This window comes from Shewanella dokdonensis, from assembly GCF_018394335.1.
GTDB lineage: Bacteria > Pseudomonadota > Gammaproteobacteria > Enterobacterales > Shewanellaceae > Shewanella > Shewanella dokdonensis.
In genome coordinates this window covers 1038089-1153431 of sequence record NZ_CP074572.1, presented here as the reverse complement: position 1 = coordinate 1153431, position 115343 = coordinate 1038089, and the positions used below count along the sequence as shown (strand labels likewise).

The 115343-nt window shown below is 50.4% G+C and carries 85 protein-coding genes, 1 tRNA gene and 29 pseudogenes (2 of these 115 running past the window's edge); 64 read left to right on the top strand and 51 right to left on the bottom strand.

Annotated features, from left to right (window positions below):
* Positions 1-263: pseudogene (locus tag KHX94_RS05520) on the top strand (cobalamin-binding protein) (it extends 554 nt beyond the left edge of the window).
* A gap of 69 nt (positions 264-332) precedes the next feature.
* On the opposite strand, the gene KHX94_RS05515 reads toward KHX94_RS05520, so the two are convergent.
* Positions 333-548 carry a hypothetical protein gene (locus KHX94_RS05515; RefSeq protein WP_213682676.1) on the bottom strand — a complete coding sequence of 72 codons (216 nt, stop codon included), beginning with the start codon at positions 546-548 and terminating at the stop codon, positions 333-335.
* A gap of 181 nt (positions 549-729) precedes the next feature.
* A complete protein-coding gene (locus KHX94_RS05510) occupies positions 730-2145 on the bottom strand; it encodes a coniferyl aldehyde dehydrogenase (RefSeq protein WP_244859340.1) in 1416 nt (471 codons plus the stop codon).
* A gap of 161 nt (positions 2146-2306) precedes the next feature.
* Between KHX94_RS05510 and KHX94_RS05505 the strand changes: the two are divergent.
* From KHX94_RS05505 to KHX94_RS05495, 3 genes and pseudogenes are all read left to right on the top strand, one after another.
* Positions 2307-2689, top strand: a pseudogene (locus tag KHX94_RS05505) (SpoIIAA family protein).
* 94 nt (positions 2690-2783) lie between these two features.
* On the top strand, positions 2784-3215 hold the full coding sequence (locus KHX94_RS05500; protein WP_213683336.1) for a universal stress protein: 432 nt from the start codon (positions 2784-2786) through the stop codon (positions 3213-3215).
* Between the two features lie 236 nt (positions 3216-3451).
* Complete coding sequence (locus tag KHX94_RS05495; RefSeq protein WP_213682674.1) at positions 3452-3760, top strand: winged helix-turn-helix domain-containing protein; 309 nt, start codon at positions 3452-3454, stop codon at positions 3758-3760.
* Here KHX94_RS05495 and KHX94_RS05490 read toward each other — a convergent pair.
* Positions 3757-4086 carry a DUF2956 domain-containing protein gene (locus KHX94_RS05490; RefSeq protein WP_213682673.1) on the bottom strand — a complete coding sequence of 110 codons (330 nt, stop codon included), beginning with the start codon at positions 4084-4086 and terminating at the stop codon, positions 3757-3759. The genes KHX94_RS05495 and KHX94_RS05490 overlap by 4 nt on opposite strands.
* Positions 4087-4321: 235 nt before the next feature.
* Here KHX94_RS05490 and KHX94_RS21735 point away from each other — a divergent pair.
* From KHX94_RS21735 to KHX94_RS05480, 4 genes and pseudogenes are all read left to right on the top strand, one after another.
* Positions 4322-5073 (top strand): annotated as a pseudogene (locus tag KHX94_RS21735) (ABC transporter transmembrane domain-containing protein); the annotation flags it as partial.
* Positions 5065-5814, top strand: coding sequence for an ATP-binding cassette domain-containing protein (locus tag KHX94_RS21730; protein WP_425314064.1), 750 nt, complete (start codon positions 5065-5067; stop codon positions 5812-5814). The pseudogene KHX94_RS21735 and the gene KHX94_RS21730, both read left to right, overlap by 9 nt.
* Before the next feature lie 8 nt (positions 5815-5822).
* The gene (locus tag KHX94_RS21725; RefSeq protein ID WP_425314042.1) at positions 5823-6011 is read left to right on the top strand and encodes a hypothetical protein; all 189 of its coding nucleotides are present in this window, start codon (positions 5823-5825) and stop codon (positions 6009-6011) included.
* Between the two features lie 114 nt (positions 6012-6125).
* Positions 6126-6830, top strand: coding sequence for a DUF3581 domain-containing protein (locus KHX94_RS05480; RefSeq protein WP_213682672.1), 705 nt, complete (start codon positions 6126-6128; stop codon positions 6828-6830).
* Positions 6831-6848: 18 nt separating this feature from the next.
* Here KHX94_RS05480 and KHX94_RS05475 read toward each other — a convergent pair whose 3' ends face one another.
* Positions 6849-7361, bottom strand: coding sequence for a GFA family protein (locus KHX94_RS05475; RefSeq protein ID WP_213682671.1), 513 nt, complete (start codon positions 7359-7361; stop codon positions 6849-6851).
* Between the two features lie 64 nt (positions 7362-7425).
* Here KHX94_RS05475 and KHX94_RS05470 point away from each other — a divergent pair, with 64 nt between their 5' ends.
* From KHX94_RS05470 to KHX94_RS05450, 6 genes are all read left to right on the top strand, one after another.
* Positions 7426-7986 carry a MarR family winged helix-turn-helix transcriptional regulator gene (locus KHX94_RS05470; protein ID WP_244859339.1) on the top strand — a complete coding sequence of 187 codons (561 nt, stop codon included), beginning with the start codon at positions 7426-7428 and terminating at the stop codon, positions 7984-7986.
* Between the two features lie 104 nt (positions 7987-8090).
* Complete coding sequence (locus KHX94_RS05465; protein WP_213682670.1) at positions 8091-8513, top strand: organic hydroperoxide resistance protein; 423 nt, start codon at positions 8091-8093, stop codon at positions 8511-8513.
* 233 nt (positions 8514-8746) lie between these two features.
* Positions 8747-10414 carry a gamma-glutamyltransferase gene (ggt, locus tag KHX94_RS05460; protein WP_244859338.1) on the top strand — a complete coding sequence of 556 codons (1668 nt, stop codon included), beginning with the start codon at positions 8747-8749 and terminating at the stop codon, positions 10412-10414.
* On the top strand, positions 10390-10530 hold the full coding sequence (locus KHX94_RS20220; RefSeq protein WP_244859337.1) for a hypothetical protein: 141 nt from the start codon (positions 10390-10392) through the stop codon (positions 10528-10530). Before ggt ends, KHX94_RS20220 begins: the two co-directional genes overlap by 25 nt.
* A 329-nt stretch (positions 10531-10859) precedes the next feature.
* Positions 10860-11573, top strand: a complete 714-nt coding sequence (locus tag KHX94_RS05455; protein WP_213682669.1) for a VIT1/CCC1 transporter family protein — start codon at positions 10860-10862, stop codon at positions 11571-11573.
* Positions 11574-11600: 27 nt separating this feature from the next.
* Entirely contained in the window at positions 11601-12308 is a 708-nt protein-coding gene (locus KHX94_RS05450) for a 2'-5' RNA ligase family protein (RefSeq protein ID WP_213682668.1), read from the top strand.
* 88 nt (positions 12309-12396) lie between these two features.
* Here the strand turns inward: KHX94_RS05450 and KHX94_RS05445 are convergent.
* A pseudogene (locus KHX94_RS05445) lies at positions 12397-13804 on the bottom strand (DEAD/DEAH box helicase).
* 208 nt (positions 13805-14012) lie between these two features.
* Here KHX94_RS05445 and KHX94_RS05440 point away from each other — a divergent pair.
* The 6 genes and pseudogenes from KHX94_RS05440 (at position 14013) to KHX94_RS05415 (ending at position 20958) form a co-directional block, all read left to right on the top strand.
* Positions 14013-15062, top strand: a complete 1050-nt coding sequence (locus KHX94_RS05440; protein WP_213682667.1) for a DUF3626 domain-containing protein — start codon at positions 14013-14015, stop codon at positions 15060-15062.
* A gap of 191 nt (positions 15063-15253) precedes the next feature.
* Positions 15254-17052, top strand: a pseudogene (cydD, locus tag KHX94_RS05435) (heme ABC transporter permease/ATP-binding protein CydD).
* Positions 17049-18776: a heme ABC transporter ATP-binding protein/permease CydC gene (gene cydC, locus KHX94_RS05430; protein ID WP_213682666.1), complete on the top strand. Its 1728-nt coding sequence runs from the start codon at positions 17049-17051 to the stop codon at positions 18774-18776. The pseudogene cydD and the gene cydC overlap by 4 nt, the downstream one beginning before the upstream one ends.
* 213 nt (positions 18777-18989) lie before the next feature.
* Entirely contained in the window at positions 18990-19178 is a 189-nt protein-coding gene (locus tag KHX94_RS05425; protein ID WP_213682665.1) for a NifB/NifX family molybdenum-iron cluster-binding protein, read from the top strand.
* Complete coding sequence (locus KHX94_RS05420) at positions 19175-19492, top strand: hypothetical protein (RefSeq protein WP_213682664.1); 318 nt, start codon at positions 19175-19177, stop codon at positions 19490-19492. The genes KHX94_RS05425 and KHX94_RS05420 overlap by 4 nt, the downstream gene beginning before the upstream one ends.
* A 218-nt stretch (positions 19493-19710) precedes the next feature.
* Positions 19711-20958, top strand: coding sequence for a dicarboxylate/amino acid:cation symporter (locus KHX94_RS05415; RefSeq protein WP_213682663.1), 1248 nt, complete (start codon positions 19711-19713; stop codon positions 20956-20958).
* Between the two features lie 77 nt (positions 20959-21035).
* Here the strand turns inward: KHX94_RS05415 and putA are convergent.
* The 4 genes and pseudogenes from putA to KHX94_RS05395 form a co-directional block, all read right to left on the bottom strand.
* Positions 21036-24210 (bottom strand): annotated as a pseudogene (gene putA, locus KHX94_RS05410) (bifunctional proline dehydrogenase/L-glutamate gamma-semialdehyde dehydrogenase PutA).
* A gap of 256 nt (positions 24211-24466) precedes the next feature.
* On the bottom strand, positions 24467-25045 hold the full coding sequence (locus tag KHX94_RS05405; RefSeq protein WP_244859336.1) for a TIGR04211 family SH3 domain-containing protein: 579 nt from the start codon (positions 25043-25045) through the stop codon (positions 24467-24469).
* Positions 25046-25168: 123 nt separating this feature from the next.
* Complete coding sequence (locus KHX94_RS05400) at positions 25169-26437, bottom strand: inorganic phosphate transporter (RefSeq protein WP_213682662.1); 1269 nt, start codon at positions 26435-26437, stop codon at positions 25169-25171.
* 28 nt (positions 26438-26465) lie between these two features.
* Positions 26466-27143, bottom strand: a pseudogene (locus tag KHX94_RS05395) (TIGR00153 family protein).
* A gap of 206 nt (positions 27144-27349) precedes the next feature.
* Here KHX94_RS05395 and KHX94_RS05390 point away from each other — a divergent pair.
* Complete coding sequence (locus tag KHX94_RS05390) at positions 27350-28870, top strand: CYTH domain-containing protein (RefSeq protein WP_213682661.1); 1521 nt, start codon at positions 27350-27352, stop codon at positions 28868-28870.
* Positions 28871-28890: 20 nt separating this feature from the next.
* Here KHX94_RS05390 and KHX94_RS05385 read toward each other — a convergent pair.
* The 8 genes and pseudogenes from KHX94_RS05385 to KHX94_RS05350 all read right to left on the bottom strand — a co-directional run bounded on the left by KHX94_RS05385 (position 28891) and on the right by KHX94_RS05350 (position 35528).
* Positions 28891-29684, bottom strand: a pseudogene (locus KHX94_RS05385) (ion transporter).
* 70 nt (positions 29685-29754) lie between these two features.
* Positions 29755-30084 carry a hypothetical protein gene (locus KHX94_RS05380; RefSeq protein WP_213682660.1) on the bottom strand — a complete coding sequence of 110 codons (330 nt, stop codon included), beginning with the start codon at positions 30082-30084 and terminating at the stop codon, positions 29755-29757.
* Positions 30085-30090: 6 nt separating this feature from the next.
* Positions 30091-30741, bottom strand: a complete 651-nt coding sequence (locus KHX94_RS05375) for a hypothetical protein (RefSeq protein WP_213682659.1) — start codon at positions 30739-30741, stop codon at positions 30091-30093.
* 3 nt (positions 30742-30744) lie between these two features.
* Positions 30745-31436, bottom strand: a pseudogene (locus tag KHX94_RS05370) (PspA/IM30 family protein).
* An 11-nt stretch (positions 31437-31447) separates the two neighbouring features.
* Complete coding sequence (locus KHX94_RS05365) at positions 31448-31861, bottom strand: YjfI family protein (RefSeq protein ID WP_213682658.1); 414 nt, start codon at positions 31859-31861, stop codon at positions 31448-31450.
* A gap of 75 nt (positions 31862-31936) precedes the next feature.
* Positions 31937-33655: pseudogene (locus KHX94_RS05360) on the bottom strand (polyamine aminopropyltransferase).
* Positions 33656-34554, bottom strand: a pseudogene (locus KHX94_RS05355) (DUF350 domain-containing protein). It abuts the pseudogene before it with no gap.
* A 23-nt stretch (positions 34555-34577) separates the two neighbouring features.
* The gene (locus KHX94_RS05350) at positions 34578-35528 is read right to left on the bottom strand and encodes a hypothetical protein (protein WP_213682657.1); all 951 of its coding nucleotides are present in this window, start codon (positions 35526-35528) and stop codon (positions 34578-34580) included.
* Between the two features lie 222 nt (positions 35529-35750).
* Here KHX94_RS05350 and glnE point away from each other — a divergent pair, with 222 nt between their 5' ends.
* Both glnE and KHX94_RS05340 read left to right on the top strand, forming a co-directional pair.
* Positions 35751-38648, top strand: coding sequence for a bifunctional [glutamate--ammonia ligase]-adenylyl-L-tyrosine phosphorylase/[glutamate--ammonia-ligase] adenylyltransferase (gene glnE / locus KHX94_RS05345; RefSeq protein ID WP_213682656.1), 2898 nt, complete (start codon positions 35751-35753; stop codon positions 38646-38648).
* Between the two features lie 24 nt (positions 38649-38672).
* Complete coding sequence (locus KHX94_RS05340) at positions 38673-39479, top strand: N-acetyl-ornithine deacetylase (protein ID WP_213682655.1); 807 nt, start codon at positions 38673-38675, stop codon at positions 39477-39479.
* Positions 39480-39520: 41 nt separating this feature from the next.
* On the opposite strand, the gene KHX94_RS05335 is transcribed toward KHX94_RS05340, so the two are convergent.
* Positions 39521-40435: a L,D-transpeptidase family protein gene (locus KHX94_RS05335; protein WP_213682654.1), complete on the bottom strand. Its 915-nt coding sequence runs from the start codon at positions 40433-40435 to the stop codon at positions 39521-39523.
* A gap of 443 nt (positions 40436-40878) precedes the next feature.
* Here KHX94_RS05335 and KHX94_RS05330 point away from each other — a divergent pair.
* Positions 40879-42608 (top strand): annotated as a pseudogene (locus tag KHX94_RS05330) (potassium/proton antiporter).
* A gap of 32 nt (positions 42609-42640) precedes the next feature.
* On the opposite strand, the pseudogene KHX94_RS05325 reads toward KHX94_RS05330, so the two are convergent.
* Positions 42641-43572, bottom strand: a pseudogene (locus KHX94_RS05325) (LpxL/LpxP family Kdo(2)-lipid IV(A) lauroyl/palmitoleoyl acyltransferase).
* A 104-nt stretch (positions 43573-43676) separates the two neighbouring features.
* On the opposite strand from KHX94_RS05325, the gene hldE reads away from it, so the two are divergent.
* The 5 genes from hldE to KHX94_RS05300 all read left to right on the top strand — a co-directional run bounded on the left by hldE (position 43677) and on the right by KHX94_RS05300 (position 47681).
* Complete coding sequence (hldE, locus tag KHX94_RS05320; protein ID WP_213682653.1) at positions 43677-45107, top strand: bifunctional D-glycero-beta-D-manno-heptose-7-phosphate kinase/D-glycero-beta-D-manno-heptose 1-phosphate adenylyltransferase HldE; 1431 nt, start codon at positions 43677-43679, stop codon at positions 45105-45107.
* Entirely contained in the window at positions 45104-45856 is a 753-nt protein-coding gene (locus KHX94_RS05315; RefSeq protein ID WP_213682652.1) for a hypothetical protein, read from the top strand. Before hldE ends, KHX94_RS05315 begins: the two co-directional genes overlap by 4 nt.
* Before the next feature lie 220 nt (positions 45857-46076).
* Positions 46077-46556, top strand: a complete 480-nt coding sequence (locus tag KHX94_RS05310; RefSeq protein WP_213682651.1) for a TetR family transcriptional regulator — start codon at positions 46077-46079, stop codon at positions 46554-46556.
* Positions 46557-46705: 149 nt separating this feature from the next.
* Positions 46706-47047 (top strand): hypothetical protein, encoded by a 342-nt coding sequence (locus tag KHX94_RS05305; protein ID WP_213682650.1) that lies wholly within the window; start codon positions 46706-46708, stop codon positions 47045-47047.
* Between the two features lie 46 nt (positions 47048-47093).
* On the top strand, positions 47094-47681 hold the full coding sequence (locus KHX94_RS05300) for a CBS domain-containing protein (RefSeq protein WP_213682649.1): 588 nt from the start codon (positions 47094-47096) through the stop codon (positions 47679-47681).
* A 58-nt stretch (positions 47682-47739) separates the two neighbouring features.
* Here KHX94_RS05300 and pntB read toward each other — a convergent pair whose 3' ends face one another.
* Positions 47740-49224 (bottom strand): Re/Si-specific NAD(P)(+) transhydrogenase subunit beta, encoded by a 1485-nt coding sequence (gene pntB, locus KHX94_RS05295; protein WP_213682648.1) that lies wholly within the window; start codon positions 49222-49224, stop codon positions 47740-47742.
* A 12-nt stretch (positions 49225-49236) separates the two neighbouring features.
* Entirely contained in the window at positions 49237-50766 is a 1530-nt protein-coding gene (locus KHX94_RS05290; RefSeq protein WP_213682647.1) for a Re/Si-specific NAD(P)(+) transhydrogenase subunit alpha, read from the bottom strand.
* 414 nt (positions 50767-51180) lie between these two features.
* Here KHX94_RS05290 and KHX94_RS05285 point away from each other — a divergent pair, with 414 nt between their 5' ends.
* Genes KHX94_RS05285 through KHX94_RS05275 form a run of 3 tightly spaced genes read left to right on the top strand, consistent with a single transcriptional unit; the run spans position 51181 to position 55471 of the window.
* Entirely contained in the window at positions 51181-52971 is a 1791-nt protein-coding gene (locus tag KHX94_RS05285; protein WP_213682646.1) for an assimilatory sulfite reductase (NADPH) flavoprotein subunit, read from the top strand.
* 54 nt (positions 52972-53025) lie between these two features.
* On the top strand, positions 53026-54720 hold the full coding sequence (cysI, locus tag KHX94_RS05280) for an assimilatory sulfite reductase (NADPH) hemoprotein subunit (RefSeq protein WP_213682645.1): 1695 nt from the start codon (positions 53026-53028) through the stop codon (positions 54718-54720).
* The gene (locus tag KHX94_RS05275; protein WP_213682644.1) at positions 54713-55471 is read left to right on the top strand and encodes a phosphoadenylyl-sulfate reductase; all 759 of its coding nucleotides are present in this window, start codon (positions 54713-54715) and stop codon (positions 55469-55471) included. The genes cysI and KHX94_RS05275 overlap by 8 nt, the downstream gene beginning before the upstream one ends.
* A 360-nt stretch (positions 55472-55831) precedes the next feature.
* Here the strand turns inward: KHX94_RS05275 and KHX94_RS05270 are convergent, their stop codons facing one another.
* Together KHX94_RS05270 and KHX94_RS05265 are read right to left on the bottom strand one after the other, a co-directional pair.
* Positions 55832-57232, bottom strand: coding sequence for a S41 family peptidase (locus tag KHX94_RS05270; protein WP_213682643.1), 1401 nt, complete (start codon positions 57230-57232; stop codon positions 55832-55834).
* Positions 57233-57249: 17 nt separating this feature from the next.
* Complete coding sequence (locus KHX94_RS05265) at positions 57250-58164, bottom strand: phospholipase A (RefSeq protein WP_213682642.1); 915 nt, start codon at positions 58162-58164, stop codon at positions 57250-57252.
* 251 nt (positions 58165-58415) lie between these two features.
* Here KHX94_RS05265 and cobA point away from each other — a divergent pair, with 251 nt between their 5' ends.
* Positions 58416-59222, top strand: coding sequence for a uroporphyrinogen-III C-methyltransferase (gene cobA / locus KHX94_RS05260; RefSeq protein ID WP_213682641.1), 807 nt, complete (start codon positions 58416-58418; stop codon positions 59220-59222).
* A gap of 10 nt (positions 59223-59232) precedes the next feature.
* Here the strand turns inward: cobA and KHX94_RS05255 are convergent, their stop codons facing one another.
* A complete protein-coding gene (locus KHX94_RS05255) occupies positions 59233-60072 on the bottom strand; it encodes a TIGR03899 family protein (protein ID WP_213682640.1) in 840 nt (279 codons plus the stop codon).
* A gap of 252 nt (positions 60073-60324) precedes the next feature.
* On the opposite strand from KHX94_RS05255, the pseudogene hemG reads away from it, so the two are divergent.
* The 5 genes and pseudogenes from hemG (at position 60325) to KHX94_RS05230 (ending at position 65165) form a co-directional block, all read left to right on the top strand.
* A pseudogene (hemG, locus tag KHX94_RS05250) lies at positions 60325-60848 on the top strand (menaquinone-dependent protoporphyrinogen IX dehydrogenase).
* Positions 60849-60857: 9 nt separating this feature from the next.
* Positions 60858-61181 (top strand): hypothetical protein, encoded by a 324-nt coding sequence (locus tag KHX94_RS05245; RefSeq protein WP_213682639.1) that lies wholly within the window; start codon positions 60858-60860, stop codon positions 61179-61181.
* A 14-nt stretch (positions 61182-61195) separates the two neighbouring features.
* Complete coding sequence (locus KHX94_RS05240) at positions 61196-61372, top strand: hypothetical protein (protein WP_213682638.1); 177 nt, start codon at positions 61196-61198, stop codon at positions 61370-61372.
* Positions 61373-61854: 482 nt separating this feature from the next.
* On the top strand, positions 61855-64356 hold the full coding sequence (locus tag KHX94_RS05235; protein WP_213682637.1) for a TonB-dependent receptor plug domain-containing protein: 2502 nt from the start codon (positions 61855-61857) through the stop codon (positions 64354-64356).
* Between the two features lie 194 nt (positions 64357-64550).
* A complete protein-coding gene (locus tag KHX94_RS05230) occupies positions 64551-65165 on the top strand; it encodes a LysE family translocator (protein WP_213682636.1) in 615 nt (204 codons plus the stop codon).
* 11 nt (positions 65166-65176) lie between these two features.
* Here the strand turns inward: KHX94_RS05230 and KHX94_RS05225 are convergent, their stop codons facing one another.
* Positions 65177-66079, bottom strand: a complete 903-nt coding sequence (locus KHX94_RS05225) for a LysR family transcriptional regulator (RefSeq protein WP_213682635.1) — start codon at positions 66077-66079, stop codon at positions 65177-65179.
* A 163-nt stretch (positions 66080-66242) separates the two neighbouring features.
* Here KHX94_RS05225 and KHX94_RS05220 point away from each other — a divergent pair, with 163 nt between their 5' ends.
* Positions 66243-67253 carry a zinc-binding alcohol dehydrogenase family protein gene (locus KHX94_RS05220; protein WP_213683333.1) on the top strand — a complete coding sequence of 337 codons (1011 nt, stop codon included), beginning with the start codon at positions 66243-66245 and terminating at the stop codon, positions 67251-67253.
* A gap of 61 nt (positions 67254-67314) precedes the next feature.
* Here the strand turns inward: KHX94_RS05220 and KHX94_RS05215 are convergent, their stop codons facing one another.
* Together KHX94_RS05215 and KHX94_RS05210 are read right to left on the bottom strand one after the other, a co-directional pair.
* On the bottom strand, positions 67315-67638 hold the full coding sequence (locus tag KHX94_RS05215) for a DUF3144 domain-containing protein (protein ID WP_213682634.1): 324 nt from the start codon (positions 67636-67638) through the stop codon (positions 67315-67317).
* A 109-nt stretch (positions 67639-67747) separates the two neighbouring features.
* Positions 67748-68152 (bottom strand): tautomerase family protein, encoded by a 405-nt coding sequence (locus tag KHX94_RS05210; RefSeq protein WP_213682633.1) that lies wholly within the window; start codon positions 68150-68152, stop codon positions 67748-67750.
* 147 nt (positions 68153-68299) lie between these two features.
* On the opposite strand from KHX94_RS05210, the pseudogene ung reads away from it, so the two are divergent.
* From ung to KHX94_RS05185, 5 genes and pseudogenes are all read left to right on the top strand, one after another.
* A pseudogene (ung, locus tag KHX94_RS05205) lies at positions 68300-68961 on the top strand (uracil-DNA glycosylase).
* A 52-nt stretch (positions 68962-69013) separates the two neighbouring features.
* Positions 69014-69724 carry a dihydromonapterin reductase gene (gene folM, locus KHX94_RS05200; protein ID WP_213683332.1) on the top strand — a complete coding sequence of 237 codons (711 nt, stop codon included), beginning with the start codon at positions 69014-69016 and terminating at the stop codon, positions 69722-69724.
* Between the two features lie 449 nt (positions 69725-70173).
* Positions 70174-70731 (top strand): acyloxyacyl hydrolase, encoded by a 558-nt coding sequence (locus KHX94_RS05195; RefSeq protein ID WP_213682632.1) that lies wholly within the window; start codon positions 70174-70176, stop codon positions 70729-70731.
* Positions 70732-70851: 120 nt separating this feature from the next.
* Positions 70852-72755: pseudogene (locus KHX94_RS05190) on the top strand (peptidase U32 family protein).
* A 218-nt stretch (positions 72756-72973) separates the two neighbouring features.
* Positions 72974-73483 (top strand): HupE/UreJ family protein, encoded by a 510-nt coding sequence (locus tag KHX94_RS05185; protein WP_213682631.1) that lies wholly within the window; start codon positions 72974-72976, stop codon positions 73481-73483.
* Between the two features lie 23 nt (positions 73484-73506).
* Here KHX94_RS05185 and KHX94_RS05180 read toward each other — a convergent pair.
* The 7 genes and pseudogenes from KHX94_RS05180 to KHX94_RS05150 all read right to left on the bottom strand — a co-directional run bounded on the left by KHX94_RS05180 (position 73507) and on the right by KHX94_RS05150 (position 78101).
* Positions 73507-73583: transfer RNA gene (locus KHX94_RS05180), tRNA-Pro, on the bottom strand.
* A 136-nt stretch (positions 73584-73719) separates the two neighbouring features.
* Complete coding sequence (locus KHX94_RS05175; RefSeq protein WP_213682630.1) at positions 73720-74160, bottom strand: SufE family protein; 441 nt, start codon at positions 74158-74160, stop codon at positions 73720-73722.
* A gap of 11 nt (positions 74161-74171) precedes the next feature.
* On the bottom strand, positions 74172-75389 hold the full coding sequence (locus tag KHX94_RS05170; RefSeq protein ID WP_213682629.1) for an aminotransferase class V-fold PLP-dependent enzyme: 1218 nt from the start codon (positions 75387-75389) through the stop codon (positions 74172-74174).
* 81 nt (positions 75390-75470) lie between these two features.
* Positions 75471-76511, bottom strand: a complete 1041-nt coding sequence (locus tag KHX94_RS05165) for an NADP(H)-dependent aldo-keto reductase (protein ID WP_213682628.1) — start codon at positions 76509-76511, stop codon at positions 75471-75473.
* Between the two features lie 89 nt (positions 76512-76600).
* Positions 76601-77086, bottom strand: coding sequence for a GNAT family N-acetyltransferase (locus KHX94_RS21405; RefSeq protein ID WP_213682627.1), 486 nt, complete (start codon positions 77084-77086; stop codon positions 76601-76603).
* 26 nt (positions 77087-77112) lie between these two features.
* Positions 77113-77647 (bottom strand): annotated as a pseudogene (gene yjjX / locus KHX94_RS21400) (inosine/xanthosine triphosphatase).
* Positions 77644-78101, bottom strand: a pseudogene (locus KHX94_RS05150) (GNAT family N-acetyltransferase). Before KHX94_RS05150 ends, yjjX begins: the two co-directional pseudogenes overlap by 4 nt.
* A 197-nt stretch (positions 78102-78298) precedes the next feature.
* Between KHX94_RS05150 and KHX94_RS05145 the strand changes: the two are divergent.
* From KHX94_RS05145 to KHX94_RS05135, 3 genes and pseudogenes are all read left to right on the top strand, one after another.
* On the top strand, positions 78299-78571 hold the full coding sequence (locus KHX94_RS05145) for a hypothetical protein (protein WP_213682626.1): 273 nt from the start codon (positions 78299-78301) through the stop codon (positions 78569-78571).
* A gap of 180 nt (positions 78572-78751) precedes the next feature.
* Positions 78752-80293 (top strand): glycoside hydrolase family 27 protein, encoded by a 1542-nt coding sequence (locus KHX94_RS05140; RefSeq protein WP_213682625.1) that lies wholly within the window; start codon positions 78752-78754, stop codon positions 80291-80293.
* 172 nt (positions 80294-80465) lie between these two features.
* A pseudogene (locus KHX94_RS05135) lies at positions 80466-81781 on the top strand (dicarboxylate/amino acid:cation symporter).
* 19 nt (positions 81782-81800) lie between these two features.
* Here KHX94_RS05135 and KHX94_RS05130 read toward each other — a convergent pair.
* The gene (locus tag KHX94_RS05130) at positions 81801-82154 is read right to left on the bottom strand and encodes an META domain-containing protein (protein ID WP_213682624.1); all 354 of its coding nucleotides are present in this window, start codon (positions 82152-82154) and stop codon (positions 81801-81803) included.
* A 195-nt stretch (positions 82155-82349) separates the two neighbouring features.
* Positions 82350-83294, bottom strand: coding sequence for a GGDEF domain-containing protein (locus tag KHX94_RS05125; protein WP_213682623.1), 945 nt, complete (start codon positions 83292-83294; stop codon positions 82350-82352).
* Positions 83295-83597: 303 nt separating this feature from the next.
* Here KHX94_RS05125 and KHX94_RS05120 point away from each other — a divergent pair, with 303 nt between their 5' ends.
* Positions 83598-83963 (top strand): hypothetical protein, encoded by a 366-nt coding sequence (locus KHX94_RS05120; protein ID WP_213682622.1) that lies wholly within the window; start codon positions 83598-83600, stop codon positions 83961-83963.
* Between the two features lie 52 nt (positions 83964-84015).
* On the opposite strand, the gene metK is transcribed toward KHX94_RS05120, so the two are convergent.
* Entirely contained in the window at positions 84016-85167 is a 1152-nt protein-coding gene (metK, locus tag KHX94_RS05115) for a methionine adenosyltransferase (RefSeq protein WP_213682621.1), read from the bottom strand.
* A gap of 413 nt (positions 85168-85580) precedes the next feature.
* Between metK and tkt the strand changes: the two are divergent.
* The 4 genes and pseudogenes from tkt to fba all read left to right on the top strand — a co-directional run bounded on the left by tkt (position 85581) and on the right by fba (position 91120).
* Positions 85581-87574, top strand: a pseudogene (tkt, locus tag KHX94_RS05110) (transketolase).
* Between the two features lie 114 nt (positions 87575-87688).
* The gene (gene epd / locus KHX94_RS05105) at positions 87689-88702 is read left to right on the top strand and encodes an erythrose-4-phosphate dehydrogenase (RefSeq protein ID WP_213682620.1); all 1014 of its coding nucleotides are present in this window, start codon (positions 87689-87691) and stop codon (positions 88700-88702) included.
* A gap of 68 nt (positions 88703-88770) precedes the next feature.
* A pseudogene (locus tag KHX94_RS05100) lies at positions 88771-89944 on the top strand (phosphoglycerate kinase).
* A 108-nt stretch (positions 89945-90052) separates the two neighbouring features.
* Complete coding sequence (gene fba / locus KHX94_RS05095) at positions 90053-91120, top strand: class II fructose-bisphosphate aldolase (protein ID WP_213682619.1); 1068 nt, start codon at positions 90053-90055, stop codon at positions 91118-91120.
* A 63-nt stretch (positions 91121-91183) separates the two neighbouring features.
* On the opposite strand, the pseudogene KHX94_RS05090 reads toward fba, so the two are convergent.
* A pseudogene (locus tag KHX94_RS05090) lies at positions 91184-92513 on the bottom strand (Na+/H+ antiporter NhaC family protein).
* Positions 92514-92766: 253 nt separating this feature from the next.
* Between KHX94_RS05090 and mpl the strand changes: the two are divergent.
* The 5 genes and pseudogenes from mpl to KHX94_RS05065 all read left to right on the top strand — a co-directional run bounded on the left by mpl (position 92767) and on the right by KHX94_RS05065 (position 97096).
* Entirely contained in the window at positions 92767-94152 is a 1386-nt protein-coding gene (gene mpl, locus KHX94_RS05085) for a UDP-N-acetylmuramate:L-alanyl-gamma-D-glutamyl-meso-diaminopimelate ligase (protein ID WP_213682618.1), read from the top strand.
* The gene (locus tag KHX94_RS05080) at positions 94149-94775 is read left to right on the top strand and encodes a flavin prenyltransferase UbiX (RefSeq protein ID WP_213682617.1); all 627 of its coding nucleotides are present in this window, start codon (positions 94149-94151) and stop codon (positions 94773-94775) included. Before mpl ends, KHX94_RS05080 begins: the two co-directional genes overlap by 4 nt.
* A gap of 7 nt (positions 94776-94782) precedes the next feature.
* Positions 94783-95313, top strand: coding sequence for a hypoxanthine phosphoribosyltransferase (gene hpt, locus KHX94_RS05075; RefSeq protein ID WP_213682616.1), 531 nt, complete (start codon positions 94783-94785; stop codon positions 95311-95313).
* A gap of 81 nt (positions 95314-95394) precedes the next feature.
* Positions 95395-96329, top strand: a pseudogene (locus tag KHX94_RS05070) (ABC transporter ATP-binding protein).
* On the top strand, positions 96326-97096 hold the full coding sequence (locus KHX94_RS05065; RefSeq protein ID WP_213682615.1) for an ABC transporter permease: 771 nt from the start codon (positions 96326-96328) through the stop codon (positions 97094-97096). The pseudogene KHX94_RS05070 and the gene KHX94_RS05065 overlap by 4 nt, the downstream one beginning before the upstream one ends.
* A 23-nt stretch (positions 97097-97119) precedes the next feature.
* On the opposite strand, the gene KHX94_RS05060 is transcribed toward KHX94_RS05065, so the two are convergent.
* The 8 genes and pseudogenes from KHX94_RS05060 to sfsA all read right to left on the bottom strand — a co-directional run bounded on the left by KHX94_RS05060 (position 97120) and on the right by sfsA (position 103734).
* On the bottom strand, positions 97120-97656 hold the full coding sequence (locus tag KHX94_RS05060) for a DUF4124 domain-containing protein (RefSeq protein WP_213682614.1): 537 nt from the start codon (positions 97654-97656) through the stop codon (positions 97120-97122).
* Positions 97657-97761: 105 nt separating this feature from the next.
* A complete protein-coding gene (gene panC, locus KHX94_RS05055; protein WP_213682613.1) occupies positions 97762-98607 on the bottom strand; it encodes a pantoate--beta-alanine ligase in 846 nt (281 codons plus the stop codon).
* Positions 98608-98630: 23 nt separating this feature from the next.
* A complete protein-coding gene (panB, locus tag KHX94_RS05050) occupies positions 98631-99425 on the bottom strand; it encodes a 3-methyl-2-oxobutanoate hydroxymethyltransferase (RefSeq protein WP_213682612.1) in 795 nt (264 codons plus the stop codon).
* Between the two features lie 89 nt (positions 99426-99514).
* A pseudogene (folK, locus tag KHX94_RS05045) lies at positions 99515-99987 on the bottom strand (2-amino-4-hydroxy-6-hydroxymethyldihydropteridine diphosphokinase); the annotation flags it as partial.
* 1 nt (position 99988) lies between these two features.
* Positions 99989-101298, bottom strand: a pseudogene (pcnB, locus tag KHX94_RS05040) (polynucleotide adenylyltransferase PcnB).
* A gap of 156 nt (positions 101299-101454) precedes the next feature.
* Positions 101455-102362, bottom strand: a pseudogene (gluQRS, locus tag KHX94_RS05035) (tRNA glutamyl-Q(34) synthetase GluQRS).
* 57 nt (positions 102363-102419) lie between these two features.
* Positions 102420-102863 carry an RNA polymerase-binding protein DksA gene (gene dksA, locus KHX94_RS05030; RefSeq protein ID WP_133039812.1) on the bottom strand — a complete coding sequence of 148 codons (444 nt, stop codon included), beginning with the start codon at positions 102861-102863 and terminating at the stop codon, positions 102420-102422.
* Between the two features lie 152 nt (positions 102864-103015).
* Positions 103016-103734: pseudogene (gene sfsA / locus KHX94_RS05025) on the bottom strand (DNA/RNA nuclease SfsA).
* Positions 103735-103899: 165 nt separating this feature from the next.
* Between sfsA and pepB the strand changes: the two are divergent.
* Together pepB and KHX94_RS05015 are read left to right on the top strand one after the other, a co-directional pair.
* Positions 103900-105176, top strand: a pseudogene (gene pepB, locus KHX94_RS05020) (aminopeptidase PepB).
* A gap of 70 nt (positions 105177-105246) precedes the next feature.
* Positions 105247-105708, top strand: coding sequence for a GNAT family N-acetyltransferase (locus tag KHX94_RS05015; protein WP_213682611.1), 462 nt, complete (start codon positions 105247-105249; stop codon positions 105706-105708).
* Between the two features lie 9 nt (positions 105709-105717).
* On the opposite strand, the gene thpR is transcribed toward KHX94_RS05015, so the two are convergent.
* The 3 genes and pseudogenes from thpR to KHX94_RS21395 all read right to left on the bottom strand — a co-directional run bounded on the left by thpR (position 105718) and on the right by KHX94_RS21395 (position 107532).
* Positions 105718-106245 carry an RNA 2',3'-cyclic phosphodiesterase gene (gene thpR / locus KHX94_RS05010; protein WP_213682610.1) on the bottom strand — a complete coding sequence of 176 codons (528 nt, stop codon included), beginning with the start codon at positions 106243-106245 and terminating at the stop codon, positions 105718-105720.
* An 11-nt stretch (positions 106246-106256) separates the two neighbouring features.
* Positions 106257-107111: an MFS transporter gene (locus KHX94_RS05005; protein WP_213682609.1), complete on the bottom strand. Its 855-nt coding sequence runs from the start codon at positions 107109-107111 to the stop codon at positions 106257-106259.
* Positions 107087-107532, bottom strand: a pseudogene (locus KHX94_RS21395) (MFS transporter). The gene KHX94_RS05005 and the pseudogene KHX94_RS21395 overlap by 25 nt, the downstream one beginning before the upstream one ends.
* Before the next feature lie 147 nt (positions 107533-107679).
* Between KHX94_RS21395 and KHX94_RS21720 the strand changes: the two are divergent.
* From KHX94_RS21720 to mrcB, 5 genes are all read left to right on the top strand, one after another.
* Entirely contained in the window at positions 107680-107985 is a 306-nt protein-coding gene (locus tag KHX94_RS21720; RefSeq protein ID WP_425314040.1) for a helix-turn-helix domain-containing protein, read from the top strand.
* The gene (locus tag KHX94_RS04990) at positions 107951-108220 is read left to right on the top strand and encodes an MmyB family transcriptional regulator (RefSeq protein WP_213682607.1); all 270 of its coding nucleotides are present in this window, start codon (positions 107951-107953) and stop codon (positions 108218-108220) included. Before KHX94_RS21720 ends, KHX94_RS04990 begins: the two co-directional genes overlap by 35 nt.
* Before the next feature lie 410 nt (positions 108221-108630).
* Positions 108631-109338, top strand: coding sequence for a hypothetical protein (locus KHX94_RS04985; RefSeq protein ID WP_213682606.1), 708 nt, complete (start codon positions 108631-108633; stop codon positions 109336-109338).
* Between the two features lie 121 nt (positions 109339-109459).
* A complete protein-coding gene (hrpB, locus tag KHX94_RS04980; RefSeq protein ID WP_213682605.1) occupies positions 109460-111997 on the top strand; it encodes an ATP-dependent helicase HrpB in 2538 nt (845 codons plus the stop codon).
* A gap of 12 nt (positions 111998-112009) precedes the next feature.
* Complete coding sequence (gene mrcB, locus KHX94_RS04975; protein ID WP_213682604.1) at positions 112010-114334, top strand: penicillin-binding protein 1B; 2325 nt, start codon at positions 112010-112012, stop codon at positions 114332-114334.
* 79 nt (positions 114335-114413) lie between these two features.
* Here the strand turns inward: mrcB and KHX94_RS04970 are convergent, their stop codons facing one another.
* Complete coding sequence (locus KHX94_RS04970; protein WP_425314039.1) at positions 114414-115181, bottom strand: thiol:disulfide interchange protein DsbA/DsbL; 768 nt, start codon at positions 115179-115181, stop codon at positions 114414-114416.
* Positions 115182-115247: 66 nt separating this feature from the next.
* On the bottom strand, positions 115248-115343 hold the 3' end of the coding sequence (locus tag KHX94_RS04965) for a DNA-J related domain-containing protein (protein ID WP_244859332.1). It continues 471 nt past the right edge of the window; only the last 96 of its 567 coding nucleotides appear in the window; its start codon lies beyond the right edge, outside the window; the stop codon is at positions 115248-115250.

Genomic DNA, 115343 nt, shown 5'->3' with positions numbered 1-115343 from the left:
AATGTGTTTGTTGATGCCGCCAATGCCTATCCACAAGTGAGTCTGGAAGCCGTGTTGTTACGTCAACCCCAAGTGATTATCAGAACCGCTGAAACGGGGAACGCTCAAGCACTGAACTGGCAACAGTGGCCAGAAATTCCCGCCGTTAAAAAGCAACAGATTTACACCATTGATGCCGACTTGTTGCAACGGCCAACCCCAGATTGCTACAGGGGTTAGCGCAATTATGTCAGATCTTAGACCAAGCTCGTGAGCGGCATTAATCATGGACGCCAGCAAAACGTTTTAGCTGGCGCTTAGAGTTCGTGAGTGATGGCGGGCTGATATGTGCTTCAAAGATTATCGATTTTGCTTTTTAGTTGGTAGCCTTCATCCGTCACTATGCTTTCTAGGGTGATCAGGCGCTGTTTCATCTCGTTCATCTCTTGGCGCATTTGGCTCAGTTCCTGCTCTGCGACAATTGCACCCTTATGTTCAAGATAAGTGTTGGCAAGCTTGTAGATAATGCCACACACAATAGCGACAACGGCTACTTCGAACGGTCCCATGGTTTACTCCCGACTAATTAAAACTGAAGTTAAGCAAAACAAATGCCACAAAAATAATCGATAAATATCAAATGGTTATTTTTAATATCCCGTAACAGATTGTGGATCTTCGCGATAATTTTGCGAATTTAACCATATTATTAACACCGCAAGAATATCTTAGAAACAACCTAAAGTCTGGTCAGCGCAACAAATATCTGAGTAGTAATTTTTGCCACCAACGGCGATAGGGTGGTTGCATCAATTTTGCTGGATTGAGTCGTCCTTTAGCTAATACAGTACGGGCATGGCTGAACTCCCGGAATCCTTCAACGCCGTGATAATGTCCCATCCCCGAAGAGCCAACGCCGCCAAACGGGGCATCATCCGCGGCCACGTGATAAAGCGAATCGTTAATACATACGCCTCCAGAATGGGTCTGCTGCAATAGCTGTTGCTGTAATTGTGGGTCAAATGTCAGCAGGTACAGCGCCAATGGTCTTGGCCTTTGTCGAATATAATCCAGAGCTTGCTCCACCGTTTGGTAACCGATGATGGGAAGTAGTGGACCAAAAATCTCCTGTTGCATAACGCTCATGTCATCAGTCACGCCCGTGAGCAAAATAGTGGGCCATTGGCGTTGTTGCTTGAAGTTTTCGAGGTCGCCCGATGCAGGAACACCTGTGGCACCTTTGGCTGTGGCATCGTCGAGCAGCCCTAGCAATCGTTGTTGGTGACGGTCATTGATAATAAAGCTGTAATCTGTGTTGTGAGCAAAATCGGGGTACATCTGCTGGAAGGCGGTTTGCCACTGCCGGACAAACTCGGCCACTTTGTGTTGTGGGCAGAGAATGTAATCCGGTGCGACACAAGTTTGCCCGGCATTGAGGGTTTTGCCATACAACAATCGTTCAACCGCTACCGCTAGCGGCATGTCATCGGCAATGATGGCGGGGGATTTTCCTCCCAATTCCAGTGTCACCGGGGTCAGATTGTTGGCGGCAGCTTGCATTACCGACTTGCCAATACTCGTTGCCCCAGTAAACAGCAGATGATCGAACGGTAGCGCCGCAAAAGCCGCCGCGATTTTGGCATCTCCTTCGATTACCGCTACCTGGGTTTCATCAAACGCCTGCGCCAGCAGTTGCCGCAAAATTTGGTTGGTTTGCGGTGTAAACTCCGACAGCTTCAACATGACCCGGTTACCGGCGGCCAAGGCACTGATCAGCGGGCTGAGTGATAGCATCACAGGAAAGTTCCAGGGAACGATAATGCCGCATACGCCTTTAGGTTGGTAGTGAACCTTGATGTTACTGGGCGCAAGCAACAGGCCGCTGTGACGTCGTTGTGGCCGCATCCAGCGGCGCAGGTTGCGCTGACAATACTTAAGATAATTGAGCACAGGTAACACGTCTGCCAGCAGACTGTCGTAGTCACTGCGATGACCAAAATCACGGCTCATGGCGCTCAGCAGTTGTGGGTAAGTGCTAAGTAACGCCCGCTTTAGCGCTTGCAATGTCGCGAGGCGCTGTGCCAGCTCAGGATCAGGCTGTGCCAGAAACGCCTGTTGTTGACGTTGTAGTAGTTGCGGTAACGCCTCAGTAATTGATGGTTCCATGATGCTGGCACTCGTAGCTGTCCCTGATAGTGTCATGCTAAGCCAGCATGGCCTTCCAGACAACTGCCTGACGATATTGATCATGATCACGGAAAAGCACGGATTCGCTTACTAGACTTATTTGTAAAGGAGTTGCAAAAATGATGCACAAGGAGTTCACTATGAATATGAAAGTACATGGAATTTCCATTGGTATTGAGAATCATGGCGGTGCTGATTTTGTGTTGTTTATCAAAGCTAGCGGTACGCTGACTCACGAGGATTACGAGCACATGGTTCCGCTATTGGAAGCTGCCATTGACGGGGTGATACAGCCACAAATTTTTGCTTTGCTGGATGTCACCGACATGGAGGGTTGGGAAGCCAGGGCGATGTGGGACGATCTGAAATTAGGGATCAAACATGGCCGGGAATTCAAGAAGATGGCTATCTTGGGTAGCCGTGGCTGGCATGAATGGATGGCGCGGATGGCTGATTGGTTTACGCCCTCTGCGGTGAAATTTTTGAAGATCGGCAGGAGGCCGTGGCTTGGTTACAGGCGTAAGTGGTAACCAGAAACTGGTTTGCAGAATGCAGGAGTCCATTCTGTAATCCTGCGATTTGATACTCTGGGAAGTCATTCCCGCAAGGAGGTCATGATGCGCGACAAAGATATCCTGTGGCCGACAGATTTTTCTGATACGGCATCGCATGCACTCAGATATGCTATTGATATGGCAAACCATTACCAAGTGGGATTACGTATTCTGCACGTAGTGGATCAGCCCGTTGCTGATGCCAGTTATCAATTGCTGATCGTGACACCGGAAGAGTTAGCACAGAGCATGGAAAAAGCGGCAGCAGACAGTATGCATAAGTTGCTGGCGCAGTTAGACACTTCCCTGCATGTGGAAACTATTATCCGTCGCGGTGATCCGGTGGAAGAAATTCTCACCGAAGCCAAAGATGCCGATGTCGGCATGATAGTGCTCGCAAGTCACGGGCGTAGTGGTTTGAGCCACTTCCTCAATACCAATGTGTCTGAGGAAATCGCCAATAAGTCTACCTGTCCGGTACTTGTGGTGAAATAGCGTTATGGACTGAGCCCAGAGGCAGAACTCTGGGTTCCATGAGCTAAGCGGCGATATTCACGAAATATTTCCGGTGCTTTGGTGGCACTGGTGGAGGTGTTTGCGGCTGTGAGCTAGCGCTTGCTGTCGCAATGTTAAGCTTGTGTCTTGATAGCCTTATCAATTAGTTTTACGTCATTAAATTTATAACAATATGTTGTTGCGGCCATTGGGGGCGCGCACGGCGGAACGAGTGTATGTTGCAACCTGAGCATGTCACCAAACAGCAAATCGCGTTTTTGCGGAAGCTTTATCTGGCCCATCTGATTGATGACCAGCAACACAATCTGTTGTCTTTGCAAAAACAGACAGGTATGCCGCGGCGTACCTTGCAAGATGCCATTGCGGCATTCAGCGATATCGGCATTAGCGTCGAATTTATTCAAGATGGCGGCCGCAATAATGCCGGACACTATCACATCAAAACCTGGGGGCCGATAAACAGTGCCTGGGTTGGCACCCACTTAACTCAGATAGAATTGATATTGCAGTTACCAAAGGCTTAAAGCAGCCAACTAGCGGTAAAAACTAACCAACTCAGTAACAGTAATAACCACGGCAGCCATGCTTTCGATGTGGAACTTGTCATTACCATTGTTGTTGGGTTAGCCGTTTCGGTCATCGGTGTTTTAGTGGCGCGCAGTTTTTTGGCCAGTTTATCGCGTTCTCTCGCTTTGGCTTTCTGTTGCTTCTTGTATTCGGCAATGCCTTTTTCAATCCCTTGGGCAATCAGCCGGGTTTGTTCTTTGGTCTGACCGGGTTTTTGGGTGGCTCGGGCGATCTGTAATGCCTGCTCCTGAGTTTCGGCAGACACGGGCGTTTTACTCGGCATATAACCTCCGATAATTCTGAATGGCACCTATTATACGGACATTTTCTTGCCTTGCTGGACGTCAGCGCAAATTCCCGCGACAATCCCAACAGGCTTTCTTTGTGAGATAACGCGTTTGTCCAACACTAAAATTCCCAGCGCTGCTGATGCCATCGCTAATAATCACTTGCCCTCAAACCATTCCTCCAAAGTCTTACCCTGGATTTTAAGCTTTTTGAAGCCCTATCGTTGGCGGGTGGTAACGGCCCTGGTCTGTTTGTTGATTGGCTCATTGGCCTGGCTATCTTTGGGGCAGGGCGTGCGGATGATGGTCGACCAAGGTTTTGCCGCTGGCAATCCGCATCGATTGAACCAGATTATTGTGTTTATTCTGGCCATTACCGCGGTGAGTGCGGCGGCGGTATTTTGCCGTTTTTATCTGATGACTTGGCTCGGCGAGAAAGTCAGTAACGACATCCGGCGTTTGGTTTATCAGCAACTACTGGGGCAGAGCCGAGACTTTTTGCCAAATTACGCACTGGCGAGGTGATTTCGCGCTTTACCGCTGACACCACGTTACTGCAAACCGTGGTCGGCTCAAGTCTGTCCATGGCGCTCCGCTCCTCGGTGACCGTTATCGGTGGTTTAGTGATGATGGGTATTACCAGTTGGAAGTTGACCGCACTGGTATTATTAGCCGTGCCTTTGGTGTTAGTGCCCGTGGGGATTCTCGGGCGAAAAGTGCGACGGTTAGCGCGTAGCAGTCAGGACAAGGTGGCCGATCTCGGTGCTTTTGTGGATGAAACCTTGCATGAGATCCATACGGTACAGTCTTATGGTCACGAGCCCAGTGATAAAACCCGTTTTGATCAGCATTTGGCGCAGGTGTTACAGGCCGCAAGCGGCCGTATCTATTATCGATCATTGCTGATTTCTGGTGTGATGCTGCTGAGTATCAGCGCCATCGTGTTTGTTACCTGGGTGGGCGCGCACGATGTGATGCAGGGACGGATCAGCGCCGGGCAACTTTCCGCTTTCATGTTTTATGCGGTGATGGTCGCGGGCGCGGTAGCAACCATCAGCGAAGTGGTGGGGGATATCCAGCGCGCAGTCGGTGCCACTGAACGGCTGTTAGAATTAGCCAATTCGCCGGTAGCGATTACTGAGCCGCTGCATCCGCTACCGTTGCCACAACCGTTGCGCGGGGCATTGGCGGTGCATGACTTGCAATTTGCCTATGCGCAAGGCGATGCGGTATTGCAGCAGGTGAATTTTACGGTACAGCCGGGCGAGCGGGTGGCACTGGTGGGCCCTAGTGGCGCCGGTAAAACCACGTTATTTCAGTTGTTGCAGCGTTTTTATCTGCCGACATCAGGTGCTATCACCTTGGACGGCGTGGATATTTCACAGGTATCACTGGCACAGTTGCGGGCACAGTTTGCCTTGGTGCCGCAAGAGTCAGTGATCTTCGCCGACAGTGTGCTAGAAAATGTGCGTTATGGCCGCCCAGATGCAACCGAAGCAGAAGTGATTGCGGCTTGCCAAGCGGCGCATGCCGATGAGTTTATCCGCGAATTTGCTGACGGCTATCAGACCTATTTAGGCGAACGCGGCGTGCGTTTATCTGGTGGTCAGAAGCAGCGCATTTCTATTGCCAGAGCGATTTTGGCCGACCGTCCCTTGTTATTGCTTGATGAAGCCACCAGTGCACTGGATGCTGTTAGCGAAGTGATGGTGAAAAAGCCTTAGACAGGTTGATGGTGGGGCGCACCACCTTGGTGATTGCTCATCGGCTGGCAACGGTACTGAATGCCGATCGTATTTTAGTATTCGATAAGGGGCAGTTAGTGGCGAGTGGTACTCACCAACAGTTGTTGCAACAGAGTCCGCTTTATCGCGAATTTGCCAGTCTGCAACTGCTGGCTCCTGAGGCGTCGGCCAGTTAGTTCCGGCAGGTTCGGCTTTAAAGTCATCGGGTGAGTTATTTGGCCGTTTACGTATAAACTGTGCGGCGGTTTTAACTCCCATTATCGATGCCAGCAATAGAGTAATATTGATAGATGTTTCTAACTGACTATTTTAAAAAAGAAAATAATAGTATCGTCATCAGCAGAAAGCAGGCCAGTGACTTTGCCAAAGATATCGCGGGCGACTTTAACCCGCTGCACGATGAAAATGCCAAGCGTTTTTGTGTTCCGGGCGATCTGCTATTTGCCTTGGTGCTGGATAAATATGGCCTCAGCTGTAAGATGCAGTTCCGTTTTGAAGGCATGGTGAATGATGCGGTTGCACTGCATTTTCCCGATGCCAGCGATGAGCAGATAGGCATTGAAGATGAAAAAGGCAAGCGCTACCTCAAAGTTAGTCGCGCCGGTGAACAGCGTTATTGTGAACAGCAACTAGAAGCTTTTATTCGTAGCTATGTGGCGTTTTCTGGGCTTAATTTTGTGCATGTGCTGGTACCGCTGATGCAGGAATACCAGGTGATGATCAATCCCGAGCGGCCACTGGTCATCTATGAAACCATGAGTTTTGAACTGGATACCTTAGCGTTTGAAGAGATGACGCTGGAACTGGTGAACAAGCAGTTGCAGGTGGACGGCAAACGCGGTGATGTCTTGCTGGAATTTGCCTTGCTCAGTGGTGGTAAACAGGTCGGTACTGGCCGTAAGACCATGGTGCTGAGTGGGTTACGGCCTTATGAACAGGAAGCCATCAATCACATGATCGCTGAGTATCAACGTCGTAGCGAGGCTCGCCTGTAAGGTTTTTGTGCGCGTGAGTTACGCTGTTTTAAGCGATTGCCGATAGGCTTTAATTTTCGGCATCAGCACCTCTGCGCGTTGCAAACTTTCGCCACACCATACCTGCTGGCGATCGTAATATTCTGTAAATACAGGCGTAGTTTCTGGCAGGATCACCCAAGGTTGTTTTGTCGAGGTGAAAATATGAACATCCGGCGGCAGTAACTGCGGCTGGTCGAGCGTTCCCACTCGGATAAAACTCGTCAATGGGCCACTGCCTGCGTAGTGACTCCACAATGCCACATGACAGTGTGGACAGCGGGCAATCTGTTGTCCTTGTCCACTGGCCGATGGGGTATTGATCAGCTCGGGTTCGCCACTTAACAGTTCGACATGTTCTGTTTCCACCATGGCATTTATCGCAAACGCTGAGCCGGTTTCGCGTTGGCACCAACTACAGTGACAACAGTGTACTATCAACGGTTTACAGTTGAGGCGATAACGGATAAAACCGCAATCGCAACCTCCTTGCAGTGGATATGGCGTTGGCATGTGAGTTCCTTTAAGTCATCGTAGGCATAACACTGTGCAAAATAACACCATAGGCGGTTATCTAGTGCGATCTCAAGCTGGACTTTGGTACAAAGTTATTACGCTTTCCCGTTTTAGCGCTTCTGTGGCAAGCGGATTCAAAGGTAAGATAGACAAGATGATTGGTGATGAGAGAACACACATGCCCAGTAAAGATCCGCTGGCGCTGGATAATCAGCTCTGCTTTGCGCTGTATTCAGCATCGCTGACAATGACGCAACTGTATAAACCCCTGCTGGAACCATTAGGCCTGACTTACCCGCAGTACCTGGTGATGTTGATCCTGTGGCAAGAAGATAAATTAAATCTCAAGGATATCGGGGCGCAATTGGGGCAAAAATCAGGAGCATTAACCCCGGTGATCAAACGCTTGGAGCAGGAAGGACTCGTGCAGCGCCTGAAAGATCCAGTGGATGAGCGCGCACTGCGCATAGGCTTAACTGAGGCTGGGAGTGCTTTGCGGACACAAGCATTACATATCAATCAGTGCTTGTTTCAGGCATGCGCGATGGATCAATCTGAACTAGTTGAATTAAAAGATAAAATAATTTCCCTACGGGATAATCTGCAACAGCATTCAAAATAATGTTTGCGCGATAACAATTATTGCGATAACTTTATATCGTGAAGCCGGGTTGGCTATTTTTTTAAAACATATAGTTATCGCGATAATTAATTGGAGCAGATCTTATGAACATTCTCTATACCGCTCAAGCAACATCTACCGGTGGCCGTGACGGTCGCTCAGTTTCTTCCGATGAACACTTAAACATAAAGCTCAGCACTCCCAAAGCGTTAGGCGGCGCGGGTGGTGAGGGGACTAACCCGGAACAGCTATTTGCGGCAGGTTATTCCGCCTGTTTTATCGGCGCCATGAAATTTGTGGCCGCACAGGACCAACTCCGTTTGCCGCAGGAGCCGACTATTACGGCGCATGTCGGTATTGGCGCCAACCCACACGGTGTCGGCTTTGCCATTGATGTAGCACTACATATCAGCGTTGCCGGAATGGATAAAGCACAGTTGCAATCATTGGTGGAAAAAGCCCATCAGGTTTGTCCCTATTCCAATGCCACCCGTGGCAATATTCGTGTTGAACTGATCATCGAATAATCGGTTTTCTGTGTGCCCTAATCTCAGCGCTAGCCTGGGTTAGGGCATCTGTGTAACTGAGGTGCTGGCAATAACTCGCCAGTGAATTTCAATAAACATCCGTTAAATTCCCGATTAATTGAACGATATTGAGCAAGTGCTGTTCATTATCTATTAAATAAATAATGCCTTATTGCTATTTTGGGTGGGCTGCCATAGGGTTGGCTATCTGAGTTCATTGCCAGGAATAAGGAATGTATTATAAAAAACGCCTGTTGCAGGCTTCGCTGTTGGCTTTGTCCACTATTTCTCCTTTTGTTACAACACATCTATTAGCCGCCTCATTACCACCGGTTGAAGCCAAGAATGGCATGGTCGTGTCTTCGCAGCGCTTTGCCTCCGAAGCTGGGGTGGAAATTCTCAAAATGGGCGGCAATGCGGTAGATGCCGCGGTGGCTGTGGGCTACGCCCAAGCGGTGGTGAACTCCTGTTGTGGCAATATTGGTGGCGGTGGTTTTATGACACTGCATCTGGCGGATGGCTCTGATCATTTTATCGATTTCCGGGAAATGGCGCCGGCGGCAGCGACTGCCAAAATGTATCAAGACAAAGACGGAAACCTTATTCCGCATGCCAGCACGCTGGGCTGGGGTGCCGTTGGTGTGCCTGGTACGGTACGTGGTATGGAGCTAGCGTTGACTAAATATGGCTCAGGCAAGCTGACGCGGGCACAAATCATGGCGCCAGCAATCAAATTGGCACGGGAAGGTTTTATACTAACCCGAGGTGATACTGACGTTATCGACACCAGCCTTGAGAAAATGCGTGGCGATCAGCAAGCCGCTAAAATTTTCCTGCATGCAGACGGTTCTCCTCTGGAACCCGGTGACCGTCTGATACAGCCTGCTTTGGCCGATACGTTGCAAAAGATTGCTCAAAATGGCCCAGATGCTTTCTATAAAGGCGAGATCCCGCAGGCGGTAGCAAAAGCCGCTAAAGCCAATGGTGGTTATATCACTGCCAAGGATTTTGCCAACTACGTGGCGAAAGAACGCACGCCCGTGAAGTGTTCCTACCGTGGTTATGAGTTTATCTCGGCACCACCGCCAAGTTCAGGTGGCACAACCATGTGTCAGATCCTGAATATTCTTGAGGGTTACGATCTGAAGTCTATGGGTTATGGTTCTGCCGATGCCATCCATTTTACCGCTGAAGCAATGCGTCACGCGTTTGTTGACCGTAACAGCCTGTTAGGCGACCCAGATTTCGTTAAAATTCCGATGCAGAAACTGCTGAGCAAAGAATACGCGGCAGAAATCCGTAAAACCATTGACCCAGTGAACGCTACTCCTTCCAGCGCCATCGCCGCCGGGGTGCCACCCCATGAAAAACCACAAACCACCCATTATTCCGTGTTAGATAAGGCGGGTAATGCGGTGTCTACCACTTACACTATCAATGGCCGTTTTGGGGCTGGCGTTATGGCGCCTGGTGCGGGCTTCTGGCTGAATGATGAGATGGATGACTTCACCTCAAAAATTGGTGCAAAAAACATGTTCGGGCTGGTACAGGGTAAAGCTAACGCCATCGCTCCTGGGAAACGGCCGTTATCGTCCATGTCACCCACCATTATTACTAAAGATGGCAAAACCTTTATGGTGGTGGGTTCGCCCGGCGGTTCGCTGATTATTACCATCACACTGAATACTGTGCTGAACGTTATCGACTACGGCATGAATCTGCAGGAGGCGGTGAACGCGCCGCGCATTCATCAACAATGGTTGCCCGATGTGGTGCTGTATGAAACCCGTGGGATTTCACCCGATACGCTGAAAATCCTCAAAGCTCGGGGTTATACCATGGTTGAGAAAAAACCTTGGGGGCGGCAGAAGCCATTATGGTGGGGCTCCCCAGCATGGTGAAGGATGAGCAGCATTCCAATGTCAGTGACTCGTCGGTTTCTGGCAACGTCCGTGCTGGCTTTATTTATGGCGCTAATGATGCGCGTCGGCCGCAGGGAGCCGCTGTCGGCTATTGATCTCGGTTGTTTGAGCTTAGCCCGGACTGGTTCCGGGCTTTTTATGCGGCGAGGAAAATCGCGGCTACATTCGTGACAACTGTGGGCTATCACACTGTTCACTTGATATGCTTCAGCATAAGCTTATGGTGTTGTAAGCAAATAACCCAACGGATGGTGGCGGTATGACACAGGCATTCACGGCAGGCGATTTAAAAAAGCGTTGCGACAGCAGCAAAATGAAATCAATGATTTCACTATCTATACCGTGTTGGCAGCACTACAACAGGAAGATAAGAACAAGAAAATTTTGAAAAAATCGCGCGGGAAGAACAGCAGCATTACCACTTTTGGGTCGGTATTACCCAACGAGAATTGTCGCCACAGCATTGGCTGGTGATGTGGTATGTCTTGCTGGTAAAACTGCTTGGCACCTCCTTCGCATTGAAAAGTCTAGAGAAAAAGAGTGTGGTGCCGAGCAATTTTATAAAGAGTTATTCGATATCTACCCACAGGCGAAGACGATTTACCATCAGGAAATCAACCACGAATTAGAGCTGATAGACATGCTCCACGATAAAAAGCTGCTGTACACTGGCGCTATTGTCTTGGGGATGAATGATGCGCTGGTGGAATTGACCGGCACGCTCAGTGGTATTGCGCTGGCATTTGATAAAACGCTGGTGGTGGGGGCAACAGGCTTGATTATGGGCATTGCGGCGTCATTGTCGATGGCGGGGTCGGCTTATCTGGAATCAAAAGAAAACCCCAATCCGGATATCAGTGCACTGTCTTATTCGGCCTATACCGGCGTGTCTTATATCCTCACGACAGCCGTGCTGGTGTTGCCATTCTTTGTGTTGCAGTCGATGGTGGCGGCCTTAGCGCTGATGTTTGTTTTGGCTCTGATCGCCATCGTGCTGTACACCTTTTATATCTCGGTCGCCAAAGATCTCAGTTTTAAAAGCCGCGTGTTAGAGATGTCATCCATCACCTTCGGCGTTGCAATTATCTCGTTCTTTATCGGTTATGCGGTGAAGTATTTTCTTGGGGTTGAGATATAGCGCCAATCTTAATCGTTGCACTTAAACATGGCCGTAAAACAGGGCAAGATGCAGGCAATTTATCAAGATATGTGGCAACAGGCTACGGCGGCGATTGGCCGTGGGCAATATCAGACCGATGCATTAATCAACAATCCAGCAGACACCCGGCGTGGGGTTACCGTGCTGTCTTACTTGTCATCGAGTCAATCATTAGTGCATGAAATTAATGGTTTTTTACAAGGTGTTCTGGAACTTGAACCGCAGCAATACCGGCAACCCGTTACCGATATGCACCTGACCGTGTTGTCGATTATCTCTTGTATTGCGGGGCTGCGACTACAGGATCTCAATATTGCGGGTTATGGTGAGGTGTTGCAGCGGGCATTGGCTGAAACTACGCGTTTCGAGGTGATGTTCCGTGGCATTACCGCATCACCGAGCTGCATTTTATTGCAGGGCTTTGTGGCTGATGAACGGCAATTATCGGCGCTGCGTGAACGCTTACGGCAAGCGTATCGAGACTCCGGCTTGCCTTGTAGTATTGACAGTCGTTACAAAATCGCCACGGCTCATGCCACTTTGGTGCGCTTCAATGCGCCGTTGCAGCAACCACAGCGGTTGCTGGATTATCTGGCACAGTATCGTGACTATGACTTTGGTCGTCATGCGGTGACGCAACTGTCACTGGTATTCAATAATTGGTATCAACAGCAGCAACATACACGGCTGTTGGCTACCGTGCCGTTACGCTGAACATCACGCACCGCGGCACGCCATTATGTGATTGCAGAAGATTAAGGTGTTGCACCTTAAATCAGAGCAACACCACTTTACCTAACCATCAACCCTGTGTTGGATTGTGATTCCCTCGGCGAGAATTGTGACCACTGCGATTAGCCGCTGGGCGACCTTGCTGTTCCCCAGGCTTCCTCGGCTTCGGCTTATTCGCGGCAGGGCGTTGTTGTCCATCAGCGCTGGGTTTTCGGCGTGGCGCTTGGGCTCTTGCTGGGCGTTCAGCCGTAGTTTCACCAGCTTGCGCTTCCCTTGGCTGTTTGGGTTTCTTCGGCTTTTTAGGTTTTTCGGGCCATTGGCGCGCAAGTGGGTTTCTTGCAGCGGTTTGTTGGGGGCAAATTCCGCTAGCGTTTCCCGTGGAATATGCTTCCCAATTAGGTTCTCGATATCGGCTAGCTGTTTCTGTTCTTCGTCACATACCAGAGATACCGCATGTCCGGAGGCACCGGCGCGTCCGGTTCGGCCAATGCGATGCACATAGTCTTCAGGCACGTTAGGCAAGTCAAAATTCACCACTTGCGGCAGCAGGTCAATATCCAGTCCACGGGCGGCAATATCGGTCGCCACCAGCACTGTCACTGTGCCATTTTTAAAATCAGTCAAGGCGCGGGTGCGGGCGCCTTGGCTTTTGTTGCCGTGGATCGCTGCTGCGCTGATCTTGGCGGCATCTAACTGTTTCGCTAGACGGTTGGCACCATGTTTGGTCCGGGAAAATACCAGTACCTGTGACCATTGCTGCTGTTGGATAAGCTGAATAAGGAGTGCAGTTTTTTCGATTTATCCACGGCATACAGCGTCTGTGTTACCTGTTCAGCCGTGCTGTTGGGTGGGGTAACTGAAATCTCCGTAGGATTGGTTACCAGCCCTTTTGCCAGTGCCCGGATATCATCAGAGAATGTAGCGCTGAACAGCAGGTTTTGTCGTTTAGGCGGCAGCAATGCCAGAATTTTCTTGATGTCGTGAATAAAACCCATATCCAGCATGCGATCGGCTTCATCCAGTACCAGGATCTCCAAACGGTCAAATTTGACCGCATTTTGCTGATACAGATCCAGCAAACGTCCTGGAGTTGCCACCAGAATATCCACACCACGGCGTAATGCCAGCATCTGCGGATTAATGGAAACACCACCAAACACTACGGCACTGCGAAGATTGAGGTTTTTACCGTAATCACGCACATTGTCGGCAATCTGTGCCGCCAGTTCGCGGGTAGGCGTTAGGATCAGGGTGCGGATTTGATTGGCTTTCGGGCGTGAGCCACCACTCAACAAGTGCAAAATCGGTAAGGTAAATGCCGCGGTTTTGCCAGTCCCGGTCTGCGCAGCGGCCATCACATCGTTGCCTTGTAGGACAGCCGGAATAGCCTGTTGCTGGATGGGGGTTGGATCGTTATAACCCTGTTCAATAACCGCATTTAGGATTGGGGTGGATAAGCCAAGAGAGGCAAAACTCATGCAATAGTCTCGAATTAAGTGGCATGTAAGCCGAAAGCTGGAGCCATTTCAGGCGGGCGGCAAGTGTACAGCAAAAGCCATGGCAGTACCATGAGCAGAACAGAATTCATCCGCAGCTGTCGGCTTGCTGAACCAGATCACAGTTCGGGCTGCCAATGCCCCATAATTTGCAGTATCTTGAAGCTGTTGCAACTAAGGAATGCGGGCAATGACAGCGATTGATTTTATCGGCACTCAAGCACAGGCTCGGCGGGATAACGCTATCGGGCTGATCCGTAATGTGCAGCAGATGTCCGCCATTGCCACGCCTCGGCTTAACCACGGGCTGCTGAATCTAGCGCAACATGGCCGTATTGCCTTTCATTTCCATCCTGATCGTCTCGATTATCGCGGCTGGCCAGTGATTGCCGGTTTGCTGGCGGATGGCGAGTATCGCAGCCAGTTTGAAACCCGCGTTTCCAACGGTAAGTTGTCCCCGCAGCTCGGTGGTGCCCGGGATCACTGGGAAAATCAGCTATTCGGTCACTGTTATGTTGGGGCCAAGTTGCGGCCAAAATACGGCGCGCTGGATATTGGTTTACACCAGAGCGGCCCATCCGCACGTTTTGGCAGTTGTTATCTGTTATCAACGCCGGAACTGATGAGCCAATGTACTTTCTGTTATCTGGACTCCTGCCGCGAGCCGCGAGAAAAAGGCACGTTAGCCTGTTTTGAAGACGTATTCGCGGCGCTGTTCAACGAATCTTTTGAACGTGATGCGGCGTTGGGGGTAAACGCGCTGCGGCCACCCGCCTTGGTGGATTATCTGTGTGAAGAGTTGCCGCGAGGTGTGGATGCGCGGTTTTTGCGGCCGATGAGCCGAGACTTAGATCATTACATCGAAGCACAGTGCCACGGTGAATTATCGCTGGCGCAGGATATTGATGTGCTGGTGGCGGATCCTTCCTATAAAAATACTGCGATTGAAGTATTGATGCAGCGCTTGTGCGATCGCTACCAACTGCGTTTGTGCTGGCATCAAGGCTTTGTGATGGCTGCCGCTGAGGTTCCGGCAGATTTCCGTGGCGCTGCTATGCCACAACTGGCCGCCAAAGTCGCGCGGGATGGCTTGTTGACGCCAGCAATTCTCGGTGACGCGGAAGTCTCAGTGCGGCGTGAGCCAGAACGTTGGCGCGGGCTGGGAAATGAAGCCGAACTGCTGCAACAGTTCAAATTGTTGTGGCATGTGCTGGTGCGTTTTGGTGCTGTGGGTACCTAAACGCTTAAATCATTGTTGGCGGCAATCACACGGTACAATATTCCCGGTAAAAATCGCGGTTAGCTGGTTTATTCTGCCGGCAATGCCTGCGATACTTCCTAGCGAATTTACACCCATCGGTCAAGCCATGGAATGATAGCGTTGATGCCGATGATATTCCCTGTCTTTTGCTGTAATTAGTTTGGATATTCATGGATAAATCCCTGGAAAAACAACTGGCCGGATGGCTAAGGCTGCAAAAAGGGGCCTGTGGTCCCTATCTGAAACTTTCCATGACTCTCGGCGTTGCTAATGGTATGGCGTTGGTGGTTCAAGCCTGGTTATTGGCAACCATGCTGCAGGGGCTCATCATCGATAACCTGCCACGGCAGCAGTTTATTCCACACTTTATTGGCTTTGCGGTACTGATCTTGTTGCGTGGCATGCTGGCCTGGGGGCGAGAACGTGTAGGCTTTGCTGCCGGGCGGCGATTGCGTAGCACTTTGCGGGCTGCGGTGTTGGATAAACTCGGTCGTTTGGGTCCCGCTTGGGTCAATGGCAAGCCCGCCGGTGCTTGGGCCAGCATAGTGCTGGAGCAGATTGAGGATTTACAGGATTTTTACGGGCGCTATCTGCCACAAATGGCACTCGCTGGATTTATTCCGCTGCTCATTCTTTGCTGTACTTTCCCATTGAACTGGGCAGCAGGATTGATCCTGTTGACTACCGCGCCATTGATCCCGCTATTTATGATCTTGGTTGGCATGGGCGCTGCTGACGCTAACCGCAAAAATTTCAGTGCATTGCAGCAGTTGAGTGGGCATTTTATGGATCGCTTAAAGGCACTGGCAACGCTCAAGTTGTTTTATCGCGCGGCGGCGGAAGAAAAAGCCATTGCCAAAGCATCGGAAGATTTCCGGGAGCGCACCATGGCGGTGTTGCGCTTGGCGTTTCTCAGCTCGGCTGTGCTGGAATTTTTGCGGCAGTCTCCATTGCGGTGGTGGCGGTGTACTTTGGTTTCTCCTATTTGGGTGAGTTGAATTTTGGTCATTACGGTGTGACCATCAGTTTATTTACCGGCATGTTCATACTGATTATGGCGCCGGAATTTTATCAACCGCTGCGCGATCTTGGTACTCACTATCATGCCAAAGCCCAAGCGATAGGCGCGGCAGAATCGTTAATGGCACTGCTGGAGACTCCGGAACCCTTGAGTCAGGGGCATGAAGAGCTACCGGGCAACCTTGTCAGCATCGACGCGCAGGATCTGCAAGTGTTTAGCATGGATGGGCAGCTATTGGTGGGGCCGCTGAGTTTTTCCATGCGGGCGGGAGAGAAACTGGCATTGGTTGGCCCTAGTGGCGCAGGGAAAAGCAGTTTGCTCAATGCATTATTAGGCTTTTTACCTTATCAGGGCAGCCTCAAAGTTAACGGTGTTGAACTGCAACAGTTGGCCCCCGCCAGTTGGCGACAACAGTTGGCTTGGCTGGGACAAAATCCTCAGTTGTTCCATGGCTCGATTGCTGACAATGTGCGCTTGGGTCAGCCTGGGCTGGATGATGCGGCGATTTGGGCACTGTTGGAGCAAGCCAAAATTGCAGATTTTGTGCGAGCGCAGCCCGATGGCCTAGCGCATAGGGTGCAGGAATTCAGCGGCGGTCTGTCGGTGGGGCAGGCACAACGCATCGCGTTAGCACGGGCTTTGGCGCGTAACGCTGAGCTGTATTTGCTCGATGAACCCAGTGCTAGTCTCGATAGCCAAAATGAACAATGGGTATTAGCCGCGTTGTGGCAGTCCATGCAGCAACACACATGTCTGATGGTGACACATCGTTTGGATCAACTGGATCGTATGGATCGGATCTTAGTGTTGGATCATGGGCAACTGGTGCAGCAAGGAAGTTTTTCCGAGTTGGCTCAGCAGCCTGGCTTGCTGGCAAACATGCTGGCGCAACTGCCGTTAGCGCTGTCGTTGGATGATGTTGATGCGGCGGGAGGTGTACGGGCATGAAACTGTTATTACCCTTTTTGCAACTGTTCCGGCGCCAATGGCTGATGATGACGTTAGGACTGCTGCTGAGTCTATTAACGCTGATCGCGGGTATCGGTTTGCTATCCCTTTCGGGTTGGTTTCTGTCGGCTACAGCGGTAGCCGGGCTGGCAGGCGTGGGCATGAATTACTTTACGCCGGCCGGAGGCGTACGCATGTTTTCCATTATGCGTACCGCGAGCCGTTATGGCGATCGAGTGCTGACCCATGAAGCAACTTTCCGCATTCTTACCGAACTGCGCTGCTGGGCCTGGAAGTCGCTATTGCCGTTGAGCGAACGCAACCTGAGTGGTATGCGTCGTGGCGATCTGTTGAACCGCTTGGTGGCGGATATTGATACGTTGGATCATCTGTATCTGCGATTGCTGACGCCGCTCGCCAGTTACGCGTTAATGCTGTTGCTGCTGTTTGCATTTGTCGGCTGGTTTGATGTGCATTTGGCGTTGTTGCTGTGTGGTGGCTTGTTGCTGGCGGCCATTGTCTTGCCATCGCTGTTTTATCAGTTGGGGAAAATGCCGGGGCGACAGCTTATCGAACAGCGGCAACACTACCGGGTACGCTTGCTGGAATGGTTGTCAGGACAAGCGGAATTGACACTCTTTGCGGCGGCGGCTGATGCTCGGAAAACGTTGGCGCAAGTGGAACAGCATTGGCTAAATAGCCAGCAGCGCATGGCCACTATCAGCGGTTTGAGTCAGGGGCTGTTGATCCTGTTCCACGGTTGTTTGGTATTGCTGATGTTGTGGTATGCCGCCAGTGGTGTCGGCTCGGCGGTGCCACCAGGCCCCTTGTTGGCGTTAATGGTCTTTTGTGTGCTGTCTAGTTTTGAGCTGATGATGCCATTGGCCGGAGCCTTTCAACAGCTGTCTGCTACTATGCTGGCTGCCCGGCGAGTGGCAGATATTACCGAGCAGACACCCGACATCAGTTTCCCCGCCGTTAGCCTTGGCAAGGCTGCCAATGGTGAGTTATTGATCAGCGACTTAAGTTTCAGTTACCCGCAAGCATCACAGCCGGTGTTGCAACAGCTGTCATTAAAGATTGCCGCTGGCAGCAAAGTGGCGTTGCTGGGCAAAACGGGGTGTGGCAAATCCACCTTGCTGTCGTTAATCACCCGCCAATGGCAGTCGCAGCACGGCACAATCCAACTGGCGGGTAAAACGCTGGAAAGTTACGACGAACAGAGCCTGCGTGCGTCAATGACAGTTGTCAGTCAACGGGTGGCACTGCTCAGCGCCACCTTGCGCGATAATTTACAACTAGCACTGCCGGAAAAAGTCAGTGACGAGCGCTTGTCGCAGGTACTGCAACAGGTAGGCTTGGCAAATCTACTAGAGGATCAAGGCTTGAACGCCTGGATTGGCGAAGGTGGCCGGCAGTTATCCGGTGGTGAACAGCGGCGTATTGGTGTGGCCCGGGCATTGCTGCGGGATGCACCCTTGTTGTTGCTGGATGAGCCAACTGAAGGGTTGGATCGGCGTACTGAGCAGGAGATCTTACGGTTATTGCTGGCACATGCCCAGGGTAAAACCTTACTGATGATTAGCCACCGCTTGACCGGGATGGCCCAGATGGACGCCATTCATCTACTGGAAGATGGGCAGATTGTCGCCAGTGGTTCTCATGGGCAGTTGCTTAGTCATACTCCGGCCTATGCAAGGTTATACCAGCAATTGCGCGATTGACGCGCTAGCTTGATGACTAACCTATTTACCAAAGGATGTCGCTGACATCCTTTTTTATGCCTTATCACTGTTGACTGTCATATGGCTTGTTACCTAAAAATCGCGAATCGATCACAGAAGCATCTAGCACTATCTCCAATAATAAAGTTATTGGCATATGCTATTAATTTAGCGCTGTTGGCATAGACGGCGCAGCAAGTGGAGTAGAAAACGATGATTGTGATCCCTATGAGTCGCGGACATTTGTCTGGGCATTTTACTAAAGCGCAGCAACTGGCATTTTTCAGTGCAGAGGGGCAGTTGCTGCAACTGGTTGATAATCCAGCACTAGGGGGCAATTGTGCTGCTAAAAGTGCCATGCTTAATCTGATACAACAGCAGGGGCTCAGATTGTACTGGTGAATCAGATTGGTGAGCGCATGTTGGGTAAATTGCTGGATGCCGGGATCAGTGTCTGTCGTCCTCGGCAACGTAACGGCAGCTTACAGCAATTGCTGGATGATGCTCGCAACACGCATTTACGGCTGTTGGACACCAGTACGGCTAGGCCGTCGTTACAACACCAAAGTAAAGGTGGTTGTGGTGAAAGTTGTGGTTGTAGTGGGAGTGGCGGTTGTCATCATCATGCCACAACTACGGCACAAAGCACTTTGTGTCAGCCACAGCATAGTTGCAATGACGATGTGCATTTTAGCGGCTTTCGTCTGCAAAAATAGTTCACCATTCATTTCTTGAAGCGGGAGCTATTCTCGGTCAGTTGTTCCTTGTTGTTTGTTCTTGTCAGTACTTCTCTGTTGCTGGTGGCGGAAATGTGATTTTCCTCTTTCGCCCCGGCCTTTTTATCCATTTGCCGATCTTTCTGTGGTAACTTAACCTGTTTTTTACAGTTTGCCATACCGGCATGGCCGGAAGTCTGAAAAGGAAGATAACAATAATGAAAAGCAAACATTGGCTTGGCAACATTGGTGTGCAGGTAGTGATTGCCATGATCCTCGGTGCTGTCGTGGGCTGGGCCATGGGCAACAGCGCATCGGTATTTGCACCGCTAGGAACCCTATTTATTCACCTGATTAAAATGCTGGTGATCCCGTTAGTGCTGGTTGCCATCATTGCGGGTTCCTCTAGCCTAGGTAACACGCCGTCTGCGGGTAAAATCGGCCTAGGGACTTTTATCTTTTTCCTGGCCACCTCGGCATTGGCGGTGGCGTTAGCCTTGGTGCTTGGGCATCTGTTTGAGCCTGGATTGGGCACGGATATAACTGCCCATGCTAAAGCGTTTGAGCCGGTGACTGCCGAACAGGGGGCGCTACCTGGTGCGGTGGATACATTGCTTGGGATGATCCCTACCAATGTGTTTGAATCGCTAACCGGCGGCAATATCCTACAGATCCTAGTGTTTAGTATCTTCTTTGGCGTCGCCTTAACCAAGGTAAAAGGCAATGGGCCAAAGCAGGTGCAATCAGCACTGAATGCGGTACTGGAAGCCTTGGTGTGGATGATCACTAAAGTGATGCTGATTGCTCCGCTGGGGGTGTTCGGCTTGATGGCCGACGCGGTGGGGAGTTTCGGCTTTGATGCCATGAAAGTGGTGCTGAATCTGTTTTGGGTGTACATGCTGGGGATTGTGATTTATACCTTCCTGTTTTTCCCAGCGTTGGTGCAACTGATGTCGCCAGTCTCTGCGTTGAAATTCATTATGGTGATGAAGAAACCACAGGTGATGGCGTTATCCACGGCTTCTTCAATGGCGACACTGCCGGTCAACATGCAGACCTGTGAGCAGGATTTAAAAGTCAGTAATGCCACTACAGCATTTGTGCTACCGCTGGGAGCTACCATTAACATGAGTGGTAACGCGATTTATTATGGTCTGGTGGCGATTTTCTTTGCGCAGATGTACCACGTACCGTTAGATATGACCGCTTACGCCGCCATCATTCTTACATCCACTTTAGGGGCTGTTGGACAGGCGGGCGTTCCTGGGCCAACGTTCCTCGTGGTGGCGGTATTGCTGTCAGCGGGGATCCCCATTGATGGTTTGCCATTGTTGTTCGCGTTGGATCGAATTTTTGATATGACCCGTACTGCACTGAATATCACCGGGGATGCGGCGTGTGCTGTGATTATGGATAAGTACGCACCAGAGAAAGCTAAACCAGTCCTCATCGAAGATGCCGACTGAACCATCGTATTTCCGGACGGGACAAAGTTAAAAAAGGGGCTACCACAAGGTAGCCCCATTCAGTTTGTTACTTTGATTTACAGCGCATCACCCAACGACAATAAGGTGGCATTACCACCAATGGCGGTAATGTTGTTGGTACGGGTTTTCTCGGTCATAAAACGTGGCAGATAGTGTGGGCCACCGGCTTTAGGTCCAGTCCCTGACAGCCCTTGACCGCCAAATGGCTGCACGCCAACCACCGCGCCAATCTGGTTACGGTTGATATAGACGTTCCCGACATTGACCTTATCTGCGATCTCCAGTGCTTGGCCTTCGTTGCGACTATGGATCCCTAATGTCAGCCCAAATCCAGTGCTGTTGATATCGTCGATCACTTGCTGGAGCTCACTGGCTTTATAACGGATCACATGCAGAATTGGGCCGAAGTTTTCTTGCTCTAGCACCTTGATTGAGTTGATTTCTACTGCGGTTGGGGCAACAAAATGGCCGTGCTCAAAAGCTGTGGGTAAGGCGGCTTGTTTGAGCAGTTTGCCGACCTGTTTGAGGTGTTCAATGTGAGCATTGAGGTTGGCTTTAGCCGTTGCATCAATCACTGGCCCAATATCGGTTTTTAGTTCCCCAGGATGGCCGAGGGTCAGTTCATCCATTGCCCCTTTGAGGATCTCGATAACGCGTTCGGCAATGTCTTCTTGCACATAAAGCACTCGCAGCGCCGAACAGCGCTGACCGGCACTGGTGAAAGCGGATGCTACAACATCATTTACGACTTGTTCGGGCTGTGAGGTCGAATCCACTACCATGGCATTCTGACCACCAGTTTCGGCGATTAGCGGAATGATGGCACCATCGCGTGCAGCCAGTGTCCGGTTAATCGCCTTGGCGGTGGCAGTGGAACCCGTGAAGCAAACACCGCCAATGCGTGCATCAGCGGTCAAAGCCGCGCCAACATCGGCACCTTTGCCTGGCAGCAGTTGCAGTACGTTTACTGGAATGCCGGCCTGGTGCGCCAGTTGTACCGCGCGATAGCCAATAATCGAGGTCTGTTCCGCAGGCTTTGCCACTACGCTATTGCCAGCTGCCAGCGCGGCCGCAATCTGCCCTAAGAAAATGGCTAATGGGAAGTTCCACGGACTGATGCAGACAAAGACGCCGCGACCTTGCAGGAACAGTTCATTCAATTCGCCAGTCGGCCCAGGCAATAGCTCAGGTTTTGCCATCAGTTTTTTGGCTTGAAGTGCGTAATAACGGCAAAAATCTACGGCTTCGCGCACTTCATCAATACCATCTTGTAAGCTCTTGCCGGCTTCGCGGGTACATAAGGCAATCAGTTCTTCACGGTTTTCTTCCAGCAAGTCTGCCAGTTTTTGCAAGGTGGCTGCACGGGTTTCGACTGGCGTGCGACACCATTGTGGAAAAGCCGATACCGCATTTGTGATAGCTTGTTTAACGCTGGCGGCATCGGCCCATACTACTGTGCCCACTTGCTCTTGGGTGTTATAGGGGCTAACGACTGGCTGCGGGTTGCCGCCCAGGGTTTCTCCGCCCACTAGCGGCCCCATGCCATTGTTGCTGCTGGAAAGGTTCGAGTGCTTTGAAGAACGGCTCAGCTTCAGAAATGATATTCATATTCAGACCTTGGGAGTTCTTGCGCTCATTACCGTATATGTCAGCAGGCAGCGCGATATTATTATTAGCTAACGAGGCGTAATTGCGGGCGGTTACCAGCGGATGTGTTACTAGCGATTCGATAGGCGTTTTAGGATCTACCAGCTTATGCACGAAAGAGGAGTTAGCGCCGTTTTCCAGCAAGCGACGTACTAGATAAGGCAACAGATCTTTATGGGCGCCGATAGGTGCATAGATGCGTACCGGCCGCTGGCGGTTTTCAGCCAGCAGCGTATCGTACAGTTCCTGCCCCATGCCGTGCAGTCGCTGGAACTCAAACTGCCGCTCACCGGCCATATCGCTGATTGCGGCCACAGTTTGAGCATTGTGTGTGGCAAACTGTGGGTAGATGGCGCCTTCGGTGCGCTCTGACAACAGATAACGAGCGCAGGCTAAGTAAGAAAGATCGGTATTCACTTTACGGGTATACAGCGGATAACCGCGCTCACCGGCCTGTTGTGCCCATTTTAGCTCGCTATCCCAATAAGCCCCTTTTACTAGGCGCACGGGAATGATATCGCCTTGGGTCTTTGCCAGCTTGGTGATCCACAACAGTACCGGCAAGGTGCGCTTGGAATAGGCCTGTACTACCAGACCTAACAGTCCCCAACCTTTGGCGGCCTCTGATTGATATAACTGCTGGAACAGTTGCAGTGACAACTCCAATCGATCCACTTCTTCGGCATCAATGGAGATCCCCACATTCAGAGCCCGCGCTTGTTCTATCAGTTTGATGACAGTGGCGTACAACTCGCTCATCACTCGCGCTTTGTTCGCCACTTCATAGCGAGGATGCAGTGCCGACAGCTTGATAGAAATGGTGGGGCGGGGTGCATCGTTTTCATCATACTGTTGCGCGCCTAATTCACTGATTGCGTGGGAATAATCTGCGTAGTATTTGTGTGCGTCTTGCAGGGTAAGCGCCGCTTCGCCCAGCATGTCGTAGGAGTGGGTGTAGCCGAGTTTTCTTTTGGCTTCGCTGTTTTTCAGCGCTTCTTTGACGGTGCGCCCCAGCACAAACTGTTTGCCCATGATCTTCATCGCGGCATACATAGCTTGGCGGATCACCGGTTCGCCGAGACGGTTCACCAGTCGTTTCAGTAAGTGACTGGGCGTGCCATCAATATTACGATCCAGTTTAATGATTTTGCCGGTCAGCATTAATCCCCAGGTCGAGGCATTCACCAGCACTGAATCGCTCTTTGACAGATGCTGATCCCACTTGGCACCGGAGAGTTTGTCTTCAATCAAGGCGTCGGCAGTGTCACTGTCGGGAATGCGCAGCAAGGCTTCTGCCAGACACATCAGGATGATACCTTCCTGCGTTTCCAGACTGTATTGCTGTAAAAAAGCATCGATGCCGACCATCATGCCTTTTTTATCGTATTGCCGAACCTTGGTAACCAGGGCATGTGCGCGCTGGGTGATGCGTTCGATAGTGGCATCATCAGCAGGAATAAGTTTCAGCAGATCAGACAGATATTCTGCTTCGTCAACAATGTAGTTTTCACTGATAGCGGAAAAAAGATCATCGAGATTGGCATTATCATAATAGCCAGCCAGTACTTCACTCGCTTTAAACATAATTATCGCTTCCATCCAAGCCGGTTAGGCAGTTAAGGGCTGCGGAACATCTCAGACGCAAGGGGCGCTTATCGTTGTTGTATACCATTAAGAAGGCGCTTGCGCGCGCCGATTATACAAGCAAAGTGTGAGCCGTGGCACTGTCTGGAAATGAAATGTGACAATTGTTTGAAAATGTTGTTTATCACTTGCTATTAGTGCACAAATAAAAAGACCGCCGTTTGAATGCGGCGGTCTGTCAGAAAATTTGTACGCTTTACATCCAGCGGTCACGACGGCGACGCTGTGGCCGTGGCAGATAAACCAGGATCACCCCGAGGATCAGCCCGCCAGCAGCGATTAATCCGCCTTGCTGCCACATATGGAAGCGGGCATTGTCTTGCATGTTCTCTACCTGGGCGAGCGCTGCGTCTCTTGCGGCGCTGGCTTTCTGTAGCTCAGCTTCCGTTTTACTCAGCTTGCTCTGCAGATCATCGAGTTGCTCTGAGACGTTACTGCTTTGGTTAGACACCGACTGGAGCTTGGATTGTGCGGCTGCGAGCTGTGTTTCCATATCAGCCATGCGATATCGCATCGATACTTGTTGCTGCAACTTGTCGGTACGTATCCAGCCTTCACGGCCTTTGTGATCGACAATTTTGGAAAACTCACCTTCGGTTTCCGGCATCAGTGTGATTTTCTCTCCGGCCTCGATACTACCGATAATGCGGTACTGACTGCCTGGACCACCATGAATATAAATATAAATATTATCAGAGACATAGCGGGTCTGGCCTTCTGCCAGCAGTGAAGGGGAAAGGAGCAGGGCTCCGGTTAGCATCAGCACTCTCAGCACGGTGAATCTTCTCTGTCGCAAAATATTGTCAACATGCTATGGATTTGTGCTTGCCAATGCAAGAGGGAAGTCAGTTGACTTCCCTCTTATCTTGCTGATTTACCGTAGGTTGCACGGAATAAATCAGTTAAAAATACCTTTGATGGTAAAGAAGAACAGGATAGATAATCCCGCCCCCGCTGGTAAGGTCACCACCCAAGACACCACAATATTGCGTACAACCCCAATATTGATGGCAGCAATACCACGAGCCATACCAACGCCAAGCACTGCGCCAACCAGTGTTTGTGTGGTGGAGATTGGCAACCCTGTACCAGACGCAATCACTACAGTACTCGCGGCGGCCAGCTCGGCGGCAAAACCGCGGCTAGGGGTCAAATGTGTGATATTTTTCCCTATAGTTTGCATTACCCGTTTACCGAATATTGCCAACCCCAGCACGATACCTATGCCACCCAAAGGCAGGATCCACCAGATTAACGGTGATTTGGCACTGATAATACCACCACTATTGACCACGGATACTACCGCAGCCAACGGGCCAATGGCATTCGCCACATCGTTAGACCCGTGAGCAAATGCCATACAGCAAGCGGTCATCAGCATCAGAATCGCAAACACCTTTTCAACGTTATTAAAGTTGGTCTGTTTGCTCGGTGTACTGGAGAGTTTTAAACGGGTGATGGCAATTTTACCAGCGATACCTATAAGCACCGCAATCAGTATCGCCAGCATATAAGCCTCGCCAGTCGATACTTTCAAACCCACATGTTTCAGTCCCTTGGTAATGGTGACCAAGGACATCACAAAACCCGCAAAGGCCATATAAAAAGGCACAAAACGTTTGGCATTAGCCAGTGGGTTATCCGTATTGAAAATCAGTTTTTGAACGCTTTGGAAAATGCAGAAGGCGATAAAGCCTGAGATGGCGGGGGTGACAATCCAGGAACCTACGATACCGGTTACCTGACTCCAGGAAACCGCATCTGGTCCCACTCCCACCGCGGCAAATCCAATAATGGCACCAACGATGGAGTGGGTGGTCGACACCGGCCAACCCAGGGCCGACGCTGCCACCAGCCAGATCCCCGCGGCCAATAGCGAAGCTATCATGCCATAGACCAGCAATTCGGGGACTTCAGTAAAATAAGATGGGTCAATAATCCCGTTGCGTATGGTACTGGTCACTTCACCGCCAGCCAGATAGGCGCCGGCAAATTCGAAAATCATGGCAATCACAATTGCCTGTTTGATGGTAACGGCATTTGCCCCTACCGAAGTGCCCATTGCATTTGCAACATCGTTGGCTCCGATGCCCCAAGCCATCAGAAAGCCGAAAACGGCCGCGGTACCTATAAGCCAGGGGCCGCTAGTGATTAATACATCAACCATGCTGTATAACCTTGTATACCTTTTATTATTAGACGCGAGCCAGCATCAGCTCGAGGCGGGAACCCACACGCTCGGCAAGATCTGCCAGGTCTCCCACCCACTCAATAATTTTGTAGAGGAACATGACGTCGATGGGACTTAACTCCAACTCAATGGCGAATAACTGTCGACGCACCTGGATCTGCAACTCGTCAGTGTCTTCTTCCAACACATCGAGTTCACTGATCATCTTGGCTACCAGATCCACTTCTCGGCCACGGAATCCCGCTTCCAGCAGATCGTCCAGTTCGTTAATGGCTTCCTTTGCCAACGCTACTGCATCAAGACAACGTTGCAGATAAGCGAGGAAGGGGTTTGAATGACTTCAGGCACCAGTAGTTCACGGCCTATGATCCGGCCTGAAATATCTTTAGCTTTGTTAGCGATTTTGTCCTGTTGGGTTAATAGTTCCAGCAGATCAGTTCGTTCAACTGGCATAAACAAACCGCCGGGGAGGGTGAGACGTATTTCACGTTTCAGATTGTCAGCGTCTTTCTCTTCCTGACTAATTTTTTCCGGATGGCAACTGCACTGTCCCAATCCTTTGCGAACGTTGCTTCAAAAAAGGGACCAGCAGCGAAGCACAATCAAAAACCTTGTCAATGTGCTCTTGCAGCGGCTTGATCGGCGATTTTGCAAACACGCCTAAAATAGAGTTTACTGGCATAGCCGTTTACCTATTAGCTCATTCCACTATTGGAAACGCGGGCGAAATGGTACCTTAAGCGTCCGCGTATTGAAACTGTGTTTTCACTGAAAATATGACAGCTTTTATACAAATGGGCTATATATCACCCGGCGAAAAATACTAAGACAGTTTTATGACAGCAATATGACATTGCGACTTCATGATGACGCATAGATGAATTTTTCATGACAAAACAGGCCATTTTTCCAATGGAACATGACGGAAATCATACAGAAATTGAACTTAAACTGTTCATCCAACCACAGCATTTACAACCTCTAATTACCTTTCTTAATCAACTTCCTAGCAGCGACAACCAAGGTTGCCGCCAGTTGACTAACCGCTATTTTGATACGCCGGGGTTGGCACTGCGGCAGTTAGATATGGGGCTGCGGGTGCGTGGCTGTGATGGCAAATACGAACAGACCATCAAGACTGCCGGAAAAGTGGTTGGCGGCCTACATACCCGACCAGAATATAATATCGATATTAATGGCACCACGCCGGAGCTGGCGTTGTTTCCAGCAGAGATTTGGCCGCAGACGCAGGATATCTCTGCGTTGCAACAGCAATTGCACTGCTTGTTCAGTACGGATTTTCAGCGTTGTCGCTGGCTGATACAGGAAGCCGGTAGTCTCATTGAGGTGGCCTTAGATCAAGGGGTTATCGCCGCAGGCGAAAACCGAGAACCTTTGTGTGAATTGGAATTTGAACTGATTTCTGGTTCGGCGGTTGATCTGTTGCCTTTGGCACAGAAGGTAGCGCAACAGATCCCGGTGCGCTTGGGAAAAGCCAGTAAAGCACAACGTGGCTACCGCTTGGCACATAAGCGCGCTCCGTCGACACTCGATACACTGCAGTATATTGAGCTGCCCGCGGGGCGAGAACTTAAGGCTAGCCTGAGCGCTATGCTGGAAACGGCGCTGGAGCGGTGGCAGTTGCTGGAAGATATGCTGCAGCAACATGTACTTGATAGTGGTCAACAAGTGGCATTGTGGCAGCGTTTACGCGCTTGTATCCAGTTGTTGCATCTGTTACTGACACAATTTGCATTACATGACGAGGTCACTCGCAAGGGATTTGCCTGGTTAGCGCAGCAGCTAGCCTTTATCAATCAAGGCCGCTATCTGGCGTGCCTGTGCGCAGAATCGGCACCACTGGGTACATTGCCACATGCGGCAGAGATTAACGCCTCGGCACAGGTGGCGCTACAGCAATTGGATGTTGTCGGACAGCTACAAGTATTGTGGCAAGATTGTCGTTATGGCGAGCTGCAATTGGCGCTGGTACGCCTGTTATTGGGCTTGCAGCGCAATGAAGTTTCACTGGCTGGCACAGATGATTTAGCAGCGGTCGCGTACCAACTGCAGGAAAACGCCTGGCAACAGGTACAGTGCCGCATAGCGGGTAATGGCGCGGCGATAGCTGATTATCGCGCGTTAGCGGATGGGCTTGAGGACACGCTTTTACTTGGATTGGCATTCGGTCGTTTGTACCCCGATGCGGCGCGTGAGCAATATCTTGCGTTATGCACGCAACTTAGCGATGGCATAGTGCTGTTCAATGCTTATGCTAGTGCAGCACAATTGGTACCAGTGGCTGCCGCTGTGTTAGCGGATGAACAGCAAAGTTTGGCTGCCATGATTGCCCATTTGCAACTGACGGTCTTGCAGCAAGTGCCTTATTGGCATGGCGATGTGATGTAGTGCAGCGCTAAGTCATCGCCTTATTTTTGCGTTGGCTGTTGCAGCAGTTGTTGTTTGAGATCAGTGATCTCCTGCAACATCTGCTGCTGGTTCTGCTCCATCCGCTGTAGTACATCATCTAGCTGATGCTTGAGTTCTTGCCGTTGGTTTTCGAGGTTTTCCTGTTCGTCTGGTGCCACGAAGAGTGATGCCATATAACCAGAGATCACCCCGAAAAAACTCACCCCACAGAGAATTACCAGCCCCCGATCAGATGACCGACAGTCGTGACCGGATAAAAATCACCATAACCCACGGTAGAAATTGTCACTAGCGACCACCAGATGGCATCTTCTGCGGTTTTGATATTGGCGCTAGGTTCACCATTTTCCACGAGTAGCACCAATACCGAAGAAAACGCTACGATGGTAACCATCGCCAGTAACAGACTGGCCAGCGTGGTCTGGCGCCGCTGTTTTAACAGCGAGCCTAAAATTGAGCGGCTCATCCGCAGCAGCCGAATTACCCGTAAAATCTGGAATAATCGAGCAAAGCGTAAGGGTTCTATCGCGGGAATACTGGCGACAAAATCAATCCAGTGTTCTTTGAGAAACAATGGCTTGTTATCAGATCTTAGTAGACCAATGAAAAAATTAATCAGGAAGATGCAACAGATACTGGTGTCAAGCAAGAACAGTAGCTTACGGGTTTCCTTATCCATGGGCAGCAGCACCATGCACAGGATCAATACCACTGAAAACAGTGATAACAGCATCATCACCAGTTCAAACGGTGACAGCTGTATGTTGTTAGCCCAGCGTCCTTTCAATTTCATGGCAATCCCAGGGGAAATCTGTGCGGTAACAACAGGGTAGAAAAGTTACCGTGCCCTGTAAATGTATGAATTAAGACTTATCATCGACAAAGTTAACCAGATCTTCCAGCACTCGCCGTTTGATTTCTAGCTGGGATTCTGGCGGTAAACCGTACTTTTCTGCCAGTTGTACGTAATCTTCGGCGCTCAACGAAACGGTCAGACGTGGCCGTTTCGGCCTTTTAGCAACGCTGAGTCCGAGGATCATGCGGATTTGATCAGATGGGCTGACGCCCGTATCCAGTGCGGCTTTACGGATGGAGTACTGAAAGCGCTCATCCAGGTCAAACGCTACCTGTGTTGCTTTGGCAGCTTTTTGGTTTTGCAGCCATTTTTCTGGAAACGGGTGGTCTTTACTCATCTGGCACTACTCTCCTGGCCAATACTCTCGAATATCGGATAATGGGCGATAAAGGGTCAGCAACACATCGGTATCTCCATCTTGGTAGACTTCGATATCGATAGCTCGGCTTTCATCACCATCCAATAACTCGTAGGCTTCAAATGCGTCACCTGGGTTATTTTCCATAAATTGCGACGGTTTACCATGACGATAATCCTGTCGATGAAAATATCCAAATTGTGCAAAGGCAACCTGATGGTATTCATCTGCCAACCACTGAGCATACTGCTCGGTGGTCTCCGTGAGCGGTAAAGCGTGGAGTGTTGCTTTACCGGGTTCTTCAAAGATTTCGGCAAAAGCGTCCAGATCAAATAGGGCTTCTACTTGCGAACGAGGCAGTTTGATGGAAAATGCCAGCCAGGTTTCGTCATCCTGTTCCAGCCCCATATAAATGGCGTCACCCGAGTTGCCTTTCAGCACAAACTCGGGTTCTTGGCTATGTTCATATTCGTAGGTATTGACGGCTTCCACTCTGAATTGTTGCCCCCGCAACTGCGGGGGCAGGGCAAAACTATCATCCAGCGTGACCATATCACCTACGCGCAGCTCCATCGGCTGCGTGAGCTGACGTGTCACCGGTGCTTCTTTGCCGAACCACTTACCAATAAAGCTCATAAGTTATGAACCTTTTTTGGCTTTCAGGCGTTCCAGCACATCGTTAGCAGAGGTTTTCTGCTCACCGATACCGGCTTCTGCCAGCTTGGCTTTTAGCGATTTGTCGCTGTTTTCAGTTTCCAGCTCTTCTGCCGCTTTGATGCGATCATCAAACTGCTGCTGCCGCGCTTTAATGCGTTCCAGTGAATCTTTGGCATTGAGCAGTTTTGAGTTGCTGGAAGCAAAGGAGTCGGTGATAGACGCGGTTGCTTTCTGCACGCTTTCGGTGGTTTTCACCATAGACAACTGCCGCTGATAATCCGCCAACTGCCGTTCGGTTTTTTCACCAGATCTTTCAAACGCGCGGCATGGTCACTGAAGCTGGTATTGGCAGTCTGTTGTTCTTCTAACTGCTGTTCCAGTTCGGCAATCTTCTGTGCGACTTCTAATGCCAGCGCTTCATTGTTCTTTTCCAGCGCTTGTGTGGCATAACCTTCATGCTCGGCAATGGTGCGTTTCAAGCGTTCAATCTCGCGTGCTGCCTGCATCTCTTTGGCCATCACGTCAGTCAGTTCGCGCTTGGCTTTGGTCAGATGTTTTTCTGCGTCACGGATCTCTTGTTCAAAGATACGGGTGGCATTGGCATCTACGATGTTTTGGCCGATTTCGGTGGCACCGCCACGGAAGGCTGTCAGAATTTTATTCAAAATACCCATGAGTAGGCTCCTTATTTCAAATAGTCGGCCATTTCGTCGATCACTTCCAGACAGTTGTCTGACAGAACCGACAGCTCTTGCTCGATTTCCAGCATGCTGGCATCCAGCGACAGAGCACCAAATAATACGTATTTGTCATCAATCTTGGCGAAGGATGACAGTGGCATTGGAATGTTCAGTCCCAACATGGTTTCGAACATTTCAGTGCGTTTTTCCTGTACGACTTCTTCCTCACCCCAGAGGTAGCTGATGCACAGGATTTGATTCTCGGTTGCGGACACGAAAATCGGGATCTCTTCACGGCCTACCACGTTGACTTGCAAAACTTCCACATCCCCATCAATGGGATAACAATCAAACCGTTGCCCGGTTGAGCTGTTGTCGCCAAGTCCATTCAGGTGGTTGGCAATGGTGTGAATATTCATTATTGTCCTCGCTGACATATTATGTCCGTGATTAAAGATAACACTGAGACATATTATGTCAAGCATTATCTTGCGTTAAAAAGTCGCGACGCCCTGACTGTCGCTCCAGGCTTGCAGATGGTAATGATACAACTGCAATGAGCCTATGGTATTCGCCTTAACTTGGTCATTTTTACTGTAAAAATTTTTCGGAAATTCAAATGCCGCCCGAATCAGCCCCGGGGTTAACCAGCTGTCATCTATCGGCAGTGTTTGTAAAGTTTGTAGGCGACTGCGCGCATCTTTGCCACTGAGAGTGCCTATGGTCCAGCCCCACTCGCCAAAACTGGGCACATTGTGATGATACTGATCGACTTTGAAGTACCGCTAGCGCCAGGGTTTTACCAATAGAAATAAACGCTTTAGTGGCGTGATAAGGCGAAGTGGACTGAATTCCTATCGCCCCATCGGCACTGAGCAATTGTGCTAGCTTGCGATAAAACAGGTCGGAATACAGTTTGTTGAGATCCGGATGGGACGGGTCTGGCAGATCCACAATAATGGCATCGTATTTACGCCCTTGTTGCAACAGGGTATCAACGCCATTAAAGGCATCATTAAACAGCACCTGTACCCGCGGATCATTAAAGGCATTACCGTTTAAGGCCAATAACGCATGAGCCAGCCGTTTTGGCATCTCAGCTGGTGGCTGCTTAAACAGAGTGACCACTTCTTTATCGAGATCCAGCAGTGTCACTTGTTGTGGCTGCCATTTATAGATTTGTCGCAGCGCTAAGCCGTCACCGCCGCCAATCACTAGCACTTTGTCATGGCGGGCACTGGCCGCCAGTACCGGGTGTACTAAATAAGCATGGTAAATATGTTCGTCAATAGAGGAAAACTGTAGACGGCCGTTGATGTACATGGAATATACCGGCGGCAGATGGTTGCCCATTAACCGCTCAGTAAATGTCAGTTGTTGGAAGCGCGTGGCCCTGCTGTAGATAACATTATCTTTATACAGCAGGTTGTTAAACGATTGCTCCCAGATGGGGCCTTTAATTGCCAGCAGTAACAATAACCCCGTTGCCAGCAGGTGCCCGGCTAACAGCCAGTTGGCATGCAGGATCCGCTCACGGAAACGCAGAATAAACAGTAAGCCTGCCAGCAGGTTAAAGCCTGCGTGAGTGCCGCCGCTAACTGGGTATCGAGCGCCAGCATAAAGGCGACCCAAATGGCGGCGCCAATGCCAGCACCTATGTAATCGGCACCGTAAATAGTGCCAGCATTATGTAGTAGATGTTCATCGCTTAACGCCTGGCGTACTCGGGCGATCAGCGGGATTTCCATCCCGATCATCAAGCCCAGTAGCACACCCCACAGGTAAGGCAAATAGACTGAGATGGATTGAAACTTTCCGATAAATCCGCCGTTGGGGAGTTGGTCTGGCGGTAATTCCATGGTCTGGGCGATGAGTTTTGGCAGTTCGTGACCAAAACCGATGACAGCCGCGGTGATGAGTATGGCTAATGAGCCCAACAATGCCACACTCAGTTCCAGTCTGGCAAAGCCATCAAATGCTGATTTGATTTTACGGGCAGCAAAAGCACCAAATCCCATTGAGACGATCATCAGACCGATCATGGTGTAAATAGCCGCTTCCAGCGCGCCGAGAATACGCCCGGCGTAATGGGACAGCAGATATTCATAAATGAGACCACAGGCGGCGAGAATGCCCATAATCCCCAGTAGCAGTATATCGTCGAGCCGGGTCAGGCCGTTACGAGTGACTGTGGTGGTATCCGTTGTCACAATTTATGCCATCAATCCAGTTAGGATCAGCGCAACGGCAATACTGATGGCCATTTCCACCGATGCTAGGCCGATATTCAGTTGCTGCTCTACCTCTTCTGACAGATTGATTTTCGCCAGCACTAACCATTTCACCACTTTGGTCAACAGTGTCAGTACCAGCAGCATGATGATCGAAAACAGCAACCATCCCAACAGGTTACCTATATAGGCGGTCGGTGCATATTCCATAAAGTGGCTGGCAGCATTGAAACTCAGGCCCATGGCGATCATGGTACCAGCGTGGCGCAATGCTAAGGCGGTATTGCCCGCCACTAATGCCTGCTGTAACGACGCCCCTGATTACGGCGTGAATAGGCAATTTCCAGGCCGCGAGTCAGTAGAACCAGCATCAGTTGTGATACCACAAAAGCGCTGAAGATGGCGATGAAGGTGTTGAGCGTTAGGTCTTCTGCCCATAACAATACCGCGCGGATCACCAGCGCTGTTGCCATGGCAGCGGCGGCATCCACAATGGCGACTGAGATATTGCCTTGCAGCACTAGCGCATCTTTGTCGAACTGATTGAGGGCAATTTTGTCATGCAGAAAGCGTCCGAGTTTGATCAGCACTAATCCGCAGATGCCGTAGGCGCTCATACCAATGGCTTCTTGCAGGTAGCTGTGTGCGGCGGCACCGGTAATGGCACCGGTAAGGACAATACCTAGCGCTGCCACGGCTCCCGCCGTGCTGATCCCAAAGGCGAAATTATCACGCACGGCAAGTTCTTCGTTACTGTTGACCTTTACGCTCCAACCCTGCATGTAACGCATCAGTGCCAGCAGGATCACCGCAATCCCAAGGTCGATGGCAAGGATACCTGCCAGCTGTGATGTGATACCGAATTCCTGAAAGAGTGTCATCTTGATTCCTTTACTGTTGCTGTTTACTTACCGCGACTGATCCCACGGCTGGTGCGGAAACTTGAATTACGGAAACTGCTGTCTTTGGCATAATTAGAGCGGAACTTGCTACCACTCCCAATGCTACTGCTACTTTTGGGCGTACTGATGCTTTGCCGTGACAGTGCAGTTGAGCCGGTGCGCGATTTAGCGTAAGGGCTGTCGAAACGTTTTCCTTGTGAATCAAAGCGTTTTTTCGTGCGTTGATACAGCTGATCCTGACTCGTGGATTGTTTGGGTGAGGTGTAGCGGTAGCGGCCAACGTCATTGTAGTAACTGTAATCCCGCGTGCGGGACCAGTTATCGTAGTAGATAGGACGATTGAATAGATTGGAGAACATGGCATACATGCCATACCATTCCCAAAATGACGTGCCATTGGCACCGCTGGTCCAGTGACCATATGTTGGATTGCCCACCAATTGACTGCCTGGGCCGAAGTTTTCTGCATTGTTAGCCACGGTAGAGGTTTCTTTGCTGACGGCATTGACCCGTGCCAGCTTACCGTTAGACATATCGGCAACCACATTTACCTGATCGGACAGCATGTCGTTGTACTGGCTGGGATCGGTTGCCTGAAAGATATTCTTCAGCTCCTGCAACTGCTCATCCAACCCCGGAAAGTTACTGGCACTGCCAGCATCCGACAGTCGCTGTTTCAGAGAACTGAACATTGGGCCTTTGCTGCCACCGTCTTTGGCCATTTCGGTCATCAATGGTTGCAGATCGGGCCGCTCAGATGCGAGTATCCGAGTATATTGGGTTAACAGCATGGCGTTGCGTATCTGCCCATCGTCCAGTTGCTGTGATAATTTCTGTAGTCTTTGGCTGTCGAGTTGTTGCAACTGGGTTATCTGTTCTGGGCGGTCATCACCACAGGCGGTGAGAGACAACAACATGAGCACTGTAACAATACGGGTAAGTATCCCTGCCATGTTTTCTCCATCATTAGCTGTTCGGCCGGCGTTCTCGCGGAATTTGCCGGGAGCATAGGCCGAACCGTCAAGTTGGTGTAATCTGTTACGCAGGGTAATTTTATATGTTAACAATACCTTGCTGCAAAAATTACGGTTCGCTTGCGTGGGGCAAGCCACAATAGGTTATCTATAACACCTTTGACATAATATGTCGAACGAATTTCATATATTGGGAGCAATATGGGGACAACCACAGGCGATCTAAAGCCTTTTCATCCACTTCTCGAACAGGTTGCTGATAAACAACTGCAACAGTTGCAAAGCTGCTGGCCAGACTTAGAGACAGGGTTGACCCCGGAACAACGGCATGAATTACAGCGAGTATTGGGGCTGAGCGATTTTGTGGCAGAGCAACTATGCCGTCATCCAGAGTGGCTGACAGAGTTTTTTGCTGAAGACTTTGCCAAACCGGAGCGGCAGTTCTTTGGCGAGCAACTGCAGCAGTTGCTGCAAGGTGTTGCGGATGAAGAACAGGCAAAACAAGTCTTACGGCTTTACCGAAATAAACAGATGACCCGTCTGGCTTGGCGTGACTTTATGGGGCGCGCTTCGCTGGAGTCATCACTGCTGGATCTGTCGGTGCTGGCGGAAGCATTAATCATCGCCGCGCGTGACTGGCTATATGCTGAAATGTGTCGTGCTCATGGAACGCCTGCTGATAAGCAGGGTAATCCCCAACCGCTGATGATCCTTGGCATGGGAAAACTCGGTGGCCGCGAGCTGAATTTTTCCTCCGACATTGATTTGATTTTTACCTTCCCAGAACACGGCGAAACGCAAGGCGGCAGACGGACGCTGGATAATCAGCAGTTTTTTATCCGTATGGGACAACGGCTGGTGAATCTGCTCGGCCAAGTCACTACCGATGGTTTTGTGTTTCGGGTAGATATGCGTTTGCGACCTTATGGCGACAGCGGGCCATTAGTGGTCAGTTACAGTGCCTTGGAAGACTACTACCAAGAACAGGGGCGCGAGTGGGAACGCTATGCCATGGTGAAGGCGCGGGCGCTGGGGCCTTGGAATCGATTTTCTGACCAACTGCATGATCTGTTGCGTCCTTTTGTTTACCGACGTTACATCGATTTCTCGGCGATAGATTCACTGCGGCGGATGAAAGCGCTGATTGCCCAGGAAGTCAGACGTCGCCAGCTTACCGACAATATTAAGCTCGGGGCGGGAGGTATCCGCGAAGTCGAATTCGTGGTGCAGAGTTTTCAGTTGATCCGCGGCGGCCGAGAACCGGATCTGCGGGTACAGAATCTGTTTACCGCCATCAACACCCTCTACGATTTAGGGCAGATGGATTACCTCACCGTTGAGGAACTGCGACAGAATTATCGACTGCTGCGGCGCGTGGAAAATCTGTTACAGGCGATTGCCGATAAGCAGACACAGACATTGCCTGACAACCCACTGGATTGGCAGCGCTTGTGCTTTGCGTTAGACATAGCAGATGAAGCGCAACTGCGTGAGGCGATCAGTGCGGCAATGCGCAGCGTTCATCGGCATTTCCGGGCTGCCGTTGGCGGTGAAGAAAGCAGTGATGCCATCAATGATTGCTGGACCGTGCAGCTATGGAGTTGCCAGACGCCCGAGTTGGCTCAGACAATGCTGGCTGAACATGGTATTGAAGATGCGGATTTTGCGCCGCTGTTACGTCGTTGGTGTGAAAATATCAGTCATCGCACTATTGGCCCTAGAGGCCGAGAAACGCTTGATAAACTGATGCCAAAATTGCTGGAAGAGATTGGATTACAGCCCGTGCCTTCACAGGCATTGACTCCAGTCTTAGGGGTGCTGGAGCAGATTCTTACCCGCACCACTTACTTGGAATTATTGTACGAAAATCCCGGCGCACGGCAGCAGTTGATCAGTCTGTGCCTCGCCAGTCCGTGGATTGCCACTGAACTGGCACGTTTCCCGGTGCTGTTGGATGAACTTATCGATCCAGCACAGCTTTATAACACTACGTCACTGGATGATTACGCCAGCGAACTGCGCCAGTACCTGTTACGTATTCCCGAAGATGATATGGAGCAGCAGATGGAGGCCTTGCGACAGTTCAAACTGTCACAGCAGCTGAAGATTGCCGCGGCGGATGTTACCGGGGTACTACCGATAATGGAAGTCAGCGATCATCTGACTTTCCTGGCTGAAGCGATTATTGAACAAGTGGTACAGCAGGCTTGGCGCCAAGTAACGGCACGCCACGGCGCGCCCAAAGGGCTAGCGAGCGGGCAGACTGCCTTTGCGGTCGTCGGTTACGGTAAACTTGGCGGGATTGAACTAGGGTATGGTTCTGATCTGGATTTAGTTTTCTTGCATAACGGCCAGAGTGGCACTGTCACCGATGGTGAACGGCCGTTGGATGTTGGGCATTTCTACGTGAAATTGGCTCAAAGGATCCAGCACCTGTTTACTACCCGTACCATCTCCGGCACCTTGTATGATGTGGACTTGCGTTTACGGCCTTCCGGCGCCTCTGGACTGCTGGTTAGCAGTATTGAGGCATTTTCTGATTATCAGTTCAATGAAGCCTGGACCTGGGAACATCAGGCCTTGGTACGGGCGCGCTTTATCTATGGTGATAATAGTCTGGCACAGCGTTTTGTGGAGATCCGCAATCAGGTATTGCAGCAATCCAGGGCCCGTGCGCCATTAGTACAGGATGTGCGAGAAATGCGGCAGAAGATGCGCGAGCATCTGCTAAAAGCGCCCGCCGGAATGTTTGACCTGAAACAGAGTGTTGGCGGGATTACCGACATTGAGTTTATCGCGCAGTTTTTAGTGTTGGCGCATGCGCATGAATATCCAGAATTGTGCATGTGGTCAGACAATGTACGCATATTTGAAGTCCTGGCAGATTTGCAACTGTTGCCGACAATGACGGCACAACTGCTGACCCAAGTGTATTGTCAGTTACGTGATGATAACCACAGGTTGACCTTGGCGGGTAAAGCGGGGCAGCTACCGATAGCTGAGGTAGCACAACAGGCGCAGCAAGTCAGTGAGATTTATGAGCAGGTATTGCAGTTACCAACAGCGGACGATGCTACTGACCCCGCTGTTATCCAATAATGCACGTAATGGTCAAGGAAGCGCATGAATAGCCGTTCCCCCTATGAAACATTCCGCTGGCACTCAGAAATTTTTGATTGCTACAGCAATGATATCGAGCAATTTGAACATCAGTTGCAGCAGGAAACGAGTCGGCTCGGGTTAAAACCTAGAGTGCTTGGGCATATTGATGGCTGGCCGCTGCAACTGTGGCAGTCACCCTCCGCTAGAGCGGGGTTGCCATCGGTGCTGATCAGCAGTGGTTTTCATGGCGAAGAAGCCGCTGGCCCTTGGGGAATGTTGCATTTTTTGGCCGAATTGCCTGAAGCGTTATTTGCTAAAGTGAATCTGACCTTATTGCCGCTGGCTAATCCTACCGGTTTCAGTAAAGGGCATCGATTTAATCGCTTTGGTGAAAATCCCAATCGTGGTTATTTGTCTGTAGGCGATAACGCCTCAGCATCAGTCGAAGGCAAGTTACTGTTGGCCCATGCGCAGCTCCTGCAAGCGGCCAGCCGCGATGGCATTTTGACCTGTCATGAAGACGTGTTATCGCAGCAAACCTATCTGTATGCTTTTGAACCAAGGCAGCAGCCAGGCGCTTTTAGTCAGGAATTATTGGCCGCATTGGCCCACTATTTCCCCATCACAGATGCGGTGGCTATTGATGACTGTCCGGTACAAGACGGCATTATTTTCAACCACTTCGACAGTTCGTTTGAAGCCTGGTTGGTACGCAGTGGTGCTAAGAATGGTGCTTGTAGCGAAACCCCAGCTAAAGCCAATTTTGATCGGCGTATTCTTGCTAATAGTGCGGTGATGCAGCAGTTTATCAGTGCCTTAAGCGCATAAAAACGCCCGCATGTTGCGGGCGTTGAAGGAATTGTTGGCACTCAAGGGTTAATACGGATCGGGTTGCCGCTACGATCATCCAGTACCCGTTTCAAAACCTGTGAGTCAGTATCATGCTGGGCAATAAAACGGCTGATTTTAGGCGTCAGCTGCAATACAGTCGGCTCTGCCGAATTGAACTCGGCCTCAGTACGCGACAGCGGATTATGCACTTCTAACCAACGACTGCCATCTGGTTCCAGCGAGGTTTTAATGGGTTGGTTAACAAACTGCACCCGCGTACCCACTGGCACCGACTTAAATAGATGCTCGATATCTTCATTACGCAGACGCACGCAACCGTGGCTGACACGTAAGCCAATACCGAAACTGGCATTGGTGCCATGAATGGCATACAAACGGCCAACATAGAGCGCATATAACCCCATAGGATTATCCGGGCCAGCAGGCCAAACGGCGGGCAAGGTTTCCCCTTTGGCGGCATATTCTTTACGCATGGCTGCTGTTGGTGTCCAGGTCGGGCCGGCTTTCTTGCGTTGTACTTTAGTGACCCAGTTCTCGGGGGTATCTTTACCTAACTGACCAATGCCAATGGGTAATATTTCTACGCTATTACGCTCTTTGTGGTAGTAGTACAGGCGCATTTCTGCCACGTTGATAACGATGCCTTCCATCGGTGCATCTGGCAGGATCAGTTTGTGTGGGATTAACAGCGTACTGTGGGGTTGTGGTAAAAACGGGTCCACCCCAGGATTGGCTTCCAGCATGTTGGTGAGCCCTAGCTGGAAATCGGCAGCAATCCCCTCAAGGGTCATTTTTTTATCGGGGACAACATAATATTCATTGTGACCAATAAGACGGCTGCCATTCGCGGGCAGTTTATATTCAATGGCTACGGCATTGACACAAAATATCATCAGGCCCAGTGACAGGGCAGTACAAAACAAATTACGCATAGGACTTTTGGTTTCCACCTGCTGAATATGACTGCGGCTTTTTACAACCCGGAATTGGCATCCTTCCCTATTTGTCGTGGATTTTCAACCGGGAGAGGCATTTTAGTGAAATTCCAGTAGAAACCATAGAGGTTGTTGCAGATATTCTTTGTGGTGCCGTTGGCGCTTCGCTAAGGTGATGTTAGAGCACGCTAGAATGTCATTAATGGAAGCTAATGCCAGTATTTGCTAAAAAACGGTGAAAAATTACAATTTATTCAGCTATAAAGACAACAATCAACGATAAATAATGAAAAATCTTCAGAAAAATCTATTTTAATAACTGAAAGTTATGATTACTTCATGGTATAGTCTTCAACGTCATATGTAATGCAGCTTAACGTCATCAGGAGTGACTCTTAAGAGACTAAAATCAGCCAGAATGTACGGATAAAGGGGTAGTTTTGGACGCAAACACGATCAATAGTATTTTTCTCATCGGTGCTTTACTCACCGCGATCAGTGTCTTGGTCAGTCCGGTATCTTCGCGTCTGGGGATCCCTATTCTGGTGGTGTTTCTGGCAGTGGGCATTTTGGCTGGGGAAGATGGTCCTGGCGGCATAGTGTTTGATGATTACTCCACGGCTTACATGATCAGTAACCTAGCGTTAGCCGTTATTTTGTTAGATGGCGGTATGCGTACCCGCGTGGCCAGTTTCCGTGTGGCTTTGTGGCCAGCATTGTCACTGGCAACGATAGGGGTTGTCATCACTACCGGGCTGACGGGCATGTTGGCGGCGTGGCTGTTTCAGTTGCAACCATTGCAGGGGCTATTAGTTGGGGCCATTGTTGGCTCTACCGATGCGGCCGCCGTTTTCAGCCTGCTAAAAGGGCGCAGTATTAACGAACGTGTTGGGGCAACGCTCGAAATAGAGTCAGGTAGTAATGACCCCATGGCGGTGTTTCTGACTGTTACTCTTATCGCCATTCTTGCTAGCGTGAACAAAGCTGGGATCTCTGCGGGATTCTTGGCGCTGAGTTTTATCAAACAGTTTGGTTTTGGTGCGTTATTTGGATTCGGTGGCGGTTGGCTGATCTGGCGCACCGTAAATCGTACTCAACTGGCAGACGGTTTATATTCCATTCTAGTGCTGAGCGGCGGGCTCATTGTATACGCCATTTCAAATGCGCTTGGTGGTAGCGGTATCTTATCGATTTATCTGGTTGGATTATTTCTTGGTAATCGAGCAACTCGTGGGAAACATTCGATTCTCAACGTATTAGATGGCATGACTTGGTTGGCGCAGATTGGCATGTTCTTGGTGCTAGGGCTGTTGCTGACACCTTCACAACTGACAGATATCTGGTTGCCGGGACTGTTACTGGCTTTTGGCATGATTTTCATCGCCCGTCCCGTGGCGGTGTGGATCAGCCTGTGGCCGTTTCGCAGTTTCCAACCTCGGGAATTACATTTTATCTCCTGGGTCGGCTTACGGGGGCGGTGCCGATTATTCTGGCAGTATTCCCGATGATGGCGGGGCTGCCTAATGCGCAACTGTATTTTAATCTGGCATTTTTTGTGGTGTTGGTGTCTTTGTTACTGCAAGGCAGCACGCTGACATCTGCTGCTCGACTGGCCAAGATTGAATTACCGTCGAAGCCCGAACCTATATCCCGTTCAGGCATTGAAATATACCCAACTAGCGAATGGGAAATTTTTGTTTATCGGCTCAGTGCTAGTAAATGGTGTATTGGCGAGCCATTGCGACACTTGACCATGCCCAATGGCACCCGTATTGCGGCAGTTTTTCGGCAAAATGAACTGATGCATCCATCCGGCAGCACCCGCTTGGAAGCCGATGATATTCTGTGTGTACTGGCACAGGAGAAGGATCTTGGCCCATTAAGCCAACTGTTCAGTGAAGCTCCGCAGAAGAAAGATCTACCGCGTTTTTTTGGTGACTTTTTCATCGCTATGGAGGTGCAACTGGCGGATATGGCGCCTATTTATGGTTTCACGCTGGATGAAGCCCATATCGGCATGAGCGTGAACGATTTGGTGCGTGAGCAGTTGAGTAGTACGCCGGTGATTGGCGACCAATTCACTTGGCAGGGGATTGGCTGGATTGTGGCCGATGTGCAAGACGGGCAGGTGATGCGTATTGGTATCCGTTTGCCCACGCAAGAGCTTTAAGCGCAACGGCCCCTGGGTGTCGTTGCACGTGATTAATCTTGTGAATACAGCGATGGATCTGCCGGGTCTGGCCGAGTTTTGAAACGCCGGTGCAGCCACATGTACTGTGGAATATTACGGCCGATCAATTCTTCTATAATATGGTTGCCCCGAATTGCATCCTCTAGCTCATTTTCACCCGGGAAGTTTTCCAACGGCGCTTTAATTTCAATGGTATAGCCTGCATCGTCGGCGTTTCGCTCAACAAAGAAAGGCAACACTCTGGCTTTGCCCAGCTTGGCGAGTGTGGTGCCCCCGTAATTGTGGCGGCTTCTTTGACGGCAAAAAACGGAATAAATACCGCACTGGAGCGGCCAAAATCCTGATCGGCGGTGTACCAGATAACATCAGGATTACGCAAACAACGCACCATCTGGCGCAAATCGCGTTTAGGGATCAGTGCTTTATTCGAACGTAAGCGCCCGTGTACCTGTAAATACTCCATCAAGGGATTATTGTGTGGTCGGTACACGCCAACACCTGGGTTAAACTGGCCAAAGATACGCGCCCCCATTTCCAGCGGCAGACAATGCACGGCAAACAGGATCACACCCTGACCGGCATCCAGAGTCTGTTGCACATATTCTTGCCCTTTAATCTGCATATGCCGCTGGATGCGGGCGTCACTCCACCACCACGCATTAATCGTGTCAAAGATGGCTTTGCCAGTCTCTTCAAAATTACGCTGTAGTAACTGCTGCTGTTGTGCTGGGGATTTTTCCGGAAAACATAGCGCTAGGTTGCGTCTGGCGGTTGTCACCCGGCTACCCGCGAGTTTCATCGACAGTCGGCCAATCAGAGCGCCAAGCCGCATTTGCCAGCGCATGGGCAACATGCTGGTCAGTTTCGCCATGCCAATCCCGAACCAAAGTAACCAATATCTGGGATGCAATAAAGAAGCTGAAAACTGCGCTTTTTCTACCACGAGAACCCCAAGTCTTAGAAAAAATTAGTCGGTATTCTAACGCAATTTCTGCGGAAAATTAGGTACAATCGGCTTTATTTTGCCAAGACTTGGATAAGTTGCCGATGAAAGTGACACTGCCTCCTTTTGAGAAAGCGCGGGTGCTGGTTGTGGGCGATGTGATGTTGGATCGCTATTGGACTGGGCCAACTGGCCGCATCTCGCCGGAAGCTCCGGTGCCAGTAGTGAAGATTAATCAGTTGGAAGATCGACCCGGTGGTGCCGCTAACGTGGCGCTGAATATTGCCGCACTGGGTGGACAAGTTACCTTGTGTGGCATTGTTGGCACCGATGATGCCGCGACGGCGCTATCACACGGACTTAGAGCCCAGGGCGTGACCCCACAATGGTTGCAAGTAACCGATAAACCGACAATCACTAAACTGCGGGTGCTCAGCCGCAATCAGCAACTGATCCGGCTGGATTTTGAAGAGACTTTCAGCGCTCAGCAAAGTCAGCAATTATTGGCTGAAGCCACCGCGCAGTTGGATAACTGTGATGTGGTGATTCTGTCAGATTACGCCAAAGGTGCTATTGGTAATCCGCAACCGTTTATCCAGTTGGCGCGTGCCAAAGGGGTGAAAGTACTGGTCGATCCCAAAGGCAGTGATTTTTCCCGTTACCAGGGTGCCACATTAATCACCCCCAATATGAGTGAGTTTGAAGCTGTTGTTGGCCCCGTTGCTTCCGAGGCGGAACTTGTGAGCAAAGCTCGCCAACTGATAGCGACCCATCAATTGGATGCGATGTTGGTGACGCGCTCAGAACAGGGAATGACGCTTATCAGCAGTAACGGTGATGAGTTGCATATTCCGACTGTTGCTCGCGAAGTTTACGATGTTACCGGTGCTGGCGACACTGTTATTTCCGCCTTAGCCAGTGCTTTGGCGGCGGGGAGCGAGATGCCACAGGCTTGTGCCATTGCCAATACTGCTGCGGGGGTGGTGGTGGGTAAACTGGGCACTTCGACCGTCAGTCGCATTGAGCTTATTGAAGCGCTATCGCTACATCACGGCGAATCCGGCTTTGGTGTCGTCACGGAAGAACAACTCGCTTACGCGCTAGAACAAGCACGGTTGCGAGGTGAGCGAGTCGTGATGACAAATGGCTGTTTTGATATTTTGCATGCCGGACATGTCTCTTACCTGAAAGAAGCACGAGCCTTAGGTGACCGGCTGATTGTTGCGGTAAATGATGATGATTCCGTGCGCCGTCTCAAAGGTGAAGGCCGCCCGGTTAATAATATTAATCGCCGTATGGCCGTACTAGCAGGGCTGGCTGCCGTGGATTGGGTGGTGCCGTTCAGCGAAGATACGCCGCAACGGATTATCGCGCGCTTATTGCCTGACTTGTTAGTGAAGGGCGGTGACTATCGGGTTGATGAAATCGCCGGAGGCCAAGAAGTGATTGCCGCTGGCGGGAGTGTCAAAGTGCTGGGATTTGAAGACGGGATCTCTACCACTGCGATTATCCAGCGGATCATGGATAAACCATGATACTAGCCGGCTTGCTGACCGCCACACTGTTTTGGGCCGATGTTGGCCCCAAACAGGCATTGGTGTGTCCGCCAGCCGCGATAACTCAATGTCTGGCTGCTCTACCACCTAAAGTTCGTCAGCAATTGCCGATTGATAAAACACGTTACAGCGATGCTTTAGCCCTGCGGGCGGCAATGGCTATTCCTGTGGATGATCCCTCGGTTGCGGGGATTGTGCTGTGGGCACCGGAACAACTGGCTTCCAGTCAAAGTGCACTCTGGAATGGTCAAGTTTACCAATTGTCACTGCAACAGCAGCCATTGCTGACCTTGTGGCATGAATTAGGACATCTGGAGATAAAACGGTTACAAGGCCAGCTATTGCCAAAGCGTTTAACGGCGCTGGAATATGAGTGGTTAGCCGACTGTTATATGCTGTGGCGCAGTGTCCGTAGTAGCGGCAAGCTAACGTTGGCGTGGCAGCAGTATGACCGTCGCAATCTCGGGGTCATTTCAGACATTGATAACCTGTCACACTGGAGTTCGTTATATCTGCTCCCGGTATTGACACGTTATAACGCCTCACAAATTGCCGCGTTTCCGTCCTTTTCCGACTTTGTCGGAGATTTTTTCCGCAGATCCCGCGTTACGATAACGACACTATTGCGGAGTTTTCTAGCCTGTTGCAGCGGGTGTTTGGTGTTGGCAGCGTGCAGCCGTTACCCGATTATATGTTTTGGCGTCGTCCTGCTCTTGGCGCCATCTTGAAACCTACCTTGGTGCGTTTGATGGGCGCTGTTAATGCTGAGCATTGGTTACAGCAGCAACGTATGTTGCCACCAAATTCATCGACGGTTCAGGTAACTGAATCTGCCCTGAACAGATCTTAAAAACCCTGTCATCAAGCGGTCTTGGTGCAAGCCATGGGCAACTTCCTTTGGTAAGCTTCTGAAGGTTCACAGCAGACTTACATCAGAGGACAACGCACATGGCGAAGCGATCCAAGGCACAGACCGAACTTACCATTCAGCAGATCATGGATGAAGCATTCCGTCAGATTCTGACTATCGGCTTTGAAACCATGTCCTATTCCACCCTCGCCGATGCGTTGGGCATTAGCCGTACCGGCGTGAGCCACCATTTCCCCCGCAAGTTAGATTTTCTGCTGCGACTCAATGAGCGGATTGGTGAGCATTTCATTTCGGCGCTGGATTTCTCTAGTAATGAAGCATTGCAATATTCTTGGGAGCAGGCGATGACGCGGCCGGAACAGCAAGCCGTATTGCGGCTGTTTTTTAGTATTTGTGGCCGTATTGAAGATGAGATGCCAGAATTTATCGCCGTTGAGCAAGCATTGCAGCAGGCTGAGGCTGCGCTTGGTCTGGCGGGACGAGAACTGGTTCAGGAGTTGTTAGGGGCAAGTGCCTTGCAACTGTCTTCGGGAAATTCACTGGCAAAAGCGGCCTGAATATCGGCGTTTCGCTAAACTTGCCCACATTAGTGCAAATTTAGAAACGGTTGTCAGCATCTATCTGCCAGCCGTTTTTTAATCATTGCATCCCTAACAGAACCTGTGATAGTGTCAAGACATGTGAAAAACTGAGACATGGATCACATATGAGGCGGATACAGCAAGCGATCACCTTGTGGCTGGCCAGCGTAATGCTGACTCTGTCGCTAGCGGTTATTTCTGCGCCTCAAACGGCTATGGAGCGGCCGTTATTGCTGGCAGATCAGCAAACAATGTTGCAGGCGGTGTTACCGGATAACCCGCTACCGGCGTTGTTGCCGGAAAGCAGCTTTGAACCCATAGAGCCAGTTATTCCGCGCCACCGCACTAAATTAGCTTCCCCTCGCGTCAGTGCCAGCTTATTACCGCAATCTGAATATCAACATACACTGCTTAAGGATTCTATTTTCCCGCAGGCGCTTACCCGTGCGCCACCTGCTTTTGCCTGAATTTCATTAACGCATTTTTAATTTTGAATTTGAGCAGAGGTGTATCATGAAAACACTGCAAACTTATACTCTTAACACGCTGGAAATTAATGATAATAGCTTGGCTTTGCGTGAAGATTCCGCTGCGTCTGCGGCCTTGATGAATTTCAGCCATTCCACCCGGATGACCCTGCATGCTGATCTGCCAGTACCGGATGCTTACAAAATCATGGAAGCTGAAAACTGTCAGATAAATTATGTCGTTAACGATCATCATGAATTATTGGGGATTGTCAGTCGTAACTGGCTCTCCAGCGATAATTTAATGAAATATACCGACAAGAGCCATGGGCCTTCCTTCTGGAGTGTGTTTGACTTGATGTTGCCCATCGCTGAACTGCCCGCCGTGAGTGAAGCGCAGTTGCAAGATTTCTCGGTGATTGATGTGCTGGAGACGTTTCGCAGTATCCAGCGTGATTTCCTACTGGTGCTGGATGCTAATGGCCAGATGCGGGGATTACTCAGTGCTGAAGATATTATCGCTCGTTTACAACATACGCCGACATTTCGTGATAAAGGTGGTGAAGTGTTAGCAATCTTACGCCAGTTACGTGAGAGTCACGGGCTGGAACCGTTGCAAGTTGTTAATAGTTAATCGTTAGCCATAATAAAAAACCGGTGCTTGCACCGGTTTTTTGTCAATTACGCGCTATTTACAGAGCGTTCAGAATCGCCGTAACAGATTCTTTGGCATCGCCGAACAGCATCTGGGTGTTGTCTTTGAAAAACAGCGGGTTCTGTACCCCAGCGTATCCGGTATTCATCGAGCGTTTAAAGGCAATAACATTTTGCGCTTTCCACACTTCCAGTACTGGCATTCCAGCAATCGGACTGCTTGGATCTTCTGCGGCGGCTGGGTTAACTGTGTCGTTGGCACCGATCACCAATACGGTATCTGTGTCTTCGAAATCATCGTTAATTTCATCCATTTCCAGCACGATATCATAGGGCACTTTAGCTTCCGCCAGCAGTACGTTCATATGGCCAGGCAGACGACCGGCAACCGGGTGAATACCAAAGCGAACTTTGACGCCCATTGCGCGCAGTTTCTGGGTGATTTCGGCCACTGGATATTGTGCTTGTGCCACCGCCATCCCATACCCGGGAGTGATGATAACTGAGCTGGAGTTTTTCAGCAGCTCGGCCACTTCTTCGGCGGTAGTTTCACGATATTCACCTAGTTCTTCGTCGCCGCTGCTGGTGGCACCATCAGTACCAAAACCGCCAGCGATTACCGAGATAAAGGAACGGTTCATGGCCTTACACATGATGTAAGACAGAATTGCCCCTGATGAACCTACCAATGCGCCGGTCACGATCAACAGATCGTTCGACAGCATGAAGCCTGCCGCAGCGGCGGCCCAGCCAGAGTAGGAGTTCAGCATTGAGACAACCACTGGCATATCGGCACCACCGATAGAGGCCACCAGATGCCAGCCGAAAGCTAAGGCAATTAGCGTCATCAACAAGACGGCAAAGGTGCTCCCACCAACATTTACAAAATACAGCAGCAGTGCAAAAGACACGACCACTGCTAGCAGATTCAGCTTGTGGCGTTGTGGCAGCATCAAGGGTTTGGAGGAGATAATGCCGCGCAGTTTGCCGAATGCCACGATAGAACCGGTGAAAGTTACCGCCCCGATAAAGATACCGAGGAAGATTTCAACCAAGTGGATATTGAGCATTGCCCCTGTTAGCTGGGCATGCTGTGCCGCTTTGGCCGCTTCTTTAAAGGCTTCGGTTGCTGCCGCTAACGTTGCTTGCAGATCCGAACCCGCAGTGACAACCACACTGGTGGTTGTGCTCGGATGCAGGTCGATAAAGCTGTTGAACCCGACCAGCACCGCCGCTAGCCCCACAAAAGAGTGCAGGATAGCCACCAATTCAGGCATTTGGGTCATTTCTACCTTAAGTGCCAGTCGCACGCCAATTGCGCCGCCGATCACCATCGCCAGAATGATCCACTGTACCCCAGTGGTTTCAGGGTTAAGGATTGTGGCAATCAAGGCGATCGCCATACCGCTGACCCCCAGAATATTGCCCTGTTTAGCGGTTTCCTGTTTGGAAAGTCCGGCCAAACTCAAAATAAAACACAGCGCTGCAATGATATAGGCCGCTGTTACCAGTCCTTGAGACACGATATCTTCCCCTTAACCTTTACGGAACATCTTCAGCATGCGCTGGGTGACCGTAAAGCCACCAAAGATGTTAATACTGGCGATCAGCACCGCAAAAAAGGCTAAGCCAGTGACTAGCGCTGAACCTTGACCAATTTGCAGCAATGCCCCTACCACGATAATGCCTGAGATAGCATTGGTGACCGACATCAGTGGTGTATGCAGTGAGTGGGTTACGTTCCACACCACGTAGTAACCAACGATGCAGGACAGCAGGAACACAGTGAAGTGCGATAAAAACTCTGGCGGAGCGACTGACGCTACCGCACCAAAGGCGATGGCACCCACGGCACCCAAGATATATTTCAGTTTTGATGGCGCTTTAGGCTCGGCAGCTTCTTTGGCAACCGCTTTCGCAGGTTGTTTTTGTGGTGCCGCAGAGACTGAAATTTTTGGCGGTGGGAAGGTGACTTCCCCAGCCTTGACCACTGTCATGTTACGCATCACGGTATCGTCAAAATCGATAACCGCATTGCCATCTTTTTCTTTGCACATCAGCTTCATCAGGTTCACCAAGTTGGTGCCATAAAGCTGTGAAGACTGCGCCGGTAAGCGGCCAGGAAGATCGGTATAACCGATAACTTTTACCCCATTAGCGGTGACGAACAATTCCCCAGGTTGAGTGTATTCACAGTTACCACCTGTGGCTGCGGCCATATCGACAATGATAGAACCCGGTTTCATGGTGTCGACCATGTCCTTGGTGATCAGTCGAGGCGCCGGGCGGCCAGGGATCAGCGCTGTGGTAATGATGATATCGACTTCTTTGGCTTGCTTGGCAAACAGTTCCATTTCAGCCTTAATGAACTCTTCGCTCATCACTTTGGCATAACCGTCAGAAGAGGCGCCATCTTCACCGCCGAAATCCAGTTTGAGGAATTCACCGCCCATCGACTCAATCTGTTCTGCCACTTCCAAACGGGTATCAAAAGCTCGGACGATTGCGCCTAACGAACCGGCTGCGCCGATGGCGGCCAGACCCGCAACCCCGGCACCGATAACCAGCACTTTTGCTGGCGGCACTTTGCCCGCAGCGGTGATTTGACCGGTAAAGAAACGGCCAAATTCATGGGCGGCTTCGACCACCGCCCGGTAACCACCGATATTGGCCATGGAAGACAGGGCATCCATGGATTGGGCCCGAGAAATACGTGGAACCATATCCATCGCCATCACATTGATGTTGCGTTTGGACAGTTTTTCCACCAATTCAGGGTTCTGTGCTGGCCAGATGAAGCTGACCAGTGTAGCCCCATCTTTCATTTTGGCGATTTCTTCATCTGTCGGTGCATTGACCTTGAAGATAAAATCCGCTTGCCACACGTCTGTTGCAACAGCAGCACCCGCAGCTTCAAAGGCTGCATCGGCAAAGCTGGACAGCGCCCCCGCGTCCGCTTCAACGATGACTTCGAAGCCGAGTTTTTTCAATTGCTCTACGGTGGCCGGGGTCGCGGCGACCCGGGTTTCACCGGGGAGAATTTCTCTCGGTATTCCAATTTGCATGACTGATTCCTGATGATTGGTAAATAAACACCTGCCCGCGGAGCTCCATTAGCAGCAGATAAAAATCTGTGTGTTCGGTGCCGACAATGCGCATACCAGCAAAAGGTAATGCAATGCCCGAAGCGCCTGAATACTAGACTACTCCATTTTTTGAGAACCGACAGTCTTCCTTTTGTTGCACAAATAGTGCTAGGGCATTGTCGCAACTCTTTGCCTGGAAACAAGCGCAGATTGCTCTGGCTAACACTTTCTGGGCTGACTGGCGCAAATAATTTGCACTAGAGCACATTTTTGTAACTTAACTGCGGTAAATCTCATATTCAAAAAAATATAAAAAATTAAATATTATTCTTTTTTGACTTTCTCCGTGACAGATAAGCTTGCCACTATCTGTTTGTCTTAAGGTTTGGCTGCATGTCTTTAAAAGAACTCTCACCACTGGCATCACCCTTGTCGGTTGCTCAGGTCGCTCAACTACAGCAATTTGCCAGCGAGTTAACACCGTTACAGCAGGCGTGGGTCAGTGGTTATCTCGCTGCCAGCGCTGGCGCTGCTTCACCTATATCTGCATCTGCGCAAACGCAGCCTGGTAATACCTTAACCATTCTGTACGGCAGTCAGACAGGCAATGGCCGCGGGATTGCCAGCCAATTGGCAGCGCAGGCGAGCGCGCAAGGTTATGCGGTAAACCTCAGTGCTATGGGAGACTATAACGCGCGTTCCCTCAAGCAAGAGCAGTTATTGGTGGTGATTGTCAGCACTCAAGGTGAAGGTGAGGCTCCTGACGATGCCATTGAATTACACAAGTTTTTGGCATCAAAGCGAGCACCAAAACTCGAACAGCTGCATTACGCCGTGCTGGCACTTGGCGATTCGTCCTATGAATTTTTCTGCCAGACAGGTAAAGATTTTGATGAACGTCTAGCGGCTTTGGGGGCTCAGTCGTTATTAGCGCGCGTTGATTGCGATGTGGATTATCAACAAGCCGCTGAACAATGGCAGCAGCAGTTGCTTGATGCGGTGCAGCCTCACTTACAATCATCAGCGCAAGTGGTGGCCATTGATAGTGCCAAACAGGCAAGTGCCGTCACCGTCTTTAGCAAACAGCAACCATACGAAGCGGAGATCCTGCTCAGCCAAAAAATCACTGGGCGTGACTCGATAAAAGATACCAGACACATCGAAATCGATTTGGGCGAATCGGGCATTCAGTATCAACCTGGCGATGCCCTTGGGGTGTATTTCAGCAACTATGCGGCATTAGTTGAGGAACTGCTCTCAAGCCTCCAGCTTGATGGGGAAACCACAGTTGTCATCCAGCAGCAAGAATATAACCTGCGTCAGGCACTGACCGAGGTGAAAGAGCTGACACAGTTGTATCCAGGACTGGTGCAATTCTGGGCCGAACACAGCGCAAGCGAAGAATTGCAAGCTATTGCTGCTGATCGCGAGCAAACCCGGGGATTTATCAAAAAGCATCAGTTAGCTGATCTGCAACGCTTGTATCCCATCACTCAGGTTGACGCTCAGCATCTTATCGATGTGCTGCGGCCGATCACCCCGCGCCTGTATTCCATCGCTTCCAGCCAGAGTGAAGTCGACACTGAAGTGCATCTGACCGTCGGGTTAGTTGCAGAGCTACGGGATGGCATTCCGCGTTATGGCGCCGCTTCTGGTTTTCTGGCACGCGCCCAAGAAGGGCAGAAACTGCGGGTCTATGTGGAAGCTAACAAACACTTCCGTTTGCCGGCAGCACCTGAGACACCTGTGATCATGATTGGCCCCGGTACTGGTGTGGCGCCGTTCCGCGCCTTTATGCAGGAACGGGCAGCCCAAGGGATAACCGCCGACAGCTGGCTATTCTTTGGCAATCCTCACTTTGAGCAGGATTTCCTCTATCAGACCGAGTGGCAACAGTACCTCAAGAATGGCCAGCTAAGCCGACTTTCTTTGGCTTTTTCCCGCGACCAGCAACAGAAAATTTATGTGCAACAACGGATCCGTGAACAAGGTGAAGCAGTGTGGCAGTGGCTGCAACGCGGGGCTCACCTGTATCTGTGTGGTGATGCCGAGCGCATGGCAAAGGATGTGCAGCAGGCATTATTGGATGTGGTGGTGACACACGGCGGTTTGGCCGTCGAAGCAGCCACAGAATATCTGGAAAATCTGCGGTTGCAGGGGCGTTTCCAAAAAGACGTTTACTGAGTGCTATGGTCAGCGCTGTGCTATTGGGCCGGCTGACATCAAAGAGAGTGAGTTATGAGCGAGCCAAAATTATCAGCCAATGAGCGTATTAAAAGTCACAGTCAGCATCTGCGCGGCACCATTAAGCAGGGATTAGCGACTGATGTTACCGGCGCTTTCAGCGAAGACGATCAGCAACTGATCAAATTCCACGGTTTCTACCAGCAGGATGACCGCGATCTGCGTAATGAGCGTAAAGAGCAGAAACTGGAGCCACTTTACAGCTTTATGTTGCGGGCCCGCGTTCCCGGTGGCGTGTGCACACCAGAACAATGGTTGGAGGTCGACCGTATTGCATCCGAGCTGACTACCTCCAATAGCATTCGTTTGACGACACGCCAGACCTTTCAGTATCACGGTATTCCCAAGCGCAATTTGAAAACCATTATTCAAGGGCTGGATCGTAAAGCGCTGGATTCCATTGCCGCCTGCGGTGATGTTAACCGTAACGTGATGTGTAATCCTAATCCGGTGCAATCCAAACTGCATCAGCAGGCTTATTACTGGGCTAAAAAGCTGTCGGACCATATGTTGCCGCACACCAAGGCCTATGCTGAGATCTGGTTGGATGACGAAAAACTGCTGAGTACCGAAACCGAAGCAGAACCGCTTTATGGTGACACCTATCTGCCACGTAAATTCAAAATGGCAGTGGCCGTGCCACCGGATAACGATGTGGATGTCTATACCAATGACTTTGGCCTGATTGCGATTGCCGAAAACGAGGAGCTGGTGGGGTTTAACTTAGTTGCTGGTGGCGGCATGGGGTCGACCCATGGTGAGGTGGAAACCTTCCCACGATTGGCCGATGATTTTGGTTTTATCCGCGCTGAAGACACCATTAAGTTTGCGGAAGCAGTAATGACTTTACAACGGGACTGGGGCAATCGCAGTAACCGTAAACGCGCACGCCTGAAATACACCATAGTCGATCGCGGTTTGGCGGCATTTAAAGCGGAAGTCGAAAACCGTGCGGGAGTTAAGTTTCAGCCCAAGCGTGAAGTGGTTATCGGCGATCGCGGCGATCGTTATGGCTGGGCCAAAGGTGTCGATAACCAATGGCATCTGACACTGTTTATCGAAGGCGGCCGCATCAAGGATCTCCCCGGAAAAATACTGCAAACCGGTTTGCGCGAGATTGCCAAAATCCATCAAGGGGATTTTCGCATGACCGCCAACCAGAACATTATCATCGCTGGGGTGGCCGATGCTGCCAAACAACAGATTGAAGACCTCGCCCGTCAACACGGTTTACTGGGAGAAGTGATCAGTGCCAGTCGTGGGCATTCCATCGCCTGCGTGGCGTTGCCAACCTGTCCGCTAGCGATGGCGGAAGCAGAACGTTATTTCCCGGAATTCATGGATAAAATTGAGGCACTGCAACAGAAACATGGGATTGCCGAGCAGCCGATTGTTGTGCGTATGACAGGTTGTCCTAATGGTTGTGCTCGCCCATTTGCCGCAGAAATTGGCTTGGTAGGCAAAGCGCCAGGCCGCTATAACCTGTATTTGGGCGCAAGTTTCGAGGGCACCCGGCTCAATAAAATGTATCGGGAAAATATTCAGGAAGCGGAAATATTAAGTCACCTCGATGAGTTATTTGCACGTTATGCCGTTGAACGCAATGCTGGCGAACACTTTGGCGATTTTGTGGTGCGTGCCGGGGTAATTAAGGCCGTATTGGATGCGGCTAGGGATTTCCATGACTGAGGTTAATTCACCGGTAACAGCGGTGCAGCTAACTGCGTTATTGCGAGCGGATGAAACTGAGCAGCAGCGGCAACTGGCGGCTATCAATCTTTTTCTTGGACAATTAACGCCCGTGCAGCGTGTTCAGTGGGCGTTAGACTATTTGCCTGGAAATCATGCGCTTTCCTCAAGTTTTGGCATCCAGGCTGCGGTCATGTTGCATCTGGTCAGTAGCATCAGTGCTGATGTGCCAGTGATCCTCACCGACACCGGTTATCTGTTTCCAGAAACCTATCAGTTTATTGATGAGCTGACTGACCGACTGCACTTAAATCTTAAGGTGTATCGCGCTGAATTGACCCCCGCCTGGCAAGAGGCGCGCTTTGGTAAACTGTGGGAAAAAGGGCTAGAGGGGCTTGAGTTTTATAATCGCATGAATAAAGTCGAGCCGATGAAACGGGCATTGGCAGAGTTGCAGGTGGGCACTTGGTTTGCGGGGTTGCGGCATAGCCAGGCATCTACCCGAGAAGCGCTGCCGCTGCTGGCGATTCATGGCAGTCACTACAAGCTGTTGCCAATCATTGAATGGAGCAATCGCGATGTGCACTATTACCTGCAACAGTACGAACTGCCGTACCACCCCTTGTGGTACCAAAATTACGTGTCAGTGGGAGATACCCATTCTAGCCAACCACTACAGCCCGGAATGAGCGAAGAAGAAACCCGTTTCAATGGCCTTAAACGGGAATGTGGCCTGCATTTTGAGATTTAACTTGTCATCGGCGTGTCACTAACCCGTGCTTTAATCGCCGAGTTGGTATGACCTTAGCCAGCGGCTGAAGCAACTGGGTCACAGGTACCGACGCATTCGCAACTATTGTTTCTGGGTTATACTTAACGCTTCCCATCGGGAAAATGTGGCATGCCATTCTGTATCCGATGCTGCTGTTTAGGCATCAGCCTTTGGCAGGCAGAGTCGTAGGAAGTCACTGGCGGTATGCCCGTCTTGGTAGTGATAACTGCCTAGGTTATTGCTCCGGGCTACTGCGGCTTTGATTGACTTGCTGGCGCGGGGATCAGAGCGTTTTCTGTCCCGGATTGCTTGGTATGCAGGCAATCCGGGACGCCCTCATTATTCTACCTTGGCCGTTGTTGTAAAATGTTGCCTCAGTGCCTGTAATAACTTCGGCCATGGCAGTGTCTGTGGCAATGCGAGTTGCAGATCGGGTGCGGTGCCTTGACCAGATAGCAGATTACCGTATTGATCGTACATCAGTGAGGCACTGATACTCACCGTCATTTCACTGGCTGGCAGTCTGAATTCATGTTTACGCCCCATATCACCTGAAGTGTGCTCACCAATCAGCAGTGTTTTACGCCAGCCTTTGGCGTAGTAGGCCAACCATTCGCATTCGTTGCGACATCCCGCACCGACTAGCAACACCAGTTGTTGGGTGGTGGCCGGGGCGACATCTTTCGGAGCAATTATTGGCGGGCGCGCATACCACTGGCTGAGTTCCGGCTGCTGTTGGCTGTTCAAGATGGCGCTGATGGGCGGAAATAGCTGGAAATGATTCAGTGGCACAAAGCCTAACGGGCTCAAAAAATCACTACGCAGTTGCGATGAGCGACGATAACGGGCATAGCCCATGGGTTGCGTTGCCGGATATTGCCGTCCTTTCGCAAGAAGTTGCAGTAACATGGGACTGAAACCACTGCTTTGCCGCATATCTAGGATCAGCGTTTTCGCCTGTAGTGCCTTTTGGAAATCCCGCTGTAGTTGCCGATCACTTTCCAGTCGGTTCAGATCGCCAAAACGGAATAATTCAGTTGCTGTATCTAACCATTGCCACTGGCTGATGGCTGGCGGACGTTTGCCTGTGAGGTTGTTTCTGACAGGGAGTTCAACATTCACAGCATCAATATTATCCCCAGTAAGCGTTAACGTAACGGTAGTTTTGTCGCGCAGCCCCAGTTCCTGTCGCAGAACCTGTAATTGCTGTAGCAGCGGGGCTAGCGGTTGCCTGGGCACTGCCATACTGCTGGCGGCCTGTAGCCACAGCCGTATGGGTAATCCATCGATGTGGCTCAGAAACGGGCGCGATAAATCCAATGGTTTTCCGTCATTATCCAGCGCCAACCACTGTTGTTGCATCTGTTGCAGTGATAACGGAAGTAATGCTGTGGCCATCGGCCATGCTGAAATGCTGGCGCCAGGATCATCCAGCAGGCACACCAGTTTACGTACTTCAGTATTAAAACGGTTAAGGGGAATGCTCTGTGGATAGCGCGCGCTGACTTGTTTAATGCGTTGTGATAACAACTTGAGTCTGTCGGGCTCTAACACGACAAAAGCTGAATAATCATTTAGTTGCTGCTGCAATACTTGCAGATCTAATACCATCTGCGCATGGGTCAATACTCCCTGCGGCAGCGGTTTTTGCAACACAAAACGTAATAGTTGCAGGCTGCTAATCAGCAGAACTAACAGAAACAGATAGACAATCTCTCTGAAGCCAGACCTCATCGCCATTGCAGCCTTGCTACCTCTTACAACAGATCATTAAGCGCGACACCTATGCCAATGCGTTCGGTGTGGGCGTTATAGTCAATCAGGCTCTCACCATAGCCATTGAAGTATTGGGCGTAGATCCGCAGATTTCCCAATATTGGGTAACTCCAGGTCAGTTGCACCGCACCTCGGTTGTTACTGGTTTTGAGGTTATTGCGTAACATCACGCTGAATCTGTGTTTCCCAGGGCCATATAGCCCGGTTAACTCAAAATTACCCAGATAATCATTAATATCTGGATTGTCATCGCCGTGGGGGTCGCCTACATATTGCTTGTCACTTTCGGGAATGCGCCACCAGACTTTCAGTGACAGTGCCATTGGCCCTTCATCAAACACCATGCTGCCGTATATGCGGTTCCAGCTGCGTGATAACAGCCCCGAGCGCCCGTTTGATTGATGAACCACACCGAATCCCCAAAAGGAGTTGGTAAAGTCGCCTATTTTCCAATCATTGTTAAACAACATGAACAGCTCTGGTTCATGATTGGTTTCTCTGAAAGGTGATGAGCTGTCCTTATTGTATACCTGCCACCAGGACTGGTTGGTATACGCAAAAAACAGATGACCATTGTCACCAAAAACGTTATAGGCCAGTGGGAACTTAAAACTGATCTGAAATTTTGCTTCTGCATGATCCAGGCTATAACCCTGCTGTTCCATCTCTTCAGCAAAAGGTTTGCGGTTAGGCGATGAACTATAAGTGACGGGCAGAAAATAGTTCACCTTATGCGGCATGATAACAAACGGGTTGTCAGAGGCTTTTAACTCCTGATCCACGCGTTGCTCGACTAACGAGCTGTGGTTTTCGTCAGTATCGGCAGCAAGCGATTGATAGCTGCACAGTGCGCTGCTGAGTCCCAGAAATGATGCGACGAAATATCGAAAATGCATGCGTCCTTGTCTCCTTGAAATCTATCAAAGTTAACTGCGCGTCAGCAGTGTAGCATTGAAAATAATTGGTTTAACAGTCGCTTGACATCAGATGCGGGTTGCACTCGGCACAAATGTTGCCAATCTGCTTTGCGTCATCCTCGATAGTCGATGCTTTAAATAACAATTAGATATAAAAACTAATAATTATATATTTAAGAAAGAATATTACAGCCGCTATATTGCCCTTAATTACACGTAGGGTGATAGATATGGCGTTATTACATCTGGCCGATACTCAGGCAAAGGGCACCGTTTATCTGGTGGGCGCAGGGCCTGGCGATCCAGAACTGTTGACTCTCAAAGCCTGGCGGCTCCTGAAAAATGCGGATGTGGTGCTTTATGATGCCCTGGTCAGCGAACAGATCCTGTCTTTGATCCCCGCATCGGCTGAAAAAATTGCGGTAGGTAAGCGTGCGGGGAGTCATAGCGCTTCGCAACAGCAGATCAATCGTTTGCTGGTGACGAAAGCCTATAGCCGCGCATGTGTGGTTCGTCTGAAAGGGGGCGATCCGTTTATTTTCGGCCGCGGTGGCGAGGAGTTGCAAGCATTAGCCGCTGCGGGTATCGCTTTTGAAGTGGTTCCTGGGATTACGGCCGCTAGCGGTGCGGCGGCATATGCGGGCTTTCCTCTGACACATCGCGATATGGCGCGTTCAGTCACGTTTATCACCGGCCATGGTCAGAACGCTGGCGCACCTATTGACTGGCAGCAGTACCGCCAGGCAGATATGACGCTGGTGGTCTATATGGGGATCCTCAATGCTGCGATTATCCAAGATGGTCTGTTAGCCGCAGGTCGTGCAGCCGATACGCCAGTAGCGCTGGTATCCTGTGCCAGTACCCCGCAGCAGCAGTGTTTTCACGGGACGTTAAGCGAGCTGGGGAGCTTAGTCAACGAGCCACAGCTGAAAATGCCGGCGCTGATAGTGATTGGTCAGGTGACGGCGCTTGCTTCCCAACTTAACTGGTTTGAAGCGGCGCAGATAACCCCGCCATCCGCGGTTGCACAGCGATAAGCTAGTCCGTTTAGTTGAGGTAAAAATCCTGCTGTAGCAGTGTTTTTAAGGCATCGACATAAGCTAAATCTTGTCGCGGCGGCACCAGTTGAGCGAGCTCTTCACCAATGGCAGTGAAGCGGTAGTAGCCAAATAGCAGATGGCTGTTTTTTGGTGTGACCGTCAATTGCTGTTGGGCTAACTGTAATGTAATGGCTTGTTTTATTGGTAATACACCTGTTTCAAATTCACTCTTGTGGATGAGCCCTGCGTCCATCAGTGTCAGCAAATTAGAGTACGGCAGACCGAATTGTGACAATCCCAGGTTCACTGCACTATTTTTGCGGAAATACTGCCCCAATCCTCCGGCCACCCGATAGCTGCCTAGCAGTTTGCCGCGGTGTTCATTATTGATTTTGACCGTCATCCCCAGCGCTTTCTCCATCAACTGGGCTTCTCGTAGGGTCAGTTGTTTCAGGGTGGTCAGTGTTCGCAAACTAAAGTTACCGGGATTGACGGTTTCACTGGCAAGGATCCTTCCCCAGAGATCTTGCATCTTGCGATTGTGGATCTGTTCTGCCATCTGAAAAAACTGATGAACCCAGTCGGGATCTAGCTCTGCGCCTGTCACATCCGAAGAGGAATAGCTCAGCGCCATAGCATAGATGTTTTCCAGATTTTGCTGATATTGTTGCTGCTGCTGTGCCAGTCGAAAACTGGCGCGCTGCCCTAAGGTCGCGCTGGCCGGATGATAGTTTTGCTCGGATGCCAGTCCCAGCAGACGCCCAAGCCGTAGCACTTTTTTACGGGCGGACATGTCCTGCACATTTTCTACCTGTGGGGCATCGTTAAGCGAACGGTTTTCTGCCATTGCATCATTTGGGAGTAAGTGAGCTATGGCCTACTATAAGCCGAAACTGCCGCTTATTGTCCAGCATCCTGCGGTAATTTGCGTGGCTTTTAATGCTAACGCATCACAAGTGCCAACCATTTTGTGAACTGCTTTTAATTAATGAGCATTGCTGCAAGTTGCTGCCGATGGTCGTGATCTTATTCATGAAATCTGTGACATTATCTCCTTACCATTATCTACAGTTAACGGATTGAACATACAGGTGTTAATGTGAACAAAACCCTTATTCTATTTTCCAGCGTACATGGACAGACCCGTAAAATATGTGATTTTATGGCTAAACGCCTGCAACAACAGGGACAGGACGTAACCCTCGCGGCCATTAGTGAAGCGCCGGAATTGGATGGGTTCGACCGTATTCTGATCGGGGCCAGTATCCGTCACGGCAAGCATAACTCGGCTATTTATGATTTTATTCGGCAGCACCAGGCACAGTTAGAGGCTAAGCCAAACGGTTTTTCTCGGTAAGTCTGGTGGCGCGTAAACCGGCGAAGAACACTCCTGAAACCAATCCATACATGCAGGCTTTCCTGGCAAAATCAGGTTGGCAGCCCAAATTATTGGCAGTGTTCGGTGGTAACTTAAATTATCAGGGATATGACGCGATGGACCGTAATATCATCCGCTTTATTATGTGGATAACTAAAGGGCCAACGGATCCTAATACCTGTGTGGAGTATACGGACTGGCAGAAAGTGGAAGCGTTTACCGATAAATTTGCCACAGCGGCTTAGGAGTTGGTAATGAAAAATCTATTTGCCTTGTATCAAAGGTTGCAACATCTGCTGCTGGCCTTGCTTTGTGTGTTTTTGCTGGCAGGAAGTGGTCAGTTAGCCATGCTGCGCGCTATTCCCGAACACGGTGGATTCTGGAATTTGAGCCATGTATGGCTCGGCCTCGTTTGCAGTTTTGTCGCGATTACCTTCTTTATTAACAATATGTTAGGGGGTAGTTGGCGGCAGTATTTCGGCGTGTTTGCGGGAAATTGGCAGCCGTTGTGGCGTGATATCAGTGGCTTAGGACATGGACGGCTCCCCGCCGCCGGTGGCGTGGGGCTTTTAGTCTGATTGAAGGGCTGACCATGGTGGCGCTACTGGCGGTTTGTTTCAGTGGTTGTTTGTGGTTTTTTGAACAGGGCAGCAAAGAGGCACTGTTCTGGCGCAGTTGGCACCACTCATTGATCTACGTCTTTGTTACCTTACTGATTTTGCATGTTGTCTGCGCTCTGAGCCACTTGCTTGATCTGATCCGCGATTGATTTTCCTGCCATCGTAACGGATTCAACTTTGTCAGTTTCGCATTGGTAAAGTTGAATCTTAATTATATGTTAAATTTGTTAATTTACTGCTGTGCTAGCCTTGTCTCGAATGCCATTTCTTACTGCTATTCGGTTGTTTTTCATTCAATATATTATTTTTTATGTTCTCTATATGAATAAATTTTCAACAATTTGGGTTGAGTAACATCCATTTTGAATGAATTTTCAACTTATAAAGACAACTTTATATAGTGTAACAATACATAAATAGTGATTTTATTAAATTTAATTCTATTTTTTGCTATTTTTTTTGATGATTTATTAGTTGATAAGGAGAAAGTAAATCACTCATCTCTATAAATGTTGCAAAATTGTTTTTTAAATGTGATTTTAAAAATTCAGGAAGATGGAATAGGGACGAATTCTGTCGAACGTTCCTGAAAAAACAAGATAAACAATAACATTGACAGAGAAGATGGAAGATGAAGAACTCAACCAAACGTGCACTGCAATTAAATGCGCTGAGTTTCTCAGTGCTAATAGCTTTGGGTTATCCAGTATATGCCGAGGAAGCGCCTGCGGCGGATAAAAAAGCTGGCGAGAGTGTAGAACGCATTGCAGTCGTCGGCTCACGGGCGGCTCCCCGTTCTGTTGGTGAGTCTCCTGTACCGGTAGATATTATCGGTAATGAAGAGTTCACTAAGAATGGTGCCACTGACATGAACGATTTGATGGGCAAAGTGGTGCCATCATACAACGTCAACGCGCAACCTATCAGTGACGCTGCAACCTTGGTGCGTCCCGCAAACATGCGTGGCCTCGCACCGGATCACACCTTGGTGTTGGTTAACGGCAAACGTCGTCACCGGGCTTCGGTTATCGCCTTCCAAGGCGCGGGTATTTCTGATGGTGCTCAAGGGCCCGATATCTCAGTTATCCCCGCTATTGCGTTGAAGCAAGTCGAAGTATTACGTGATGGTGCCGCCGCACAATATGGCTCGGATGCTATTGCCGGGGTGATTAACTTCCAGTTGAAAGACAGTGCCGAAGGCGGTGAACTCGAATTCCGCAGCGGCCAGTATTATAAAGGTGACGGTACGCTGTCGCAGGTGGCCGGTAACATTGGCTTGCCATTGAGTGCTAACGGTTTTGCTAATTTCAGTTTCCAATATCGTGCCCAGGATGATACCAGCCGTAGCGTACAGCGTGATGACGCCGCCGCATTGCAGACAGCGGGTAATACCGATATTCCCGATCCGGCTCAGGTTTGGGGCACGCCAGAAACTAAATCGGATCTGACCCTGTTCTTTAACTCTGGATTGGATCTGAATGATCACCAGAAAGCTTATATGTTTGGTAACTGGGCGCGCCGCAATGTTGAAGGTGGTTTCTTTTACCGTAACCCGGCGAACCGTTCCGGGGTGTATAGCAACGATGGTGGCGACACACCTTTGGTGGGCGACTTGACCGGTGACATGTCGGGTAATTGTAGTGGAATGACGCTTGCTGACGCGATGGCATCGGATAACTGTTTTGTGTTCAATGAAATGTTCCCCGGCGGTTTTACACCTCGCTTTGGTGGTATTGTCACCGACTCCTCGCTGGTCGCTGGTGTTAAAGGCGATATGAATAGCGATATAAGCTATGACTTTACTGTGTCTTATGGCCGTAATGAGTCAGATTTTTATATCAAGAACACCGTAAACGCATCCCTTGGCCCAGATACGCCAACCTCATTTGATCCCGGTAAGTATGTGGAGATGGAACGAGGTCTGAACTTGGATTTCGACTATCTCGGATTTGATACTTGGAGCTTAGCGGCCGGTTTGGAATATCGTCGTGAAACCTTCGAGATTTATAACGGCGATCCATACTCCTTTGAGATTGGCCCATTGGCTTCGCAGGGATTTGGTATTGGCTCTAACGGGTTCCCTGGGTTCAAACCTGAGGATTCTGGTAGTTGGAGCCGTGGTAACGCCGCCGTCTATCTGGATGTTGAAAAAGAGCTGAGTAACGATCTGCTGGTGACTGGTGCCGTACGTTATGAGCATTATGACGACTTTGGTTCAACTACCAATGGTAAGCTGAGTGCTATTTGGAGCGTTAACGAACACTTCTCGCTACGCGGTGCTGCCAGTACCGGGTTCCGGGCACCAACAGTGGGGCAGAATAACGTCCGTAACGTAACCACAGCATTCGGCCCTAACGGTTTGGAAGATCAGGCTACTTTGCCGCCAACTAACCCTATCTCAGTGCAGAAAGGTGGCAAACCGCTGGATCCCGAAAAATCCGTTAACATGTCGTTTGGTGGTGTGTATAACGCCAATAACTTCTTCCTGACCGTGGATTATTTCCATATCAAGTTGAAGGATCGTATTACCCAAACTTCACCACTGACACTCACGGATGAGGACAAAGCTGCTCTGATTTCTCAAGGGATTTTGGATGCTAGCAGTTTCTCGGCCGTACGTTATTTTACCAACGACTTCGACACCACCACGCAAGGTATTGATTTAGTTGCTACCTATACGCCGGAATGGCTGGATGGCAGCAGTTTCTCGCTGGCTTATAACTGGACTGAAACAACCGTGGATAAGTACAACCCAGACAACATCAGTGCCTCCAAGGTGAAAGCGCTGGAAGAGTCTTTGCCCCATCATAAAGGCTCTCTGACCTATAACCAGGAATTGACGGCTGATTTGCGTGCCATGGTACGACTCAACTACTACGGTTCTTACTGGGAAGATCATCTGGGATCTGACGGTGAATTACCTATCGATGTTGGCAGTGCCGTGACCTTTGATGCTGAGCTGGGATATGACATCAATGATGACTGGAATGTATCGGTGGGAGCGCAGAACCTGTTTGATACTTATCCAGATGATAACCCTTGGGCCGGTGTTGCTGGGGCTAAGTATCCGATCACTTCTCCCTATGGCTTTAATGGCGGCTTCTATTATGGACGCGTGACTTATCGCTTCTAAATCGGCTGCCACGGAGTATAAACCGACAGGTGCTGTGCTCCGTAGCCACTTTTTATCTTGTGACAGACCAGCTTGCTGGTCTGTTTTTTATGCTTTTAGGTAATACCTGTGTGTGGCTATGATAACTGGTATATAGTGTGCCGATATCAGTGGTTAGCGCGCTGTGACAACAGCAATATGGTGGGAGTGGTAGCATGAGTTGGAGTATGTGGCTGGGATTATTAGCGATCTGTTGTTTAGGCGCGGTTTCTCCAGGCCCCAGTTTGGCGATGGTTGTGCGCCATACCCTCGGTGGTGGTCGCGCGCAAGGAATTGCATGCGCCTGGGCTCATTCTATCGGGATTGGAACCTATGCCTTGATCACCTTGCTGGGATTGGCTGCGGTGTTGAAGCATTCCCCGATGTTGTTTAAGGCGATTGCGATTGCCGGTGCGTTATATCTGGCGTGGCTGGGCATTAAAGCCCTGAGAGCCAAAGGTGGTATGCAGCAGAAATTGGCGGCAGGTAAGTCATCAAGTGTGTTGGAGGCTGCCCGCGATGGCTTAGCGATTTCTTTACTGAACCCCAAAATCATGCTGTTTTTTATGGCACTGTTCAGTCAATTTGTGTTGGCCGCACAATACAGTTCCGGCAAGGGGTTGATTGTGCTCACTCCGGTCGTTGTTGACGGCCTTTGGTATACGTTCATTGCCTTTATGCTGTCACAACCGAAAATTCTCGATAGGCTGCGTAATAATGCCAGTGTGATCGATAAACTGACGGGTGGCGTTTTATTACTGTTGGCATTGCGGGTAGTCGTGTCGCTGTAACCGCAGTTAGATTAAGCAGTTTGTGGCGGTAGATGTTGTAGCAAATGGCTGCGCAGCGCTTTTATCAAGGATGTCAGTTGGCGGCGATCAGGTAAGAGCATATTGAGTGGCGCCGCTTCTCCCTGCCAGTCTGGGCACACCTGTATTAACTTCCCTTGGGCTAAGTCTGCGGCAATATCCAGTCGCGATTTGTAGGCGATCCCGCAGCCAGCAATGGCCCAGCGGTGCACCATATCACCATCATCAGCAATGCGATTGCCCTTAACATTGATACTGATAAATTCCTCTGCACGGGTAAATTGCCAGCGATCATGCACTGTATCGGCCAACATAAAACACAGGCAGTTGTGATGGTAAAGTTCTTGTGGCTGCATAGGTGCGCCATAACGGGCAATGTAGTCGGGTGAGGCACACAGTACCCGGTCATTGTCTGGACGTAATGGCAAGGCAATGAGCGCTGAGTCTGGCGGTTGACCATAACGGATCACTAAATCGACGGGTTGCCGATAAATGTTGGTCAAGTGATCGCTCATCTGTAATTTCAGTTCTACTTGGGGATGTGTAGCCATGAAGCAGTCGAGTAATGGCGCGAGCAGATTCCGCCCTAAGTCGGATGGTAACGACAAGTGCAGTTTCCCTTGTAGTGTCTCTCGACCACTACGTAACAGATTTTCTCCTAGCTCTAACTGTAACAACGCCTGTTCGCAATATTGCAGATAGTGCTCACCATCTTTGGTCAACCGCAGACTGCGGGTAGAGCGTATAAACAGCGGCGCGCCCAGTTGTTGCTCCAACCGCTTTATCGCCGCACTGGTGGCGGCCGGTGTCAGGTTCATGGCGCGGGCAACGCTAGACAGACTGCCTTGTCTGGCGGTTTCAACAAAAATTTGTAAATCCTGTAACGCGCGCAGCATCTTCGGCTTAATGGCTCCAGTGATCGTGAAGATTTATTTTCAAATAATATTTGAATCTATTATTAAATTTCAATGGTTTTTCCCAGGGTTGATGATCGTTACATTAGGCTGAATGCCGCTAATGACTAACCTTTATTAACGCGTTATAGCAGAGGGAATGATGATGAAAGCCGTGGGATATAAGCAACCACATGCGCTTGGCGCTAACGACAGGCTACAGGATATTGAATTGCCAGTACCAATCGCCAAGGGGCATGACTTACTGGTGGCGGTACAGGCTATTTCAGTGAATCCGGTCGATACCAAGATCCGCAGCCGCGTTGGGGGTGAGCAGGGTCAATATAAAGTCTTAGGGTGGGATGCGGTTGGCACAGTACAGCAGGTGGGCGAATTGGTCAGCAGTTATAAGCCTGGTGATCGAGTTTGGTATGCCGGAGATGTTTCGCGCCAAGGCAGTAACGCTGAATTGCAGTTGGTTGATGAGCGCATTGTGGGTATGGCACCAACCACAATCAGCAATGCAGAAGCGGCAGCATTACCGCTGACAGCATTGACCGCCTGGGAACTGCTATTCGATCGCTTAGGCTTACCTATGGCATCTGGCAAAGGTAAGGCCCTGTTGGTGATAGGTGCCGCTGGTGGTGTTGGCTCTATCCTGGTGCAGTTAGCGCGGCAGTTGACCGAGGTCACCGTGATTGCCACCGCTGGCCGACCACAATCTAAAGAATGGTTGATTGCTCTGGGGGCGCATCATGTGATTGATCATCATCAAGGGTTGAGCTCACAGCTTACATCCCTCGGGTTTGATGGTGTGCAATGGGTTGCGTCACTCAATAATACCGACGAGCACATCGAACAAATAGTCGCGTCGCTGTTACCACAGGGGCATTTGGGATTGATTGATGATCCAGAAGCTTTTGATGTGAAACTGCTGAAACGTAAGAGTTTGGCATTGCACTGGGAGTTTATGTACACCCGCTCGCTGTTTCAGACTGAGGACATGCGCCGCCAACAACAGATCCTCAATGAGCTGGCAAAATTGGTTGATGATGGCCGCTTGAAAACAACGGTGAATGAGCACTTTGGCGCCATTAACGCGGCGAACCTGCTCAAAGCCCATCAACTGTTAGAGTCACACCAAGCCAGAGGCAAAATAGTGTTAGAAGGTTTTTAGACTGTTGACCGGTAACAATGGGCCACGGCGGTGGCCCATTGTGCCGTCAACGGCGTAGGACTTAAGGACGAAACTGCTGTACGTCATTATTGCCATTATCATCTGCTGCCGCATTGGCAGGTGGGTTGGCAATGTGATCTTCCAGGTTATCATCCAACATTTCCCGGTACTCATTGGTAAACCACTCCAGCGCACTGCTCTTTTCTGTTTGTAGATCGCCAGATTTAACCGCCGCTTCAAAAGCGTTAAAGCGAGCCGCAGCAAAGCGTAATGCCGTTCCCACTTTGCCCAGATCTTCATGTTGCTGAGCCAGTTCGTTGGCGAGGGCGATAAACTGATCCGCTAGCTGAAAAATAGTCGTTTCATTGTTATTGGCTTGTGACATCGTATATTCGCTCTTGCTAATAATTAAGGCACCGATTTTACTCAAATCCGTTCAACCGCCAAGTAAAATCTGGCTTGTCAGTGGTAGATTATATCGCGGCCGTGGCGTTTTACTCAGATTTTGCGCCAAGTTTGCCGGTACTGTATTGCGCCTCTCCTTCACCGAAGCTCCAATCATCTCGGCTATTGTTAAAAAATGAGATCATCAGATCCTGTGGTGCAAGTGCGCATTGTTGTTGTAAGACTTCGCTTAGACGCCGCATAAACAGATGTTTCTGCTCAAGACTACGGGGACTGGTAAATACTCTTAGCACAATCACATTGTGGCTGCGTTGATAGCCCAGTCCTGTATCCTCAATCACCATCTGATAGTCTTTATGTTCATTAACTATCTGATATCTATCTCGTTCTGGTGCTGCAAACACCTCTAGTACCACCTGATGACTGCAATCTAGGATCTTGCGTACTTCTGCAGGCGCACGCCCCTCAAGCATATCGAATACCAGCAACGGCATAATATTGGCTCCTCACGATAATTTCAGTGGTCGATTGTAAGCGCGAAGGCGGCATTTTGCACTATGGCTCCCAGCACAAGGGAAATCTGCTTGTTTGAGATAGCATCCGCTTTTAAGCTGTGACGATTTTGCATGTTGGGGAATTTCATGAGTGATAGTTGGCCGAGTTTTATTGCAGAGGAACAGCAGCAGCCCTATTTTCAAAAACTGCAGGCTTTTTGGCACAGGAAAGAGATGCCGGCAAGGTGATTTTCCCCGCAGAAGCTGATGTCTTTCGCGCCTTTGAACTGACGCCGTTAGCGCAAGTCAGGGTCGTATTGTTAGGGCAAGATCCCTATCATGGGCAAGGCCAAGCTCATGGTTTATGTTTTTCAGTCAAGCCTGGGGTGCCGTTACCGCCATCGCTGAAAAATATCTACAAAGAACTCGCCAGTGATATCGATGGCTTTGACATTCCGCAAGACGGTTTTTTAGAACGCTGGGCACAACAAGGGATCTTGATGCTCAACACTGTGTTAACGGTAGAGCAGGGTAAGGCTCATTCTCACGCTAAGGCTGGCTGGGAAATATTTACCGATCACGTTTTGAGTCTGTTGAATCAACAGCATAAACCGATCATTTTTGTTTTATGGGGTGGTCACGCCATTAAAAAAGGCCAGTTGATCACCGCTGCGCAGCACCGGATCATCAGTGGGCCGCATCCGTCCCCTTTGTCGGCTTATCGTGGCTTTTTTGGTTGCCAGCATTTTTCGGCGGTCAATCAGCAGTTGCAGGCATGGGGCGAAGCCGCGATTGACTGGCAACCTTGAAGCCGAACCAAAATACTGAAACAATCAACGCCCGAATATATTGGGGCGAATAATCATGAAACCGATTCTGATTACCGGTGTTGGTCGCCGGCTGGGACTGGCGACCGCTAAAGCGTTATTGGCTGATGGTTGGCCGGTGATTGGCACCTATCGCAGCCACTATCCAGAACTCGATGAGTTACGTAGTCATGGCGCAATCTTATATCGTATCGACCTGCTGGAACCGCAGGCGCTGACCACCTTTATTGACTGGTTGCGGCAAGAATGCAAAGGGTTGCGCGCCATTGTGCATAATGCTTCCGACTGGCTTGCCGAAGACGCCGGCGTTCCTGTGGCCGATGTTTTCCAGCAGATGATGGCAATCCATGCTGGCGTGCCTTACCAGCTAAATTTGGCGTTGGCAGATTTACTTGATAGTGACGAAATCGGTGGCGCTGATATCATCCATGTAACTGATTATGTTGCACAAAAAGGTAGTGCCAAACATATCGCCTATGCTGCCAGCAAAGCGGCACTGGAAAATCTTACCCTATCTTTTGCGGCTAAATTGGCGCCTACCATCAAGGTGAATAGCATCGCCCCTGCCATGATGTTGTTTAATGAGTGGGATGATGCGGCCTATCGGGAAAAATCTTTGGCAAAAGCCTTGCTGCCCAAAGTCGGTGGCGATATGGAATTTGTCTCTGCGGTGCGTTATCTGCTGCACAGCCGTTATATGACCGGGAGCTGTTTGAATCTGGACGGTGGCCGGCCGTTAAAATAACTGACCAGCGTTCAATTCCTGATGGTGGCTAAGGTTTGAGCCATGCCGAATGTTAGCAAAGAATGTTAACAAAAATGCTGCCTTGTTATCGCTAATTTGCATGTTTAGTCTGTTCCCTTTATTGCAAAACTCCCAGTTACCAGCCCATCAACGCCTACAGGCATTGAGCTAAAAGCGCATCCTCTTCCGTCATCTCGTGTGGCGAGGGAATGATGCTGCTTACATCGTGATTACATTCACTATCCCTTGCAACAGACTGTCACTTTAAAAGTGGGTAATAATCAATGTTTGCAGGAAATATAATAATAAGAATTACAAAAGAATAACGCCAATCTGCCCTATCACGAATGATTGTTCTATTTATTGGTAATGTTTTGCCGTTTTAATGTGATTTTATTTCTTTATTTTAGAAATAAAATACCGGCATTAGTTCATTATCTGGAGGCTCTATGAAATATCAAGTGCGCTTGGTGACGATTGCTTTCTCACTCTTTTTCTTCATATCCAGTATCTTCTACTCTACCGAAAGCCGCGCTGATGTGGGGCAGGGTGCCGCTATCAACTATATTCACGGCGAAGGGGAACTTGACGGTATAAAGCTCGCTTATCAGGTTTATTTGGATACGCTACACGGCATCAGCCCAGATTTAGAGTTGGCGTTAGAAACCAGTGTCAATTTCTGGCGCTATGGCGAACAGCATAAACATGATACGGATTTTGTGGTGGCCGCATCCCCAATTTTGCGTTATCCGCTGTTTTATGGACGTTGGGTGGACACCTATCTTGAAGGTGGCATTGGGGTAGCATTTTTGGATAACACCTACTTTGCGGGCAAGGACGTGGGGTTACATTTTCAGTTTGAAGACCGGATTGGCTTGGCCTTTCGCTTTGGTGGCAAACGTCAACAGACACTGTCATTAACGTATCTGCACTACTCTAATGCAGGGATCAGTAAGCATAATCCAGGTATCGATTTGTTGAATCTGGCTTACAGTTGGCGTTTCTAATCATTGCCTGCTAGTTCTAGATAAAAGGGGCATTCGCGGATAATTGCGCTAAAATGCGGCTGTGCAGCTATTAGCGGCTTTGTTATACTCCGCCACCTCTTGTTTAGCAGGTTCTGAACCATGGTACAGATTTACACTCCGACGCTAACCTTACCTTCTGATAACACGCTTGAATTGCTCGCTCCGGCTAAAAATGCCGATTATGGTATTGCCGCTATTGGTCATGGTGCCGATGCGGTATATATCGGTGGGCCAGCATTTGGGGCTCGTGCTACTGCGGGTAATAGCGTGCAGGATATTGAACGTTTGTGCCGTTATGCTCACGGTTATGGTGCGCAAGTCTTTGTGGCACTAAATACCATTCTCAGCGATCAAGAGTTACAACAGGCAGATAAGCTGATCGGTGAACTCTATCAGGCGGGTGCCGATGCGCTGATTGTGCAGGATATGGGGATCTTACAGCTAGATTTACCGCCCATAGCCTTGCACGCTAGCACTCAAACCGACAACCGTACCCCGGAAAAAGTGGCATTTCTGGAACAGGTGGGATTTTCACAAGTGGTGCTGGCTCGGGAACTTAGTCTGGAACAGATCCAGGCGATTGCGGCTAAGGTTAAGACCCGCTTGGAATTTTTTATTCATGGGGCGCTTTGCGTCAGTTACTCTGGGCTGTGTAATCTGAGCCATGCTTATAGCAAACGCAGTGCTAATCGCGGTGAATGTTCTCAGATGTGTCGGCTACCGTGTAATCTGAAAACCCGTGATGGTGAGGTGCTGGCGGAAAACCAGCATTTGCTGTCGTTGAAAGACAACAACCAGACCGACAATCTGCAAGCATTAATTCAAGCGGGGATCCGTTCCTTCAAAATCGAAGGACGGCTAAAAGACCTGAGTTATGTGAAAAATGTCACCGCACATTACCGCCAGCAATTGGATGCCATTATGGCGCAGTTGCCAGCGTTACAACCCGCATCACATGGCCGTTGTGAATACACCTTTATTCCCAATCCTGACAAAAGTTTTAACCGCGGCAAAACGGATTACTTTGTTAATCAGCGGCATGGCGGCCTCAATGATTTTCGCACACCTAAGTATTTGGGGCAGAGCGCGGGGCGGGTTAGCCGTCTCGGCAAGGATTGGCTGGAGATCAATGTTGATGGTGCTGAGGCTGGGGCGCTGCATAATGGTGATGGTTTGTGTTATTTCACCATTGATTTTGCCAAAGCGCTGCATTCAGATGCCAAACTCAATGGCATTAGGGTGAATCGTGTTGAGGGTAACCGTATTTGGTTGGCCGGTACAGTGCCAAGCGATTTACGCTTAGGCGTTGAGCTGTTTCGTAATCTTGATCATGATTTTGAGAGTCTGCTCAGTAAGGAGTCAGCCAAACGGTTATTGGATGCTGATTTGCAGCTGTTTGATAGCGAAGATGGGCTCGGGCTGGCTATCAGCGACAGCTATGGCCATCGGGCCGAAGTCACGGTGAGTTGTGAACGGCAAGTCGCCAATGATCCGCAAAAAGCGCAACAGCACCTGTACAACAGCCTAGCCAAGTTGGGGGGACGCGCTATCGAGCCCGCAAAGTGGAGAGCACTACCGCTGAAGTTTGGTTTGTTCCTGCCGCACTGTTAAATGGTTTACGTCGAGATGCGGTGGCAGCCTTAGAGCAAGTACGCGAAGAGAATTACCAGCGGCCACAACCTTGGCCACGGGATCCCAATGCCGTATTCCCGCAAAAATTCCTCAGCTATCTGGGCAATGTGAACAACGCCAGCGCCAAAGCGTTCTATGAGCAGCATGGCGTGATTAAGATAGAACCTTCTTATGAGCAAAATCAGTTGCTTGAAGATACTCCACTGATGATCACCAAGCATTGCCTGCGTTACAGCTTCAACATGTGTCCCAAAGAACATCCAGAACTGAAAGCCGAGCCGATGCAGTTGGAAGTGGGTAATGACACCCTGAAGCTGGTATTTGACTGCTTAAAATGTGAGATGTTGGTCGTTGGTAATAACAAGTTATGAACGCCACATTTGTCATAAAAAGTTACATTTTTTAACGTTTTTTTGAAGCTAATCAAACAAGCGTTTAGCCTCGCCGCTTAAGCTAAAACTGATAAAGCGGACAAGTGGGAGGCTGACATGGCTAAAGCTATGTTTGAACACAGTGTTGTCATACTGCTGGGGATTGTTGCCCTAATTCTGGTGTCGATTAGCATTTCTGGTGAATATTCCACCCCTTATTGAAGTTACCTCGGTTAGCGTTGGCCGCCGGGATACTGGTCACTATGGGGGTTGGTATCTGGTCAGTACAACTTGGTGGCCGAGCCTTATGGGCCTTGCCGTTAACCTATGTGCTACTGTTGGCTCTGGGGGCTATGGTTGCCCCGTCATCTGTCGTGCTGATTATTGCTAAAGCCAGTATTTTGCTGTCAGTGTTTGTGGTGGGTATGTTGATTGCTGGCAATGTCAGGTTATCGACTCACGTAGCCGCTGCCTTGGTCGGTATGCTGGCATTTTCTCACGGTTACGCCTATGGCCACGCCAATCTGGGGTTTGTTGGTTGGCAACAGGGGTTTAGTTCTTACGATCTTCTGTCGATTTTGTTGCCGGGCCTTGCGGCTTCGTTGCTGATGAGTCTGTTGGGTGAAGCAACCTGCTCAACACTGGTAAAAACCCAGCACAAACCCATCACCTATAGTATCGGTGGCATTATGCTACTGGCTGGATTGTTGATGGTATTGATGGATTAAACGCGATTTGAGATGCGTGGAATTGGTCGGAGCGAGAGGATTCGAACCTCCGACCCCTGCCTCCCGAAGACAGTGCTCTACCAGGCTGAGCTACGCTCCGCTCCGACATTCCTGAGGTCACAGCGTGAGGATAACCGCCCCCGCCCTGCAACGCTGCGTATGATGCCACAAATTTTGCCTAAGTGTGATAGCCAAAATATCGTTTGCTGTAAATTTGAGCTGAATTTTTGCGAAATCTATTTGGAGAGATTTTTCATAGTGTTGGCAATGGCATACAAGCCGTTGCTGCGTGAAGGACTGAGTTGTCCTGCCAGTCCTAAGCGGGCGAAATATGCTTCCGCTGAAAAAGCGGCCAGTTCTGCCGAGGTAGCGTTATTGACAGCGGCGAGCAACAGGGCAATTAACCCTCGGACAATTCTGGCATCACTATCGGCCAGGTATAGATGCCGCTGTTGTTGTTGCAGATGATACAACCACACGGCACTTTCGCAGCCGCTGACTCGTGCGGTTTGTTGCTGCCATTGTGGTGGCAGTTGGGGTAACAGCTTGCCTGCTTGCATCAGTAAGCGGTATTTATCCTGCCAGTTAGTCGCGGCGGTAATGGCCTCCGCCGCTTGTTGTAACAATGGCTGTTGTTGTTGGCAGTTATCAAATAATTGCACGTCAGGTTGTGGCATCAGTTCCTCGGTTACTCGCCTGTGAGCATGGTGATAGTGGTTCGCATCGCTTTGATAAAACGCTCAATATCGTCAGCGTTGTTATAAACTCCCAGCGATGCGCGACAGCAACCTTTGAGTCCCAGCAACTGCATCAACGGCATAGCGCAGTGATGACCACAGCGGATGGCTACGCCTTGTTGGTCGAGCAATATCCCTACGTCCTGATGATGTTCGCCCGCAAGATTAAAGGCTAGTGCACCACTGTTGTCTGCATGGGCACCATAAAGGGTGATCCCTGGTAATGCTGCGAGTTGTTGCTGCAACTGCAACAGTAACTGTTGTTCCTGTTGTTGTACTTGGTCACGCTCAAGGCTGTTAAGAAAATCAATGGCCGCGCCTAGCCCTATTACTTCAGCAATCGGTGGCGTGCCGGCCTCCAGACGGAAGGGCAGCTCGCCAAACTCGGTATGAGCAAAACTTACGCTTTTGATCATTTCGCCGCCGGTCAGCATAGGCTCCAGGGTTTCTAATCGTGACTGGCGCCCCCACAGCACGCCAACCCCAGTCGGGCCATACATTTTATGGCCTGAAAACGCGTAAAAATCACAGCCGAGCAGCTGCACATCTACCGGTAAATGTCCAATGGCTTGCGCGCCGTCTACAACGCAGATAGCACCAGCCGCACGGATTTCCTGGGCCAAGGTTGGAATATCGTTGACGCTGCCAAGCACGTTAGAAACATGACTTAACGCAACCAGTTTGGTGGGCTGTTGCAATAACACCTTTAGGGCTTGATGATCCAGTCGCAACTCGTGGGTGAGCGGAATGGCAATGATCTCGGCACCACACCGTTGAGCCAACTGTTGCCATGGCACTAGGTTGGCATGATGGGCGGTACTATCCACCAAGATACGGTCACCGGGCTGCAACTGTTTACCAAGCCCATACGCTAATAGGTTCAGCGCTTCGGTGGTGCCATGGGTAAAAATCACCTCTTGTGGTTGTGGCGCATGAATAAATTGCTGCACTTTAAGACGTACCGCCTCAAAGGCGCTAGTGGCGGCGGCTGACAACTGATAACTGCCACGGTGAACATTGGCATTGTTGCGGCGATAATAGTCATCCATCGCTTGGATCACCCGCTCAGGTTTTTGGCTGGTGGCCGCATTATCGAGATAGCACAGCGGATAGCTGCCCATCATTTGCTGCAATAGCGGAAACTGCTGACGGATTATGGAGCTGCTCATTGGGTGGTTTATCTAAAATCAAAAGGCGCACAGATCTTCAAAGATTTGTGCGCCTAATGCAAGTTTGTTGCTCTGTTGTGGCTAAGGGCAGGGAATACGATATTGCAAACTGAGCGCTTCCAGTTCAGCCAATGCGGTTGCTGACAACGTCAGTTGTTGGCTGTCGATATTCTCCTGCAACTGCTGAGTTGTTGTCGCGCCAATGATATTGGCACCCACAAATGGCCGTGAATTTACCCAAGCTAGCGCCATCTGCGCCGGGCTCAATCCTAGCTTTCGCGCCAGTGTGACATAAGCTTCAGTGGCTTTGAGTGCTTGTTCGCTGCTGGTGTAACGGGAAAAACGTTTGAACAATGTCAGTCGTGCGCCCTCGGGCCATTGGTTATCGAGATATTTACCGCTGAGCGTACCAAACGCCAGTGGCGAGTATGCCAGTAATGGCAACTGTTCCCGATGGCTGATTTCACTCATGCCAATCTCAAAACTGCGGTTCAGCAGGTTGTAGGGGTTCTGCACGGTAATAATGCGCGGCATGCCGTGTTTATCTGCCAGTTGCAGATACTTCATCAGCCCCCAGGGGGTTTCGTTAGAAACGCCAATGTAGCGAACTTTGCCCAACCGGATCACTTCCGCCAAGGCTTCCAGTGTTTTCAGTATCGGCGTCTGTGACTCCTTCGGTTGCTGCTGGTAATAGAGTTCACCAAAGAAGTTGGTATTGCGGTGTGGCCAGTGGATCTGAAACAGATCTATGGTATCGATACCAAGACGTTGCAGCGAACAATCAACCGCAGCATGGATATTGTCCCAGTCCAAGGCCATGTTTTGCCGAATATAGTCACTTCGACCACCGGGTGCGGCAATTTTAGTGGCAATCACTAACTTGTCGCGGTTGCCACGGGATTTGAGATAATTACCGATAATGCGTTCGGTTTCTCCCTGAGTTTCCGGCATCGGCGGCACAGGGTACATTTCTGCGGTATCAATAAAATTGATACCTTCACCGATGGCCAGATCCAGTTGGGAAAAGGCTTCCGCCTGAGTGTTCTGCTGGCCCCAGGTCATGGTTCCTAAGCACAGCTTACTGACTTCCAGGTTGGAATTGGGAATACGCAAATACTCCATTGACTGCTCCCTTCGTTCCTGTTTACTTGCAAACTAGCAAGTTTTTCGCTGGCTGGACAGCCTATCTTGCCGTGTTGGCTGATTTTTATTCAAATGTCCAGCAGCATGGGGATTTCACAGGCATCATGGCCGGTATTACCCAGCGCGGATGCCAATGGTTTAAAGCCGAGTTTGTGGTACAACCGTAGTGCTTCCGGCAGCAGCGCTGTGGTTTCCAGATACATTTGCTGATAGCCAGCCGCTTTGGCTTGGGCGATACAGTATTGTGCCAGTTGTTTACCTAGCCCCAGCCCTCGAGATCTGGCTAGAAAGTACATCTTCTGTAGTTCGCAGATCTGTGGCTGACCTGTCACTTTACCTATGCCTGCGCCCCCGACCACCACGCCTTCAATCTCCAGTAACCAGTAACCGTATCCTGGCTGGCTATAAATGGCCGCCAAGTTATCCAGTGTTGGGTCGGCTACACTGTAGCCTTTGTCTGCGGTTAGCCCGTATTCGGCTGACACTTCACGGATGATGGCGGCAATAGTGGCATTGTCAGCGGTGGTCAGCGGTCGGAAAATCGTGTTGGTCATTATTTGCAGTTCTCTTAGCCCATAAGTCAGTAAAGTTCGGGAAAACGTAACGGCGCTGCTGCCATTACCAGCGCCGCGGTATAGGTACTTTCGCGGCTGGCATGGCCTTGCGTAAGTAAGCCGATAGCACCACCTGCCTGGCTTAACGTTGACGGTATTGAACATGCGATCCATGACATCCCCCAGTTCCTGCCCCTGTTCGAGCGCCTGATAAACCTTGGCGGGCAAGGGAAGATGGGCACTGCGATTGAGGCAAATGTGGTGGTTGTCAGCGATAACTACCCAAGCATAGGTATACGCCTGCGCCGCAACTAAGTCGACACCGCCTTCCATCGCCAGGTAATAATCAGCTTGGGCATGTTGCCGACACCAGTTGACGCGATTGAGGGCGCCTTGGCGGGTAGCTGCGTCAGTCATCGGCTGGTCAGCGACACCTGAAGGGGCTTTTATTCCGTCACAAATGATTTCAGCAGCAGGATGCAGTGTTGCCACAGCACTTTTGGCGGCATTGATTTTTACCGGGTTGGTAGACCCAACCACTATACGAATAACCGATTTCATAACTCTGGCTTTACGACTTCTTCAAACATTAGATAATGACTCTGTTCCATGCCTAGCGCATGGTAGGTCTGCTGTGCCCGTAGATTATCGTGTTCTACATAGAGGCGAAAACTGGCGGCGCCTCCTCTGCGGCGGCCAACTGTTTCACGGTTTGATACAGTTGCCGATAGAGGCCCTGACGCCGACAGGCGGGTGTAACATAGACGCTTTGGATCCAGTAATAGTTGGCGGCACGCCAGTCACTCCACTCGAATGTCACCATCAGCGATGCCACAATTTGCCCCTGCTGTTCCGCCACCAGATAAAAACCACGTTGGGGTTCCTCAATCATGGTGGTGACGCCGCGAGTGAGTATTGCCTCATCAAGTAACAGGCCTTCAGTTTCTTCAGCCATTGCCTGGTTAAAGGCGACCAGTGCCGCAATATCTTCGCTACGGCCCTTGCGGATATGCATAGGTTCTCTCATCAGATTGTTATTAGGGTGGTTGCACAATCTATCAGTGCACCCAAACCGGTGCAAATGGCTTTGCCAGCGTAGCTGCTTAGTCAGAAAATTTATTAGACTAAAGTCTAGTGCTGAATATAATGAAGCTGTTTTTTGAACAATCCCGGTCTCGGGTAATGTCGTCTCGTGCAGATCGGAGCAATATCATGGCACATTTATCATCTGACCCATCGGTTGTACGCCGCAGCAAAAATCGCATTCTGATCCATTTGCTGCATTTTGTGCTGACCATGCTAACGCTTGGCTTATGGGGGCCGCTATGGTGGTTGTATGCCAACCGTTGTTCAGTACAAGAAGAAGGATTTTTTCACCGTTTCGATAATGACTACTGGGACTACATCGTTGAGCGCGATGAACCGCCAGCGGCACTGCATCCTATCCGTTTTGATCTGGTCGATGAAATACGCTTTGACGCTTAAAACTCTGTAATCTCTTGCTCCCCATGTACGCAGTTACTTGGGGGCGCGTGTTAACCTCTTTGCCGTAAAGTCGCTTTATCTACAACCTGTGTATCTGACGATAACCGTTAGGTGGAAATTTTTTGCGCAGTGTAAATTATTTGTATATTGTATACAAAAATTAAAGATAAGGAACATTCAATGTCAGTATTTCAATGGAAGCAAGCTAGCGCACTGTTATGCTTGCTGCCGCTGTTGTTGCTGGGCAGTTGTGGTGATGCTCAACCGAAAACTCCGCCGTTAGTGGGCGTATGGTTGTTTGATGACACAGTTCCAGATTTTCCCGGTGTGCGCATGATAGAGATCTATGCCAGTGGCAAGGGTTATCAGGGCACAATGACAACCCGTTGGTACGGGCCTATGCCGATGAAGCAACTAAAAATCACCGGTGATAGTGCGACGTTTGAGATTTTCAACGGCAATGCTAGGGTTCCCGCGACCACTTGGCGGGCACGGTTGTTACAGGGCAAGCTACATGTTAACGGCGAGGTCTGGTATGGCAAACTGGATCATGATGCGGTGCGCGGCACTGCGGCGGATGTCGAGGCGCGACACTTCACTCTGACATCCCTGCCGGAATATGCCGAGCTGCCGCCAGATGGGCTGGCATTGACGCCGCCTATGGGCTGGAGTAGCTGGAATAAGTTTGCTGAGCATATTGACGATAAAACCGTGCGCGAAATTGCGGATGCAATGGTGAGTTCTGGCCTACGCGATGCGGGCTATGTGTATGTCAATATTGATGATGGCTGGCAGGGCACCCGGGCAGCCGATGGCTCGATTCAGGCCAACGAGCGCTTCCCAGACATGAAAGCCTTGGCCGATTATGTGCACAGCAAAGGCTTAAAGCTGGGGATCTACAGTTCGCCGGGGCCGAAAACCTGTGCTGGCTACGAAGGCAGTTACGGGCATGTGGCTCAGGATGCGCAAACCTATGCGAGCTGGGGAATTGACTATCTGAAGTACGATTTGTGTTCTGGTGAAGCCTTTTATCAGACCGGAGCCCAGATCCGGGCCAGTTATCAGGAGATGGGTCAGGCTTTGCGGGCCACTGGCCGTGCTATTGTCTACAGCCTCTGTGAGTATGGCCGCGCCGATGTTGGCAGTTGGGGGCGCAGTGTCGGCGGCCACTTATGGCGCACTACTGGCGATATTACTGATGAGTATGAGGTCATGGCGCGTCTTGGTTTTGAGCTTAATGGTAAGCCACAACATGCCGGAGCGGGCGGTTGGAATGACCCGGATATGCTGGAAGTTGGTAACGGTGGTATGACCCATGATGAATATCAGACTTATATGACCTTATGGGCGATGTCTGCCGCGCCATTGCTCATGGGGCATGATGTGCGACACATGTCTGCGGCAACGGTGGCATTACTGGAGAATCCCGAGGTGATCGCTATCGATCAAGATGTGCTGGGTGCTCAGGGGCAGTCAGTGCGTAAAGACGGCGATAGCGAAATCTGGCGCAAGCCACTAGCGGATGGCAGTGTTGCTGTGGCGTTATTCAATCGCGGTGCTCAGAGCAAAACCATGACGTTAACCGTTGCCGACAGTGGCTTGAGTGCTTGGCAAAGCGGACGTGACTTATGGCAACAGCAGGAGGTTATCCTTCAGCCCCAACTCACATTTACCGTTGCCGCGCATGGTAGCCAATTGCTACGGTTACAGGGCCAGCAATAGCCGATTCGCCACAGAGATAACAGACAGTTGGGCTAACCACCAACTGTCTGTGCTGCATTAATCTACAGCCGTTGACATAGATCATCCATTCAGCGGTGCGTTATGCTAGGCTGCGCATCATGGCTGTTTCCGGCCAGCAGAGAACATCCTCTTTCCCTAAGGTAAAAATAACATGTCTAATCATAAGCCTTCGCTGACCAGAGCACTCTGGCGCCGTTGGCAGCGTCTGCCATTGTGGCTGCAAATTCTGGCAGGAATGTCACTGGGTATTGTTGTCGGTCAGTTGTTGGGTGAACGCGCTGACTACCTCAAACCTATCGGCACTCTGTTTGTGAACACCATTAAAATGCTGATTGTGCCCTTGGTATTCTGCTCGCTGATCGTCGGTGTGACCTCCATGCAGGATACCAGCAAGATGGGGCGCATTGGCTTTAAATCATTTGCCTTCTATTTAGCCACCACCTCGATTGCCATCTCGTTAGGGTTGTTGGTTGGCGCTTTGATGGCGCCTGGCGCGGGTTTGCCATTAGCCGCACATGCAGTTGCGGCTGACAGTAAACCCGTTCCTTCGATTATGGAAACCCTGATCAACATAGTGCCAACCAACCCGGTGGCGGCACTGGCCGATGGGCAAATACTGCAAGTCATCGTGTTTGCGGTGGCACTCGGGGTAGCCTTAGTGCTGATTGGCGAGCACGGCAAACCGGCCATTCGGGTGTTTGAGAGCTTAGCCGAAGCCATGTATAAGCTGACCGACATGGTGATGAGACTGGCACCTTATGGGGTGTTTGGGTTAATGGCGTGGGTTTCCGGAAAATATGGCATGCAGATGCTCTTGCCATTGCTGAAAGTGATCGTGGCGGTATATCTGGGCTGCATATTGCACGTACTGGGGTTTTACAGCGTGGTGCTGAGTGTGTTTGCCCGCCTCAATCCGCTACAGTTCTTCAAGGGGTCAGCAACGCCCTGGCGGTGGCTTTTACCACCTCCAGTTCTGCCGGAACCTTGCCCGCCAGTATGAAGTGTGCCAGCGAATATCTCGGGGTTAATAAAAAGATTTCCAGCTTTGTGTTACCGCTGGGGGCGACCATCAATATGGATGGTACGGCGCTGTATCAAGGGGTGACCGCTCTGTTTGTGGCGCAGGCATTTGGAGTCGATCTCACTTGGGTTGACTATGCCACCATTGTGTTGACCGCAACCTTAGCGTCTATCGGTACGGCTGGGGTTCCGGGAGCGGGTTTAGTGATGCTGACACTGGTGCTAAATTCTGTCGGTTTACCCTTAGAAGGGGTGGCACTGATTGCCGGTATTGACCGAATTCTCGATATGGCGCGAACTGTTGTGAATGTGGCTGGCGACTTGGTGGCAACCACGGTAATTGCTAAATCTGAAGATGAGTTGGATCTGGAGCATTACAATGCCGATCTACAGCAAAGTGTGCGGATTGCAGAGCAAAACGCAGCAGCAGAACAACGCACCGACTGAACAATAAACTTGCAGCCGCTTAGTGGCGGCTCAAGGTGATCAGCACCATGCCACTCGGGTCGACAAGTTGCAGCGTACCGTTTTCAGTGATGGCTGTTGTCACCTGTGGCAGCAACTGCATGATCTGCTGCTCTTGTTGCATCAGTACATCAACGCAGGCTTTCATGGTGCTAGCCACGGGTTTGATTAGCAGTTGCTTGCCGTTCAGCACATAACTGCCAACGAAGTTGTTGCAGCTGTTATTGCCACTGAGCTTTCCATCGACGGCAAAGGTCAATTGTGCCGGGCTAAAATCAGCCACCGATTGGCCGCGGAGCTGTGTAATATGCCAACGACCCAACAAGGCGTTAGTGGTAACGGGTATCGCCGTCATTGATTGACAGGCACCGAGGGAGATTAGCGCCAGTGCTAACAAGGTTTTTTCAGCATTAAAGGATGTAGTCAGAGTGTCAGGCGAGACAGTTTGACGAGTTTCGCGGCGTAAATGAAGGACTACCGATAACTCTCGGCACAAAGGTTATGTTTCATCGGGCGATGTTAGCCAAAGGTAAACATCGCCCTATACATGTTAATCGTCGCGTTTGGGCAGGGATGACCGCAAGCCTGATTTGGCTTCATCCACCATGGCTACCAGTTTAGCGGTCGAATCGGGTGTGAAAAAACGATAACTGTAATCCAGTGACATTGGCAGTGGCGATTGGCCAAAGATTCGTTCCACCCGGCGTACGATATGTTCCAGATCCCGTTCCAGATCCACAAATACCAACAACACAAATTTGGTGTTGTCATAATGGGCCGCAATATCGGCGGCTCTGAGGGTGGTTAATAGCAGATTGGCTAACTCTTGGTGGCAACGTTTTAACATTTCATCATCAAAGTCACCCGTCGGCTCAAGTTCAAAGAAAATTACCCCACAGTGCGCACCAAAACGACGGCCGAGATTGAGTTGCCGCGGCGCCATCATGATAAAACCGTAATGGTTGAGCATGCCGGTGTTGGCATCCCGCATGGATAGCGCTTCAATCCGGTAGTTTTGGCACAGTAATGTCAGATCTTGCTGCAACAAGATCTGGAAGGGTTCTAACATCAATGGACTGACATGCTGGTTTTCATTGGCATGAGCATTGAGTACACACAAACAACCAAAGACCGAACCATCCGGCCAATGCACGGGACGCGAGAGAATACACAGCACACTGCGAAACTCGTCTGGATACTCATCTGAGGTGCCTTGCGTCAGATCCAGATTCAGCCCGTCAGGAGTGCTGTAGACCATGCGTTGCAGTAAGGTGGCTTCAGCATCAAAGGTTTTGCCTGGGGCAAACTGCATGCTGTTGTCGGCGGCACTGACAATCACTTCATAACCAGTATCGGTTTTTTGCAGTACAAACACCTTGTCAGCCTGATAATAGTGTTTCATCAGCTCACATTGATGCATCCACCGCACCAGGTTCAGGCCATGATTGTCATTTTCCAGTAAACTTATTCCAGGTTTAACCGATTCAGGCAGCATGGCCTTATCCTTTGTGAAGGTCAATTGGCATTAAGTGTGGAGTTGTTATAGATATTTTGCAACTTTGAGTAGGTGATGTTCCGATTATTGTCAATGTCTATGCAACAACAGTGTGTGGCAAAGGGGATATTGTCCGGTTCACCTCACTAGCGGCGCGTCAGTCGTGATAGCCAGATGATGAACAAGCGGTGAGGGTCGATGCCGAAATAAGCTCAAACCTCTTGCCAGAAAATTACGCGATTGACGGGCAGTGTTATAGGCGGATAGCGCAGGATTTGCTAGCCTTAAAGTATTGTTAATTGAGTGAGTAAAAAAGCGATGGAAACTCAGGAACTAGATACGCGGGAGTCGTTGCTTACGCTCAGCAAAACACTGAGATTATCTTCTTTTGATATGGCACGCTGGTTAGTGTCATTGCTGACATTACAGCAACAGAAATGTCGGGTAGTTGAAGCCAATGTGCAGGGGTTGGAAGGGCGGCGCTTTCTGGTACTGGCACTCGATAGCATTTTTGATTGTGGGCGTACCAATAATTACCACAGCCAGTTGGCGCTGGTGGCCGAAGAATCATGGGTGAAGGCTGCCGAAACGGTGAGTGTGACGCCATTGCCACCCCAACAGTTAGCTTTTATGTGTATGGAAAGTGCTCATTTCGATCACTGTTACTAAGCCTTCGGGCATAAAAAAACCGCCAACTGGCGGTTTTTTTAGAGCCAACGACTTACAATCCAGCGTCATCGCGTAACGCGTCAGCCTTATTGGTCTGTTCCCAAGGGAATTCGCTACGGCCAAAATGACCATAAGCAGCAGTCGCTTGGTAAATCGGCCGGGCCAGATTCAGCATTTCGGTCAAGCCATATGGTCGCAGATCAAAGTGACGGCGTACCAGCTCAATCAATTTTTCTTCTGGAAGGCGACCAGTACCAAAGGTTTCCACGCTGATCGAAGTAGGTTCAGCTACACCAATGGCATATGAAACCTGGATTTCGCAGCGATCGGCTAATCCTGCCGCCACTAAGTTTTTGGCAACATAACGGGCCGCATAAGCTGCGCTACGGTCAACTTTAGACGGATCTTTACCAGAGAAAGCACCGCCGCCATGACGTGCCATACCGCCGTAGGTATCAACGATAATCTTACGACCAGTCAAACCACAGTCACCCATAGGCCCACCAATAACAAAGCGGCCAGTTGGGTTGATGAAGAATTTGGTATTTTTGGTCAGCCATTGCTGTGGCAATATTGGCTTGATGATGGTTTCCATCACGCCTTCTTGCAACTCTTTCAGGCTGATTTCATCGCTATGCTGGGTCGACAGTACCACGGCATCAATCCCAACAATCTGGTCATCGTCATACACAAAGGTGACCTGAGATTTAGCATCTGGGCGTAACCATGGCAACAGGCCTTGTTTACGCACCAGTGACTGACGTTTAACCAGCGCATGCGCGTAAGTGATGGGCGCAGGCATCAGCACATCAGTTTCGTTACTGGCATAACCGAACATCAACCCCTGATCACCGGCACCCTGTTCTTTCGGGTCTTTACGGTCAACCCCTTGATTGATATCAGGAGATTGTTTGCCGATAGCGCTGAGTACCGCGCAGGAGTTAGCATCAAATCCCATTTCAGAACTGGTATAACCGATTTCACGGACGGTGTTACGGGTCAGTTCTTCAATGTCCACCCAAGCAGAAGTGGTGATCTCACCACCTACCATCACCATGCCAGTTTTGACATAGGTTTCACAGGCGACGCGGGCCTTAGGGTCTTGGGTGATAATGGCGTCGAGCACCGCATCAGAAATCTGATCGGCGATTTTATCAGGATGTCCTTCTGACACAGATTCAGAAGTAAACAGGTGTCTTGCCATAGTCTGGAAAATCTCGCGATTAATGAAAAATCTTTAGCTGCTGCTACATCCGTATAGAAGCATCTACATCTAGACGTCTATTCTAATTTAATTTGGGTTTTATAAAACCCCTTTTGCTGATATTTGTGCGGTAAGCCCCATCGCTATCGTTAGGAATTATGGATTTCTTTATGAATATCAGCAATTTTTAGTTATTCATGGATAGCGATAACCGCAGCAGGTGTCTTGTCAACTTTACATCTAGCGCTTAAGCCCTCAGGTTGGCGCAAGAAATTCTTGCGGTTGCTACACAACTTGTGTTGCAGAGCACACGGCTAAAGCCGGAAATATATTTGCGTCAACCGCCCCACTGCGGGAAAATAACCGCCAATTTCCGCCCGACAAATCTCAAGACCCACTACGCAGGAGAAAGCATGTCTTCCCGTAAAGAACTCGCTAACGCTATTCGTGTGTTAAGTATGGATGCAGTGCAAAAAGCTAAATCCGGTCACCCAGGTGCCCCAATGGGCATGGCTGATATTGCAGAAGTCCTCTGGCGTGGGCATCTGCGGCACAATCCGCTTGATCCACAATGGGCTAACCGCGACCGTTTTGTGTTGTCCAACGGCCATGGTTCTATGCTGCTTTATTCACTGCTGCATCTGTCTGGTTATGATCTGAGCATTGACGATCTGAAACAGTTTCGCCAGTTACATTCTCGCACCCCAGGCCATCCTGAATACGGTTATGCGCCAGGTGTTGAAACTACCACCGGGCCTTTAGGGCAGGGCATCACCAATGCCGTGGGGATGGCGCTTGCCGAAAAAGTGTTGGCGGCGCAGTTCAACCGAGAAGGCCACGAGATTGTGGATCATCACACTTATGTGTTCATGGGTGATGGCTGTATGATGGAAGGTATCTCGCACGAAGCTTGTTCATTGGCCGGAACGCTGGGCTTAGGCAAGCTGATTGCCTTCTGGGATGACAACGGTATTTCAATTGACGGTCATGTGGAAGGCTGGTTCACTGACGACACCGCGAAGCGTTTGAAGCCTACGGCTGGCAGGTGATCCCGGCGGTGGATGGCCATAATGCGGCAGCGATTAACGCGGCTATCGAGCAGGCTAAAGCCGATCCACGACCATCGCTGATCTGCTGTAAAACCATCATCGGTTATGGTTCACCTAACAAATCAGGTTCTCATGACTGTCACGGCTCACCACTGGGCGATGCTGAAGTGGCAGCTTCTCGGGAATTTTTGGGCTGGCCGTATGCGCCGTTTGAAATCCCGGCCGAAATTTATAGCGCGTGGGATGCCAAAGCGGCAGGTAGCGCGGCAGAATCAGCTTGGGACAAACAGTTTGCAGCCTACGCTGCGGCATATCCTGAGCTGGCGGCTGAACTGAAACGCCGTGTCAGTGGCCAGTTGCCAGCCGATTTTGCGGCAGGCGCGCAGGCGTATATCGAACAGTTGCAGGCTAATCCTGCCAATATCGCCTCACGTAAGGCGTCGCAAAATGCGCTGGAAGCCTTCGGCAAATTACTGCCAGAATTCCTCGGCGGCAGTGCTGACTTAGCGCCTTCTAACCTGACCATGTATTCCGCTTCCAAGTCTATTAGCCGCGATGATGCGTCCGGTAACTATCTGCACTACGGGGTGCGTGAGTTCGGTATGTCGGCGATGATGAACGGTATCGCGCTGCATGGTGGCTTTGTGCCTTACGGTGCGACTTTCCTGATGTTTATGGAATATGCGCGTAATGCTCTACGTATGGCCGCGCTGATGAAACAGCGGGTGATTTTTGTGTATACCCACGACTCTATTGGTCTGGGGGAAGACGGCCCAACCCATCAGCCAGTTGAGCAAACGGCCACATTACGCCTGATGCCTAACATGAGCACTTGGCGGCCATGCGATCAGGTGGAATCGGCTATTGCCTGGAAATATGCTATCGAACGTCAGGATGGGCCAACCTCGCTGATTTTCTCCCGCCAGAATCTGACGCAGATGCCACGCACTGCGGTGCAACTGGCCGATGTGGCGAAAGGCGGTTATGTGCTGGTGGATTGTGATGGCACACCTGAACTTATCTTTATCGCCACCGGTTCCGAAGTGGAACTGGCGGTCAAAGCGCAGGCAGAACTGAGCGCCGCTGGACATAAGGTGCGAGTAGTTTCTATGCCTGCCACTGATGTGTTCGACAAACAGGATGCGGCCTATAAAGAAGCCGTATTACCCGCCGCTGTCAGCAAACGTGTAGCCGTTGAAGCGGGCATTGCCGATTACTGGTACAAGTATGTTGGTCTTAACGGCAAGATTGTCGGCATGACCACCTTTGGTGAGTCAGCGCCTGCGGGTCAGTTGTTTGCAGAGTTCGGCTTTACCGTTGATAACGTGGTGGCCACAGCGAAATCATTGCTGGCATGAACCACAACTGAACGGAAGGCTTGATGAGGTTTTGCTTCACTCGCCATTCATAACGGCCTGTCTTATGATAGGCCGTTGTTTTATCGCCCTGAAACCGAGGGATATGAATTACAGATGATCAGAGTTGCTATCAATGGTTATGGCCGCATTGGCCGCTCCGTGTTACGGGCCTTGTATGAATCCGGCAAGCGCCAACAGTTGCAGATTGTAGCGATTAACGAGTTGGCAAAACCCGAAGCCATGGTACACCTGACGAACTATGACACCACTCATGGTCGCTTCTCGCTCCGTGCCAGCTTGGAACAGGAGCAGATGCTGGTGGGGAATGACGCAATTACCCTATTACACCAAGCGGATGCTAGCCAATTGCCCTGGCAGGCGCTGGATGTGGATCTGGTGCTGGAATGTACTGGCGCACTGCATGACCGCGCCGCCTGTGCCACGCATTTGTTGGCGGGGGCGCGCAAGGTACTGATAAGTCACCCGGCGTCAGCGGATGTGGATGCCACTATTGTTTATGGCGTGAACGATGAACTGTTGACTCCAGAACATACCGTGGTGTCCAACGCTTCATGTACCACTAACTGTGTGATCCCGGTGATCTCGGAATTGGATCGTCACTTTGGCATTCGCAGCGGCGCGATTACCACCATTCACGCCTCCATGAACGATCAGCAAGTGATTGATGCCTATCACGATGACTTGCGGCGTACCCGTGCGGCCAGTCAGTCGATTATTCCGGTCGATACCAAGTTAGCGCGTGGGATTGAACGTATTTTGCCGCAGATGAAAGACAAGTTTGAAGCTATCTCAGTGCGGGTGCCAACCGTTAACGTCACGGCGATTGATGTGTCGTTGACCGTGGATAAACGAGTGAATATTGCCACCGTTAACCAAGTATTGCTCGATGCCACCCGTGGCCGTCTTGAAGGCATTCTGGGCTTTACCGATGAGCCTTTGGTATCATGCGACTTTAATCATGATCCGCGTTCCAGCGTGGTAGACGGTACGCAAACCCGAGTCAGTGATGGTCACCTGATCAAGCTGCTACTCTGGTGTGATAACGAATGGGGTTTTGCTAATCGGATGCTGGATACCGCGCTGGCGATGTTTCCGCCAGAGGCATAACTTTTGGGGTAGTGCTTGACCGCTACCAAGACAAGCGCAAATTTTTAGTTAGTATAGGAAGCATGAACATGGCGATTATCAAAATGTCAGATCTGGATCTGCAGGGAAAGCGTGTGCTTATCCGTGAAGATCTTAACGTGCCGGTTGCCGATGGGGTGGTCACCAGTGATGCACGTTTGCGTGCCTCTTTGCCCACTATCAAACTGGCACTGGAAAAAGGTGCGGCAGTGATGGTGATGTCTCATCTTGGACGGCCAACAGAAGGCGAATACAACGCAGAATTTTCGCTGCAACCAGTAGTGGATTATCTGGCTAAAGCGCTGGCTTGTCCGGTGCGATTAGTCACCGATTACCTAGACGGTGTTGAGGTCGCAGTGGGCGAAGTGCTGGTGTTTGAAAACGTCCGCTTCAACAAAGGTGAAAAGAAAAACGATGAAACGCTGTCGAAGAAAATGGCGGCGCTTTGTGATGTTTATGTGATGGATGCATTCGGTACTGCTCATCGCGCCCAGGCATCCACCCACGGTGTCGGTATGTTTGCGCCAGTGGCCTGTGCTGGCCCACTGCTCGCGGCCGAATTGGAAGCGCTGGCTAAGGCGATGGATAACCCGAAACGGCCGTTGGTTGCTATTGTCGGTGGCTCCAAAGTGTCCACCAAGCTGACGGTGCTGGAAAGCCTGTCCAAGATCGTTGATCAGTTAGTGGTGGGTGGCGGCATTGCCAATACCTTTATCGCGGCGGCGGGTCATAATGTCGGTAAGTCACTGTACGAAGCTGACTTGCTTGATGAAGCGAAACGGTTGGTCGCCAATGCGCAGCGTCGTGGTGGCGATATTCCCGTGCCAACCGATGTGGTGGTAGGCAAGGAATTCAGCGCCGATGCGGTTGCCACGTTAAAGGATGTGGCTGATGTTGCCGATGATGACATGATTTTTGATATCGGCCCCGACAGTGCTGAAGCATTGGCCGAGATCATCATGCAAGCGGGCACCATAGTATGGAACGGCCCGGTAGGCGTATTTGAATTTGACCAGTTCGGTGCTGGTACTCAACGCATTGCGGCGGCAATTGCCGCATCTCCAGCCTTTTCTATTGCTGGGGGGCGATACCCTGGCGGCAGTGGACAAATACCAGATTGCTGACAAGGTTTCCTATATTTCAACCGGTGGAGGTGCCTTCTTGGAATTCCTCGAAGGGAAAGAACTGCCAGCTGTGGCGATGTTACAGGCCCGTGGCAACTGAAATAAAAACACATCATAAGCTGTCGGCCATGACCGGCAGCGCTATCATACAGCTTATAGACAATCGGACCCGGGCAAGCGTATTGCCCAAGAATGGAGATAACAGATTATGGCCTTAATTTCCCTGCGCCAGTTGCTGGATCACGCCGCTGAACACAGCTATGGCGTACCAGCGTTTAACGTGAATAACCTGGAACAGATGCGCGCTATTATGCAGGCGGCGGAAGCCACTGACAGTCCGGTCATCGTGCAGGCTTCTGCCGGTGCTCGTAAATATGCCCGCCCACAATTCCTGAAATATCTGATGACTGCCGCACTGGAACAGTACCCCGATATCCCAGTGTGTATCCATCAGGATCACGGCACTCACCCAGACGTATGTCAGCGTTCTATCCAGTTGGGCATGTCTTCTGTGATGATGGACGGTTCACTGATGTCTGATGGGAAAACCCCAGCCACTTATGATTACAACGTGCATGTGACCCGCACAACGGTTGCCTTTGCCCACGCTTGTGGGGTGTCAGTGGAAGGTGAAATCGGTTGTCTTGGCAGTCTGGAAACCGGTACTGCCGGTGAAGAAGACGGCATTGGCGCTGAAGGTACCCTGAGCCATGATCAGATGCTGACCAGCCCAGATGAAGCGGCTCGGTTTGTGGCCGATACCCATGTGGATGCCTTGGCGATTGCCATCGGCACCAGCCACGGCGCTTACAAATTCAGCCGTAAACCTACTGGCGATGTTCTGCGTATCGACCGCATCAAAGAGATCCATGCCCGTATTCCTAACACCCATTTGGTGATGCACGGCTCTTCATCCGTACCGCAGAAATGGTTGCAGATCATCAACCAGTACGGTGGTGACATGCCAGAAACTTACGGTGTTCCAGTCGAAGAGATTGTAGAAGGCATCAAGCACGGCGTGCGCAAAGTGAATATCGATACTGACCTGCGCTTGGCATCAACTGGTGCCGTGCGTAAATTCCTAGCGGAAAATCCGCGGGAGTTCGACCCACGCAAATTCCTTAAAGCTTCTATGGAAGCTATGGCGGAAATCTGTGTGGAACGCTATGAAGCGTTTGGCTGTGCGGGTATGGGCTCTAAGATCAAGCCGCTGTCATTGCAGGCGATGTACAAGCGTTATCAGACTGGTGAGCTGGATCCACAAGTTAACCGCTGATAACTGCTTGTTAATGATAAAAAAGCCCGCATTTGCGGGTTTTTTTATGGCGCCGATAGCAGGTTAATTACTGCGGGGGCGCAGCATGATGATGACAATGGAAACCAGCGCTAGCACCATGCAATACCAAACATCGGCGACCGCCTGTAGTGGTGATATCTTGAAATTCGAGGCGATTAACAAGGCTTGCGCCCCATAAGGGATTAACCCCTGAATAATGCAGGCAAAAATATCCAGCACACTGGCCGCTCGTTTGGCACTGACAGCGTTTTGCTGCGCTAGCTCGCGGGCAATATCACCGTTGATCACGATCGACACAGTATTGTTGGCAACACAAGTGTTGGTGAAGGCTACCATTCCGGCCATCCCCAGCTCAGCCGCGCGGCTGGAGTTGTCACCACGATGGCGAGAAAAACGGCGGATTAAACCTTCAATGCGTTGATTGATAAACGCCAGCCCACCTTGCTGCTGCATCAGCGCCGCCAGCCCACCGACTAACATCGACAGTACAAAGATCTCCTGCATATTGCCAAAACCTTGGTAGATATCATTGCTGAACGTCACCAGGCTATAATCGCTGCTGTAGATGCCGACTCCGCCCGCAAACAGTATCCCTAATACCAACACCACGAACACATTCACGCCCGCCACGGCTAGCAGCAGAATACTGATATAAGGCAGCACTTTTATCACATCTATTTGCTGCATAGGAACCGTGGCATTGCCTTTTGAGGCCAAGGTAAACAGCACTAACGTGATGATGGCGGAGGGAATGGCGAAGATCAGGTTTTCACGGAATTTATCGCGCATATAGCACCCTTGGGTGCGGGTAGCTGCAATAGTGGTATCGGAAATAATCGATAGATTGTCACCAAAGAAAGCGCCGGACATTACCGCTCCGGCCATCAGTGTCAGGTCAATATTAGCTTCTTCGGCAATGCCCAGCGCTATCGGTGCCACTGCGGCAATAGTGCCCATGGAGGTGCCCATCGCGGTAGCAATAAAGGCGGCAATCACAAAAAGCCCGGTAGCAGCAGTTGTGACGGAATAAACTGTAGCCCCAGCGCCACCGTGGCATCCACACCCCCGTAGCCTTGGCAACCGAGGCAAAGGCGCCTGCCAGCAGATAAATCAGACACATAGCAATAATATTGCTGTGGCCAATCCCGGCCATAAAGGTATCCAGCGTCTGATTTAATTGCTGCTTAGACAGCAGCACGGCCAATACAATTGCTGGCAAAATGGCTACCGGGCTTGGCAACTGGTAAAACGCCATCGCTACGCCATTGGCTTGAAAATACAGCCCGGCACCAACAAACAGTAGCAAAAACAACAATAACGGTAATAGCGCTATTGCTGATGGTGCAACTGTAGACTTAGTGTTTGTAGTCAAAATCTTCTTCTCAGTGTTTGCATGCCGCTGTGCAATCACAGCGGTTTAAATGTGGCGAGTGACTGCACTTTTCATGGCAGTGATTGGCGCAGCATAGGGTATCAGTCGGGGACTGTCAATTTAGCCATCTAGATGTTTTTACTTCTATATATGATATTTTGCTGAGTGAGCTGTTTACCAACAGTGCTTACACTGACAATCCCATCGGCAATGGGTAGAATAAGCAGCAGTTGTCACGCGCAGGAACGGCTTTATGCACATACATATTTTAGGAATTTGCGGCACCTTTATGGGCGGGTTAGCCATACTGGCGCGCGCCATGGGCCACAAGGTGACTGGCGCTGATGCCAATGTTTACCCACCGATGAGCACCCAACTGGAACAGCAAGAAATTGCGTTGATCCAAGGGTTTGAACCGTCACAGCTGCAACCTGCACCGGATTTAGTGGTGATTGGCAATGCCATGAGCCGTGGTAATCCGTGCGTGGAGGCGGTGCTGGAACAGGGGCTGAAATACACCTCTGGCCCACAGTTTTTGCACGATTACATTCTGCCGGGACGTTGGGTGCTGGCGGTTTCTGGAACCCATGGCAAAACATCTACCTCCAGTATGTTGGCGTGGATTTTGGAATCCTGCGGTTATCAGCCAGGTTTCCTTATTGGCGGTATACCGCGTAATTTCGGCGTATCGGCGCGTTTGGGTGATTCCCCATTTTTTGTGGTGGAAGCTGACGAATATGACAGCGCTTTCTTTGATAAACGTTCCAAATTTGTGCATTACCAGCCGCGAACCTTGGTGATCAACAATCTGGAATATGATCATGCGGATATTTTCGAAGACTTACATGCCATCCAGAAGCAGTTTCAGCATCTGTTGCGCATCGTTCCCGGCAATGGCCGGGTGATTTGGCCGCAAGACAGTAACGCCGTGGCCGAAGTTGTAGCTCAAGGATGTTGGAGTGAGCAGGAAACTATCAGTCACAGCGCTGACCAGGGCGACTGGCAGGTGCAGCCATTGGCTGAAGATGGACACCGTTTTGAGCTGCATCTGGCCGGGCAATCGCAAGGGGTGCTGGAATGGTCATTGCTCGGTAAACACAATATGGAAAACGCTTTAATGGCGGTGGCGGCGGCCCGGCATGTTGGCGTAAAACCGGCCGATGCCATTGCGGCTCTGGCGGCGTTTATTCCGCCTAAAAGGCGACTGGAGCTGATTGGCAATATCCATGGAGTTCAGGTATTTGATGATTTTGCACATCATCCAACGGCGATTGCCACCACCTTGCAGGGCTTACGGGCGAAAGTGGGCAAGGGGCATATCACGGTAGTGCTGGAGCCTCGTTCCAACACCATGAAAAGCGGCGTGCATAAGGCGACCTTAGCGGGATCTATGCACGATGCTGATAATGCCGTGCTGTATCAGGCAGAAAATATCCGTTGGGACATCGCCGCCGCAATGGACCATGCCAGTATCCCAGTCACTGTGCTGTATAGCATTGACGATGTGGTGCTCAAGGTGGCGGCAGAAGCTAACCCTGGCGACACCATAGTGATCATGAGTAATGGTGGCTTTGGTGGTATTCATGGCAAATTGTTGACGGCACTCGATGCCAAATTTAATGCGGAGGCGCAGCGATGAAGAGCATCAGTCTGGCGTGGACCGGTGCTTCTGGTGCTCCGTATGGGCTAAAGCTGTTGCAGTGCTTGCTGCAAGCGGATTATCAAGTGTTCCTGATGATTTCCAGCGCCGCCCGCGTGGTGTTGGCGCAGGAGTTGGACATTAAGCTCAGCGCCGCGCCAGATAAAGCGACTGAACAGCTGCGTGCCATCATGCCAGCAAGCGGAACGTTGCGAGTATTGGGTAAGGATGAATGGTTTTCACCGCCGGCATCGGGTTCTGCTGCGCCAAAGCAGATGGTGATCTGCCCATGCTCCACGGGTACCTTAGCGGCAGTCGCAACGGGGATGAGCAACAATCTGTTGGAACGAGCCGCCGATGTGGTATTGAAAGAACGCGGCCAACTGTTGCTGGTGCCAAGAGAAACACCGTTCAATGCTATCCATCTGCAACACATGTTGAGCTTGACGCAACTGGGCGCGGTTATTCTGCCAGCCGCGCCAGGTTTTTATCACCATCCCAAATCGGTTCAGGATCTGGTAGACTTCGTCGTCGCCCGGATCCTCGACCATCTGGGTATTGCACATTCATTAACGAGCCGCTGGGGCTATGACACGCCGGTTAGCGGTGGCATCGAAGACTGAGATATCTATGAAACACACCATCGAAATGATGATCTCCGCGGAAGAGATAAATAGTAAACTGGATGAACTGGCGGCGCGCATCAACGTCCATTACCAGGATACCGACAAGCTGCTGATGGTGGGCTTGCTTAAAGGGTCGGTGATATTTATGGCAGACCTGTGCCGCCGTATCAAAGGCCATGTGGAGATCGACTTTATGTCAGTGTCCAGCTATGGCAACACCATGACCAGCTCCCGCGATGTAAAAATCCTCAAAGATGTGCAGTCCGACATCGCCGGGCGCCATGTTCTGATTGTGGAAGACCTGATCGACTCCGGTAATACCCTTAATAAAGTGCGTGAAATGCTGCGTTTGCGCGATCCTAAAAGCTTGGCGTTGTGCACCTTGCTGGATAAACCTGATCGTCGTGAAGTTGATGTGCCGGTAGATTTTGTCGGCTTTACCATTCCCGATGAATTTGTGGTAGGTTATGGCATCGATTATGCGGAGCAATACCGCAATCTCCCTTATATCGCTCGGGTTATTCCCCAGGAATAAAACTGCGTTTAGCGGTTTTTATAGACAATCTGACTCCCGCAATCGCGGGAGTTTTGTTTTATTCAACAGAGGACCCAACAGATGACAGCAGGTGTGGCGCTGGCGCTGGAAAACCTTAAAAGACCTACAAGGGCGGCGTTGAGGCCGTCAAAGGCATCAATCTTGCGGTGCAGCAGGGCGATTTTTTCGCCTTGCTTGGCCCCAATGGTGCCGGTAAATCAACCACCATCGGCATTATCAGTTCGCTGGTACATAAAACCAGTGGCAAGGTTGCGGTGTTTGGGCACGATCTGGATAAAGAGCTGGAGCTGGCCAAACTGTGTATTGGTTTGGTGCCGCAGGAGTTCAACTTCAACCAGTTTGAAACGGTATTACAGATAGTGGTGAACCAGGCGGGCTACTATGGCGTGCCGCGTGCCGAAGCCCATGTGCGGGCACAAAAGTATCTGACGCAGTTGGATCTGTGGCAAAAACGCCACGCTAAGGCGCGGGAACTCTCCGGCGGCATGAAGCGGCGGCTGATGATTGCTCGGGCGCTGATGCATGAACCGCAGTTGTTAATTCTTGATGAACCAACCGCGGGAGTGGATATCGAGTTACGCCGCTCCATGTGGGAGTTCCTGCAACGTATTAACCAGCAGGGCGTCACTATCATCTTAACCACCCATTATCTGGAAGAGGCTGAAATGCTCTGCCGTAACATCGGCATTATCGATAACGGCGTGTTAGTGGAATGCACCAGCATGAAAGCCTTGCTGGCCAAACTGGATATGGAAACCTTTGTGCTGGATCTTAAACAGCCACAACCGCAATTACCTGCGTTGGCGGGCATCCAGGCACGGCTTATCGACCCTAATACGCTAGAGGTGGATGTCGCTAAGTCCAATAGCCTCAACAGCGTTTTTGCGGCGCTGACTGAGCAGGAGATTGATGTACTGTCGATGCGTAACAAAACCAATCGGCTAGAAGAACTCTTTGTAGAATTGGTGGAACGGGATAAAGGAGCCAGCGCATGAGAGGCCTGTATTTTATTGCCTTCAAAAGCATTGTCATTAAAGAGATCACCCGTTTTACCCGTATCTGGATCCAGACGCTATTGCCACCGGCAATCACCATGACCTTGTACTTTCTGATTTTTGGCAGTCTGGTGGGCAGTCGGATTGGTGAAATGGGCGGCGTATCTTATATGGAGTTTATTGCCCCTGGGCTGATCATGATGTCGGTGATCACTAACTCCTATTCCAATGTGGCTTCGTCCTTTTTCAGTGCTAAATTTCAGCGCAATCTGGAAGAATTGCTGGTCGCGCCAGTGCCGCATTATGTGATGATCGCAGGCTATATTGCTGGTGGGGTAGCCCGTGGTCTGTTGGTGGGCCTCATTGTTACCCTAGTGGCAATGTTCTTTGTGGATCTGCATCTACAACATCCACTGTTGGTGGTGATTACGGTATTTCTGACCTCGGTGCTGTTTGCACTGGGCGGGCTCATTAATGCGGTTTTTGCCCGTAACTTTGACGATATCAGTATTATTCCCACCTTTGTGCTGACGCCGTTGACCTATTTGGGCGGGGTGTTTTATTCGCTGTCGCTGTTACCGGATTTTTGGCGAGGGGTGTCGGCATTGAATCCTATCGTTTACATGATCAATGTGTTCCGCTACGGCTTTCTTGGTTTTGCGGATATCAGTATTGGGTTCTCGATGACTGTGATTATCGGTTTCTGCGTCGGCTTATGGTTGCTGGCATACTATCTGGTATCGCGTGGCATTGGTTTGCGCACCTGATATCTCTGGCTCAGGGACGAGCCTTATTCCGCCAGTTGTAATTTGTATTCTTGTAGCCGTGTTAGCTGTTGCTGGTTATTTTGCTGTAAGCCGTCGTAATGCTGGTTGATTTTACGCTGCTTTTGTAAAAACGCCGGGGCTGAGGCGGCAACATGTTCCCAATAACTCTCTCGTTGCAGTTTTTGTAGCTCTCCGGTGCGCAATATTTCTAGGTAGCTGTGTTCCTGCTGTAACCGATAAATTTCGGTTTCGAGCCAACGCCGCAACTGTGCTTCGGTGAGATCTTTGCGTGCCAGGATCTTGAGCAGCGGATCATTATTGGGCGCCTGAGATGCGGTTTCAGTGGCGAGTCCGTAATGGTATTCGAGTTGATGCTGGGTGTAATCGGGTGGGCAGGGTTGCTGACTGAAAATCACTTGCTCTTGGGTCGTACATTTATAAATGAGCTTACTGTCGGCCGCATTTACTCCGATGCTAGCGCACAACAATAAGCCAAATAAACCCCACCGATAAGTTGCTAGCATTGTCGCGTCAGCCAAATTTACAATGTTAATAAGCATGACGCAATTTGTTGCAATAGGCCAGTTTTTGGCGGTAGCACAGATGGGGTGAAGGGACGCGTTTCCACCAGTTGCAGTCAAGGTGCCGCAACTGGTGGCACTGTGTTAACGATTAAACACCAGATTGTCGATCAGGCGGGCTTTGCCAAGATAGACTGCGGCAAGGAGTACTAATTCCTTGTCTTGTGCTGTTGCTGGCGCCAATGTCTGTGCTTGGCGGAGTTCAAGATAATCTGGGGTTAATCCTGCGGCCTGGAGCGCTGCTTTAGCGCTGTCGATGGCACTATCAACCGGATTGCCAGCCTTGATAGCCTCAGCCAGATCATCTAAGGTCCTTTTCAGCGCTGGCGCTTTGGCGCGCTCTTCTGCGGTGAGATAACCATTACGGCTACTCAGCGCTAGGCCGGAAGATTCCCGCACGGTATCAACGCCCATCACTTCCACTGGCAGTGACAAGTCTTCAACCATAGTGCGGATAATCTGCAACTGCTGGTAGTCTTTGCGGCCAAACAAGGCAATATCGGGTTGGACTATGTTGAACAGTTTACACACAATTGTTGCGGCACCGCGGAAGTGGCCGGGACGGGTTGCGCCACACAGCTGTGCTGAGATCCCAGGCACTTCAACAAACGTTTGCACGGAAAGGCCGCGAGGATAGATGATCTCCGGCGTTGGCAAAAATAGCAATTCGCAGCCAGCTTCTACTAGTTTCTGCTGGTCGGCTTCCAATGTTCTTGGATAGCCGTCGAGATCTTCATTCGGCCCGAACTGCATCGGGTTGACGAAGATTGAGGCAACGACATGATCAGCGCGGCGTTTGCCTTCGGTGATCAAACTGATATGGCCCGCGTGCAGGTTCCCCATGGTGGGCACAAAGGCAACACTTTCACCTTTGTTTTTCCAGGTTTTAATCCGGGCACGGATTTCCTCTATCTTAGCGGTTGTTAACATTTACGTAATGATCCAAAAGGTGTTCAGTTGAATGTATGCTCAGCAGCGGGGAATTGTCCCTGCTGTACTTCCTCAATATAGGCGCTGATTGCCGCGCGGATATCGCCAGTTTGCTTCAGGTAATTTTTGGAGAACTTAGGAATATAGCCGGAAGAAATACCCAGCACATCGTGCATTACCAGAATTTGTCCATCGGTGTCTTTGCCTGCACCAATACCAATCACCGGGATTTGCACGGCTTCGGTCACGGCTTTTGCCAGCGTTGCCGGGATGCATTCCAGCACCAGTAACTGTGCTCCGGCGGCTTCAAAGCCCTTTGCTTCGTCAAGAATGCGCTTAGCGTTATCTTCGTCGCGCCCCTGAATCTTAAAACCGCCAAACACGTGCACGGATTGTGGGGTCAGGCCGATATGCGCACATACCGGAATACCGCGTTCAGTGAGCATTCGCACGGTAGGCATCAACCAGTGGCCGCCTTCGAGTTTTACCATGGCGGCACCCGCTTGCATCACTTTGGCACAATTGGTCAACGCCTGTTCTGGTGTGGCGTAAGCCATAAATGGCAAATCGGCTACCAGCAATGCCCGACTGATGCCACGGCGAACGCAACGGGTGTGGTAACACATATCTTCCAGGGTAACGGGTAAGGTATCGTCTTGCCCTTGCAGCACCATACCCAGAGAATCGCCAACCAGCACAACGTCAATGCCTTGTTCATCAAAGGCTTTGGCAAAGCTGGCATCATAAGCGGTGAGTGAGGCAAATTTTTTGCCTTCCTGTTTGTATTTGAGCAGCGTGGCGATAGTGACTTTGGACATAAGCTTATCTTCCAAACACGTGGGTGAACTGAGTTATATGCCATCCGCCAACATCTGGCAATGGCTTGTGACGTTGGTTCAGGTGGGGGCAATGGTTGCACCGCACGCTGCATGTCAGCGTCGATCAAATCGCTGATTAATGTACCACATGGCAGCTGTAAGCGGGGGAAAGTTCTGCTAAAGGTATCAGCACAAATGCCCGTTGTTGCATACCGTAATGCGGCACTTGCAGGCGGGGTAAATCGATGATCTGTGTGCCATATAGCAGCAGGTCTAAATCCAGTGTGCGCGGCCCCCAACGCACCTCTCGGGTTCGTCCTTGTGCTACCTCTATGGCTTGTAAGGCATCCAGCAGCGCGATAGGTGCTAGGTCAGTGTCAAAACTGGCAACGGCATTAAGATATTCCGGCTGTGGCACATCGCCCATAGGCGCGCTGCGATAGTAGGTTGACACCCGCAAGCTATGCCCGCTGGCCAATTCAGCCAGCGCAGCTGTTGCCTGATCCAACTGTTGTTTGGGCTCGGCTAGATTGGCACCTAATGCCACATAGACCCGTGGCATTTTATTCTGCTGCCTCTGGGCTATTTTCCGCTTTGCGGCGCGGCCGACGGCGACGTTGGCTGGCATTACGATTACGTTGGTTGCCTTTATTGCCTCCGCTTGCCAGTTCACGGCGCTGTTCATCATCAGCATCCACAAACTGTTGCCACCAGGCAGCTAGTTTGGCGAGGTTACCGCCTTCGGCATTGGCGCGCATCAATAGCAAGTCATAGGCGGCGCGGAACTTAGGATGTTCCAGCAGCTTGAAGGCGCGGCCCCCTTAGAACGTTCAAAACGCAGCTGTAATTGCCAGATATCGCGAGCCGGAGTGCTAAAGCGTCGTGGAATACTGATGCTCTGGCACTGTTGTTCCAGCACATCGCCCATGGCGGCATAAAAGGCATCATAGCTTGTTAAACCGCTTTCTGAGGCAATATCCTGAGCCCGCGATTGCAACGGATACCACAACAGCGCGGCAAAGAAATAAGCCGGTGTCACCGGTTTATCTTCGTTGATGCGGGCGTCAGTGTTATGCATCACTTCGGTCAGCATTCGCATTGCGGGCCCTTTCGGATCGTCTCGCAGTTGCGCTTCCACCAAGGGAAATAACGGCTCAAACAACTGATATTCGCGCATTAGTCGCAGGTTTTGCCCGGCTTTTCCAGCAAAAAACAGCTTCAGTATCTCTTCATACATGCGCGCTGCCGGAATATCTTTCAGCAGTCCTGCCAGATTTTTGATGGGAGCGGCGGTATGCGCTTCAATCTGCATCCCCAATTTGCCGGCAAAGCGCACGGCGCGCAGCATCCGCACTGGATCTTCGCGGTAGCGGGTTTCTGGATCGCCAATCAGCCGCAGGGTACGGTTTTTGAGGTCATGCAAACCACCACCATAACTGCGGATACTGTAATCTTCGATGCTGTAATACAAGGCGTTGACGGTGAAATCTCGGCGTTCTGCATCTTGATCGATATCACCGTAAACATTGTCACGCAGCAGTCGACCCGCGGCATTAACCTTGGAGATGGCCTCGTTGCTTTCACCGTGATGACCGCGGAAGGTGGCGACTTCGATAACGTCGCGGCCAAAGACAATATGCGCCAAGCGGAAACGACGCCCTACTAATCGGCAATTACGAAACAGTTTTTTGATGTCTTCCGGGGTGGCATTGGTGACCACGTCAAAATCTTTTGGCTCTAGTCCCAGCAACAGATCGCGTACACCACCACCCACCAGATAGGCCTGATAGCCAGATTTATGCAGGCGGTAGAGCACTTTCAGCGCATTGTCGCTGATCTGCTTGCGAGAGATGCTATGACCATCGCGGGGGATGATCTCTAGGCTTAGTGTGGTGTCTGTATCGGCTTCTTCAGGAAGTTTGGCAGCTGGGCCATCGTCAAACAACTGCTTACAGAACTGTGTGATACGGCGAAAAATAGGGCACCTCTGAAATCTGATCACAAAGTTGGGGAACAAAACTGGCGGCTATCATATACCAATTAGCGGGGGATGAGTATATCGGTTGCCGATGAGGATCTCGGTTTGTCTGGGGATCTGCTGTAGATCGAACTGTGCCACCGCTTGTGCCAGCATGCGGTTGGGCGTGTCATCTGTGACTGGCGCTTGTCCGAGAAAGGCCAATGCCTGTTGTAAGGCTATATGCGGCTGCTTTTTATCCAGCGCCTCGGCATGGTTCTGTTTCGAGAGTTTAAAGCCGGGTTTGAGTGTCGCCAGCGGTAGGTGCATAAATTGTGGCAAGGGCAAATTGAGTTGCCGGTATAAACTGAGCTGGCGGCAACTGGCTTCTAACAGGTCGGCACCACGCACTATTTCGGTCACCCCCTGATAAGCATCATCCAGCACCACCGCCAGTTGATACGCATACAGGCCATCGCTGCGTTGAATCGCAAAATCTTCGCTAGCAAAGTCGGCATCCACCTGAATGTTGCCCAGCAGCAGATCATCAAAGCTGGCTATCTGCTGCCGGTTATATATCCGCACTGCGCCTTCATTGAGTGCTAACCGCCGACAGTGACCATTGTAGAGCCCGTGCATCTGCTCCTGAATGGTTTTGCGGCTGCATTGGCAAAAATAGGCATCGCCCTGCGCCAGTAATTGATCGATACAGGCTTGATAAGCATTGAAGCGCTGGCTCTGGTACAACACCTTATCGTCCCAATGCAATCCGTAGATCTCCAGTGTGCGACGAATATCGTCAGCCGCACCTTCTACTTCTCGTGGCGGATCAATATCTTCAATACGTAGCAACCATTTACCGTGACAGGACTTAGCACGCAGAAAACTACCGAGAGCGGCAATCAGAGAACCAAAATGCAGGGGGCCAGAGGGGAGGGCGCAAAGCGTCCGACGTAGACCGGGCTGGTGGTGATATTCATATCTTGAGCAACGGCAACATCAACGCGGGGTACAATACCCCGCGGTTAGGGCAGGGATTAGCCTGCCATCTGTTTTTCTTTGATTTCAGCGAGTGTCTTGCAGTCGATACACAGATCAGCCGTAGGACGAGCTTCCAGACGGCGGATACCGATCTCAACCCCACAAGATTCGCAAAAGCCGAAATCATCGTCTTCGATCTTCTTCAGCGTCTTCTCAATTTTCTTGATCAGTTTACGCTCACGATCACGGGCTCGCAGCTCGAGACTGAACTCTTCTTCCTGCGCGGCTCTGTCCACTGGATCAGGAAAGTTAGCCGCTTCGTCCTGCATGTGCGTTACGGTACGATCAACTTCGTGACGCAGCTGTTTACGCCAGGCTTCCAGAATGGCTCTGAAGTGAGCCAACTGTTGAGGGTTCATGTATTCCTCACCAGGTTGTTCCTGATAAGGACTCAGACCAGCGATAGCGAGTACACCAAGTGTTTTAGTGCCTTCAGGCATAACGCATCTCCTGTTTCAATTTGCGTCATAGGGCGTTTTTGCGAACGGCCGCTATCTATAGCAGAATCTATTTACCTAGGCAAACATTTCCAAAAATCGGTGATCATATATTTGAATATGTCTGCTAATTTCCTTTAGAGCAAACTTTTACGTTATTTTTCCTGTTTTCCTTCCAGGAAGGGCAAGCGCTTTTCTACCTGAAACACCTCTGGACTCAGGGCTGTGGCATAAACCAGTACTTCAACGCCATGCGCTACTGCCTGTACAAGTAAATCCGCATAATCTGGGTCAATATGCCGCGCTGCGGCCACCTTTTGATGCCTGTATGCTGGACGAGGAACATTAACACTCCCCGTTGACCTTTTTCCACTACTGCCATCAATTCTCGCAGATGTTTTTGTCCGCGAGTGGTGACTGCGTCTGGAAAATAACCACAATCCCCTTCTAGCAGCGTGGTGTTCTTGACTTCCACATAACAGTCAGGCAGCTCACCATCACTCAGAAAGATGTCAATACGACTATTTTCTACACCGTAACGCACTTCTCGGCGCAAGGATTGATAGCCCTGTAGTTCAGCAATCACCCCTTGACGGATACCTTCTTCAACCAGTGCGTTAGCGCGGCCAGTATTAACGCCGATCAACTGTCCTTGCGGATTTTGCATCAGCTCCCAGGTGCCAGGGTATTTACGCTTGGCATTGTCAGACAGCGAATACCACACAGGTTCTCCCGGAAACTGGCAATTCTTCATTGAACCTGTGTTGGGACAATGCAAGGTCGTTTCACTACCATCGGCCAACTGTACATCAGCTAAAAACCGCTTATAGCGTTGCAACAAGACTGCCGATTGCAACGGTGGGTTGAACTTCATATCGCTAACCCCTCTACCACAGCCTAAAGATAGAAACGCCACAGCCTAGCAGGGTTTATGCTTTCTCACAAATACCGCTATCGGGATAACTTTAGCGCCTTGGCACAATGCTATACACTGATAGCCACAGGTATCTGCTGATACCAACTGTTAAAAGGAAAAGTTATGGATCAGGTAATGAAGGTGGTGCTGACCGATCAGGCTGCTGCTGCCGTATGGGGCAAGACTGAGTTGAGTTTTGCTGGAGATAGCGCATTGATCCACCTGCCGGCAGAGATGCCGTTACGGGGTGTGCAGAAAGCCGCCCGTAAACTGCGTAATCAGGGGTGAGTAACGTCAAGCTGGAAGGGCAACTGTGGGACATCAATAGCCAATGGGCCTTTCATCAAGGATTTGTGACTGCCAAAGGCGGTCATGTTATTCATTGGAGTGGCAGCGAACAAGAGCAGCAGGAACTGCAACTACGCGCTGCTTGCAGCCAGTTTGCGCGGCAGCTTATCAACGAAACACCCGAAAATCTGTCGCCAGTGAAACTGGCGCTGGCCGCGGCGGCATGGTTACAGCAGTTAGGCGGTGCCCGTATCAGCTATCGGATCATTGAAGGTGAAGAACTACTGGCACAGCAATGGGCTGGCATTTACGCCGTAGGGCGTGGCAGTGAGCGCGCCCCAGCCATGTTGGAGCTGGACTACAATCCGGCAGGTGCGGATGCACCCGTGGCGGCGGCGTTGGTTGGTAAAGGGATCACTTTTGATTCTGGTGGTTACAGCCTGAAAAGTTCTCAAGGCATGCTGGGGATGAAAGCTGACATGGGCGGTGCCGCGACTGTTGCCGCAGCGTTGGGGCTGGCTATTCAGCGTGGCCTCAATAAACGGGTAAAACTCTTCCTGTGCTGTGCCGAAAACTTAGTGAGTGGTCATGCCTATAAGCTCGGCGACATTATCACCTACAAGAACGGTACTACGGTTGAAGTGGTCAACACCGATGCTGAAGGCCGACTGGTGCTGGCGGATGGTTTGCAAGCGGCCACTGAAGCGAAAGCCGGACTGATCATTGATGCTGCGACACTCACTGGCGCGGCGGTTATGGCGGTTAGCAGCAATTACAACGCTATTTTTTCACCACAGAAAGCCATGTTGCAGTTTGCCGAAGAAAAAGCGCAAAGCGTGGCGGAACATGTCTGGCCATTGCCGTTAGAGCCTTGGCATAAAGAGATGTGTCCTTCGGCCTACGCTGACACCGCCAACAGTCGGCCGGTCAAAGGTGGTGGTGCCGGTGGCGCCTCTAACGCCGCCGCGTTTTTATGGCGTTTTGTCGGTAAAGATATCCCTTGGCTGCATATCGATCTGGCCGCCGCATTTGAAGATGATGCCGGTTCATTATGGGCCGCAGGTGCAACCACACACGGCATGTTAACCATTGCCGAAATGCTTATGGATTAAAGCCTGTACGGCAGCACGGGCCGCCTAGATGGCGGCCTTTTTTATCAACAGAATGAGCATGGGAGAATAGATGCCGATACGTGCCGCTAACGAGCATGATGCTGAAGCGTTATGGGAACTGCGTCATCAGGCGATTGTGGTCGGTTGTCGGGGTCATTATTCACCAGCGGTGCTATCACGCTGGAGCGAAGGCGTGATGCCGCCAGGCTTTGAACAGATGGTATCGGGGGCATTCTACTTACTAGAACAGCATGACGAGATACTGGCATGTGGCATGCTGGATATCCCAAACCGTAAAATCGAGGCGCTGTTTGTCAGGCCTAATACCATGGGAAAAGGCTATGGCCGCTTGATGTTGCAGCATCTGGAGCAACTGGCCGTTACCTGCAATATCCGCCAATTGTCGCTGGAGTCTTCACTGAATGCGGTGCTTTTTTACCAGCGCTGCGGTTGGCAATCATTGGGACATAGTCGTTATCACTCACCCAAAGGGATTATCTTGGATTGTGTGTTGATGGCGAAAACCCTGTAGCGGTATCTATTACGGTAACGGCCAACGTTGCAAAACTCGATATTCTACCCCTGATGTGCTGCTGAGCGAGTGATAAAGATTTAAGGTCGTTGGAGTCAATTGCAGCGCTGTAGGCGGCAGCGATTGGGGCAGATGCTTGGCTTTCCTCAACAAAGTGATGTGTGGCCGGTAACTGTGCTCTTTAGGGGCCAAACCGAGTTGTTCAGATAAATTGGCCGCCGCATTTGCCAGCGTTAGCAGCGGTTCATCTGCCTCACCTGTCAGACATAAAATCTGCGGTTTCGACCACAGTGCTAGTTTATCCAACATGACAGTAAATCGCCGCAGCGGCAATTGTGGCACCTGCTGTAATAATGGTTGCTTGATGGTGGCTGGTGTCTGCCCGAGAAACACCAGCGTCATATGTAGGTTGCTTGCCTTCACCATTCGCGCGCCGATACAAGCGTTTAAGCAGGTTTGCTGTAACACGCCTAACGCTTGCTGTTGTTGCTTTTCAAGGGAAAACCCCAAAAATAAGCGCTGGTTAACGTCGTTCAAACAGGCTCCTTTTATCGTGCTCTGCGGTAGGTGTACCAGGCATTTATGCCACCAACGCTCATAAGTAGAATCGATAATAACGCTAGCGTTAATGTAATGGCGGAATAGCCATGGGATGACATGGCAGCATACACACTGCCAGCAAATGCAGTGCCTAATGCAAAGCAACCTTGTTGGATTGTCACCAGTGCGCTGCTTGCCTCGCCGGCATGCTGTTTGTCGACACTTACCAGCGTAATTCGAAAAGCGCTGGTTAACATAAGGGCATTGCCTAATCCTACCGCGCCAGTGCCACACCATAACTGATAATAGGATAATTCCTGCGGGTTATTTTGAATCAACATGATGGTGATGCTAAAACCTACCACAGTGAACAGCGCGCCGATGAGATAGCTAGTGGTATCTCCCAGCTTATTGCTCAGTGGCTTACTCAGGAGTGAGCCTAGGAAAAACAGCATTCCAAGAGCAATAAAGGTGTTGCCTGATTGACGGGGTGAAAACCCAAAAGCATTTTGCAGACATAAGGCCGTGACAAATAAATAACCAGGATAGGTAAAGGTCACGGTTGCTTCACTGATAAAACCATGCACCACAAGCGGTTTCTTGAATAAAGACGGTGGCAATATGGGAAAGCGGCCAGACTTTTCCTGCGCGCTTTCAAATCGCCATAGCAAGTATGCAGACGGTAACACCCCTATGATAAGCCACCACAAATACGGCCACTCACGCCCTAAAGTCACGGGAACGAGTAACAATGACAAACTGCTTACAAACCAGCAGATACCACCGATATCCATCGGTTGTGCTGTTTCTGCTTGCGTCTCAGGAATTACGCGGCTTCCTACCAGCAGAATGAGAACACACAAAGGGATGTTGATAAAAAGGCCACTCTCCAGCTTAAATCCCACAAATTAGCGGAAACTAACCAGCCGCCCAGAACCTGCCCAATCACCACTGCTAATCCGGCCACGGCGGTATAAATTCCTACGGCACGCCGATGGGGTTCTCCCTCCAGCGTGGCATGAATCGTCGCCAAAATTTGCGGTAACAACAGGGCGGCAAAGACCCCTTGAAACCAGCGCCCCAGCAGCATTGACATGAGCCCCGTGGCTATACCACACACGGCAGATGCGATGCAAAAGCCAGCAACGCCGATGAGAAAAACTTTTTGCGGCCATAGCGATTGCCTAGCCGTGCCCCAGTTGTTATCAGCGCAGCAAAACTCAAACCATACAGCGACACAATTAAGACCAACCCCGCGGCGTTGGTATGTAGACTTTGCCCCATAACTTCTAAGGCAACATTTACAATAGAAAAGTCTATTTGTGGTAATAATTGCCCGATGACCAGCGCCATTAATCCGGTTACGGATAGTGTATTATGTTGCGGTGTCCTGCTCATGAATTGATATCCACTTTTCTTAATCAATGAAAAATGGACATTATGGGAAGGGCTAAAACGTGTGAAAGTAACACGTTAGACACGTATAAATTGTATAGGGCAAACATGGTCGATAATCAGAGATTGATAGGCGAGTTTCTGCGGGCTAAACGAGAACAGATTGCTCCTGCTATGGTTGGTTTACCCCAGCCTAAGCGCTCCAGAACTCGCGGACTACGACGCGAAGATGTGGCTGAACTGAGCGGTATTAGTACCGTTTGGTATAGCAAAATTGAACGAGGGCAAGCCGCGGGGATCTCCTCAAGTGTTGTCTGCCCTGAGTCAGGCTTTACAGCTTAACCCGTCAGAGCATGAATATCTGAGTAATTTATGTTCACTACGCAATCCATGTGCTCACAAAGTTTGCCAACAACTGGTGCCAGAAACAAAGCAACTGATGCGGCAGTTAACGCCGCTACCGGCATTATTGATTAATGCTCGCCTTGATATTATTGCCACCAATGAAGCGTTTGATGTGATGGCCGGGCTGGCGGTGGCGCAACTCCCGCGCAAGAAAGAAATTATCTGTACTTAACGATGAATCACAAGCTGTGGCAACAAATGGTAAGTATTCAGACCGAGGCACAACTTAACCAACAGATTAAGCGGATGGCCGGATTCTTGCGCGACTCCTTGGCTAAATATCCTGCCGATGAGGCGTTAAAGAAAAAGTTGAGTATTTTCGCGCAAGCTCTGCCGTCTTTGAAAGTGCGTGGACTGGCAATAATGTGCTAGCACCGGAAGACCTTTGCTTTACTCATCAGCACGCCCTACTTGGCCCTATCACATTGATAAAAAAGATCTGGTGGAATTTTAGTGGCGACAGCAGTAGCCGTTTAAATCTTTACCATCCACAAACTGAACATGATTTCCAGCGCTTAGCGAAGCTGTTTCAATAACCAATTACTTGGCTGTTACTGTTGTTATGCATCATAAGGAGCTAGGGTGAGTAGAACTATATTTTTCTTCGTGAAAGTATTTGATAAGCAAGAATATGCTGAAGATTTCATAAAAGGAAAATTATTCGCAAATAGGCTTTCTTTTTTTAGAAAATATGAAGAAAACGAATCAGCTAATCGTGGTGATAGACACGAAGGTGTTGTTGGCTGGCATCAACCTGATCAAATACGGCTAGAAATCAATGGCAGAGTTATCACCGATCTTGCTGGTCCAGTAATGACTCAGATGAACTGGCATGATTACCTAAATGTCTTTTGTATTTATGCAGCTCATAGTGGTGAGTTCGACAAGATTTCTGAAGAAACGATAGAAGATTTTAAGGAACAAATCTCAATTCCTGAAGAATGTGAGAAACTTGGCGAGTACGCCGTCATAGTCACCAATGTAACTAAATTTATTGAGCGTGTTAAAGCAGCAGTAAGTTCCAATAATTATGGGCTTAATGCTGGGTTGGTTGAGTATTACGACCCTACTAGCTTCAATGGCTCTTTCTCAGAAGTTGAATCTATTTTTAGAAAGCGAGATGAATACAAGCACCAAAAAGAATATAGATTTTCATTTGATACAGGTGTTGCAGGAACTGACCCTCTGATATTAAACATTGGTGACATTAGTGATATTACGATGCAGTGTAAGGTGTCCGACATTAATGCACAATTGGAAGTAAAACTGCTGAGTGGTAAAAATGTATAACAAACGCAACCACGCGGAACAATTTGGATAATGCTCGTAACTGCCGCTACCTGTTGCGGTTAGCCAGATGCGTTGAAAATCGGTACACTGTCGCCAGTTTTTTATCGGCAGAAAAGTAAATTTGGACGCGTTACCCATCAACAGCCTACTGCCAGAATTGCGGCAAGCGCTGGCATCCGTAAATCGGATTATTCTACAAGCACCAACCGGTGCGGGGAAGTCTACGGCACTACCGTTGGCGCTGCTCGACTGGCCGGAAATTAACGGTCGGATATTGATGCTGGAGCCTCGGCGTGTGGCGGCGCGCAGTATTGCGGCATATCTGGCGCGTTGTCGGCAGCAGCCGCTGGGGCAAACGGTAGGGTATCGGGTTCGCGGTGAAACACATGTTAGCCGTAATACCAAGCTGGAGATCATCACTGAAGGTATTTTGACCAGGATGATCCAGCAAGATCCCACGCTTGACGGTGTGGCCATGGTGATCTTTGATGAGATCCACGAACGCCATCTCACCACTGATTTGGGGCTGGCACTGGCACTGGAAGTGCAAACTTCTGTCAGAGATGATCTTAAAATTCTAGCCATGTCGGCGACTTTGCAAGGCGTGCCATTGGCACAGTTGCTGCCGGATGCTTGCACGTTAACGAGCGAAGGTCGGAGCTTCCCTATCACCATCGGTTACCGGGCGGTATCTGGTCATCAGCAAGAACGCAGTGCTTTGCCAGCATGGCTTAGCCATATGGGCAAAACCATTGTCGCCATGTTCAATGGCACTGATGTGCCTGAACTCAATGACGTGCAGCGTTTGGGGTCGATGCTGGCATTTCTGCCTGGACGCGCCGAGATCCTCAAGTTACAGGAGTATCTCACTGCGCGTTTGCCTGACGATATACAGCTTTATCTGATGTATGGTGATTTACCTGCGGCGTTGCAAGATGCGGCTATTGCGCCGCCAATGGCTGGAAAGCGCAAACTGGTACTGTCGACTAATGTGGCAGAGTCCAGCCTTACCATCGAAGGGATCACTATGGTGGTGGACAGTGGCTATCGGCGTCAGGCGAGTTTTAATCCGCGTACGGGGGTGACCCGGCTGGGACTAAAACGGATCAGTCAGGCATCGGCGCAGCAACGTGCCGGGCGCGCCGGGCGAGTAGCCGCGGGATTCTGTATGCGTTTGTGGTCGCAGGAAGAACAGGGGCGCTTAGCCGCGGCGGATGATCCAGAAATTCTCACCGGTGAGCTGCTCCCTATGGTCTTCGAAGCGGCGAATTGGGGAGTGAAATCCTTAGCGCAATTGCCTTTGTTGACACCGGCGAATGAGGCGAATGAGGCCGTTGCCTGGGAACTGTTGCAGGCATTGGAATTGGTTGATGCCCAGCACAAATTGACCGAGCATGGACGTGCCGCTTACCAATTTGGTGCCACATCGCCACGTTTAGCCCATATGGTGGTGAAGGCGAGTGCTCTGGTGGCCGATAATGCCGATAAACAGTTACTGGGTCTTGCTTGTCTATTGGCGGCCTTATTGGAAGCTCGCAGTCGCGGTTCTGGGTGCGATGTGCTGGATCAATTACCGCAACTGCTGCGAGGGCCTGAAGTCAAACAGGCCAAACAATGGTTGCGTCGTTGTCAGTTAGCCGAAGAGCCTGCCAGTTATCTCAAGGCGGTCAATTATCATGATGTGGCATTGCTGTTGGCACTAGCGTTTCCAGATAGAATTGCTAAGGCGCGTGGCGCCGCCGGGTTCGTTTTGGCTAATGGCACCGGCGTGACTCTGGAACGCGATGCTGCGCTAGCGAGTGCTGATTGGCTGGTCGTTGCCGATTTTCAAGAACAGGAAGGACGTAGCAGCGGCCGGGTTTATCTGGCAACAATGCTGCCCGCCGCACTGCTAGATAATGAATTGGCATTTCTTTGTCAGTGGCAGGACGAAGCGGGATGGGATGACAGTAAAGGCCGCTTTCTGGCGGAGCGGCAACGCCGTTTAGGCAAGCTGATTTTAAAACGCGAACCACTGCCACAATTAGATAATGCACTTAAGTGCAAAGCCTTGCTGGCACTGATCAGGCAGCGTAGCCTCAGCCTGTTAAATATGGATGATCGCGTCAGACAGTTACAGTTCAGGTTGCGGCTTGCACAATCGACAGATCCAACCCAGTTCCCCGAGATGAGTGACACGGCGCTATTAACATCGCTTGAGCAATGGTTAGCACCGTATCTGGACGATGTATCGCAACTCAAACAATTGGCAACTTTGGATATTTATTCGCTGCTACTGAATTGTTTATCTTGGCAGGCGCGGCAGCAATTGGATGAGTGGTTACCCACGCATTGGCCGATGGCAACCGGTACTCGGGCGCCAATCCGCTATGACGAAAGTGGCCGGGCATTATTAAGTGTGCGGCTGCAAGAAGCGTTAGGCATGTCTGACAGTCCGCGGTTACTGCAAGGTAAACTGGTGATCACCATGGAGCTGTTGTCTCCGGCGCACAGACCTTTGGCGCTGACAGCCGATCTTGCCAGTTTCTGGCAAGGGCCGTACACCGAAGTCAAAAAAGAGATGCGCGGTCGTTACCCTAAACACTTATGGCCGGATGATCCCGCCAATACCTTGCCGACCAAATATACCAAGAAAAGAACGGAGGCTAAGCCGTCCTGATGTGGAATTATCATGACAACTGCGAAAAATAATCGAAAAAGTAGTGCTAAAAACGGCAAAGCCGCCACCAAAGCCAAGAACGCGGGTGGATTTTGGCGGCAGTTATGGTCTTTTGCTTGGAAGTTGGCACTGGTTACTGCGGCGGTGCTGGCGGTGTACTGCATCTATTTAGATCAGATTATTGCCCGTAAATTTGAAGGCCAGAAGTGGTATCTGCCCGCGCAGATCTTCAGTCGCTCAATGGCGCTTTATCCCGGCGCGCCGGTGAGCCACTCGCAGTTTATCGATGAACTCAAACTGTTGGGTTACCGCAAGGTGGCTAACCCGCGGCAGATTGGTGAGTTTTCGGCATCTTCTACTCGAGTCGAACTGTGGCGCCGACCGTTTTTACATCCCGAAGGGCAGCAACCCGCACAACAAGTGATGGTGAGCTTTGACAGCAATGGCGTGGCCGCGGTTGATCGTTTGAGCGATCGTCGACAACTCGCGGTGTTCCACCTAGAGCCCGTGCTACTGGATCGTATCGTTACCGGCGATGGTGAAGACCGATTATTTGTGCCGACGAAAGAGATCCCGCAATCTGTGGTGGACGGTTTGCTGCTCACCGAAGATCGCAGTTTTTACGAACATTATGGTATTAATCCGCTGGCGATTGTGCGGGCGGCGATGGTTAATCTCAGTGCCGGTCGCACGGTGCAAGGTGGTTCAACCCTAACGCAACAGCTAGCCAAGAACTTCTTTTTGACCAGTGAACGTTCGCTCATTCGCAAGATCCGTGAAGCGCTGATGGCGGTCATCATTGATGCACGCTACAGCAAACAGGAGATCCTCGAAGCTTATCTGAACGAAGTTTACATGGGGCAGGACCATAACCGGGCAATCCACGGCATGGGGCTGGCTTCGCAGTTTTATTTTGGGCGGCCCATCGGGGAGCTAACCTTGGCGCAGCAAGCGCTGTTAGTGGCGGAGATCAAAGGCCCATCCTATTACAATCCCTGGCGTTATCCGCAGCGGGCTCAGGAGCGGCGTGATCTGGTGCTACGGCTGATGATGGAAGGCAATAAAATCAGCGTAGAACAGTATAAAGTTGCGGCGGCTTCTCCTTTGGGATTGCGTAATGGCGCCCGTCCGGTGCATCAAAAACTGCCAGCATTTTTTGCGCGGGTGAAACAGGAACTGCGTGAGCGTTATGGTGATGCCTTGCTCAAGCAATCTGGGATTAAGGTGTATACCACACTTGATCCATTGGCACAGGAAGCCGCAGAAAAAGCGGTGAGTGCCACTATCAAGTCTCTGGACAGTAAAAATACTGGGTTACAGGCGGGAATGGTGGTCACCGAACGTTATACCTACGGTATTGCGGCCATGGTGGGCGATCGTAATCCTGGATATGACGGTTTCGACCGTGCTGAAGAGATCCGGCGGCCAATTGGTTCATTAGTAAAACCCTTTGTTTATGCCACGGCACTAGCTCAGGGCAATAACTATAATTTGCTGACACCGCTGAAAGATGAACCCATTACCCTGAAAAATGAACAGGGTAAAACCTGGTCACCCAAAAATGATGATCGTCAGTTCAGTGGGCAAGTTTCCTTGCTGACGGCACTGACAAAGTCCATGAATGTGCCAACGGTGAATCTGGGCATGGCTGTCGGCCTGGATGCGGTCGCAACCACCTTGCAGCAAGCGGGGTGGTCTGAGTCGGTGGCGGCTTACCCGTCGATGTTACTGGGAGCGGTCAACGGTTCACCACTGATGGTGGCTCAGGTGTATCAAACGCTGGCAAATAATGGTCATTATCGGCAACTGTATGCGGTCACCGCCGTGCTGGATAAAGATAACCAGCCGTTGCAAGTCAGCCATCTGCCACAGACAGAAGCCATTGATCCGGCGGTAAACTACCTAGTGCAGTACGCCTTGACTCAGGTAGTGCAAACCGGCACTGCGGCCAAACTTGGGGCAGCGTTCCCCGGTGTTAAACTCGCGGGTAAAACTGGTACCAGTAACGATCAACGCGATTCTTGGTTTGCTGGTTTTGATGAACGTAACGTGGCCGCTATCTGGGTTGGTCGGGACGATAATGGTAAAACTGGGTTATATGGCAGCAGTGGTGCCATGGCTATTTATCGTAGTTTCCTTAATTATCGCGCCCCGTTGTCATTAAGGTTACCGCCTGTAAGCGGGGTTGTTCAGGGGTATTTTGATCGAGATACCGGCGCGGCTAAACAGCGTGATTGTAGTGATGTGGTGGCGGCGCCAGCTCTAGTTGATAGCTATCATCCGGCGGCTAATTGTGGTGAGCCACGTCCTTGGTGGCAACGGATGTTTGGTGGGTAAATCAGTATTGTCTGGATATGACAAGGGCCACATCAAGTGGCCCTTGGTATTGCTAGCAATCACTATACTCGGCGACGAGTCAGCGCTGCCAATCCGCACAGTGCGATAAATACCCAGCCGACACTGCCACCTGATTTTTCTCATCTTTTTCAGTTGCCAGATAGTTGATGAGATCGACAAGTTCTTTGATGTTGTGCATTTCAGATAAGTTAATCATGTACTTATCATTAACGACAAAGGTCGGTACGCTATCGATCCGGTAATCGTTCTGCTGTTTCCGCCATAATTTGATGGTGTCATTGACGGCACTGCTGTCGGCCACTTCATCATATTTCGCTGCATCGACTCCGGCTTTGGCAAAAATCGCTTTGATATCATCCCGACTGTTGATAGTCGATTGATGTTGGTGACCGGCTTGGCTGTGGTCATCATCGCCCTGGATAGCGCCAAACATCTGGTTCGCCAGCTGTTTTTCCAGCCCCAGTTGCTCCATAACGGCGAGGGACTTCATCACTTCTGTGCCGAGGGCACTGTTCATAAAGTCGACATGCTTGCTTTCGAATGCCACATCTGGTTTGAGGTTGGTTTTAATGAACGGCAGGTATTTCTGCGACATCTGGTAACAGTGTGGACAATAGAAAGAGAAGAACTCACTTACGTTGGGCGTTGCACTGCCTTTATCGGCAATCTGGGTGTAGTGTTTACCTTCAATGAAATCCGCAGCCTGAGCGGAGAGAGACGCCACGGAAATTACCACTGCGGCCAGAATGGGCTTGAGCAAAATAGACTCCTTAATTCGCTGTTGAATATCGTCAGAACTGCTGGTGTCGAGCTTAGGCTGACACACTTAATTATCGCTTAATTTACTGATGCAGCGTGTAAACTGACCACTAAGATGTGAGACAGCTCATGCTCAACTACCGCGTAACACTTGCCAGGCTTCACAGACTTCGCGAAATCTTGCCGCATCACCATCGGGCCTATCAGGATGCCAACGTAACGCCAGTTT

Bases quoted from the DNA above. Each gene is read 5' to 3' on its own strand.
- KHX94_RS05515 (WP_213682676.1), bottom strand. From the start codon at position 548: ATGGGACCGTTCGAAGTAGCCGTTGTCGCTATTGTGTGTGGCATTATC.
- KHX94_RS05510 (WP_244859340.1), bottom strand. From the start codon at position 2,145: ATGGAACCATCAATTACTGAGGCGTTACCGCAACTACTACAACGTCAA.
- KHX94_RS05500 (WP_213683336.1), top strand. From the start codon at position 2,784: ATGCGCGACAAAGATATCCTGTGGCCGACAGATTTTTCTGATACGGCA.
- KHX94_RS05495 (WP_213682674.1), top strand. From the start codon at position 3,452: ATGTTGCAACCTGAGCATGTCACCAAACAGCAAATCGCGTTTTTGCGG.
- KHX94_RS05490 (WP_213682673.1), bottom strand. From the start codon at position 4,086: ATGCCGAGTAAAACGCCCGTGTCTGCCGAAACTCAGGAGCAGGCATTA.
- KHX94_RS21730 (WP_425314064.1), top strand. From the start codon at position 5,065: ATGCAGGGACGGATCAGCGCCGGGCAACTTTCCGCTTTCATGTTTTAT.
- KHX94_RS21725 (WP_425314042.1), top strand. From the start codon at position 5,823: ATGGTGGGGCGCACCACCTTGGTGATTGCTCATCGGCTGGCAACGGTA.
- KHX94_RS05480 (WP_213682672.1), top strand. From the start codon at position 6,126: ATGTTTCTAACTGACTATTTTAAAAAAGAAAATAATAGTATCGTCATC.
- KHX94_RS05475 (WP_213682671.1), bottom strand. From the start codon at position 7,361: ATGCCAACGCCATATCCACTGCAAGGAGGTTGCGATTGCGGTTTTATC.
- KHX94_RS05465 (WP_213682670.1), top strand. From the start codon at position 8,091: ATGAACATTCTCTATACCGCTCAAGCAACATCTACCGGTGGCCGTGAC.
- ggt (WP_244859338.1), top strand. From the start codon at position 8,747: ATGTATTATAAAAAACGCCTGTTGCAGGCTTCGCTGTTGGCTTTGTCC.
- KHX94_RS20220 (WP_244859337.1), top strand. From the start codon at position 10,390: ATGGTGGGGCTCCCCAGCATGGTGAAGGATGAGCAGCATTCCAATGTC.
- KHX94_RS05450 (WP_213682668.1), top strand. From the start codon at position 11,601: ATGGCCGTAAAACAGGGCAAGATGCAGGCAATTTATCAAGATATGTGG.
- KHX94_RS05440 (WP_213682667.1), top strand. From the start codon at position 14,013: ATGACAGCGATTGATTTTATCGGCACTCAAGCACAGGCTCGGCGGGAT.
- cydC (WP_213682666.1), top strand. From the start codon at position 17,049: ATGAAACTGTTATTACCCTTTTTGCAACTGTTCCGGCGCCAATGGCTG.
- KHX94_RS05425 (WP_213682665.1), top strand. From the start codon at position 18,990: ATGATTGTGATCCCTATGAGTCGCGGACATTTGTCTGGGCATTTTACT.
- KHX94_RS05415 (WP_213682663.1), top strand. From the start codon at position 19,711: ATGAAAAGCAAACATTGGCTTGGCAACATTGGTGTGCAGGTAGTGATT.
- KHX94_RS05400 (WP_213682662.1), bottom strand. From the start codon at position 26,437: ATGGTTGATGTATTAATCACTAGCGGCCCCTGGCTTATAGGTACCGCG.
- KHX94_RS05390 (WP_213682661.1), top strand. From the start codon at position 27,350: ATGACAAAACAGGCCATTTTTCCAATGGAACATGACGGAAATCATACA.
- KHX94_RS05380 (WP_213682660.1), bottom strand. From the start codon at position 30,084: ATGAGTAAAGACCACCCGTTTCCAGAAAAATGGCTGCAAAACCAAAAA.
- KHX94_RS05375 (WP_213682659.1), bottom strand. From the start codon at position 30,741: ATGAGCTTTATTGGTAAGTGGTTCGGCAAAGAAGCACCGGTGACACGT.
- KHX94_RS05365 (WP_213682658.1), bottom strand. From the start codon at position 31,861: ATGAATATTCACACCATTGCCAACCACCTGAATGGACTTGGCGACAAC.
- KHX94_RS05350 (WP_213682657.1), bottom strand. From the start codon at position 35,528: ATGGCAGGGATACTTACCCGTATTGTTACAGTGCTCATGTTGTTGTCT.
- glnE (WP_213682656.1), top strand. From the start codon at position 35,751: ATGGGGACAACCACAGGCGATCTAAAGCCTTTTCATCCACTTCTCGAA.
- KHX94_RS05340 (WP_213682655.1), top strand. From the start codon at position 38,673: ATGAATAGCCGTTCCCCCTATGAAACATTCCGCTGGCACTCAGAAATT.
- KHX94_RS05335 (WP_213682654.1), bottom strand. From the start codon at position 40,435: ATGCGTAATTTGTTTTGTACTGCCCTGTCACTGGGCCTGATGATATTT.
- hldE (WP_213682653.1), top strand. From the start codon at position 43,677: ATGAAAGTGACACTGCCTCCTTTTGAGAAAGCGCGGGTGCTGGTTGTG.
- KHX94_RS05315 (WP_213682652.1), top strand. From the start codon at position 45,104: ATGATACTAGCCGGCTTGCTGACCGCCACACTGTTTTGGGCCGATGTT.
- KHX94_RS05310 (WP_213682651.1), top strand. From the start codon at position 46,077: ATGGCGAAGCGATCCAAGGCACAGACCGAACTTACCATTCAGCAGATC.
- KHX94_RS05305 (WP_213682650.1), top strand. From the start codon at position 46,706: ATGAGGCGGATACAGCAAGCGATCACCTTGTGGCTGGCCAGCGTAATG.
- KHX94_RS05300 (WP_213682649.1), top strand. From the start codon at position 47,094: ATGAAAACACTGCAAACTTATACTCTTAACACGCTGGAAATTAATGAT.
- KHX94_RS05290 (WP_213682647.1), bottom strand. From the start codon at position 50,766: ATGCAAATTGGAATACCGAGAGAAATTCTCCCCGGTGAAACCCGGGTC.
- KHX94_RS05285 (WP_213682646.1), top strand. From the start codon at position 51,181: ATGTCTTTAAAAGAACTCTCACCACTGGCATCACCCTTGTCGGTTGCT.
- cysI (WP_213682645.1), top strand. From the start codon at position 53,026: ATGAGCGAGCCAAAATTATCAGCCAATGAGCGTATTAAAAGTCACAGT.
- KHX94_RS05275 (WP_213682644.1), top strand. From the start codon at position 54,713: ATGACTGAGGTTAATTCACCGGTAACAGCGGTGCAGCTAACTGCGTTA.
- KHX94_RS05270 (WP_213682643.1), bottom strand. From the start codon at position 57,232: ATGGCGATGAGGTCTGGCTTCAGAGAGATTGTCTATCTGTTTCTGTTA.
- KHX94_RS05265 (WP_213682642.1), bottom strand. From the start codon at position 58,164: ATGCATTTTCGATATTTCGTCGCATCATTTCTGGGACTCAGCAGCGCA.
- cobA (WP_213682641.1), top strand. From the start codon at position 58,416: ATGGCGTTATTACATCTGGCCGATACTCAGGCAAAGGGCACCGTTTAT.
- KHX94_RS05255 (WP_213682640.1), bottom strand. From the start codon at position 60,072: ATGGCAGAAAACCGTTCGCTTAACGATGCCCCACAGGTAGAAAATGTG.
- KHX94_RS05245 (WP_213682639.1), top strand. From the start codon at position 60,858: ATGAAAAATCTATTTGCCTTGTATCAAAGGTTGCAACATCTGCTGCTG.
- KHX94_RS05240 (WP_213682638.1), top strand. From the start codon at position 61,196: ATGGTGGCGCTACTGGCGGTTTGTTTCAGTGGTTGTTTGTGGTTTTTT.
- KHX94_RS05235 (WP_213682637.1), top strand. From the start codon at position 61,855: ATGAAGAACTCAACCAAACGTGCACTGCAATTAAATGCGCTGAGTTTC.
- KHX94_RS05230 (WP_213682636.1), top strand. From the start codon at position 64,551: ATGAGTTGGAGTATGTGGCTGGGATTATTAGCGATCTGTTGTTTAGGC.
- KHX94_RS05225 (WP_213682635.1), bottom strand. From the start codon at position 66,079: ATGCTGCGCGCGTTACAGGATTTACAAATTTTTGTTGAAACCGCCAGA.
- KHX94_RS05220 (WP_213683333.1), top strand. From the start codon at position 66,243: ATGAAAGCCGTGGGATATAAGCAACCACATGCGCTTGGCGCTAACGAC.
- KHX94_RS05215 (WP_213682634.1), bottom strand. From the start codon at position 67,638: ATGTCACAAGCCAATAACAATGAAACGACTATTTTTCAGCTAGCGGAT.
- KHX94_RS05210 (WP_213682633.1), bottom strand. From the start codon at position 68,152: ATGCCGTTGCTGGTATTCGATATGCTTGAGGGGCGTGCGCCTGCAGAA.
- KHX94_RS05195 (WP_213682632.1), top strand. From the start codon at position 70,174: ATGAAATATCAAGTGCGCTTGGTGACGATTGCTTTCTCACTCTTTTTC.
- KHX94_RS05175 (WP_213682630.1), bottom strand. From the start codon at position 74,160: ATGCCACAACCTGACGTGCAATTATTTGATAACTGCCAACAACAACAG.
- KHX94_RS05170 (WP_213682629.1), bottom strand. From the start codon at position 75,389: ATGAGCAGCTCCATAATCCGTCAGCAGTTTCCGCTATTGCAGCAAATG.
- KHX94_RS05165 (WP_213682628.1), bottom strand. From the start codon at position 76,511: ATGGAGTATTTGCGTATTCCCAATTCCAACCTGGAAGTCAGTAAGCTG.
- KHX94_RS21405 (WP_213682627.1), bottom strand. From the start codon at position 77,086: ATGACCAACACGATTTTCCGACCGCTGACCACCGCTGACAATGCCACT.
- KHX94_RS05145 (WP_213682626.1), top strand. From the start codon at position 78,299: ATGGCACATTTATCATCTGACCCATCGGTTGTACGCCGCAGCAAAAAT.
- KHX94_RS05140 (WP_213682625.1), top strand. From the start codon at position 78,752: ATGTCAGTATTTCAATGGAAGCAAGCTAGCGCACTGTTATGCTTGCTG.
- KHX94_RS05130 (WP_213682624.1), bottom strand. From the start codon at position 82,154: ATGACGGCGATACCCGTTACCACTAACGCCTTGTTGGGTCGTTGGCAT.
- KHX94_RS05125 (WP_213682623.1), bottom strand. From the start codon at position 83,294: ATGCTGCCTGAATCGGTTAAACCTGGAATAAGTTTACTGGAAAATGAC.
- metK (WP_213682621.1), bottom strand. From the start codon at position 85,167: ATGGCAAGACACCTGTTTACTTCTGAATCTGTGTCAGAAGGACATCCT.
- epd (WP_213682620.1), top strand. From the start codon at position 87,689: ATGATCAGAGTTGCTATCAATGGTTATGGCCGCATTGGCCGCTCCGTG.
- fba (WP_213682619.1), top strand. From the start codon at position 90,053: ATGGCCTTAATTTCCCTGCGCCAGTTGCTGGATCACGCCGCTGAACAC.
- mpl (WP_213682618.1), top strand. From the start codon at position 92,767: ATGCACATACATATTTTAGGAATTTGCGGCACCTTTATGGGCGGGTTA.
- KHX94_RS05080 (WP_213682617.1), top strand. From the start codon at position 94,149: ATGAAGAGCATCAGTCTGGCGTGGACCGGTGCTTCTGGTGCTCCGTAT.
- hpt (WP_213682616.1), top strand. From the start codon at position 94,783: ATGAAACACACCATCGAAATGATGATCTCCGCGGAAGAGATAAATAGT.
- KHX94_RS05065 (WP_213682615.1), top strand. From the start codon at position 96,326: ATGAGAGGCCTGTATTTTATTGCCTTCAAAAGCATTGTCATTAAAGAG.
- KHX94_RS05060 (WP_213682614.1), bottom strand. From the start codon at position 97,656: ATGCTTATTAACATTGTAAATTTGGCTGACGCGACAATGCTAGCAACT.
- panC (WP_213682613.1), bottom strand. From the start codon at position 98,607: ATGTTAACAACCGCTAAGATAGAGGAAATCCGTGCCCGGATTAAAACC.
- panB (WP_213682612.1), bottom strand. From the start codon at position 99,425: ATGTCCAAAGTCACTATCGCCACGCTGCTCAAATACAAACAGGAAGGC.
- dksA (WP_133039812.1), bottom strand. From the start codon at position 102,863: ATGCCTGAAGGCACTAAAACACTTGGTGTACTCGCTATCGCTGGTCTG.
- KHX94_RS05015 (WP_213682611.1), top strand. From the start codon at position 105,247: ATGCCGATACGTGCCGCTAACGAGCATGATGCTGAAGCGTTATGGGAA.
- KHX94_RS21720 (WP_425314040.1), top strand. From the start codon at position 107,680: ATGGACATTATGGGAAGGGCTAAAACGTGTGAAAGTAACACGTTAGAC.
- mrcB (WP_213682604.1), top strand. From the start codon at position 112,010: ATGACAACTGCGAAAAATAATCGAAAAAGTAGTGCTAAAAACGGCAAA.